Consider the following 110,424-nt stretch of genomic DNA (forward strand, 5'->3'; position numbering starts at 1 on the left):
ACCTCACCGACGTGGTCGCCCTGCTTCGCGACTCGCGACTGGTCGTCGCGGCCGCCAGTGCTCCGGACGCCGCCGCCGCGCTGGGCGTGAACGACCGGGTGCAGCTGTCCGAAGCGGCCCGTCTGCTCAACGCGCGCACGGTGCGCCGCTGGCAGCTCGAGGGCGTCTCGATCCTCGATCCGGCCACGACCTGGATCGACGTCGACGTCACGCTCGCGCCGGACGTGACCGTGCTGCCCAACACCCACCTGCTGCGGGCGACTTCCGTCGGAGCGGGTGCGCTGATCGGTCCCGACACGAGCCTGGTCACGTGCGAGGTCGGCGAGGACGCCGTGGTCACGCGCACCGACGCAACGCTCGCCGTGATCGGCGCGGGTGCCAACGTGGGTCCGTTCGCCTACCTCCGCCCGGGCACCTACCTCGGCGACAAGGGCAAGATCGGCACGTTCGTCGAGACGAAGAACTCGACGATCGGCGAGCGCAGCAAGGTGCCCCACCTCTCGTACATCGGCGACACGACGATCGGCACCGGCGTGAACCTGGGGGCGGGCGCCATCACCGCCAACTACGACGATCTGGCCAAGCACCGCACCGAGATCGGCGACGAGGTGCACACCGGGTCGCACAACGTCTTCGTCGCGCCCGTTAGGATCGGAGACGGCGCGAAGACCGGGGCCGGGGCGGTCATCCGCAAGGATGTCCCCGCCGGTGCACTCGCTCTCAGCGTGGCCCCTCAGCGCAACGTCGAGGGGTGGGTCGAGAAGAACAGACCGGGAACAGGCGCGGCGGATGTCGCGGCCAAGGCCCGGTCGACACAGAAAGCGGACGATGGGGCGCAAGAAGAAGACCGTTGAACTCGACCGCGACAAGGACATCGCGCCCGGACTGGTCGCCAAGACCAAGAAGCGGCTCGTCATCGCGCGCGGCAGTTCGCATCCCACGCTCGCGACGGACGTCGCCGCCCAGCTCGGCACCGAGCTGGTCCCGACCGAGTACCGCACGTTCGCGTCGGGCGAGATCCTCACCCGCTTCGAGGTGTCGATCCGCGGCTGCGACTTCTTCCTGATCCAGAGCTTCGGCCCGCCGGTCAACGAGTGGCTCATGGAGACGCTCATCATGCTCGACGCCGCGAAGCGGGCGAGCGCCAAGCGCATCACGGTGGTGGCGCCCTACTATCCGTATTCGCGTCAGGACAAGAAGGGCCGCGGCCGCGAGCCCATCAGCGCACGCCTGGTCGCCGACCTGCTCAAGACCGCCGGCGCCGACCGCGTCATGAGCGTCGACCTGCACGCCGCCCAGATCCAGGGCTTCTTCGACGGCCCGGTCGACCACCTCTTCGCCAAGCCCGTCCTGCTCGAGTACTTCAAGAACACGCTTTCGGCAGAAGACCGCGAGAAGCTGACGGTCGTGTCGCCCGACACCGGCCGGGTGCGCGTGGCCGACACATGGTCCGACAGCCTGGGCGCGCCGCTGGCGATCATCCACAAGCGCCGCGACCCCAACGTCGCCAACCAGGTGACCGTCAATGAGATCGTCGGTGACGTCAGCGGCCGGGTCTGCCTGCTCGTCGACGACATGATCGACACCGGCGGCACGATCGTGAAGGCCGCCGAGGCCCTGAAGGCGAACGGCGCGGTGCGCGTCATCGTGGCCGCGACCCACGCGATCTTCAGCGATCCCGCGCCGCGCCGCCTCCAGAGCGAGGCCATCGACGAGGTCGTCGTCACCGACACGATCCCGATCCCCGACGAGAAGCGGTTCCCGAGCCTCACGGTGCTCCCGATCGCACCGCTGCTGGCCCGGGCGATCCACGAGGTCTTCGAGGACGGCTCGGTCACGAGCATGTTCGACGGGGCGGCCTGAGTCGAACGATGAGCGAGCCGGGTGCCGTCGATCAGTACAGCATCGGCCAGCCGCACTCGCTCGCGGTCGCTGACGTCGCGTCGGCGCTCGATTCCCAGACGGAAGGGCTGTCGTCGGATGCCGCGGCCGAGCGTCTGCGCACGGTCGGACGCAACGTCCTGCCCGAGGCGAAGCGCACCCCCGCGATCCTGCGCTTCCTGTCGCACTTCAACGACACCCTGATCTACATCCTGCTCGGCGCCGCCGTCATCAAGGCGATCATGGCGGACTGGCTCGAGTTCGGGGTCATCATGGCCGTCGCGATCATCAACGCCGTCATCGGATTCGTTCAGGAGGGCCGCGCCGAGAAGGCCCTCGCCGGCATCCGAGGGATGCTGTCCGCCGATGCGCACGCTCGCCGTGACGGCACGTGGGCGACCGTCCCCGCAGCCGACCTGGTGCCCGGCGACGTCGTGCGGCTCATGCCGGGCGACAAGGTGCCCGCCGACATCCGCCTGTTCCAGGCCTTCCAGCTGCGCATCGAGGAGGCGGCGCTCACCGGTGAGTCGGTGCCGTCGTCGAAGGGGACCGACCCCGTGGCGCCCGACGCGGGCGTCGGCGACCGCGACTCGATGGCGTTCTCGGGCACGATCGTCTCCGCCGGTCAGGGTCGGGGCCTGGTCACGGCGACGGGGGCGCACACCGAGATCGGCCGGATCCAGACCCTGGTCGGCGAGGCGGGTTCGCTCGACACGCCGCTGACGAAGCAGCTCGACTCGTTCGGCCGCATCCTCACCCTCGTGATCCTGGGGATGGCCGCCGTCATGCTGGCGATCGGCCGCTTCCTGCACCACATGCCGTTCGGCGAGCTGATCTCGGCCGCGATCGGCTTCGCGGTGGCCGCCATCCCCGAGGGTCTGCCCGCGCTCGTGACGATCACGCTGGCCATCGGCGTTCAGCAGATGGCGCAGCGCAACGCGATCACCCGCAAGCTGCCCGCCGTCGAGACGCTGGGCTCGGTGACGACGATCTGCTCCGACAAGACCGGCACGCTCACCAAGAACGAGATGACGGTGAAGCGCATCGTCACGCCCGTGGGCGACTACGACGTCAGCGGGCTCGGGTACGACCCGGACGGCGGGATCGCACCACGCCGTACGCCGGGCGACGGCCGTGACCTCGCGGCCATCCTGGGCGTGGCCACGCTCTGCAACGACGCGCACATCGTTCCCGACGCCGACCCGGCCACGGGGGAGCGCCGCTGGGTCCTGGTCGGCGAGCCGACCGAGGGTGCGCTCAAGGTGGTCGCGCTGAAGGGCGGCGTGAAGTCCGCCGGCAGCGCCCGGGTCGCCGTCGTGCCGTTCGATTCGGCGAACAAGTTCATGGCCACGCTCAACGAGGGCGCCGACGGGTCCCGCGCGATCCTGGTCAAGGGCGCCGCAGACCGCCTGCTCGAGCGCTCGACGAGCCAGCGCGGGGTGTCAGGACCGGAGCGGCTCGACATCGGGCTGTGGGAGACCGTGATCGACGATCTCGGCCGCGACGGGCTCCGAGTCCTCGCGGCTGCCCGCCGGCCGGTGGCGACGGAGTTCGGCGACCTGTCGGTGGACGACCTCGACGGCCTCGAGTTCCTGGGTGTGTGGGGCATCCTCGACCCGCCGCGGCCCGAGGCCGTCGAGGCGATCGCCGACTGTCACGCCGCCGGCATCCGCGTCAAGATGATCACCGGCGATCACGCCGGCACCGCAGTGGCGATCAGCCGCGACCTCGGACTGGCGGACGGCGATGAGGTCTCCGTGCTGACCGGTGCCCAACTCGAGGCGATGAGCCAGGAGCAGCTGAAGGACGTGGTCCGCGACGTCGACGTGTACGCGCGGGCGAGCCCGGAGCACAAGATCCGGATCGTGCGCGCACTGCAGTCCCACGGCGAAGTCGTCGCGATGACCGGCGACGGCGTCAACGACGCGCCCGCGCTCACGCGCGCGAACGTCGGCATCGCCATGGGGATCAAAGGCACCGAGGCGACCAAGGAGGCAGCCGAGATCGTCCTCGCCGACGACAACTTCGCCACCATCCGCTCGGCGGTGCGCGAGGGGCGGCGGATCTACGACAACCTCCGCAAGTCGGTGGTGTTCCTGCTGCCCACCAACGGCGCACAGTCGCTCGTCATCCTCATCGCCGTGCTGTTCGGCTTCACCCTGCCGCTCACACCCGTCCAGGTGCTGTGGATCAACATGGTCACCGCCCTCACGCTGTCGCTCGCGCTGGCGTACGAGCCGGCCGAGAAGGGCGTGATGACGCGACCGCCGCGGACCCCCGGCGGGCCGATCATCGACCGCCGCGAGGTCGGGCTCGTCCTGGTGGTCTCGCTCCTCATCGGCGGTGCGGCGCTGGGCGTCTTCGCCGCTGTGCTCGCCACCGGGGCCGATCTCGCCTACGCGCGCACCGAGGCGGTGGCGATGCTGGCGCTCGGCCAGCTCGCCTACCTGCTGAACTGCCGGTTCCTCAGCCGGTCGAGCATCACGGTCGACGTGTTCCGCGGCAACCGCGTCGTGTGGTGGTCCGCCCTCGCCCTCGTCGGGCTGCAGCTGTTCTACACCTACGTGCCGTTCATGAACGACCTGTTCGGCTCACGACCGCTCGCCCCCGGCTCGTGGGTGCTGCCAGTGGTGCTCTCGATCGGCGTGTTCTTCGCCGTCGAAGGCATCAAAGCCGTGCGACGCAGGACGACTCCTCAGAGGTGACTCATAGGAAACGCCGCCACCATCGAGGAGCGACGCGGTCAGCGTGGCGAAATCTCGGCACCGAGGCCCGGCATCAGGAGGACCACATGATCCGCCCCACCGCACCCCGACAGACCCGCACCATCCGCGTCGCCACTGCGGTCGTGGGCTTCGCCGGCGCCCTCACCCTCGCCGGCTGCGCCGGTGGCGCGGGGACGGCTGACGGCGACGCCGGCGGCGTCGACGGCACCGACACCGGTTCGGGCGGCGCTCCCGCCTACGCCGATGGCACCTACTCCGCCGAGGGGGCGTACCAGACGCCCGAGTCGGTCGAGAGGATCTCCGTCACGGTCACGCTCGAGAGCGACGTCATCACCGACGTCGAGGTCGTCGGGGATCCGCAGAAGTCCGAGTCCGAGGAGTACCAGGGCGAGTTCATCGGAGGCATCGCCGACGTCGTCGTCGGCAAGGACATCGACGAGATCTCGGTCAGCCGCGTCGCCGGGTCGTCGCTGACGAGCGGCGGCTTCAACCAGGCGATCGAGACGATCAAGGCCGAAGCGGCCGTCTGATCATGACCGGCTCCGTGCCGGCGCGCCCCGCCGTCGACCCCTGGCGGTTCGACGCGATCGGCACGGCGTGGGAGGTCGTCACCGAGACGCCGGTCGGCGACGAGCTGCGCGGTCGCGTCCTCGCGCTGATCGAGCGCTTCGACGCCGAGTGGTCGAGGTTCCGTCCCGATTCCGTCGTCTCGCGCCTCGCCGACGGCGGCTCGGCGCCCCTCCCGCCCGATGGGCCGGTCATGCTCGATGCCTTCGCCGAGCTGTCTGCCGCGACGAACGGAGCGGTGAACCCGCTCGTCGGCGGCTCGCTCGCGGCGCTCGGCTACGGCGCCGGCTACGCGCTCAAGGCCGGCGAACCGCTCGCCGCGCCCGCGGACTGGACCGACGCGCTGACGTGGGGCGGAGGCATCCTGTCACTCGATCGTCCGGCGCTGATCGACGTGGGCGCACTCGGCAAAGGCAGGCTCGTCGACCTCGTCGCCGCCGAGCTGGCGGGTGCGGTCGCCGGGTCTCTCGTGGTCGATGCCGGGGGGGACATCACCGTCCGCGGCGCTTCCCAGCGCATCGGGCTGGAGCACCCGTTCGACCTCCGGCGCGCGATCGGCGTGTGGGAGGTGTCGGATGCCGCGCTCTGCGCGTCGGCGGTCAATCGGCGCGCGTGGGGGGAGGGCCTCCACCACGTCCTCGACGCCCGGACCGGCGCGCCGGTGCGCACGATCGCGGCGACGTGGGCGGTCGCGGCGACGGCCATGCAGGCGGACGCCGTCGCGACGGCGCTCTTCTTCGACGGCGGTCCGCGCATCGCCCACGCGTGGGGCGTCGAGTGGGTGCGCATGACCACCGACGGACGCGTGGACTGGTCGCCGTCCTGCGGTGCCGACCTGTTCACGCGAGAGGCTAGCGTGGAGGGGTGACCGAGTCGCCGTCCCCCGCCCACGTCGTCGCCGTCGCGCGCGACGACGCCCACCGCTTCAGCAAGCCGACCCGAGACGTGATCACCCTCATCGCCGGCTACGGCGTCGAAGGCGACGCGCACGCGGGAGCGACCGTCCAGCACCTCTCGCGCGTGCGGCGCGATCCCGCGACTCCGAATCTGCGCCAGGTGCACCTGATCCACTCGGAGCTCTTCGACCAGATGGCCGAGCGCGGCCACGGGATCGAACCGGGCGGGCTGGGGGAGAACATCACCACCGTCGGGGTCGACCTGCTCGGGCTCCCGCGCGGCACCCGACTCCAGATCGGCGACGACGCCGTGGTCGAGATCACCGGCCTGCGCAACCCCTGCACCCAGATCAACGGCCTCTCGAAAGGGCTGATGAAGGAGCTCGTCTACGTCGACGACGACGGCGACACGGTGCGCCTGACCGGCGTCATGTCGGTCGTGCTGTCCGGCGGCGAGGTGCGGCCGGGTGACGGAATCCGAGTCATCCCGCCGCTCGGCGCCCACGAGCCTCTCCCGGTGGTCTGAGGTGCTCGCCTCCCTCACCTCGCTCTGGAACCGGGTCTTCGCGCTGCTCGGGCGCGTCTCGATGTACCGCGTCGTGTACCTCGCCCTGGCGGCGCTCGCCGTCATCGCGTTCGTGCTCTCGTTCTTCGACCTCGTCGGCCCCGATCCGCTCGAGCTGATCGCCACGCTCGCGGTGCTCTCGATCGTGTGCGGGGGAGTGGATGCCGCAGCCCAGCGCCTCTTCCACCTCCCGTGGCGCATCGAGTCGTCGCTCATCACCGCGCACATCCTGCTGTTCGTGCTGGGGCCGACGCTCGACCTGATCGGCCTCGGCGGGATCGCGATCGCTGGGGCCGCGGCATCCCTCTCCAAGTACCTCCTCGCGTGGCGCGGCCGGCACATCTTCAACCCGGCCGCGGTCGGAGCCACGGTGCTCACGCTGCTGAGCATCGCGTGGCCGGATCTCGGCGCGTCGTCGTGGTGGGTGGGCACGCCCGCCCTCGCCGGACCCGTGATCGTCCTCGGACTGGCGGTGCTGTGGCGCACCGAGAAGATCCGCGTCGTCGCGGTCTTCCTCGTCGCCGCGGTCGCGATCGCCGTGCTGCGCACCGCGGCACAGTCGCAGGCCGCCGGGCTCGAGGTCGAGGCGATGACGGTGTTCTGGCAGATCCTGTGGTCGTCGCCGTTCCTGTTCCTCGGCGCGTTCATGCTGTCCGAGCCGCTGACGCTTCCGCCGCGCCGGTGGCAGCAGTTCACCGTCGCCGGCATCGTCGGCGTCCTCGCCGGCTGGCCGATCTCGCTGGGCGAGATCTCGCTCGGCCAGGAGCGGGCGCTGCTCATCGGCAACGCCATCGCCTTCGCCTTCGCCGTGCGCACGGCGGTGCGCCTGACCCTCGCGTCGCGAGCCGAGCGGACACCGACCGTGCGCGAGCTGACGTTCCGCGTCCACGACCGGCTGTCCTTCGTGCCGGGACAGTACCTCGAGCTCGAGGTGCCGCATGCGCATCCCGACGCGCGAGGGACGCGTCGCGAGTTCAGCATCGCGTCGGCGCCCGAGGACCTGCCGCAGCTGCGCGTGGCGTTCAAGGAGAACTCCGCCGCCTCGGCGAAGCCGCAGAGCTCGTACAAGAAGGCCCTCGCCCACGTCGCCGAGGGGCACCGGCTCGCGATCACCGGCGTGTGGGGCGACTTCGTGCTGCCCAAGCGCGATGCGGCGCCGATCCTCATGGTGGCTGCCGGCATCGGCATCACGCCGTTCGTGTCGCAGCTGCGCCACCTGCGCGCGTCCGGCGCCGACCGCGACATCGTGCTCGTCTACGTCGCGTCCGACGCGTCGGAGCTGGCCTACCGCGACGACCTCGAGGCATCCGGCATCCGGGTGCTCGTCTTCACGCGCGACCGCCCCGACAACCTGCCGCCGCACTGGATGTGGGCGCGCGGCGTGCGGCTCGACGCCGAGGGCCTCCTGCGGGTCGTCCCTGACATCGCGTCCCGGCACGCGTACATCTCGGGTCCGGCCGGCCTGATCGCCGACCTCTCGCCCGCCCTGGAGCGCGCCCGGTCGATCACGACCGACGCCTTCAGCGGCTACTGACCCCGTCCGGCCCCTGCGTCAACCGCGCCGTATCGCGCCTGCGCCGGCTGCCGCCGCGCACTTCGGCGCGGTTGAGCCCCGACGTCGCGTGCTCGACCGCGCCGATGTGCGGCCCGGCGCACTCGACCACGCACTTCGGCGCGGTTGAGCCCCGCAACCAAGCCCCGCGCTCAGTCCGCCGTCACCGCGGGGTCGCGCGGGCGTGCGGGGAGGCGCACCTCGAAGGTCGTCGCGCCGGGCTCGCTCGCGACCGTGATGGAGCCGCCGTGGGCGTCGACGATCGCCCGGGCGATCGACAGCCCGAGGCCGGTGCCGCCGGTCTGACGCGCGCGGGAGCGGTCCGCGCGCGAGAAGCGCTCGAACAGCTCGTCGCGCAGGGCCGGGTCGATGCCTGGCCCGTCGTCGTGCACGCGCACCACCGCCGTGTCGCCGTCGCGCTCGACGCCGACGGTCACGGTCGTGCCGTCGGGCGTGTGCGTGCGGGCATTGGCGAGCAGATTGGCGACGACCTGGTTGAGGCGTCCGGCGTCGCCCGCGACCTGCACGGGCTCGTCGGTCAGCTCCAGCACCCACGTGTGGCCCGGACCCGCCGGACGGGCGTCGCCCACCGCCTCGAGCACGAGCCGGGTGAGGTCGACCGTGCCGTAGACGAGCTCCTGGCCCTCGTCGAGCCGCGCGAGGAGCAGGAGGTCCTCGACGAGCCGGGTCATGCGCAGCGACTGCGCCTGGATCCGCTCGAGGGATGCCTCGGCCGTCTCGATCGTCGCGGCGTGACGGTCCTTCGACAGGGCGCGCAGCGACAGCTCCGAATAGCCGCGGATCGAAGCGAGCGGCGTCCGCAGCTCGTGGCTCGCGTCGGCGACGAACGTGCGCATGCGCTCCTCGTTGCGCTGTCGCGCCGTGAGCGAAGTCCCGACATGGTCGAGCAGCGTGTTCAGCGCCTCGCCCACGCGCCCGACCTCGGTACGCGGATCGGCCTGGTGCGCCGGGACGCGCTCCGAGATCGACACCTCGCCCTGATCGAGCGGGAGGTCCGACACGCGCTCCGCCGTCGCCGCGACCGCCCGCAGCGGCGCCAGCCCGGCGCGGATCGTCCACGCCGTCGCGAGGGCGAGCAGGATCAGCCCTCCGGCGGTCAGGAGCCCGATCGTGGTGAGCATCTGGCCGATCGAGCTGGCGACCTCGTCGCGTGAGATGCCGACCACGACGATCGACGCGCCGCTCGGCTCGCCCTCGACGCGGAAGCTCCCAAGCCCGTCGATCGTCACGACCGACGGGGTCTCGCTCCGCAGGCCCGTGGCGAGGTCGCCGATCTGATCGTCCGTCAGCTCCGTCACGGAGGCGTCGGACTCGACGACCGCCGCCGTCGGCGCGCTCGGCGGCGTCTCGATCGCGAGCAGGAAGCCCGGCGGCTGCGGCTGCTCCTCGAGGATCTCCTGCGCTGTCCAGCCCTGCGCGATGTACCCGCGCACGAGCACGGCGGTGCGCTCCGCGGCGTTGGTGACCTGGTTGTTGAGGCCGTCCTCCAGCACGCCGCCGAGGATCGCGCTCGTCGAGACGCCGACCAGCACCATGATGAACGACGTGATCCCCACGACGGTGACGATGAGCTTCCGCTGCAGGGTCCAGGGACGGCGAGCGGATGCCGCGGCCGGGGCCGCGGCATCCGTCATCGTGTTCTCGTCCTCGGCGGGAGCGTCGACGTCGCGGACGTCCGTCATGAGGGCGCCTTGATCATGTAGCCGACGCCCCGCACCGTGTGGATGAGCGGCTCGCGGCCCTGATCGATCTTCTTGCGCAGGTACGAGATGTACAGCTCGACGACGCTGGAGCGTCCGCCGAAGTCGTAGTTCCACACGCGGTCGAGGATCTGCGCCTTCGACACCACGCGGCGCTGGTTGCGCATGAGGTAGCGCAGCAGTTCGAACTCGGTCGCGGTGAGGTCGATCTCGTCTCCGGCGCGCTCGACCTCGTGGCTGTCCTCGTTGAGCGTGAGGTCGGCCACCCGCAGGATGGGCTCGGCGCCCGACGCGTGGGCGGTGCCCGCGCGGCGCATGAGCCCGCGCAGGCGCGCCACGACCTCTTCGAGGGAGAACGGCTTGGTGACGTAGTCGTCGCCGCCGGCGGTCAGTCCGGCGACCCGGTCGCTCACGGCGTCCTTCGCGGTGAGGAACAGCACCGGCACGTCGTCGCCCGACTGGCGCAGCCGTTGCAGCACCGCCATGCCGTCGAGGTCGGGCATCATGACGTCGAGCACCATCGCGTCGGGCGCGAACTCGCGCGCCGCCTGCAGCGCCTGGAAGCCGGAGCCGGCGGTGCGCACGTCCCACCCCTCCATCCGCAGCGCCATCGACAGCAGGTCGGTGAGCATCTGCTCGTCGTCGACCACGAGCACGCGCAGGGGCGAGCCGTCGGGACGCAGGAGGGCAGGCGAGGCGCTGGTCATGCGTCCATTGTGCTCGCGTTCCTATGAGCTTCCTATGGCGCGGGCTATGCGGTCGCTGTGAGTGCGCGCGGTTCAGCCTGCCGAACGGGTGTGGGCCACCATGCGATCGAACACCGCATCCCGGTCCGCGTCCACCTGCTGCTCGTCGGGATGGGCGTCGTAGTGGGCGAGGATGCGGCAGGCGCCCTCGTCGAAGGTGATGGTCGTGCGGAACTCGGGCACGAGCGCGGTCACCTTGCTGTTGTCGAAGAGCATCGAGTGCGCCTTGTCGCCGATCAGGCCCGGACCCAGCTCCGCATCGAAGGCGGCGATCGTCTGGGAGGCGACGTGGACGAAATCGGGATGCCGCACCCCGGCCGCGTCGGCGAGCCAGCCGTAGATCTGGTTCCAGGTCGGAGCGTGCGAGCCCGTGATCGTGAAGGCGTCGCCGATCGCGGCGGGATTGCCGAGGAGTCCTGCGAACGCGACGGCGAAGTCGTCGCTGTGGGTGAGGGTCCACAGGCTCGTGCCGTCGCCGTGGATCACGACGGGGCGCCCCTCCCGCATGCGGGCGATGTCGGTCCAGCCGCCCATCGTGGGGAGCAGCCGCTCGTCGTAGGTGTGCGACGGCCGGATGATCGTGACCGGCAGTCCGCGCTCGCGGTGCGCGGCCACCAGGAGGTCCTCGCATGCGATCTTGTCGCGCGAATAGCGCCAGAACGGGTTGCGCAGGGGCGTGGACTCGGTGACCGGCACTCGGCGCGGCGGCTTCTCGTAGGCCGATGCGGAGCTGATGAAGACGTACTGCCCGGTGCGCCCCTCGAACAGGTCGAGATCCTGCTGGACGTGCTCGGGCGTGAACGCGAGGAACTCGGCGACCACGTCGAACTCGGCGTCGCCGACGGCATCCCGCACGGCCCGCGCGTCGCGCACGTCAGCGACCAGCTCGTGCACGCCCTGGGGGAGCGGTCGCCGGCCCGAGCCGCGGTTGAGCACGGTCACGTCGTGCCCCGAGTCGAGGCTGCGCCTCACGCACGCCGCACTGATGGTTCCGGTTCCGCCGATGTAGAGCACTCGCGTGGTGGTCATCGTCCGACCCTAGCCTGGCGGGCGGCGTCCGATCCGTGGCAGGAACGGGTCTATCGGATGTCCGCGGGGACCATTACCGTGACGCGGGTGACCGAACTCTCTCTGACTGATCTGGCGGCCGGAACGGTCGTCAAGCCCGGCGACGCCGAATGGGACGCCGCCCGTTCCTTCCACTCCGGTGTGGGAGAGCCGACCATCATCGTGCGCCCGTCGAGCGTCGACGACGTTCGCGCGGCGGTGCGCTACGCCGCGTCCGAGCGCCTCGACGTCATGGTCCGCGGCGGAGGCCACAGCGCGTGGGGCGCCGTCCCCGGCGGGGTCACGCTCGACCTCGACGCGCTCGACGACATCCGCGTCGACGGCGCACTCGTGCATGTGGGCGGCGGCGCCACGTGGGGCGCCGTGGCGGCGGCGCTCGCCGAACACGGGCTGGCCGTGAGCTCCGGCGATACGGCGTCGGTCGGCGTCGGCGGTCTCACCCTCGGCGGCGGGATCGGCTGGATGGTGCGCGCCTGGGGATTGGCGGCCGACCAGCTCGTCGGCGCCCAGGTCGTCACGGCGAGCGGCGACGTGCTCGAGGCGAACGACGCGTCGCACTCCGATCTCCTGTGGGCGCTGCGCGGCGGCGGCGGCAACTTCGGCGTCGTCACGAGATTCGACTTCCGGGCCCACCCGCTGACCTCCGTCGTGTTCGCCACGCTCGGCGTCGCGGGTGATGCACGACCCGTGCTCCGCGCCCTGCGCGACACGATGATCGGCGCGCCGCGCGAGCTCACGGTCACCTACATGGACGTGCCCGCGATGGACCCGAGCGCTCCCGCAGGAGCGACGATCACGGCGTGCTGGATCGGCGACGACGAAGACGCGGCGCGCGCCGCCCTGGCACCGCTCGTCGCTCTCGACGGCGTGACCGAGACCGAGCTCGGCGTGCGCGGCTACCCCGACATCCTCATGGACATGCCGGCAGCCGACCCCGATCAGGCGATGCCGGGCTTCGTCGGCGGCAACACGCTGCTCGAGGTCCTGACCGACGACGCCATCGACCGGCTCGCGGCATTCCGAGAGGCGAACTCCGCATCCGTGCTGTTCCTGCGCTCGCTCGGCGGCGCGTTCGGCGACGTCGCGCAGGACGCGACGCCGTTCCCCGCCCGCAGCGCGACGTGGTTCGCGATGGCCGGCGCCTTCGACATCCCCGGACTCGTCGACGACGGCAATCGTCCGCTCATCCAGGCCGAGTGGGACGCGATCGAGGCCCTGGGTGAGGCACTGTACGGCAACTTCACGACCTCGACCGATCCAGGACTCGTCTCACGGATCTACTCGCCCGAGGCGATCGCGCGACTCGCCGAGATCAAGCTCCGTCTCGACCCGCAGAACCTCTTCTGCCGCAATCACAACGTCACGCCGGCCTGACCGGTGCACGAGAGGGGCCCTCGCCGATGACGGCGAGGGCCCCTCTCACGACACGGTCAGTGGGTGTCTTCGGCTTCGATCTCGGTGCGGTCGCCCGACCACAGCGTGTGGAACGTGCCCGGCTTGTCGATGCGCTGATAGGTGTGCGCTCCGAAGAAGTCGCGCTGACCCTGGACGAGCGCTGCCGGCAGTCGCTCGGCGCGCAGGCCGTCGTAGTAGGCGAGCGACGAGGAGAACGCGGGCGCCGGGATGCCGGCGGCCGCCGCGGTCGCGACGATCCGGCGCCACGCGGACTGCGCCCGGCCGAGCGCCTCGACGAAGTAGGGCGCCGTGAGCAGCACGGGCAGGTCGGGGGTGTCGCCGTAGGCGTCGGCGATGCGGTTGAGGAACTGGGCGCGGATGATGCAGCCGCCGCGCCAGATCTTCGAGACCGCCCCGAGGTCGATCGACCAGTCGTACTCGGCCGCGCCGGCGCGGATCTCGTCGAAGCCCTGCGAGTACGCCACGATCTTCGAGGCGTACAGCGCGAGGCGCACCTCCTCGATGAAGGCGTCGGCGTCCTCGACGGAGAGGCCCTCGGCGGGGCCGGGAAGGTCGCCCGACACAGCACGCTGCTCAGGGTGGCTCGACAGCGACCGCGCGAAGACCGCTTCGGCGATGCCCGACACCGGCACTCCGAGGTTCAGGGCCGTCTGCACCGTCCAGGCTCCGGTGCCCTTGGCGCCGGCCTGGTCGAGAATGACGTCCACCAGCGGCTTGCCGGTCTCGGCATCCACCTGACGCAGCACTTCCGCCGTGATCTCGATGAGGTACGACTCGAGCTCGCCGCGGTTCCACTCGGCGAACACGTCGGCGATCTCGGCGGGGGACTTGCCCGTTCCGCGGCGGATCAGGTCATACGCCTCGGCGATGAGCTGCATGTCGGCGTACTCGATGCCGTTGTGCACCATCTTCACGAAGTGGCCGGCGCCGTCGTGGCCGATGTGCGTGACGCAGGGCTCGCCCTCGGCGACGGCGGCGATCGACTTCAGGATCGGCCCGAGCGTGACCCACGACTCGTCCGAGCCGCCCGGCATGATCGACGGGCCATTGAGGGCACCCTCCTCGCCGCCGGAGATGCCGGCGCCGACGAAGTTGATCCCGGTCTCGCGGACGGCCTTCTCGCGGCGGATCGTGTCGGTGAACAGCGCGTTGCCGCCGTCCACGATGATGTCGCCCGGCTCGAACGCGTCGACGAGGGCATTGATGACGGCATCCGTGCCGCCGCCGGCCTTCACCATGATGATCGCGGTGCGGGGCTTCTGCAGGGACGCGGCGAACTCGTCGTACGAGTAGGCCGGGACGAAGCCCGCCTCCGGATGGTCGGCGAGCAGCGTGTCGGTCTTCTCGTGACTCCGGTTGTAGATCGCCACGGTGTTGCCCTCGCGGCTGGCGAGGTTGCGAGCCAGATTGGACCCCATGACCGCGAGGCCGACGACGCCGATGTTGGCAGTCGGCGCAACCGCGGCATCCGGGCCGGTGGGCTCGGGGGCCGGGCGCGAGACCTCCTCGGGGCGGGGCGCCCCCTCGTGCTCGCGCGTCGCGCCGGGCTGGTCGTCGCGATCGGTCGAGATGTTCGTCTGCGCCGCGGGATCGTTCGAAGACACACGCACTCCTGAGGTTCGAGAGGGGGAGGGTTCCAGCCTAGAGTCTGGCCTGCCCGTGTTACGCGGGGTTGGCGTGATCCTCACCGCACCGGGCGGCCCATTGTGCGGCCGCCGCGGGTCAGTCCTTGCGGTAGCTCGCGCGTCCCATCGACCAGAGCGCACCGGCGGTGAGGAGAGCACCGAGAGCAGTCATCCCGCCGATCAGCCAGAGCAGCGCGTGAGACAGAAAGCCGTAATCCATCGGGGTCCTCCGTAGGCGAATCGGGTGCGTCCTTCATCGTAGCGGGGCGGCTGGTAGACTCGATCCTTGAACTTCGGCGAGGGATGCCTCGCGCCCGCCTGATCGGCGGGATGCGGCATCCGTGATCGACGCGGTGGAGTGGGCTCACAGCTCTCCTCACGCGTGTGCGTTCGAGTCGAGACAACCCCCTAATACCTGGGCCCGCCGCCTGAGCGGACCCGCGATCAGAACGGGCTCACGCCCGCGAGGAGAAACCATGTCGACCGAGACCGACACCAAGGTCCACGCCGAAGTCCGCGAGAACTTCGGCAAGGGCTTCGCCCGCCGCCTGCGCGCCGCCGGCAAGATCCCCGCCGTCATCTACGGTCACGGCACCGACCCGCTGCACGTCGCCCTTCCCGGCCACCAGATGGCCCTGCTGATCCGCCGTGCCAACGTCGTGCTCGAGCTCGACGTCAACGGCAAGGAGCAGCTCACCCTGGTCAAGGACGTCCAGAAGGACCCCGTGCACCAGATCATCGAGCACATCGACCTCCTCGTCGTCCGCAAGGGCGAGAAGGTCCAGGTCGACGTGCCGATCACGGTCTCGGGCGAGCCGGCCCCCGGCACCATCGCCGCGCAGGACGCCAACACGGTCCTGCTCGAGGTCGAGGCCACCCACATCCCCGAGCGCATCGAGCTCGACGTCGAGGGCCTCGAGGAGGGCACGCACATCACCGCTGCCGACCTCACGCTGCCCAAGGGCGCGTCGCTCGCCGTCGACCCCGAGACGCTGATCATCGCGATCTCCGTCCCGTCGTCGACGCTGGCCGCGGAGGACGAGATCGCCGCAGCCGACGCCGAGGTCGCCGCAGAGCAGGCCGAGGAGTCCGAGGGCGCCAAGGAGGCCGAGTCCGAGTAAGGACTCGCCGCAGCATCCGTCGAAGCCCGTCCCCGATAATCGAGGGGGCGGGCTTCGCCGTCGGAAGGGCAGAGACATGGCAGACGCGTGGCTGATCGTGGGACTGGGCAATCCGGGACCTCGGTACGAGCTCACCCGGCACAACGTGGGGCAGCTGGTCCTCGACGAGCTCGCCGCGCGACGCGGGGAGTCCTTCCGCGCGCACAAGGCGAACGCCCGCGTCGCCGAGACCTGGCTGCGTCCCGGCGGAGCCAAGCTCATCCTCGCGAAGCCGAACACCTTCATGAACGTCTCGGGTGGTCCCGTCGCAGGACTCGCCAAGTTCTACGGGGTCGAGCCCGCGCACGTCGTCGTGGTGCATGACGAGCTGGACATCCCGTTCGACAGCATCAAGCTCAAGCTAGGCGGCGGGCACGGCGGGCACAACGGCGTCCGCGACGTCGCGAAGGCACTCGACTCGGGTGACTTCGCGCGGGTGCGCGTCGGCATCGGACGCCCGCCCGGTCGCCAGGATCCCGCCGACTGGGTGCTCGACCCGTTCGGCGCCACGGAGCGCAAGAACCTGCCCATCCTGCTGGGCGATGCCGCCGACGCAGTCGAGCAGCTCGTCGACGAGGGACTGCTGGCCGCTCAGCAGAAGCATCACGCGCCGCGTTCCTGACGCGGCGCGCGCGGGTCAGCCGCCGACGCCCGAGCCGGCGTCGAGACCGAGCGTGAGGAAGCCCTGCAGCACCACGAAGAACACGATCGGACCCAGCGCCGCGACGACGATCGCGGCGACCGCCCACGGCCGGCCGCGACCCTTCACGAGCGCGATGATGCCCTGCACGAGGGCCCACACCCCGAGCGCCGTGCCCAGCCAGAACGACACCTCGGCGAGCAGCACCTGGTTCCGCACGGGCGCGAGCACCGCCCAGTCGAAGTCGCCGGTGAACGGGCGCATCGCGATCTCGCGCCCGGCGCCGAGACCGATGGCGAACGCGGCGATAGCGCCGCCGAGTGCTGCGCCCACGGTCGCGACCGCCGCGAGCACGAACGCGACGACGCCGAGCCCGCGTCCCGCCGCTCCGGACGCGGCCGGCTGCCCGCCGTAGCCCGCGGGCAGCGCGTACCCGGCGGGCGGGGCGTAGGCGCCGGGCGCTGCAGGCGCCATCCCCGCCGGGTGTCCGGCAGGCGGTGCGGGCGACGGGGGAGCACCGAACGGGGGAGCGGACGGCGCCGCCCACGCGGTTGGCGCCGCGGGTGCGACGGGCGGGGCCGGCTCGGGTGTCGGCGGGTTCGTCTGCTTGGCGGGGTCGCTCACCGGCTCATCCTATGAGGTGCGCGGGCCGCGGCATCCGCCCCACCACACGGGTCCGGGTGTCGGCTGCCGCGCGTAGACTCATCCGGTGACAGTTCCCGGGATCGTGCGCGCCCTCGAACAGGCAGAGTCGTTTCAGGATGCTGTCGCCGCAGCATCCGTCGATGCCGACTTCTCGCTGGTCGAAGGCCTCGACGCGCCGCTGCTCTCCGCCCTCATCGAGCGCCGCCGCGCAGCCGGCAAGCCGCCCGTCATCCTGCTGATCACTCCGACCGGCCGCCGGTCCGAGTCGATCGGCCCCGCGCTGGGGGCCCTGATGCCCGGCGCCGAGGTGATGCACTTCCCGGCGTGGGAGACGCTGCCCCACGAGCGCCTGAGCCCGAGCGCCGAGATCGTCGGCAGCCGGCTCGACGTGCTCGGGCGCATCGCCCGCTGGAACGGCGAGACGCCGCTGATCGTGACGGCGTCGGTCCGCGGCGCGATCCAGCCGCTGGCGGCCGGTCTCACCGACGTGCCGCCGATCGACCTGGTCGTCGGCGGACGCGGGCACGATCTGAGCGCCGTCTCGCTCCGCCTCGTCGAGCTGGCCTACCACCGGGTCGACATGGTCTCGCGCCGCGGCGAGTTCGCGGTGCGCGGCGGCATCCTCGATGTCTTCCCGCCCACGGCGGCGCATCCGTACCGGGTGGAGTTCTTCGGCGACGAGGTCGACCAGATCCGCGCATTCTCGGTCGCCGACCAGCGATCGCTGCCGGGCGAGATCCCCGAGGTCTCGCTGATCGCGAGCCGTGAGCTGCTGCTGACCGACGCCGTGCGCGCCCGCGCCCGGCAGCTGAAGGACGAGTTCCCCGGGCTCGCCGGCATGCTCGAGAAGATGTCGGAGGGCATCCCCGCCGAGGGCATGGAGTCGCTGCTCCCGGCCGTCGTCGACCGGCTCGTCACCGTCGCCGACTACCTCCCCGAGGGCGCTGCCGTGGCGCTCGTCGACCCGGAACGCGCCGTGACGCGCGCGATCACGCTGGGCGACACGAACCGCGAGTTCCTCGAGGCCGCGTGGAGCGCCGCGACCGCCGGGGCGCAGACGCCCATCGACCTCGGTGCGGGCGACTTCCTCACGCTCCCGGCGCTGCGCGAGGCCGCGCGCGCGCGGGGCGACGTGTGGTGGACCCTGAGCGCGTTCGATTCAGGAGAAGCGGATGCCTCGGCCGAGGGCCTGCTCGACATCGACGCCGCCCTGGAGGCGGCTGCGGTCGTGCGGGTCGCGGGCGACCCGGTGCCCTCCTTCCAGGGCAACGTCGACGGAGCGACGGCGCACGTCGGCGCGCTCCTCGCGGACGGCTGGCGCGTGGTGGTCGCGGCATCCGGCACCGGCCTCGTCGAGCGCGCGCGCGACGTCCTCGCCGAGCGCGGCATCGCGGCGCGCCGCGTCGACGAGGTGCTGGCCGCGCCCGAGCCGGGCGTCGCCCATCTCGTGGTGTCGGTCCTCGAACGCGGCTTCCAGGTGCCCGACGCCAAGATCGCCGTGCTCACCGAGACCGAGTTCTACGGACGCACGATCGGCGGCGATCAGCGCGTCGTGAAGAAGCTCGCGTCGCGGCGCAAGAACGTCGTCGACCCGCTTCAGCTGAAGCCGGGCGACTACGTGGTCCACGTGACCCACGGCATCGGCAAGTTCGTCGAGCTCACCCAGCGGGAGGTGTCCAGCGGAGGACGCAATCCGGTCAAGAGCGTGCGCGAGTATCTCGTGCTCGAGTACGCGCCGTCCAAGCGGGGCTATCCGGGCGACAAGCTGTTCGTCCCCACCGACCAGCTCGACCTGCTGTCGCGGTACGTCGGCGGCGAGGCGCCGAGCCTGTCCAAGATGGGCGGCAGCGACTGGGCGGCGGCGAAGGGCCGCGCGCGCAGGGCCGTGCGCGACATCGCCGTCGAGCTGGTCAAGCTCTACTCCGCCCGCATGGCGGCCAAGGGCCACGCCTTCGGGCCTGACACCCCGTGGCAGCGCGAACTCGAGGAGGCGTTCCCGTTCGCCGAGACGCCCGATCAGCTGCAGACGATCGACGAGATCAAGGCCGACATGGAGAAGCCGATCCCGATGGACCGCCTGCTGTCGGGCGACGTCGGCTTCGGCAAGACCGAGGTCGCCGTCCGCGCCGCGTTCAAGGCGATCCAGGACGGCAAGCAGGTCGCGATGCTCGTGCCGACCACGCTGCTCGTGAAGCAGCACTTCGAGACGTTCACCGAGCGCTTCGCCGGCTTCCCGGTCAAGGTGAAGGCGCTCTCGCGCTTCCAGACCGACAAGCAGGCGCGTGAGGTCGTCGACGGGCTCGCCGACGGAACGGTCGATCTGGTCATCGGCACGCACCGCATCCTGACCGAGAAGGTGCACTTCAAAGACCTGGGTCTCATGATCATCGACGAGGAGCAGCGCTTCGGCGTCGAGCACAAGGATCAGCTGAAGAAGCTCAAGACCAACGTCGACATCCTCGCGATGAGCGCCACCCCGATCCCGCGCACGCTCGAGATGGCCGTCACCGGCATCCGCGAGATGTCGACCCTTCAGACGCCGCCCGAAGACCGGCATCCGATCCTGTCCTATGTCGGCGCGCGCAACGACAAGCAGATCGCCGCGGCGATCCGTCGCGAGCTGCTGCGCGAGGGACAGGTGTTCTTCGTCCACAACCGCGTGCAGTCCATCCAGCGCGTCGCCGCCGAGCTCGCCGAACTGGTGCCCGAGGCGCGCATCGCCGTCGCGCACGGCCAGATGGGGGAGCACGCGCTGGAGGAGGTCGTCGACGCCTTCTGGGAGCGGCGGTTCGACGTGCTCGTCTGCACGACGATCGTCGAGACCGGCCTCGACATCTCCAATGCCAACACGATCATCATCGACCGGGCCGACAAGTACGGCCTCTCGCAGCTCCACCAGCTGCGCGGGCGCGTGGGCCGGGCGAGGGAGCGCGCGTACGCCTACTTCCTCTACGACGAGCTCAAGCCGCTGTCCGAGACCGCGGCCGACCGGCTCGAGACGATCGCCGTGAACAACGACCTCGGCAGCGGCATGCAGGTGGCGCTGAAAGACCTCGAGCTGCGCGGCGCGGGCAACCTGCTGGGCGCCGAGCAGGCCGGCCACATCGCCGGCGTCGGCTTCGACCTCTACCTCCGCATGATCGGAGAGGCGGTCTCGGCGTTCCGCGGCGACGACGTCGAGGGTCCTGCCGAGCTGCGCCTCGAGCTGCCCGTGCAGGCGCGCATCCCCGAGTCGTACATCGACAGCGAGCGACTGCGCCTCGAGGCGTACCAGAAGCTCTCGGCCGCGGCATCCCTCACCGCGAAGGACGACGCGATCGACCTCGTCGTGGAGGAGCTCACCGACCGGTACGGCGAGCCGCCCGCCGACGTCGAGGGTCTCCTCGCGGTCGCGCGCCTGCGCCGCCGCGCCGCCCAGGCGGGGCTCACCGACGTCGTCGCGATGGGTCCCAACCTGCGGGTCGCCCCGGCGAACCTGCCCGACTCGATGCGCGTGCGGCTGCAGCGGCTGCACCCGAAGGCGAAGCTGCTGCAGGGCGGCGAGGCGCTCGTGGTGCCGCTGCCGACCGCCGAAGGGGAGCGCGTCGCCGACGGCGACCTCATCGCATGGGTCGGCCAGCTCCTCGAACAGCTCTGGCCGGCGCCGAAGGTCGAGACCTCCGAGGCGTCCACCGCGTCGACGGCATCCTGAGCCGGCGGGCCGTGCCGGCTGGGCCGGCCCGGCGGGCGGTTCGCGTCAGATGACGCCCTGCGCGAGCATCGCGTGCGCCACGCGCTCGAAGCCGGCGGCGTTGGCGCCCACGACGTAGTCGCCCGGGTGGTCGTAGCGCTCCGCCGCGGCGAAGGCCGCGTCGTGCACGTCGGACATGATCGCCCGGAGCCGCTCCTCGCTGTGCGAGAAGCTCCAGCGCTGGCGGGCGGCGTTCTGGCTCATCTCGAGCGCAGACGTGGCGACTCCGCCCGCGTTGGCCGCCTTGCCGGGACCGAACAGCACGCCCGACGAGCGGAAGGCCGCGACGGCCCCCGGCGTCGAGGGCATGTTGGCACCCTCGGCGACCGCGCGCACGCCGTTGCCGATCAGCGCCGCCGAGTCCAGCTCGTCCAGCTCGTTCTGGGTGGCGGAGGGCAGGGCCACATCCATCGGGACCTCCCACGGGCGCGCGCCCTCGACGAAGCGGGCGCCCGGGCGCCGTGCCGCGTACTCGGCGATGCGGCCGCGCTCGATCTCCTTCACCTGGCGCAGCAGGCCGACGTCGATGCCGGCGTCGTCGACGACGTATCCCGACGAGTCCGACGCCGTGACGGGGATCCCGCCGAGCTGATGGATCTTGTCGATGGCGTAGATCGCGACGTTGCCCGACCCTGAGACGCCCACCCGGCGGCCCGCCAGCTGCTCGCCGTGGACCGCCAGCATGTTCTGCACGAAGAAGACGGCTCCGTAGCCGGTCGCCTCGGTGCGCACCTCGGCGCCGCCCCACTGCACGCCCTTGCCGGTGAACATTCCGGACTCGTGGCGGTTGGTGATCTTGCGGTACTGGCCGAACAGGTAGCCGATCTCACGGGCGCCGACGCCGATGTCGCCTGCGGGCACGTCGGTGTGCTCGCCGAGGTGGCGGTACAGCTCGCTCATGAACGACTGGCAGAACCGCATGATCTCGGCGTCGGAGCGGCCGTGCGGATCGAAGTCGCTGCCGCCCTTGGCCCCGCCGATGCCCTGACCGGTGAGCGCGTTCTTGAAGATCTGCTCGAACCCGAGGAACTTGATGATCGACAGGTTCACGGTCGGGTGGAAGCGCAGTCCGCCCTTGTACGGCCCCAGGACCGACGAGAACTGCACGCGGAAGCCGCGATTGACCTGGAGGCGGCCGGCGTCGTCGACCCACGGCACGCGGAACATGATCTGGCGCTCCGGCTCGACCAGACGCTCCACGATGCCGCCGGAGACGAACTCGGGATGCTGCTCGAGCACCGGCACGATCGAGTCGAGCACCTCGTGCACGGCCTGCTGGAACTCGGGTTCGTGAGGGTTGCGGGCCTGCACGGTGTCGAAGACGGGGCGGACGGCGGACGGCAGGGCGACGAGCGTATCGGTCACGGGGGTGGAGCTTTCTTGCGGGACTGATCAGAGGTCCCGTCGACCTGGGCCGAGTCCGCGGGTGGGCGGGCATCCGATCGAGCCGCGCGGTGACACGGAACGCCGGGGCGGGCGCGCGATGGCGCCGAAGACGGGCTGTCCCAGCCTAAGCCCGTGTTGGCACTCGGGCTCTGCGTGTGACGTCCGGCCGCACTACGCTGGCAACGACCGAGGAGGGTCCATGCGGTTCGAGCACCTCGGGGCGCAGCCCCGCATCCATCCCGACGCCGTCATCGCCGCGACGGCGGTGATCAGTGGGGACGTCGTGATCGGCGCCGACTGCCAGGTGCTGCACGGGGCCGTCATCACCGCCGAGGGCGGTGCGATCACGCTCGGCGAGAACGTCATCGTCATGGAGAACGCCCTCATCCGTGCGACGTCGACGAACCCGGTGCACATCGGCGACCACGTCCTGGTGGGGCCGATGGCGAGCGTGTCGGGCGCGACGATCGCCGACGAGGTCTTCCTCGCCACCGGCACGCGGGTCTTCAACGGCGCGCGCATCGGCGAGCGCAGCGAGGTGCGCATCAACGCCGTGGTGCACCTGCGCACGACCCTGCCTCCGGAGTCGGTGGTGCCGATCGGGTGGGTCGCCGTCGGCGATCCGGTGCAGATCCTCCCGCCCGACCAGCACGAGCAGATCTGGGCGGCCCAGCGAGAGCTGGATTTCCCCGGCTACGTTTTCGGGCTCGACCGCGAGACGCCCGATCTGATGGTGCAGCTCACCGAGCGCTACGGGCGCAGCCTCGCGCGCCACGTCGACGACCGCCGGCTCGACTGACCGCGCGCCGGCATCGCAGATCCGGGATGCCGCGGCCGCGGCATCCCTCGCGCACCGCTGTTCAGTCCCAGACGAGGCGGCAGTCGCGGCACTCGAACTCGAGGCGCTCGACCCAGCCGTCATCGAGGTCGTCGCGTCGATCGAGCTCGACGCGGAACCACCGCGGCTCGCTCGCTCGCACATCGAGCGACCCGCAGTCGGGGCAGACTTCGGCGACGACGATCCGTGCCATGCGGCCACGGTAACCCCGCGACCACGGATGCCCGGAAACGACGCGCGTGTCAGCCGGTGTTCTGCAGGCCCGCCGCGACGCCGCTCACGGAGAGCAGCAGCAGACGCTGCTGCTCGGGATCGACCGGTGCCCCCTCGGGAGCGTCGCGCAGCGCCCGGAGCGCACGCAGCTGCAGGAGCGACAGCGCGTCGACGTAGGGGCTGCGCATCTTGACGGCCCGCTGCAGCACCGGCTTGTTGCCGAGCAGCTCGGTGCCCCCGGTCACGCGCACGACCCACGACCGGGTGAGCGCCATCTCGTCGCGCACGAGGGCCGCGAGGTCGTCGCGGTCGCCGAGCTCGAGGTAGTGGCGCGCGATGCGGTCGTCGGCCTTGGCCAGGCTCATCGCGACGTTGTCGACCAGCGTGCGCAGGAGCGGCCACTCGTCGTAGGCCCGCTGCAGCAGCGGCTCGTCGCCGACGGCCTCGAGAGCGGTGCCGAGGCCGAACCAGCCCGCCAGGTTGATACGCGCCTGCGTCCATGCGAACACCCAGGGAATCGCCCGCAGGTCCTCGAGCGACTCCACCGACAGCCCGCGGCGCGCGGGGCGCGACCCGAGTGCGAGCAGCCCGACCTCCTCCATCGGCGTCACCCGCGCGAACCACGGGGCGAATCCGGGGGCCTTCACCAGCGAGAAGAACCGTTCGCGGGATGCCTCGTCCATCGTCGCCGCGACCGAGGCGTAGCGCTCGGCCGCCGCACGGTTGCGGTCTTCGTTCGACGGCGAGGAGGCGAGCAGGATGGCGGCGGCCACCTGGTCGATGTGCCGCATCGCGATGGCGGGATCGCCGTACCGGGCGAAGATCACCTCGCCCTGCTCGGTCAGCTTGAACCTGCCGTCCACCGAGTGCGGCGGCTGGGCGAGGATGGCCGAGTTCGCCGGACCGCCGCCGCGGCCGAGCGCGCCGCCGCGCCCGTGGAAGAGCGTGAGCTCGATGGCCTGCTCCTGGGCCCAGGCGGCGATCGCCGCCTGCGCCTCGTAGAGGGCGAGGTTCGCCGCGACGGGTCCGACGTCCTTCGACGAGTCGGAGTAGCCGAGCATGACCTCGAGCCGGCGACCGGTCGCCTCGAGGCGCTCGGCGAACTCGGGGTGCTGCACGATCTCGGCGAGGATCCGCGGTGCGGCCTGCAGATCGGCGAACGTCTCGAACAGCGGGACGACGTCGAGCACGGGCACGTCGCCGTCGGGCCCGACCGCGTACCGCGCGAGACGGTGGACCGCGGCCAGGTCGTCGGCGGACTGCGTGAACGACACGATGTAGCGCCCGGCGGCGCGCGGGCCGTAGCGCTCCTGCAGGAAGGCGATCGAGCGGAAGACGTCGAGCACCTCCTCGGTCTGCCCGGAGAGCGGACCGCCGGCGTCGAGCTCGGCGAGCACTTTGGCGTGCACCGCGGAGTGCTGGCGCACCTCGAGCTCGGTGAGGTGGAAGCCGTACGTCTCGACCTGCCACAGCAGCTGCTGGAGGTGTCCGTACGCCTGCCGGGCCGCCCCGGCCTGCACGAGCGAGTCCTGCACGACGCGGAGGTCGGCGAGGAAGTGCTCGGGGTCGCGGTACGCGAGGTCGGCGTTGCGCTCGCGGGTGGCGGTCAGCTTGCGCGCGAGGAGGAGCAGGATGCGGCGATGCGGCTCGTTGGGCGAGCGCTTGGCGATCTCGAGGGCCCCTTCGTCGGCGGCCGAGAGCCGCTGCCACAGCGCGACCAGCGCGGCGCTCGGCGGTGTGGTGGTCGCGTCGAGGGTGAGCGTTCGCCCGATCCTGCTCGTGGCACGCTCCAGCCCGAGCAGCACGTGCTCGCTGGCGATCTTCGCCGCCGTGCGGGTGACCGAAGCCGTGACGAACGGGTTGCCGTCGCGGTCGCCGCCCACCCACGAGCCGACCCGCACGAACGGGCGCACGACGGGCGCCCGGCCGCCGGCCGCAGGGCCCTGCAGCGCATCGTCGACGCGACGGTAGACATGCGGCACGGCAGTGAAGAGCGTCTCGTCGAACACGGCCATGACGGCCCGCACCTCATCGGTCGGAGACGGCTTCTCAGGCCGGAGCGGCGCGGTGCGCCACAGGGTGTCGACCTCTTCGAGCATGCGCCGCTCGGCGCGCCGCTGGTCGGCGCCGTTGCGCAGCGAGGCGTCGTGCTCCTCGAGGAGGGTGGCCAGCCGCCGGATGCTCGACGACACCGCGCGACGGCGTGCCTCGGTCGGGTGCGCCGTGAAGACGGGGTGGAATCGCAGCGACTGCAGACGGGCGAGCGCGGTGTCGTCGCCGACTTCGGCGGCCAGGCGCACGAAGGCCGCAGCCACGGAGTCTGTGGCGCGCTCGCGGTCGGGACGCCCGTCGCGCTCGCGGAGGATGCGCACGCGCTGGTGCTCCTCGGCAAGGTTGACGAGGTGGAAGTAGGCAGTGAAGGCCCGGGCGACCTCATCGGCGCGGTCGACGGTGAACGAGTCGGCGATCGCGGCCGCGCGGGCGAAGGCCTCGGGCGTCTCGTCGGTGTATGCCTGGATCGTCGCGGTGCGCAGGCGCTCGACGTCCTCGTAGAGGCCGGGCGAGCCGCTCTCTCGCAGCACCTGGCCGAGGAGCGAGCCGAGCATGCGCACATCCGCGCGCATCTGCTCGGGGATCTCCTGCTCGGCCTCGAAGCGCCCGACGAGGTCGATCGCTTCGGTCTGGGTGAGTTCACGCATCCTTCCACGCTACTGGCGCGCAGCCGACTCGCCGTTCCGGGGTGCGCTGTGTGACGAACGGGGGCCGACGACCCGTCGCTAGACTGGGCCACTGGTGTGCCGGGAAGTCTGGTCGGCGAGGCGCCGCCGCGCCGAACTGCAGCCTCGACGAAAGGACCCGCGTGTCCCTGCTCCGCTCCGCCCGTTTCCCGGCGATCGTCCTGCTGGGAGCGGCGATTCTCGCCCTCGTGCTGGCGAATTCGCCCGTAGGCCCGGCGATCGCCGACGTCAAGGACGCGTACGTCGGCATACCCGGCGTCTTCGAGATGTCGGTGGGGCACTGGGTCCAGGACGGCCTGCTCGCGATCTTCTTCTTCATCGTCGCCGTCGAGCTGCAGTACGAGCTCACCAACGGCGAGCTCAACTCCGGACGCAAGGCGATGCAGCCCGCCATCGCCGCGGCGGGCGGCGTGATCGTGCCGATCGCGGTGTTCCTGCTCTTCGCCGCCGGCTCGGACGCGTCCGACGGGTGGCCCATCCCGACCGCGACCGACATCGCCTTCGCGCTGGGCGTGCTCGCCGTCTTCGGCAAGGGGCTCCCGTCCGGCATCCGGATCTTCCTGCTCGCCCTGGCGATCCTCGACGACATCGTCGGCATCGTGTTCATCGCGGTGCTCTTCACCGACGACGTCAACATCGGGCTGCTCGCGCTCGCCGCACTGACGGTCGCGATCTTCGGCGTGCTCAGCCGTCAGCTCGACACCCGCGCCCGCGTGCCCATCGCGATCGCGCTGGTGATCCTCGCCGTCGCGACCTGGGTGCTCGTGTACCTCTCGGGCGTGCACGCGACCATCGCCGGTGTCGCGCTGGGACTCGCGATGGCGCAGCGGCCGGCGCTGCGCACGCGGCACGAACTCGAGCCGTGGGTGAACGGCATCGTGCTGCCCCTCTTCGCCTTCTCCGCCGCGTTCGTGATGATTCCGTCGGTGTCGCCGTCACAGCTGTCGCCGGCGTTCTGGGGCGTGCTCGTCGCCCTTCCGGTCGGGAAGATCATCGGCATCTCCCTCGCGGGCTGGATCTCGCTGCGCATCGGAAACCGCGGCGTCGCGCCGCATCTCTCATTCCTCGATCTCATCGCGGCGGGTGCGCTCGGCGGAATCGGGTTCACCGTCTCGCTGCTGCTGTCGGAGCTCGCGTTCTCCGACGCTCCGCTGGTGCGCGACGAGGCGACGCTCGGCGTACTGGGCGGCTCTGCGATCTCCATCGTGCTCGCGGCGATCCTGGTCGCGCAGCGCGCTCATCACTACCGCCGCACGTCGCGGGCCACGGCCGACGACGAGCTGCCGCCGCCGTCGAGCCACGAGGGACAGATCGCATGACCGCCGACGCCGCGCCCTCGGCCGATCCGCTTCGAGAGGCGGCCGAGACCATGCGCGCCGTGCGCGACCGCTGCGTCTGGACGCAGCAGATCGACCACCGCGCCCTCGTCCCGTACCTGGTCGAGGAGAGCGCAGAGCTCATCGACGCCGTCGAGGAGGACGACCGGGCCGAGCTGCGCGAGGAGCTCGGCGACCTGCTGTGGCAGGTGCTGTTCCACGCCGAGATCGCCTCCCGCGACGCCGAGGACCCGTTCGACATCGACGACGTGGCCCGCGGGCTGACCGAGAAGATGGTGCGGCGGCATCCGCATGTCTTCGGCGACGCCGTCGCCACCACGCCCGAAGAAGTGCTCGTGCACTGGAACGCCGCGAAGGCCGCGGAGAAGAGCGCGCGCACCAGTGTGCTCGACGGGGTGAGCGAGCGGATGCCGAGCCTCGCGCTCGCGCAGAAGCTGCTGTCGAAGGCGGCGCAGGTCGACTCCGTGCCGCCCATGCCCGTCGACCCGGGCGCCCCGGCGTCGGAGGCCGAGCTCGGCGACGCGCTGCTCGCGCTCGTCGCCACAGCCCGCGCGAACGGCTGGGACGCCGAGCGCGCCCTGCGCGAGCGCCTGCGCACCCTGCAGGCCGACATCCGCACCGCCGAGTCCCCCTGACCGCTCGCCCCAACCCGCCCACCCCGGCCCGCCCAAAATCGCGAGACCGCATCGGTGCACCGAGACCGCACCCCCTGCGTGCTGTTTCGGTGCACCGATGCGGTCTCACGCGAATCGGGCGCGGGCGCGGGCGCGGGGCGGGGACCGTGGCAGGCAGGGCGGGTGGGGCGGGTGGGGCGGGGGCGACCTGAGAGGATAGGGGGGTGGCATCCGTGAACCCGCCGCGCGGCATGCGCGACTTCCTCCCTGCAGACAAGGCCCGTCGCGAGCGCGTGCTCGCCGTCATCCGCGACCGCTACCGCGTGCACGGGTTCGATGAGATCGAGACGCCGGTCATGGAGGAGTACGGGCGACTGCACGCCGGCATCGGCGGCGACAACGAGAAGCTCGCCTACAACGTGCTCAAGCGCGGCCTCGACGCCGACGCCATCCGGGCAGCCGCCGACGACCCGGCCGAGCTCACCGACCTCGGCCTGCGCTACGACCTCACGGTGCCGCTCGCGCGCTTCTACGCGAGCCACCGCGGCGAGCTGCCGACCGTGTTCCGCTCGATCCAGATCGCGCCGGTCTGGCGCGCCGAGCGCCCGCAGAAGGGGCGCTACCGCCAGTTCATGCAGTGCGACATCGACATCATGGGGGATGCCTCGGCCCGCGCCGAGTCCGAGCTCATCGTCGCGACACTCGACACCCTGGATGCCCTCGGCCTCGAGGGCGGGAGCGTGCGCATCAACGACCGCCGCGTGCTCGACTGGATGCTCGACAGCTTCGGGTTCGCCGCCGACGAGCGCCCGGGCGTCCTCATCACGATCGACAAGCTCGACAAGATCGGTCCGCAGGGTGTGGCCGCCGAGCTGCGCGAGCGCGGGGCCGCGGCATCCGCGGTCGACGCGTTCGAATCGTTCCTCACGCGGCCGATGACCCTGGAGTACAACCCCTTCGGCGAGCGTCAGGTCCGCAAGCTCCTGCCGGCCGGCGCGCCTGACGAGGTCGTCGCGCACCTGGTCGGGATAGGCGAGGCCGTCGCAGCCGCTCGCGCGGCCACCGGCGGGGCGGAGGCGGACCTGGCCGACATCCCGCTCGTGTTCGACCCGTTCCTCGTTCGGGGCATGGGGTACTACACGGGCACGATCTTCGAGCTCGCCCACCCGTCGGTCGACTATTCGCTCGGCGGCGGCGGCCGCTACGACGGCATGATCGGCCGCTTCCTCGGCCAGGACGTGCCGGCCGTGGGGTTCTCGATCGGCTTCGAGCGCATCGTCGACCTCGTCGAGGCCGCTGCCGACGACCCGCGCCCCGCCGTGGTGCTCGTGCACGACCGCGACGTCGCCGAGCGCGACCTCCTCGCGCACAAGGCGGCCCTGGTCGCGGCGGGCTCGCGCGTGCGACTGGAGCACCGCACGAAGAACCTCAAGGCGCTGCTCGAGCGCGCGACGGCCGACGGCTACACGGCCTTCGCGACGGTGTCGGCCGGTGCCGTGCCGGGGTCGCTCGAACTCAAGCCGCTCGCGTGAGCCTCAGCCGCAGCATCCGGTAGACGATGCCGGCGGCGACGACCAGCGCACCGGCGACCACGCTCTGCCACGGGAGCGTCATGCCCAGCACCACGCAGCCCGCCGCGCCGACGACCTGAAGCACGCGGGGATATCGGCGCGCGCCGGCTCGTTGACGGAGCGCCGCGACGTTGGCCACGAGGTAGTACAGCAGCACGCCGAACGAAGAGAAGCCGATCACGCCGCGCAGGTCGGCGACCAGTACCGCGACGATGACCACCACGGCGATCGCGAGGTCGGCGCGGTGCGGCACTCGCCACCTCGGATGCACCGCCGAGAGGGCACGGGGCAGGTCGCCCTCGTGTGCCATCGCGAACGTCGTGCGCCCGATGCCGGCGATGAGTGCCAGCAGCGCGCCGAGGGATGCCGCGGCCGCCCCCACCCGCACGACGGGCTCCGCCCATGCCCACCCCGCGGCCGCCGTCGCAGCGGCGACGGGCTCGGTGGACGCGGCCGTGGCTTCGGGGCCGAGCGTCGAGAGCACGGTCACGGCGACGAGCGTGTAGACGATCAGAGCGCCGACGAACGCCAGGATGATCGCCCGGGGGATGGTGCGGGCGGGATCCCGCACCTCCTCGCCCATCGTGGCGATGCGGGCGTAGCCGGCGAATGCGAAGAAGAGCAGCCCCGCCGACTGCAGGATCCCGTAGGCGCCCTCGGACCACAGCGCCTCCGGTGCGAGCCATCCCGCGTGATCGGGCGCCGCCCCGCCGGCCGCGATGGCCACGGCCAGCGCGAGCAGGACGACCACGACGATCACGCGAGTCGCCTGCGCCGTACGCGTGACCCCGAACCAGTTCACCGCCGCGAGGGCGGCCACCGTGACGATCGCGACCGGCCGTTCCCAGCCCGGCGGAGCGGCGTATGCGGCGAAGGTCAGCGCCATCGCGGCGCAGCTGGCGAGCTTTCCCACGACGAAGCCCCATCCCGCGACAAAGCCCCACCACGGCCCGAGCTCGGCGCGTCCGTAGGCGTACGTCCCACCCGACGTGGGGTGCGCCACCGCGAGCTGGGCTGTCGACGTGGCGTTGCCGAACGCCACCAGCGCGGCGATGGCGAGCCCCACGAGCAGCCCGCTGCCTGCGGCCGCCGCAGCGGGACCGAAGGCGGCGAAGACTCCGGCGCCGATCATGGAGCCCAGGCCGATGAACACGGCGTCGCCGAGGCCGAGCCTGCGCTGAAGGGAGGGAGTGACCACGGGGGAACCCTATTCCGGCACGGTGAACACGCGCACCGCCCGGGGTCAGCCGGCCGTCGTCACCCGCTTCTTCTCGCGCACGTAGACCTCACGGCGCACGCGAGCGACGACGTCACCCGAGGCATCCGTGATCTCGGTCTCGAACCACTCGAGCACCTTCGCTCCGCCCCGCGCGCGCTCGCGCAGCTCGTCGGCCTTCTCCCGCGGAACCTCGAACCGCGCCGTGAGCACGCCGCGGCCGGGCTTGACGAACTCGATCTCGCCCCGGGTGTCCCACACGACGTAGTTCCGCCCGAGCTGATGCATCACGAGCATGAAGAAGTAGGGGTCGGTCATGGCCGACATCGAGCCGCCGAAGGCGGTCTTGACGTAGTTGCGGGTGACGAGGTTGACGTGCAGCTCGACGGTGGCGCTGGTCCAGTCGTCGGCGAACCGCTTCACGCGGATGCCGCTCCAGAGGTTGGGTGCCCACAGGCTCATGCCGATGGCCAGGCGACGAGGGGTGATGCGCATGCGGGTCATCCTGCCGAGCAGTGACCGGGAGTGCCGCATCGGTTGTGGCAGTCCGACAACTGTTCTACTTGTTATAGAATAGAGGCATGCTCATCCGAATCGACCCTGCGAGCGAGGAGCCCATCTTCGCGCAGGTGGCCGCGTCGGTGAGGACGGATGCCGCGACCGGCCGGCTGCTGCCGGGCGACCGGCTCCCATCCGCACGCGACGTGGCCGACGCCCTCGGCGTCAACCTCCATACCGTGCTGCGCGCCTACCAGGACCTCCGCGACGAGGGACTGGTCGACATGCGGCGGGGGAGAGGCGCCGTGGTGACCGATGCCGCAGCACCGCTCGCTCAGCTGCACGACGACATCTCCGCCCTCGCCCGCCGCGCACGCGCGCTGGGCCTCTCGCCCGACACCCTCGCCTCTCTCGTGAAGGAGACCTCCCGTGACCTCTGAAACCGTCTCGAGCGACGTTCGCCGCGCCCGGCGCGCCTACTTCATCGTCGCCGTCTGGGTTCCCGTCGTACTGACGACCGTGGCGGTGATCCTCCTGCTGGCATGGCTGCCCGAGGTGCCGGCGACTGTTGCGACGCACTGGGGGCGCAGCGGCGCGGCCGACGGGTTCGGACCCGCGTGGTCGGTGCCGCTGCTGACGGCCGCGATCGGCTACGGGCTCGCCGCGCTGTTCGGTGTGATCGCAGGGGGCACCCGCAGGTCGGGCGAATGGGGGCCGGCGGTCCGGTTCCTCGGGGCGCTGGCCTGCGGTACGACGGCGTTCCTGCTCGTGCTGGTGACCGCGTCGTTCGCTATGCAGCGAGGGCTCGCCGATGCTGCCGACGCACCGAGCATCGGGCTGCCGCTCCTCGCCGGGCTGATCTCCGGCGCGATCGCCGGTGCGGCGGCCTGGTTCGCCCAGCCCGCGGTCACGGTGAGCGGCGGCACCGTCGCGGCCGCCCCCGCCGTTGCGCTCTCACGGGACGAGCGGGCTGCGTGGTTCCGAACCACCACGATGTCGCGTCCTGCGATGATCGGCATCGCGGGGGTGACGCTGCTGATGGCCGTCCTCGCCGTCGTCTTCGGCGTCACCGGCGGCGAGCTCTGGTGGCTCTTCGGGGCGCTTGCGCTCCTGTTCACGGTGCTCGCCGCGACGTCCTTCGTGTTCCGGGTGAGCGTGACCGAGGAGGGCCTGCGCGTCCGTTCCCTCGCCGGTGTGCCCCGATTCTCCGTGCCGCTGGCTGAGATCGAGTCCGCCTCGGTCGTGCGCGTAGACCCGACCGCTGAATTCGGCGGCTGGGGATTCCGGCTCGGGCTCGACGGCCGATTCGGCATCGTCCTCCATGCCGGCGAAGCGATCCAGGTCGAGCGGAGAGGCGGGCGTCCGTTCGTGGTGACGGTGGACGATGCACAGACCGGGGCCGGGCTCCTGGCGGCGCTCGTCGCTCGCGCCCAGACAGCCCGCCCTTGACGCATGCCCCCGGCCGCTTGTTGGCTGGGGGCATGAGCGACCCCACCCCCGAGCTGTGGCGCCGCGTCGACGCCTACCTGACCGAGATTCTCGTCGGGCACGACCCCGGCCTCGAACGCGCGGTCGCCGATCAGAACGCCGCCGGTCTGCCCGCGATCGAGGTCGCGCCGGTCAACGGCAAGTTCCTGCACCTGCTCACCCGCATCAGCGGCGCGCGGCGCGTGCTGGAGATCGGAACGCTGGGCGCCTACTCCACGATCTGGATGGCGCGCGGGATCCCCGCGGACGGACGCGTGATCACGATCGAGGCAGAGCCGCGCATCGCCGAGATCGCCCGCGCGAACCTCGAGCGCGCCGGGGTCGCCGACAAGGTCGAGGTGAGGCTCGGGCGGGCCGCCGACGTGCTGCCGACGCTCGACGGCGTCGAGCCCTTCGACCTGGTGTTCATCGACGCCGACAAGGAGTCCAACACCATCTACCTCGACTGGGCCGCCCGGCTCGGACGCCCGGGTACGGTCGTCGTGGTCGACAACACGGTGCGCGGGGGAGAGGTGGCGAACCCGGCCACCGAGAATCCGCAGATCATCGGCGTGCAGCGCGGTCTCGAGATGCTCGGACGCGATCCGCGCTTCGATGCCACGGCCCTGCAGACGCTCGACCTCAAGGGTTATGACGGCGTCGCGCTCGCGATCGTCGTGTGACGCGCGGGGTGGCGAAGGTCTCCGCGAGACGGGCGCGCCTGTGGCGAGGCATCCCGATCACTAGACTCGGACGCGGACCGACGACGCTCCCCAGAACCACCCTCCACAAGCAAGGAGTTCCCCTGTGGCACTTATCGAGGCTGTAGGCGCGCGCGAGATCCTCGACTCGCGCGGTAACCCGACCGTCGAAGTGGAGGTGCTCCTCGACGACGGAATCGTCCAGCGTGCAGCCGTCCCCTCCGGCGCGTCCACCGGAGCCTTCGAGGCGTACGAGCTGCGCGACGGCGACAAGAGCCGTTACAGCGGCAAGGGCGTGCTCAAGGCCGTCGGAGCCGTCATCGACGAGCTCGGCCCCGCGATCGAGGGAGTCGACGCGAGCGAGCAGCGCATCATCGACGAGATCCTCATCGAGGTCGACGGCACGGACAACAAGTCCCGCGTCGGCGCGAACGCGATCCTGGGCGTCTCGCTCGCCGTCGCCAAGGCCGCAGCCGACTCGGCCGATCTGCCGCTCTTCCGCTACCTCGGCGGCCCGAACGCGCACATCCTGCCCGTTCCGCTGTTCAACGTCATCAACGGCGGCGAGCACGCGGACAACGGCATCGACATGCAGGAGTTCTTCCTCGCGCCCATCGGCGCCGAGACGTTCTCGGAGTCGCTGCGCTGGGGCACCGAGGTCTACCACGTGCTGAAGGGCGAGCTCAAGGCCGCCGGCTTCGCCACGGGGCTCGGCGACGAGGGCGGCTTCGCCCCGGATCTGCCGAGCAACCGCGAGGGTCTCGACTTCCTCGTCAAGGCGATCGAGAAGGCCGGCTTCACGCCGGGCTCCGACATCGCCCTCGGCCTCGACGTCGCCGCCACCGAGTTCTTCAACGACGGCGTGTACCGCCTCGACAACAAGGACTGGTCGGCAGCCGAGCTCACCGAGTACTACGTCGGCCTCGTCAACGACTACCCGATCGTCACGATCGAGGACGCGCTCGCCGAGGACGACTGGGACAACTGGAAGGCCCTCACCGACGCGCTCGGCACTCGCACGCAGCTGGTGGGCGACGACCTGTTCGTCACCAACCCGACGCGCCTGGCCGACGGCATCAAGCGCGGCGTGGCCAACTCGCTCCTGGTGAAGGTCAACCAGATCGGCACGCTGTCCGAGACGCTCGACGCCGTCGACATGGCCCACCGTGCCGGCTACACGGCGATGCTGTCGCACCGCTCGGGCGAGACGGAGGACACCACCATCGCCGACCTCGTCGTCGCGACCGGCGCCGGTCAGATCAAGAGCGGCGCGCCCGCCCGCAGCGAGCGCGTCGCGAAATACAATCAGCTTCTGCGCATCGAAGAGGAGCTGGGCGACGCGGCGACGTTCATCGGCCGCGCAGCCTTCCCGCGCTTCCAGGGCTGACACACGTACGAGAGGGGGAGCCGTGGCGAAGACGACGGCTCCCCCTTCGCGTGCCCCGCGCCGGCGCCCCGAGCGCCGGCCGATCGACGTGCGGCAGTGGCTCGGCGGCATCCGGCTCTCCGGATTCATGGTCATCATGCTCGGGCTGGTGGTGCTGGCGGCGTTCGTGCTCGTCCCGACCATCGGCATGTACGTCGACCAGAGACAGCAGATCGCGGCGCTCGAGGCCGCCGTCGAGGTGAGCCGCGAAGAGGTCGCCGACCTCGAGGCGCAGCGCGAACGGTGGACCGACCCCGCCTACATCACGACCCAGGCGCGCGAGCGCCTGTACTACGTCCGCCCCGGCGAGGTCGTCTACCTCGTCGACAACGACCTCCCTCCCGAGCGGGTGCCGCAGGAGCAGGCCGCCGTCAGCGACGAGGTCGAGCAGACGCGCACCGACTGGATGGCGCAGCTCGTGCGCTCGGTGACGACGGCGGGCCTCGCCCAGACCGTGCGGGCGCCCGCCGGCGGAGTCCCCGACGAGGGGCCGACCCCCACGCCGTCGGACACGCCCTGACCCTGTACCGGGAACGCGCTGACGTCCGATCCGGCCTGCGGCGAGGCATCCCGATCCAGCCGCTTGCCAGGCGCCACCGCTAGCCTGGCGAGGTGACGACCGTGCCGTTCCCCCCTGCCACCGACGCCGACCTCGCCGTCCTCGGCGAGCAGCTCGGGCGGCCCGCCCGCGGCGTCGTCGGAATCGCTGCGCGGTGCGTGTGCGGGAACCCCACTGTGGTGGCCACGTCGCCGCGGCTCCCCGACGGGACGCCGTTCCCGACCTTCTACTACCTGACCCACCCCGCGGCCACCGTCGCGATGTCGGTGCTCGAGGCCGCACACGTGATGCGCGAGCTCAACGACGCCCTCACCGAGGACGAAGAACTGGCTGCGGCCTACGTGCGCGCGCACGAGGCGTACCTGCGCGATCGCGCCGCATACGGCGAGGTGGAGGAGATCGAGGGGGTCTCCGCCGGGGGAATGCCCACGCGCGTGAAGTGCCTGCATGCCCTCGCCGGGCACGCGCTCGCCGCCGGCCCCGGCGTCAATCCGATCGGCGATCGAGCTCTCGCGCTCTCGTCGTGGTCACCCGACCGCTGCGTGTGCGCCCAGCCCGGGACGGCCGGATGACCCGTGGCCTCCTCGCGGCTGTCGCCGCGACCGCCGCGGCGCTGACGCTCGTCACCGCCGCGCCCGCGGCCGCCGTCGTTCCGGATGCTCCTTCCGAGGATCCGGTCCGCGCCGCCGAGTACTGGCTCGATGACTACGGCATCGAGGAGGCGTGGGAGACGACGCGCGGCAAGGGCGTCACCATCGCGGTCATCGACACGGGCATCGGCAAAGGCCCCGTCGAGTTCGAGGGTGCCGTCGTCGACGGCACCGACGTGTCGGGGGTCGGAACACCGGACGGCCGCACCCCGGTGGGCGCCGTCGACGCGAACCACGGATCCTGGGTCGCCTCCCTCGCTGCGGGGCGCGGGACCGGCGACGACACCGGCATGATCGGCGTGGCCCCCGAGGCCGAGCTGCTGTCCGTGTCGGTAGGGTTCGGTTCCGCGGCGACGAAGTCCTTCACCGAGCAGATCGCCGAGGCGATCCACTGGTCCGTCGACCACGGCGCCGAAGTCATCAACATGTCGCTCACGACCAACGTGCCGGACTGGGACGAGAGCTGGGACGAGGCGTTCCTCTACGCGTACGAGCACGACGTGGTGGTCGTGGTCGCCGCCGGCAACCGGGGGAGCGGCACCACCCGCGTCGGCGCTCCCGCGACCATCCCGGGCGTGCTGACGGTCGCCGGAGTCGACCCCGACGGCAAGGCGAGCGTCGACGCCTCCACCCAGGGCATCACGATCGGCGTGTCGGCCCCGAGCGAAGACCTGGTCGGCGTCTCGGCAGACGGCCGGCTCGTGCTCTGGAACGGCACGAGCGGCGCGGCGCCCATCGTCGCCGGAGTCGCCGCGCTGGTGCGTGCGGCGCACCCCGACCTCGACGCGAACAACGTCATCAACCGCATCGTCAAGACGGCCCGGCCGCCCTCGGGGGCGACGGCCGAGCACGACCCGCTGTACGGCTATGGACTCGTGGATGCCGCAGCCGCGGTGTCGGCGAAGGTGCCCGCCGTCTCCGCCAACCCGATGGGCAGCCTGACGGACTGGATCCGCCTGTACCGCCGCGCGCAGACCGACCCGGTGCCGCAGCAGCCGGTGGAGCCGGTCACCGTCCCGCCGCTCCCACGTCCGGACAGCGCCGAGCGCGCGGCATCCCCGCTCCTGCCCTCCGGCAACACCCTTCTCTACGGGACGCTGCCGCTCTCGGTGGCCACGGCGGCGGCTATACTGGTGGCGCTCGGCGTCACCGCTGCTGTCCGACGCATCCGATCGTCGTCCCGCGCGCCGAGCCGCTGACCCAGGAGGAGTACTCCACTCGTGACCAACACCGTGCCCAAGATCCTCATCGTCGGTGGCGGATACGCAGGCTTCTACACGGCCTGGAAGCTCGAGAAGCATCTGCGCAAGGGCGAGGCAGAGGTGACGATCGTCGACCCGCTGCCCTACATGACGTATCAGCCGTTCCTCCCCGAGGTCGCGGCCGGCTCCATCGAGGCCCGTCACTCCGTGGTCGCGCTGCGCCGTCACCTGAAGAAGACCACCGTGGTCGCCGCGAAGGTCACGGGCATCAACCACGCGAACAAGGTCGCCACGATCACTCCGATCGCCGGTGATCCGTACGAGTTCGAGTACGACCAGATCGTCGTCACCGCCGGTGCCGTGTCGCGCACATTCCCGATCCCGGGAATCGCCGACAACGCGATCGGCCTCAAGACGATCGAGGAGGCCGTCGCGATCCGCGACCGCCTGATGTCGAACTTCGACAAGGCCTCGGTCCTGCCCCCCGGCCCCGAGCGCGACCGCCTGCTGACGGTCGTCGTGGTCGGCGGCGGCTTCGCGGGCATCGAGGTCTTCGCCGAGCTGCGCTCCCTCGCGTCCTCGCTCGTGAAGAGCTACCCGCAGCTGACGTTCGACGACACGCACTTCCACCTGGTCGAGGCGATGGGGCGCATCATGCCCGAGGTGTCGCTGAAGACGAGCGAGTGGGTGCTGAAGGACCTCGCCAAGCGCGGCGCGTTCGTGCACCTCGACACGCAGGTCACCGGCGCCATCGACGGCAACATCGAGCTCTCCACCGGAGAGACCATCCCGAGCGACCTGATCATCTGGACCGCCGGCGTGATGGCCAACCCGACCGTCGTGCGCGGCGGCGACCTCCCCGTCGAAGAGCGCGGCCGCATCCGCACCCGCGCCGACCTGCGCGTCGGCTCCGACGACGAGATCGTCGAGGGCGCCTGGGCGGCCGGCGACGTCTCGGCCGTTCCCGATCTCACGGGCGGCGGCGTCGGCGGCTACTGCGTGCCCAACGCGCAGCACGCGGTGCGTCAGGCGAAGCTCCTCGCGAAGAACCTCATCGCCGTCCTGCGCGGCGAGGTGCCCCGCGAGTACTTCCACAAGAACCTCGGCGCCGTCGCGGGCCTCGGCCTCTACAACGGCGTCTTCCAGTCGGGCAACCTCGCGCTCAAGGGCTTCGTCGCCTGGGTCGCGCACCGCGGCTACCACGGTCTGGCGATGCCCTCGTGGGAGCGCAAGTGGCGCGTGCTCTGGGGCTGGTGGAACAACCTCTGGCTGCGCCGCGACCTCGTCAACCTCTCCACGGTGCAGAACCCGCGCTACGTGTTCGAGGAGTTCGCGGCACGCCCGCGGCCCCCGCAGCCGGCCGTCACGCCGCCGGCGGAGCCGCGCGAGCAGGGCAAGAAGGCCGACCAGCCCGAGAAGGTGAAGGCCGACAAGGCCGCTGCCGAGAAGGCGACCGCCTCGCGCTGACGCAGCGGCCCGGGCACGCCCGGGCGGTAGCGTGGAGGCGTTCGCTGCGGCGGGCGCCCCCGTAGCCCAATCGGCAGAGGCAGGCGACTTAAAATCGCTTCAGTCTGGGTTCGAGTCCCAGCGGGGGTACGTGTTCCAGGCCCTCGTCGACGATGCGCGCACCGGACTGCGATGGTCGGCACGGGTGGTCGACGTCGCGTCAGGCGAGACCCTCGCCGAACATGAGCCCGCGAGAGTCCTGCCGACCGCGAGCATCGGCAAGATCCTCCTGCTCCTCGAGCTGTCCCGGCGCTTCCGCACCCGCGAGCTCGATCCGTCCGCTTCCGTCGATCGCGGTGACGAGCAGGTCGCCGACTCCGGCCTGTGGCAGGTATTGGATGCCGCGTCCCTCACGCTCGGCGATGCGGCGCGGCTCGTCGGAGCCGTGAGCGACAACCTCGCCACGAACGTCCTCCTCGACACCGTCGGCCTCCACGCGGTCGCCCGCATGGCGACCTTCCTCGGCCTGCGCGACACGGCGCTGCTCGATCGGGTGCGCGACGAACGCGGGCCGCGGCATCCGCTCGCCCTTTCCCGCGGGTCCGCAGCCGAGCTCGCCTCGCTCGCCGCCGCCGTGGAGCGGGGCGAGGCCGTCGACCCCGACGTCAGCGCGGAGGTGCGCGGCTGGCTCTCACTCGGCACCGATCTGTCGATGGTCGCGTCGGCCTTCGGCCTCGACCCGCTCGCACACCGCGACCCCGACCGCGGAATCGCGCTGTGGAACAAGACGGGGACCGACGCGCGCGTGCGCGCGGACGTCGGGGTCGTCCGTGGGCCGCAGCGCGCCGTCGCCTACGCGGTTCTCGCCGAGTGGGCGCCCACCGCCGATACCGGTGTCCGCGACGTCGTGCTCGAGGCGATGCGCGACACCGGGCGGCGGCTGCGCTCGCTCCTCGATCGCGACACATCCACGGCAGGTCGGACAGCACGAGCGCCGGGCTCTAGGCTGTAGCGCATGTGCGCGCACCCGAAGCGGGCCGTATGAGCCTCGATCTGCTGTCATCGCCCATCGCGACCGAGCCGTGGAAGAACCCGGCATCGTTCTGGGGCGGTCTGACGCACGCCGTCCGCGACATCTCGGGTCCGGTCGCCACCCTGAGCCTTCCCGCCCTGCGCTACAACGCCCTCGACATGGTCGTGCGCGCCGGCGGGGTGCCGATCCGCGTGGCGAGCAAGTCCGTGCGCGTGCGCGAGGCGATCGATGCGACCCTGGCGATGGCGGGCTATCAGGGCATCCTCGCCTTCACCCTGCCGGAGGCGCTCTGGCTGGCCGAGACGCACGATGACATCGTCGTGGGGTATCCGACCGCCGACCGCGCGGCCATCGCGGCGCTCGCGGCGAACGAGCGGGCGGCGCGACGAATCACCCTCATGGTCGACGACCTCGCCCAGCTCGACCTCGTCGACGCCGTGGCGGCACCAGGCGCCCGACCGGAGATCCGCGTGGCCATCGACGCCGACGCCTCGTGGCGTGCACCTGGCCTCGGCCACATCGGCGTCTTCCGTTCTCCCGTGCACGAGCCCGGCGAGGTCGCCGCGCTCGGCCGAGGCATCGCCGCCCGCCCGGGATTCCGACTCGTCGGCCTCATGATGTACGAGGCGCAGATCGCCGGTCAGGGCGACGACACCGGCTCGGGCGACGGCATGATCCGGTGGATGCAGCGCCGGTCGTCCCGCGAGCTGCTCGAGCGCCGCTCCGAGATCGTGGCGGCGCTGCGCGACATCGCGCCGCTCGAGTTCGTCAACGGCGGCGGCACCGGCTCCCTCGAGTTCACGGCATCCGATCAGTCCGTCACCGAGCTCACCGCGGGCAGCGGACTGCTGGCCGGCCACCTCTTCGACGGCTACCGGTCGTTCGACCTCGCACCCGCTGCCGCCTTCGCGCTCGAGGTCGTCCGCAAGCCGGCGCCCGACGTCGCGACGGTGCTCGGGGGCGGATGGATCGCGTCGGGCCCGCCGGTCGCGTCACGGCAGCCGCTCCCGGTGTGGCCCGAGGGTCTGCGGACGATGCCACGCGAGGGGGCCGGGGAGGTCCAGACCCCGCTCAAGGGCGAAGCGGCGCGCGATCTGCGCGTCGGCGACCGCGTCTGGTTCCGCCACTCCAAGAGCGGAGAGCTGGCCGAGCGTGTCGACCGGTATCACGTCGTCGACGGAGAGCAGCTCGTCGGCGAGGTGCCCACCTACCGGGGCAAGGGGAAGGCCTTCCTGTGACGCGCCCGGGTGGAAAGTGGCAGAACTGGGGGCGCTCCGAGTCGGTGCGGCCGCGCCGCGTCGAGTTCCCCCGCACCGCGGAGGCGGTGCGGCGCGCCGTTATGGCCGCGTCCGCGCAGAAGATCCCCGTGAAGGCCGTCGGCGCGGGTCACAGCTTCACGGGCATCGCGGTCGCACCCGGTGCACTGCTCGACCTCACCGACCTCACCGGCCTCGTCTCCGCCGATGTGGAGCGGTCGCGTATCACGCTGCGCGCCGGCACGCGCCTGCATCAGATCCCGGCGCTTCTCGCGCCGTACGGACTCGCGATGGAGAACCTCGGCGACATCGACCGGCAGTCGATCTCCGGCGCGATCTCGACCGGAACGCACGGCACCGGCGCCCGCTTCGGCGGCATCGCGGCGCAGGTCGTCGGCGCGACGCTCGTGACGGCATCCGGCGAGATGCTCACCGTGAGCGAGGCCGAGAACGCCGAACTCGTGCCGGCCGTCGCGCTGGGCCTCGGCGCGCTGGGCATCCTGGTCGACGTCACGGTGCAGTGCGTCCCGGCGTTCGTGCTTCACGCGGTCGAGCAGCCGGAAGACCTCGGAGTGGTGCTGAACGACCTCGACGCGCGGGTCGCCGAGACCGACCACTTCGAGTTCTACTGGTTCCCGCACACCGATCGCGCGATGACGAAGACCAATACGCGTCTGCCCGAGAGCGCCCCGCGCCATCCGCTGCCGATCGTGGGCAAGTGGGTCGACGACACGGTGGTCGGCAGCGGGCTGCACCAGGTGGCGTGCAGCGTCGCGCGGGCGGTTCCCGCGACGATCCCGCCGATCAATCGCCTCTCGGTGAAGCTCTGGGGGGATCGCGAGTTCACGGATGCCTCGTCCCGCGTGTTCGCGACCTCACGGTCCGTCCGCTTCCGCGAGATGGAGTACGCGCTCCCCGTCGAGAACGTGCGTCCGGCGTTCGACGCGCTGCGTGCGCTCATCGACGAGCGGGGCTGGCGCATCTCCTTCCCTGTGGAGGTGCGCTTCGCGGCGGCCGACGATCGGTGGATGTCGACCGCGCACGGCCGGGCCTCGGCCTACATCGCCGTCCACCGCTACTGGCGGGAGGACCCGACGGAGTACTTCGAGGCGGTGGAGCAGATCATGCTCGGCTTCGGCGGGCGTCCGCACTGGGGCAAGATGCACACGCTGGATGCCTCGATCCTGCGTGACCGGTACCCGCGGTTCGACGACTTCGTAGCGCTCCGCGATCGGCTCGACCCGGAGCGGCTGTTCGCCAACCCGTACCTGCGGCGCGTGCTCGGTGAGTAACGCCTGAGAGTCCACCGGCCCGGCAGTGTGGCGGGGGTGGCCGTGGCTAGGATGAGGGAAACCTCGAACGGAGTATCCGGCTATGTGGGAATGGCTGATCCCGGTCCTGATCGTTGTGGCTCTTGCCGCGATCGTCGGGATCTACCTGTGGGCCACGTACAACTCGCTCGTTCAGCTGAACGTGCGCGTCGATGAGGCGTGGAGCGACATCACTGTCCAGCTCAAGCGCCGTGCCGACCTGCTGCCGAACCTCATCGAGGCGGTGAAGGGCTACGCGGCGCACGAGAAGGCTGTCTTCGAGAACGTCACGCGTGCGCGGGCTGAGACGCTTTCGGCCGGCGGCCCTGCCGAGGCAGGCCTGGCAGAAGGACACATGCAGCAGGCGCTCAAGTCGCTGTTCGCCGTGGCCGAGGCCTACCCGCAGCTGCAGGCGAGCCAGAACTTCCTGCACCTCCAGCAGTCGATCGTCGACACCGAAGACAAGATCCAGGCCTCCCGCCGGTTCTACAACGGCGGCGTGCGCGAGCTGAACACCAAGATCAAGGTGTTCCCGAACAACCTCTTCGCCCGCAACCTCGGCTTCCACGAGCGCGAGTTCTTCGAGGTGGTCGACGGCGCTGCCATCTCGGAGCCCCCGCGCGTTCAATTCTGACGCGGCGCGGCGTCGCACGCCCGCGCTAGCGTCTCCCCATGACCCACCGCCTGACGCGCGAGCAGGCTCGGCGCGTCGCCGTGAGCGCCCAGCTGCTGTCGGCCGACCGGCCGGCGGGAATCGTCGAGACCATCGACGCACTGACGGTGGTGAACATCGAGCCCACCGCGGCGATCGCTCCGAGCGCCGACCTCATCCTGTGGTCGCGGCTCGGCTGGCCGTACCAGCCGGCCGACCTCGTGCGGCTCGTCGAGGAGGATCGCGCCGTCTTCGAGTGGGGCGGCTTCTACCGCACGATGGCCGACCTGCCGCTCCTGCGACCCGAGATGGCGACACGCCCTCACTCGCGCGAGGCGAGGGAGTGGCTTCAGGCGAACGACGTGTTCCGTCGCGAGGTCATGGCGAAGCTGCGGGCAAAGGGTCCGCTGCGTCCGGTCGACATCCCCGACACGGCGCAGGTGTCATGGCGCTCGTCGGGCTGGACGAACAACCGCAACACGCTCCAGCTCCTCGAGATGCTGGTTCTCCGCGGTGACGTCGCGATCTCGTCGCGTGACTCCGGCGGTCGCCTGTTCGATCTCGCCGAGCGGGTGTATCCGCAGGACCAGCCGGTCCTGTCGGCCGAGGCGGCGGCGCAGGAGCGCGCCGAGCGCAGGCTGACGTCGTACGGCGTCGCACGCGCGAAGAGTCTCGCCCAGCCCATCGAGCCCGTCGACGTCGGCGAGGTGGGCGAGGAGGCGACGATCGACGACACGGCGGGAAGGTGGCGCATCGATCCCGACGCCCTCGCGACGGTCGACGACTTCCGGCCGCGCACCGCATTGCTGTCGCCGTTCGATCGGCTCGTGTTCGACCGTAAGCGCCTCGAGGAGATCTTCGGCTACGAGTACCTGCTCGAGATGTACAAGCCCGCCGCAAAGCGACGCTGGGGCTATTTCGCGTTGCCGATCCTTCACGGCGACCGGTTCGTGGGCAAGCTCGATGCCAAGGCCGACCGCAGAGCAGGAGTGCTGCGCGTCTTCGCGGTGCATGAGGACTCTCCGTTCGACCCCGAGACGACCGATGCCGTTCATCGCGAGATCCATGATCTCGCGCACTGGCTCGGCCTCGACGTGCAGGGGCTGCCGGACGCGTGATCAGCGGACGGCGAGGATCATGTCGTCGCCGGTGAAGCGGATCGAGCCGCGCAGCGCCCAGTCGTCGGCCCGGTAGGTGAAGCTCGCCTGCTCGCCGCTGTGGGTCGTGCCCGTGGCGGTCGCGACGATCACTCCACCGGTCGCGTCGAAGGCGCTGCCGTCGTCGTGAAGGGCGACGACCGGATGCTCGTCGACGCGGAAGGCGATGCCGTCGAGCGTGGCCAGGTCTGCGGCCCACGGAACGCGCAGGCCGCAGTTGTCGCGCACCGCGGCCGCGGGGCGGGCGCAGCCATCGGCGTACGCGTCGATCCGCTCCTGCGCGAGCTTGGTCGCCGCGGGCGACAGCACGGCGTCGATGATGACGGCGGCCGGCTCGTCGGTGCTCACCGCGACCGTCTGCGAACCCGCGAGGATCCCGCGGGGTGCCGCCTGCACCTCGTATTCCGCGGGCAGGAGCGGCAGATCGGTCGCTGCGGGAGCGAGCGCATCGCCCACCCATACGGCGTCGCCTCCTGCACCGGCTCCGAGCGCAGTCTCAGCGCGGAGAACGCCGAGGTAGTCGCCGGTGAGCCGCCAGCCGGTTCCTGAGTCCTGAAGTGCGAAGCTCACCGTGCGCGCTTCGCCCCCGAGCAGCGCCTCCGCCTCCACCGACGCCACGCCGTCTTCGCCGACGCGCACGTCGACCAGCTCCGCGTCCTCGATGTACGACGTCGCCCCGGCGAAGGCTTCCTCCAGGGTCACCTCGGCGTCGTCGCCGAGGTCGGCCTCGCGGAGGGCGTCGATCGCCCCGAAGTCGCCCGCCTCCAGAGCCCGGAGGTACGCCTCCGCAGCGGCCCCGGCGGACGGAGGGCGGCTGGTGAACCACCAGACGCCACCCACCGTCAGTACGACTGCGGCCGTCGCTGCGACGATCCCGACGACCGCTCCGCGTTTCACCTCTCCACGCTAGCCCGCGGGCTCGTCGGCTGCGAGCGCGACCGGCTCAGGGCGTCCGGCCTCGTGACGCGCGGCCTCGGGGAGCGCCGCGGCGAGATCATCCACCGCGTTCCCCCATCGCGAGACCGAGATGCGCTCGAGCGACTGCCAGCGCGCGGCTGCCCGGAGCTCGTCGGCGAGGCGGGCCGCGGCATCCGCCGGCCTGCCGTGCTCCCACCAGGCCGACTGCACGAGCAGGGTCGAGGCGGCGCGATCGGCTTTGAGGTCGACGCGGCCGACGATGTCGTCGCCGACCAGAACGGGCAGCGAGTAATAGCCGTACCGGCGCTTCGGCGCCGGCGTGTAGATCTCGATGCGGTACTCGAAGTCGAAGAGCCGCTCGGCGCGGTCGCGGAACCAGACGACCGGGTCGAAGGGCGTCAGGAGCGCCGTGGCATCGACGCGGCGGGGGAGTGACGCGTCGCGGTGGACCCACGCCGGCGACGGACGGCCGGCGGTGGTCCACCCCTGGACCGTCACCGGCAGCAGCTCGCCCGCATCGGTCAGGTCCTGAACGGCCGCCAGGACCGCGCGGCGATCGGCGATCCGCCAGTAGTCCGCCAGATCGGCGGCCGTCGCCACCCCGTACGCGCGCGCCGCGCGTCGGACGAGCTCGCGGATCGCGTCGTCGCGCGGGACCGGAGGTGCCAGCGCCTCGGCGGGGATGACGTCGGAGGCCAGCCCGTAGCGCCGTTCGAAGCCGCGACGGCCGGCGATCGCCACCTCGCCGAACATCCAAAGGTACTCCAGCGCATTCTTCACCTCGTCCCAGTCCCACCACTGCCCGCGCGCGCCCTTCGGGGCGTCGCGCTCGATCTGTGCGGGGCGCAGGGGGCCGCGATCGGCCAGCTCGGCTCTCACCCAGTCCACGATCTTGGCGTGGCTCTGGAACCACCCGTCGGGCTGGGTGCCGTACTTGGCGCGCAGGGCCTCCATGCGGAAGCCGAACAGCGACCAGTCGGATGCCGGGATGAACGCCGCGACGTGCGCCCAGTACTCGACGTAGGGCGGGCGCCGGGTGAACAGCAGGCGGTCGAGCGCCGCCGGGTCATAGGGCCCGACGCGCGAGAAGAGGGGCATGTAGTGCGACCGCGCGAAGACGTTCACCGAATCGATCTGCAGCGTCGCCATGCGCGCCAGCGCCAGATTGAGCTGGCGGGTGCCGGGCGCGGCCGGACGCGGTCGGGCGAAGCCCTGCGCCGCGAGGGCGATGCGGCGTGCCTCGGCTGCGCTGAGCGTGGACTTCACCCGCGAAAGCCTAGCCACCGGCCCCGACACCCAGGGCGGCAGGAGCGTTCGGGGTGTGCGGGCGCATGACTCGCGCGGCATGCGACGCGCCTAGACTGGCGGAATGAGCGGCTCCGACGACAAGCCTCGCGGCTCGCTGTTCGACGCGTTCCGCGATCGGAGCAGGGTCGTCTCGACCGAGCTCTCGGGCACGATCCCGCGCGGTCTGCGCATTGCGACGGCCTACTCGTGGCGCTTCCTGGTCGTCGCGGCGGCCATCGGCGTCGCCGTGTGGCTCGTCATCCAGCTCAAGCTGCTGGTGATCCCGCTCCTGGTCGCGATCCTCGTCACAGCACTGCTGTGGCCGGTCTTCACCTGGATGCTGCGTCACCGCGTCCCTCGCTGGCTCGCGATCGTCGTCTCCGTCGTCGGCACCGTCGCCATCGTGGGCGGCCTGCTGTGGCTCGTGGCGTGGCAGATCACCCGCCAGTGGTCGGAAGTGCAGGCCAGCACCGTCGAGGCCATGGACAGCTTCCGCGACTACCTGATCCAGGGCCCCCTCCACCTCAGCGAGGCGGAGATCGACAACCTGCTCGCCCAAGGCTGGACTGTGCTGCAGGAGCAGGCCGAGCTCGTGTGGTCGGGCGCGCTCGCCATCGGCAGCACCGTCGGCCACGTCCTCGCCGGCGGCATCCTCGCGTTCTTCATCCTCCTGTGCCTGCTCGCCGACGGCGCGGGCATCTGGCGTTGGACGCTGCGCCTCTTCCCGCGCAAGGCCCGGCCCGCCGCCGACGGAGCCGGACGCGCCGGCTGGGTGACGGTCGTCAACTACGCGCGCACCCAGCTGCTCGTCGCCACGATCGACGCCATCGGCATCGGCCTCGGCGCGTTCCTCCTCGGCGTCCCGCTGGCGATCCCGATCGCCGTCCTCGTCTTCCTCGGCGCGTTCGTGCCGATCGTCGGTGCTGTCGTCACGGGCGCCGTCGCCGTCTTCCTCGCCCTCGTGTACAACGGTCCCTGGATCGCCCTGTGGATGCTCATCGTGGTCCTCGGCGTGCAGCAGCTCGAGGGGCATGTGCTCCAGCCGCTCGTCATGGGATCAGCGGTCAAGGTTCACCCGCTCGCGGTCGTCCTCGTCGTCGCCGGCGGAGCCATGATCGCGGGCATCCCCGGTGCCCTGTTCGCGGTGCCGCTCGCGGCGTTCGTCAACGTCGTGGCCGTCTACCTCGGGCAGCGATCGTGGGAGACCGGCGTCAGACCGACGGGCGATCTCATCTGGAGCACCGTCCCGCGCCCGAGCAGGAGACCTACGTGAGCATGACCTCGCCCTCGGCGCGCCATCTGGCCGCGCCCACCCTCGCCGACGTTGCGGATGCCGCGGCCACCCTCGACGGGGTGATCACGCACACCCCGCTCGACGAGTCGCTGCACCTCTCCGATCTCATGGGCGTCCCGGTGCATCTGAAGCTCGAGAACCTCCAGCGCACGGGGTCGTTCAAGATCCGCGGCGCGACCTACCGGCTCTCGCGGCTGACCGAGCAGGAGCGAGCGCGCGGCGTGGTGGCCGCGTCGGCCGGCAACCACGCGCAGGGCGTCGCGCTCGCGGCGAAGTCGCTCGGCATTCCCGCGACGATCTTCATGCCGCTCGGCGTTCCGGTCCCCAAGCTCCTCGCCACGCGCGGATACGGAGCGGATGTCGTGCTCGAGGGCGCGACGGTCGAGACGCCCCTGCGCCTGGCCGCGGAGTTCGCCGAGCGCACCGGCGCCGTGTTCATCCACCCGTTCGACCACCCGGATGTGATCGCCGGTCAGGGAACGCTCGGGCTCGAGCTCATGGACGATCTTCCCGAGGTCGACACGATCGTCCTCGGCATCGGCGGCGGCGGGCTCATCGCCGGCGTGGCGGCGGCGGTCAAGGCGCGTGCCGCGGCCGAGGGCCGCACCGTGCGCGTGATCGGCGTCCAGGCCGAGAACTCGGCGGCCTATCCAGGGTCGCTCGCGGCGGGGCATCCGATCGAGGTCTCCACGCGGCCCACCATCGCCGACGGGATCGCGGTCGCCCGGCCGGGCGACCTGCCGTTCTCCATCATCCGCGACCTCGTCGACGACGTCGTGACGGTGTCGGAGGACGACATCGCGCGCGCGCTCCTCGTGCTGCTGGAGCGGGCCAAGCAGGTCGTCGAGCCGGCCGGCGCGGTCGGCGTCGCTGCGATCCTCGCAGGCAAGGTGCAGGCCGCCGGACCCGTCATCAGCGTGCTGTCGGGCGGCAACATCGACCCCCTGCTGCTGCAGCGGGTCGTCGCGCACGGGTTGTCGGCGTCCGGTAGGTACATGACGCTGCAGATCCCTCTGCCCGACCGCCCCGGTCAGCTCGCGCGGGTGTCGGAGCTCCTCGCGCAAGCCGGAGCCAACGTCATCGAGGTGCTGCACACCCGCCACGGACAGGGCCTGCAGATCAGCGAGGTGATCCTGCAGCTCAGCGTCGAGACGCGCGGCGAGGAGCACCGCGCGCACGTCATCTCGGTGCTCGAGCAGGCCGGCTACGCGCCGACCGTCATGCCCAATTAGACGCGGGGCCGCGCGGTCACTGCCCGGTGTACGTCTCGACCTTGACGATCTCGACGGAGATCTCGCGGCCGTTGGGCGCGGTGTACGACGTCTTCTCGCCCTCCTTGCGGCCGAGGATCGCCTCACCCAGGGGGGAGGCCTCGCTGTAGACGTCGAGCTCGGAGCCGGCCGCGATCTCGCGGTTGCCGAGCAGGAACACCTCTTCGCCACCCGCGACGATCGCCGTGATGACGGTGCCGGGCTCGACGACGCCCGTCGACTCGGGGGCCTCGGACACGGTGGCGGTCTTCAGCAGGTGCTGGAGCGTGCGGATGCGCGCCTCCTGCTTGCCCTGCTCGTCCTTCGCCGCGTGGTAGCCGCCGTTCTCCTTGAGGTCGCCCTCCTCGCGAGCGGCTTCGATGCGCTTCGCGATCTCCTCCCGGCCGGTGGTCGAGAGGTGCTCGAGCTCGGCGGCGAGGCGGTCGTAGGCATCCTGAGTGAGGAAGGTCACGGGGGCATCGCTGGACACGTCTTGCTCCTTCGGTGTGGGGCGACGGTCGATATGTCAAACGCCCCGGCTCTCGGCCAGGGCGCGTATCGACTGCAGTCGGCCCAGACTACGTCACCCAGCAGGAGTTGACAAAACCTGTGGTGGCCTCAGCCGTGGTGGGAATGAGCTCTCGCAGAGACTGGGCGTGGCTCTCGCCGGCAGCGATCTCCACCACGCGCCACCCCACGACGCCGTGCTCGCGGTCCTGCGCCTCGACCGCACACGCGACGGAGCGCCCCGGGGGAGCGGTGACCTGGAAGCTGACCGTCACGGAGTGCTCGTCGACGACCTCGAACCCGGTCGTGTCGACGTCGACGGCGTCGAGCGACCCGGAGACGGTGAACCAGCCGAACAGGGCGACGACCGCTGCGGCGACCGCGATCGCGACGCCGATGATCCACCGGCGGGCGGGTGAGCGCGTGCGTCCGTACCGCTCGTCGAGCATCTGCTGGGTCGTCATCGCCGTCCGTCGGGAAGATTAGGCTGGGGTTCCAGGCTATGCGCTTCCGAGCGCCGCCGTGGCCACCCGCACGGCCCGATCCGGGCAGAACGAGGACTCCCCATGCACGACGCACTCGCCGCACTCGCGCTCGCGGCGGCGACCGCGACCCCGACTCCCGCGCCGTCGATGATCGACCCCGACCAGGTGACGCCGGGCGCGTGGGGCTTCGTGATCACCGCGTTCGTGGCGGTCCTGACGATCCTGCTGGTGTGGGACATGATCCGCCGCATCCGCCGCGGCCGGGTGCGCGCCGACCTCCTCGACGAGCTCGAGGCCGAACGTCAGGCCGACAGCGCCGTCGAGGCGACCGAGACCGACGGCGAGGACATCGCGCCCGACGAGCCCACCGGCGGCGCGAAGCGCTGAGCACCGGCATCCCGCCATCACGCGGTTCGGGATGCCGCGACCCTGCCCGCGCGGATCAGCCGGGCAGGCCCAGCGAGGGCGACAGCGGGTCGAGCGCGATGATCAGGCACGCCGTCCAGTGGCAGAGGAACGCCAGCACCGTGCACAGGTGGAAGATCTCGTGGAAGCCGAAGTGGCCCGGCCACGGGTTGGGGCGCTTCATCGCGTAGACGACGGCGCCTCCGGTGTAGAGGAGCCCGCCGATCGCGACGAGCAGCATCATCGCGACGCTGGCCCGCAGGAGGTCGGGGAGGTACATCACCGCGGCCCAGCCGAGCACGAGGTAGAGCGCGACGTACAGCCAGCGGGGCGCGTGGATCCAGAAGACCCGGAAGAGGATCCCCACCAGGGCGCCCGACCAGACCAGTGTCAGCAGCAGCGTGCCCTGTCGCGGCGGCAGGGCCAGGACCGCGATCGGAGTGTAGGTGCCGGCGATGAGCAGCACGATGTTCGCGTGGTCGATGCGCTTGAGCACGGCCTTGGTCTTCGGTCCCCAGTTGAAGCGGTGGTAGAGCGCGGAGTTCCCGAAGAGGAGCAGCGACGTGGCCATGAAGACGGCGCACGACCACTTGGCGGCCGCGCCCTCCGCGACGATGATCAGCACGATGCCCGCCACGATGGCGACAGGGAAGGTGGCGGCGTGGAGCCAGCCGCGCCAGGTCGGCTTGATCTCCGGAGTCGCGGCGTCGACCGCCGCGGCGTCGAGGAGCGGCAGCACGGGGACGTCCGGAACCTGGGAAGGGCGGGTGCGACGGCTCATCCACCCAGCGTAGGCCTCCGGGCATGCCGCGGGCGGTACATGGGCGTGGCGCTCGGCGGGCGGTAGCGTAGGCCTGTGGCGCGCACAGGGTCGAACGAGGGCAGGGGGCCCCTCTACCGTCTCTACATCAACCGCCTCCGCCGTCGGCTCGAGCCCGCCGCAGTGCCGCGTCACGTCGCGATGATGATCGACGGCAACCGGCGGTGGGCGAAGCAGCTCGGCTTCGACTCCGCCGCCCACGGCCACCGGGCCGGCGCGGCCAAGATGCACGAGTTCCTGGGGTGGTGCGACGACGTCGGGGTGAAGGTCGTGTCGCTGTACCTGCTGTCGACCGACAACCTCCGCAAGCGCGATTCGCGCGAGCTCTCCGACCTCATCGAGATCATCGCCGAGCTCGCCCACGAACTGTCGCTCGAGCCCGACTGGCGGGTGCAGGCGGTCGGCCGCTCCGAGCTGCTGCCGCCCGAGCTCGCGCGCGTCCTCGCCGACGCCGAGGAGCGCACCAAGGACCACACCGGCCTCCACGTGAACCTGGCCGTCGGCTACGGCGGCCGTGGCGAGATCGTCGACGCGGTGCGCAGCATCATCGCGCAGCACGACGAGGAGGGCGGATCCCTCGAGGAGCTCGCCGCGAGCCTCACGCCCGAGCAGATCGGCGAGCACCTCTACACGGGCGGACAGCCCGATCCCGATCTCGTGATCCGCACCTCGGGGGAGCAGCGGCTGAGCGACTTCCTGCTGTGGCAGTCCGCGCACTCCGAGTTCTACTTCGTCGAGGCGCTCGGCCCCGACCTGCGCGAGGTCGACTTCCTGCGCGCCATCCGCGACTTCTCCAGCCGCGACCGCCGCTACGGGAGCTGATCCGCGCGCTCCGCCCGCACCCCCGCGCCCGGGCGCGCCATGCCATGATGTGTCAGTGACGGATCTGGATTCATATCTGGCGTCGTTCGATGGGGAACCGGGGTATCTCGACTGGGCTGCGTTCGGACCGCTCTCACCGGTCGTGCGCGCCGAAGCGCAGGCCGACACCGAGCTCCTCGGCTCGGGACGCCGCACCAGCATCGAGCTGGTCAATGACCACGCACGCGAGGCGCGCGAGCTCGTGGCCGGACTCATCGGGACGGATGCCTCGCAGGTCGTGCTGCAGCCTTCGACGACGTACGGCCTCATGCAGGCGATCTACGGGCTCGCCGGCGGACTCATGGTCGGCCGGGGGGAGTTCCCGAGCCTGACCGTCGCCGCGTCGCGGGCAGAGGCATCCCTCGGCTCGATCGAGGTCCAATGGCTCGAACCCGTCGACGGGTTCATCACCCCCGATCTCGTTCGCGCGTCGCTCACCGACGGCACGCGTGCGCTCGCGGTCAGCCTGGTCGACTTCCGCACCGGCTACCGCGCCGACCTGCCGGCGCTGCGCGACGTCATCGGCGACCGGCTGCTCATCGTCGACGCGATCCAGGGCTTCGGCGCGGTCGACGTGGACTACACCGCTGCAGACGTCGTCTGCTCCAACGGCTACAAGTGGCTGCGCGCCGGCCGCGGCACGGGCTTCGCGTGGTTCGGCGAGCGGGCGCTCGAGCGCATCGCGCCGGTCCTCTCCGGCTTCGGCGGCGTCGACGGCGGCCTGCCGCTCGACGTCGTGCCCCCGCCCTCCGCGTCCGCGCAGGCGTTCACCGTCACCGGCATCGACACCCTCGCGGCCGCGCGGCTGGCCACAGCGCTGCAGGAGCTGACCGACATCGGCGTGGCCACGGTGGACTCGGAACTCGCCGAGCGCACGCGCGACGTCATGTTCTTCGCCGACCGCTACGAGGTGCCCGTGGTGACGCCGCGGGAGCCCGAGCGACGCGGCGGCATCGTGACGCTCGCTCCCGCCCCGCAGGACGCCGCTCCGCTCGCGGCGTCGCTGGCCAACCACGGGCTCACCGTCACCGTGCGCTCGGGCCTCGTGCGCGTCGCTCCGCACGTCGGCACCGGCGCCGACACGCTGCGGCTGTTCGGCGACGCGCTCGCCGCCTTCTCGTCGGCGCGGGTGTGGTGAGAGCGGATGCCGCGGCCGCGGCATCCGGAAATTAACCTGCGCGACACGATCGCGTGCGTGTCGTGCACGGTTCTCTTCGCACCGCGGACGTACGTTCATCACATCGGGCAAGGCGCCCGTTCGAGTCGGCCTTTCGGACCACGACTCGTGACCCATGGTCGACTCGTGACTGCCGGGTTCTCCACCCGGGGCGGGAGTGGGTTGTGACCACACGAGCACCACACGAGCAGTACCGTCAGGACGTCGCGCAGGCCGCGGATCTCGATCAGGATCTCCGCACCTATGTGCTCGACACCTCCGTGCTGCTGAGCGATCCGCGGGCGTTCTTCCGTTTCGCCGAGCACAACGTCGTGATCCCCGTCGTGGTGATCACCGAGCTCGAGGGCAAGCGGCACGATCCCGAGATCGGCTACTTCGCGCGCCAGGCGCTCCGGCACCTCGACGAGCTGCGCGTCGAGCACGGTCGCCTCGACTTCCCGGTCCCGGTCGGCGAAGGCGGCACGCTGCGCGTGGAGCTCAACAACACCGACGCCGGCGTCCTTCCGTCGGGCATGCGCCTCGGCGACAACGACAGCCGCATCCTCGCCGTCGCGATGCATCTCGCGTCCGACGGGCAGGAGGTCACCGTGGTCTCGAAGGACCTCCCGATGCGCGTGAAAGCCGCTTCGCTCGGCGTCATCGCCGAGGAGTACCTCGCCGAGCAGGCGGTCGACTCCGGCTGGACCGGCATCGCGACGATCGACGTCTCGGGCGACGACATCAGCGACCTCTACGAGAGCGAGGTGGCCTCGAGCGACGAGGTCCGCGGACTTCCCGTCAACACCGGCCTCATCATCCACTCCGAGCGCGGCTCGGCACTCGGCCGCGTCACCTCCGAGGGCTCGTACAAGCTCGTGCGCGGCGACCGCGAGGTCTTCGGCCTGCACGGCCGCTCCGCCGAGCAGCGCATCGCCATCGACCTGCTGACCGATCCCGACGTGGGGATTGTCTCGCTCGGCGGTCGCGCCGGCACCGGCAAGTCGGCGCTCGCCCTCTGCGCGGGGCTCGAGGCGGTGCTCGAACGCCAGCAGCAGCGCAAGATCATCGTCTTCCGGCCGCTGTTCGCCGTCGGCGGGCAGGAGCTCGGCTACCTGCCGGGCGATCAGCAGGAGAAGATGAACCCCTGGGGCCAGGCGGTCTTCGACACCCTCGGCTCCGTCGTCTCGACGAACGTGCTCGAAGAGGTCGTCGAGAGGGGACTGCTCGAGGTGATGCCGCTGACCCACATCCGCGGTCGCTCGCTGCACGACGCGTTCGTGATCGTCGACGAGGCGCAGTCGCTCGAGCGCAACGTGCTGCTCACGGTGCTCAGCCGCATAGGCCAGAACTCCCGCGTCGTGCTGACCCACGACGTCGGGCAGCGCGACAACCTGCGCGTCGGCCGCCACGACGGCGTCGCCTCGGTCATCGAGACCCTGAAGGGACACGGCCTGTTCGGGCACGTCACGCTGGCCCGGTCGGAGCGGTCGGCCATCGCCGCTCTCGTCACCGACCTGCTGGAGGCGGGCGAGCTCGCCTGATCGTCCGGAAGGGGCCGGGATGCCGCATCCCGGCCCCTCCCGCGCGTCCGCAGGCGCCGGACAATCGCTTTCCAAGAATGAGAAGAGTCTCATTCCCCATGCCGTTGCGGCACTCGACGGTCTGCCACCATGGGTAGTGGTGCACTCGTCGCACTGGGGATGGGAAGGCGAAGCGTGGAGAGTCGTACGCGTCTGGCTGTCGGCGGCATGTCTGCCGTCGCTGCGAGCGTTGCGGTGATCTGCGTGGTGGCGCTCACGAACAGCGCGGCGCTCGCCGATGCCGCAGGCACGTCGATCGAGGCGGCGCCCGTGGTGGTGCCGGCAGCGCCCGGCGAACCCGAAGCGACGGTCGACGACGCCCCCGAGCGCGCTGCGGCGCCGAAGCCCACGACCGACCCCACGCCCAGCGCGCCGATCGCCGAGGTGGTCCCCGCGCCCGCGCCGAAGGTCGTCCAGCCCGCAGAACCCGACAAGGTCGGGCCGTCGCCGTCCTCGCCTTCGGTCCAGCCGTCCGCCGGTCCGACGACGGCACCGTCCAAGGATGAGGCGATCGCCGAAGCCGAAGCCTCCGGATCCTGGGACGCCGCCCGCATGTGGGCCGAGCGCCGCGGATGGTCGGAGGAGCGCATCGAGGAATGGATCGACCGGCTCGAGAAGGCGCGCGGCCCGCTGTCCCAGTGGCGCGGGCAGAGCGACGACGACGACCGAGACAGCCAGGGGCTGGTCGGTGGCGGCGCCGTCCGCGACGACTCCGGCCGCGACGATTCCGGCCGCGACGACTCCGGGCGCGACAACTCGGATCGCGACGACACCGAGCGCCGGGCCACCGCCCCGCACGGGAACCCACACGACTCGAAGGACCGGCCGAACGCGGCCCAGTCCTCGAAAGAGCGCCCCGCGCACGCGGGAGCGAACGCCGACCACCGGTCAACGAAGCCCGGGCTCGGCGCGAAGAAGGATCGATCGCGCGACTCCCCAGACCGACGCGATTGATAGATGGCCGGATCCCCCAGTCCGGCCCTTCCCAGCCCCCGGCGTCCCCCAACGCCGGGGGCTTCTTCGCGGGTGCGGGTCACTCCCAGCGGTAGCCGGCGCCGCGCACGGTGATGATGTGGTCGGGGCCGAGCTTGCCGCGCAGGTAGCGCACGTACACATCGACGACGTTGGAGCCCGGGTCGAAGTCGAGTCCCCACACGCGGCTCAGCAGCAGCTCGCGGCTGAGCACGCGTCCGGGGTTGCGCAGGAACTGCTCGGCGAGGGCGAATTCGCGCGCCGACAGGTCGACGTCGCGTCCGCCGACCGTCGCGCGGCGCGCCAGGATGTCGAGCACGACATCGCCGTGCGAGACCGCCACCCCGACCTGGGGAGTGGTCTCTCGCAGGCGCGAGCGGACCCGCGCGAGCAGCTCTTCGAAGGTGAACGGCTTGGGCACGTAGTCGTTGGCTCCGGCATCCAGCCCCTCGACGGTGTCTCGCGTGCTGGAGCGCGCCGTGAGCATGATCACCGGCACGACCGACCCGCGGGCCCGCAGCTCGCGCAGCACCTCGAAGCCGTCCATCGTCGGCAGACCGACGTCGAGCAGCACGAGGTCGGCGTCGCCGCGGAGGGCCACGGTGAGGGCTTCGGCCCCGTCCTCGACGAGGATGGTCTGGTAGCCCGCGGCCTCGAGGCCGCGGCTGACGAACGAGGCGATGCGGGGCTCGTCCTCGACGATGAGGATCCGTGTCATGCCGATGTCTCCCGCTGCAGAACGTCGCCCGCCCTCACCGGTGCCGGCAGGGCGGCGGCGGTGGGCGGGAGGTGGATGGTGAAGGTGGCGCCGCCGCCCGGTGTGTCGGTGACGGCGCACGAGCCCCCGTGGCCCTTCGTGATCGCATCGACGATCGCGAGGCCGAGCCCCGAGCCGCCGACGCTCCGCTTGCCGTGGGCGCGGTCGAAGCGGCGGAAGATGCGGCTGCGGGAAGCCGGCGGGATGCCGGGTCCGTGGTCGCGGACCCACAGCCGGGCGCCGGCAGCGTCGAGCGAGCTGCCGATCTCGATCGGCGTGCCGGCAGGCGTGTACTTGGCGGCGTTGTCGGCGAGCTGGAGCCACGCCTGCAGGAGGCGGTCGTGGTCGCCGCGCACGACCCCCTGCGCGTGCGCCTCGACGGTCCACGCGTGCTGCGGGATGACGGCCACGAGCTCTCCGACGCGCGCGGTGAGGGCCGAGAGGTCGACGTCGCGCATGACGTACGAATCGCCCTCCGCGGCGGCGAGCTGGTCGATGTCCTCGACGAGCCGGGCGAGGCGGTCGAGCTCGGCGATGCCGATCTCGCGCGCGGACGCGGCGTCGCCGGCGTCGCCGGGGTTCATCAGCTCGAGGTGCCCCCGCACGATCGTGATCGGGGTCTTCAGCTCGTGGCGGACGTCGTCCAGCAGCTGGCGCTGCACGTCGACGGAGCCCTCGATGCGGTCGAGCATCGAGTTGACGGTCCGCGACAGGTCGGAGATGTCGTCGTTGCCCTGCGTCGACAGGCGCGGCGACAGGTCGGCGATCGTGATGGCGTCGGCCGTCTCGCGCATCAGGCGGATCGGGGAGAGCAGGCGGCCGGTGACGAACCAGCCGACGACGCCGATGGCCGCGAGCACGACGAGCGCGGCGATGATGTAGGTCGCCATGGCCGCGGTCACGGGTTCGAGCTCGGCGCCGATGTCGACGGCGCGGACGTAGACGCCCTTGCGTGAGTCGCCCTCCATCTGCACGGGGATCGCGATGTAGCGAAGAGACCCCTCGTCGGTCGCCGCGGTCCCGACCGTGGTCTCGCCGTCCGCCGTATCCGCGACAGCCCGATCGATCAGCTCCTGATCGCGCGAGATGTCGAAGCCGGACAGCGTTGCCGGCTTGAAGCGCGGGGCACCGTCGAGGATGGCGACGGACGCCTCGTTCCGTCCGGGTACGAGTTGCGACACGGCCGCGTAGAGGAAGTCCTCGACCGTCTTGAAGTCCTGGAGGTCGATGGCTTGCGTCGCCGTGGCCTCGCCGGTTTCGGGCTCCGCCGCGTTCTCGACGGGGTCGGCGACGGTCTGGAGACTCTTGACCTGCATCTCCAGCCGCTCGCCCACCTCGTGGACCACGCGCTCGCGCTGAACCAGGAAGGTGACACTGCCGACGATGGCCAGGCCGACGCAGGCCACGGCGAGGATCGCAGCGAGGATCCTCACGCGGGCCGGGATCGGCCGGGGCGTCGAGCGGGTCACCCCCTGATTATCGCCCGCGGGAGGCTCCAGCGGCACGAACCGTCGCTCAGCCCGGGTGCGTCATCGACAGGAGGTGGAGCTTCTCGTCGAGCTGCTCGAGCGTGAGCTCGCCTCGCTCGACGTAGCCGAGGTCGATCACAGCCTCGCGAACCGTGATGCCCTTGGCCACCGAGTGCTTGGCGATCTTCGCAGCCGCCTCGTAGCCGATGAGCTTGTTGAGGGGCGTCACGATCGAGGGCGACATGCCCGCGTAGGCTGCAGCGCGCTCCACATTCGCCTCGAGACCGTCGATGGTCTTGTCGGCGAGCAGGCGCGACGCGTTGGCCAGCAGGCTGATCGACTCGAGCACGGCCGTGCCCATGACGGGGATCGCGACGTTGAGCTCGAACGAGCCCGAAGCCCCGGCCCATGCCACGGTCGCGTCGTTGCCGATCACACGCGCGCACACCATGAGCGTCGCCTCGGGGACGACCGGGTTGACCTTGCCGGGCATGATCGAGGAGCCGGGCTGGAGGTCGGGGATGTGCAGCTCGCCGAGGCCGGTGTTGGGGCCGGAGCCCATCCAGCGGATGTCGTTGTTGATCTTGGTGAGCGAGACGGCGATGGTGCGGAGAGCGCCGGATGCCTCGACAAGCCCGTCGCGGTTGGCCTGAGCCTCGAAGTGGTCCTTGGCCTCGGTGATGGGCAGCTCGGTGTCGGCGACGATGAGCTCGATGACCTTCTGCGGGAAGCCGAGGGGGGTGTTGATGCCGGTGCCGACGGCGGTGCCGCCGAGCGGGACCTCGGCCACGCGGGGGAGCACCGACTGCACGCGCTCGATGCCGAGGCGCAGCTGGCGGGCGTAGCCGCCGAATTCCTGGCCGAGCGTGACGGGCGTCGCGTCCATCAGGTGCGTGCGCCCGGACTTCACGACCGACTTCCAGGCCTCAGCCTTCGCCTCGAGTGCGACCGCGAGGTGGTCGAGCGCGGGGATGAGGTCGTCGATGAGCTCCTGGGTGACGGCGATGTGCACCGAGGTGGGGAAGACGTCGTTGGACGACTGCGAGGCGTTGACGTGGTCGTTGGGGTGCACCGTCTGGCCGAGGTCCTGCGTCGCAAGCGTCGCGAGGACCTCGTTCATGTTCATGTTCGACGACGTGCCGCTGCCGGTCTGGTAGACGTCGATCGGGAACTGGTCGGCGTACTCGCCGGCGATGATGCGGTCGGCCGCTCGGGCGATGGCGTCGGCGATGGCGCCGTCGAGCGTGCCCAGCTCTTTGTTGGCGAGGGCAGCGGCCTTCTTGATGCGGGCGAGCGCCACGATCTGAGCGGCCTCGAGCGGGTCGCCCGAAATGGGGAAGTTCTCGACGGCGCGCTGGGTCTGCGCGGCGTACAGCGCGTCCTTGGGGACGCGCACCTCACCCATGGTGTCGTGCTCGATGCGGTATTCGGTGTCGGTCACTTCGTCGTTCCTCCGTTGGTGGCGAGTGTGCGTCAGGATTCTTCGCCGAGCTCGCCGACGAGGACGTCGGGAACGGCGGTGCCTTCGGCGAGTCGGTAGTTGGCGCCCACGATGGCCAGGCGGCCCTCGGCGACGGCGTCGCTGATGAGCTCGGACGAGTGCAGCAGCTCGCCGCACGTGTCGCGCAGGTGCTCACGGCCGACGTGCTCGGGATCGATCCTCGCGGGCGGGACGCCGTCGACCGTTCCCTCGCGCACGACGCGATGCACCGCGGGCACGATGGGGGCGATCTGGCGCCAGATGTGCGGCGGGAGCGGCGGGGCTCCGGGCAGCGTGCTCTCGATGGCCGCGCCCACGGCGCCGCACTCGTCATGCCCGAGCACGATGATGAGCGGCACCTCGAGGACGGCGACGGCGTACTCGAGGCTGCCGACCACGGAGTCCGAGATGACCTGGCCGGCGTTCCGGACGACGAAGAGGTCGCCCAGCCCCTTGTCGAAGATGATCTCGGCCGCGAGCCGCGAGTCGGAGCAGCCGAAGAGCGCGGCGCGGGGCCGCTGCCCTGCAGCGAGGTCGTGCCGGCGCTCGACGTCCTGGCGCGGGTGGCGGGGCTCGCCCGCCACGAAGCGCGCGTTTCCGCGGCGCATCTCCTGCCACACCTTGCTCGGCGACGGATGCTCGCTCACTCGGTCTCCTCCTGCAGTTCGCGGACCTCGGGGGAGACGACCGCGGCGACCTCTTCGAGCGTCGCCTCGCCGGCCTTGCCGTAGATCAGGATGGTGTCGGCTCCCGCCTGGGTCGACAGCGCTCCGGTGATGTTCCCGGCGCGCGACGGGTCGGCGATGTCATAGCGGTCCCAGGTGATCCCGTCGACGGTCAGCGTGCCGTCAGGGCTCGCGCCCGAGAGCACACGCGCCGGCCATCCCGGGTCGGCGTCGAAGCCCTGCGCGACGCGCGCGAACCAGGTTTCGTCGACGTACACGATGGTCCACGCGCGCGGGCTGTCGCCCTCGACCGACGCGGCATTGACCTGCCACTCGGAGGGCGCGTCGGGCGCGATCACCGCGCGGCCTTCGGCGGCGCCCACGCGCTCTGCCACGGCCGCGACGTCGATGGGCTCGCGTGGCGGCGGCGTACCGCGCGGGACGGCGAGGATGATGACGACCACGATGCCGATCGTGACGATGAGGGCCGCGATCAGGTTGCGGGTGTTCTGGCTCTCGCGGTGGACGCGCGAGGAGTCGGCCTTGCGGGCGGCCGCTTCGCCCGGGGTCTCGGGGCGGCCGAGCTCGGCGACGATCCGCGGGGACTTCGCCATCATGCGCGCTCCGCAGAGGCGGATTCGGCCGAGGATCGGGCGGCGTCGAGCCGGCGCTTGGCGCCGAGCAGCCACTCGTCGCAGCGTGCGGCGAGCGCCTCGCCGCGCTCCCAGAGCGCCAGTGAGTGCTCGAGCGTCGGCGCGCCCTGCTCGAGTTCTGCGACGACGCGCACGAGTTCGTCGCGGGCCTGCTCGAAGGAGAGGGAGGCGACGTCGGACGGTGCCCCGGTCGACTCGGTCATGCTTCCATCCTAGTTCGGCGTGGCGGCGTCGCCCGCGGCGGCGACGTCGGCCTGGGGACCGGTGGACTCGGCGATCTCACCGTCGGACCGGGCGGCGAACGACCCTCGACCGACCGTCACCACCACGGGCGTCGATGCCGGCGCCTGGGCGGCATCGCGCACGATGACGCCGTCGGCGAGGTGGGCGATCGCGTACCCGCGGGCGAGCGTCGATGCGGGCGACAGGGCGCGCAGTGTGGCCCGCAGCTCGGCGGTGCGGCGCGCGTGCGACTCGAGCGCGCGGTCGATCCGGTCGCGACCGCGCGCCGCCAGCAACTCGACCTCCTGGGCGCGCGAGCCGATCATCGACTCGGGGGAGCGGAGCGCGGGCCGGGACCGGAGCTGGTCGAGCTGCGCGATGTCGTGCGACACGCGCTGCGTGAGGCGGGAGGTGAGCCGTGAGCGCAGCTGGGCGACGAGCGCCCGCTGCTCGGCGACGTCCGGCACCACGCGCTTGGCCGCGTCGGTGGGCGTCGAGGCGCGAAGGTCGGCGACGTCATCGAGGAGCGGATGGTCGTTCTCGTGGCCGATCGCGCTGACGATGGGAGTGGATGCCGCGGCCACGGCGCGCACCAGGCGCTCGTCGCTGAAGCCGAGGAGGGTCTGCGGGTCGCCGCCGCCGCGCGCGATGATGATGACGTCGACGTCAGGGGCGGCGTCGAGGGCCTTCAGCGCCGCGATCGTCTCCGGCACGCACCGCTCACCCTGGGAGGCGGCGTACTTCGTGCGGAACCTCACCTGCGGCCAGCGCAGCTCGGCGTTGCGGTGGACGTCCTTCTCGGCATCCGAGTTCTCGCCCGTGATGAGGCCGATGGTCTGCGGCAGGAACGGGAGCGGCTTGCGCCGCGACGGGTCGAAGAGGCCCTCGGCCCGCAGCTGCGCGCGCAGACGCTCGAGACGCTCGAGCTGGTCACCGAGACCGACGTGCCGCATCGCCGAGACGCTGAAGCTGAAGTCGCCGGACTTGGCGAAGAAGTCGGCCTTGACGCACACGACGACGTGGTCGCCGACCTTGAGGTCGCCCGGCAGCCGCTCGCGGGTGGACGACCAGATCCGGAACGAGATCGTCGCATCGGCCGAGTTGTCCTTCAGGCGGCCGAAGACGTTGCCGCCGCGCAGGTTCCACGACGTGATCTCACCCTCGACCCACACCGAGCCCCAGGTCTGGATGAAGCCGCGGATCGTCTCGTTGAGCCGCGACACCGAGGTCGGCGCCTGAGGCGAGGAGTCCTTGGGGCGCACCGAGTCGGGCGGCGGCGCCTCGCCCGCGACGGGCTCGGGCTGGAAGGTCGTCATACGGTCCTCTCGTGCCCCGGCGGGGCCGCTCCTCGGCCCGCGCACAGGGGCCGCCCGTAGAATCGAGGGGTGAGCACCAGCACCGTGGGCAGAACCCCTGTGAGCATGCCCGTTCCCCGCGTCCCGCGGCGGCGCGAACGCCTTCAGGATATCCCCGTTCAAGGACAGAAGCGGGTGCTCCTGGCCTCGCCCCGCGGCTACTGCGCCGGCGTCGACCGTGCCGTGATCGCGGTCGAGAAAGCCCTCGACCGCTTCGGCGCACCGGTCTACGTGCGCAAGCAGATCGTCCACAACATCCATGTCGTGACCGAGCTCGAGGCGAAGGGCGCGATCTTCGTCGAAGAGGTCGACGAGGTTCCCGAGGGCGCCCACGTCGTGTTCAGCGCGCACGGGGTGTCGCCGGCCGTCGTCAACGCGGCATCCGATCGCGGTCTTCTCGCCATCGACGCGACGTGCCCGCTCGTCACCAAGGTGCACCGCGAGGCCGTGCGCTTCGCGCGCGACGACTTCGAGATCCTGCTGATCGGCCACCAGGGGCACGAGGAGGTCGAGGGAACGGCGGGCGAGGCGCCCGATCACGTCACGATCGTGAACTCTCCCGAAGAGGCAGCGACCATCGAGGTGCGCGACCCGTCCAAGGTGGTGTGGCTGTCGCAGACGACGCTCTCCGTCGACGAGACGATGGAGACCGTGCGGCGGCTGCGCGAGCGGTTCCCGCAGCTGCAGGATCCGCCGTCGGACGACATCTGCTACGCCACCCAGAACCGCCAGGTGGCGATCAAGAAGGTCGCGAAGAACGCCGACCTCGTGATCGTCGTCGGCTCGGCGAACTCGTCGAACAGCGTGCGCCTCGTCGAGGTCGCTCTCGAGTACGGCGCCAAGGCGGCGTATCGGGTCGACTACGCCGACGAGGTCGAGCAGGCGTGGCTCGAGGGCGTGGAGACGGTAGGGGTCACCAGTGGAGCGTCGGTGCCCGAGGTGCTCGTGCAGCAGGTGCTCGAAGACCTCGCCGGCGCCGGGTACCGCGACGTCGAAGAGGTGCGCACCGCCGAAGAGGACCTGCAGTTCTCGCTGCCCAAGGAGCTTCGCACCGACGCCGCCGGCAAGCGCGACGACCGCGCACTCGGCGGCCGGAGCCGCCCGTGACCGACACCGGCGGAACCCTGCCCGCCCCCGCGCCCGACCCGCGGCCGCGGCCGCAGTTCGGCGAGTACGCCACCCCCGAGGAGCAGCGCGCCCGCATCCGGCAGCCCGATGCCAGCCGGGTGTACGAGCCGGCGCCCGTGATCGAGTCCGCTCCTGTCGCCGCCCCGGAGCCCGCCCCCGCCTCGGCGACCGCGAAACCCCGCCCGCGCGCCGTGGACCGCATCGTGACCTTCGCGCTCCTCGCGTACGGGCTCGTGAGCGTGATCTACACCTTCCCGGCCATGGTCGACTTCGCCGCCTACGCGCAGCGGATGTTCGACCTCCTCGGCATCGACGCGACACTCAGCGATCCCGCCGCCGGAAGGCCGTGGGGCATCGCCGCGGCACTCGTGCTCGCGGTGGGCTGGCTGCTCACCGCCGCCCTGTCGTGGCTCAACATGCGGCGCGGGCGCCTGTCGTGGTGGATCCCACTCGTCGGTGGCGTCGTGTTCACGTTCGCCGCAGCGACGCTGGTCCTCGTTCCGCTGATGAACGACCCCGCCGTGTGGGATGCGATGGTCGGCAGCATCCGCTGATCGGGCTCACGAACCGACGATCGGACCCCACACCGCGCGCGCACCCGAGTCGCCGATGAGGACGACGAGCACGACTGCTCCCGCCCCGACGACGACGGCGAGCGCGCCGATCACGATCGTCACGACGCGTGCGGTGGTCGACGACCTCTTCTCGGCGCGGCTCCTGCCCCAGCGGTACCAGGCCCACTGAGCGCCCGCCACGACGAAGAGGCCGACGATCCACGGGAGCAGCAGCTCGCCGAGGTCCTCGTGGTGCTCGACCGCGTCGGTCTCTCCGATGACGTCGGCCAAGGACTCGCCCGCCGCCGTCGTGATCGGCACGAGGACGAGCAAGAGCAGCGCCGCGAGCGGCGTCACGACCCCCAGACGCCGTCGGGCTGCGGGCCAGAACGTTCCGAGCAGCAGCGCCAGCACGGTGAGAGGGGTGAGCACGACGACCGCGTGCACGATCAGCGGATGCAGCGGCAGGCCGGCGATCTCGATGGTCACATCGAGGCGAGGGAGGTCCATACTCGGGACGATAGCGGTGCCGGAGCGCGATGCCGGTGAACCTGCGACGGCGACACCTCGTGATTCCTGAGGGAGGTGAGGATGCCGGACGACGACGCTGCTCGACTGGCCGCGCTCTACGACGCCCACGCGGGCTCGGTGTGGCGCTACGTCGTGCACCTCACCGGTGACCGGTCCGGCGCCGACGACGTGGTGCAGGAGACCCTCCTGCGGGCGTGGCGCACCCCGCGGATCCTCGAACAGGAGCCCTCCTCGACGCGGTCGTGGATGTTCACGGTCGCACGGCACCTCGTGGTCGACGACGTGCGCAGCGCGCGGCGCCGGCGCGAGATCGGCGTCGCCGAGGTGCCCGAGCGGGCGACGTCGGATGCCACCGACGCGCTGTTCGACGTGATGCTCATCGAGGAGGCCCTCGCCGCCCTGTCGGCCGATCATCGGGCGGTCGTCGTCCGCGCATACTACGGCGGGCTGACGGTCGCCGAGATGGCCGACGAGCTCGAGATCCCGCCGGGCACCGTCAAGTCACGCCTGCACTACGGCCTGCGCGCGCTGCGTCTCGCGCTGCAGGAGAAGGGAGTGACGCGATGAGCTCCGACCACGCGCGCTTCGCGGAATGGGACGCCGCCTACGTCCTCGGAGCGCTGAGCCCCTCCGATCGCCGGCTCTTCGAGGAGCACCTCGAAGGCTGCGACGCCTGCCGTGCCGCGCTCGCCGAGCTCGCGCCGACTCTCGGCCTGCTGTCGCGCGTGACGCCGGATCGTGCGACGTCGATGCTCGCTGCGCCGGCCGGAGAGGAGGGGCCGGATGCCTCGGCCCGCGCCCGACTGATCGATCTCGGCACCCGCGAGGCGCGGCGACGCCGGCGCGGCTGGTGGGCCGGCGGTCTCGCCGCCGCGGTCGTGATCCTCGTCGCGGTGGTGCTCGCCGTGACGACGGCGATCGCGCCTGCTCTGCGCGGCATCCAGGTGATCGCGCTCGAGCCGGTGGCCGAGGTGCCCCTCTCGGCGACGGTCGAGCTGTCGGATGCCGCGTGGGGGACGCGGATCGAGATGACCTGCCGCTACACCGAGCCCGCGGGCGAGGATGCTCCGGCCGAGGGCTGGCCGTATTCGCTCGTGCTGACGGCCGTCGACGGCACGACGAGCGAGGTTTCGACGTGGCGCGCCCTGCCGGGTTCGACCGCCCGGCTCAGCGCCTCGACGGCGCTCGACGCCGACGAGATCGCAGCGGTGGAGATCCGCTCGCTGCGATCGGGCAAGGTGCTCATGCGCACTGAGCTCGACGCGCCCGACGCCGCTGGGGAGTGAGCCTGAAACGTCGGATGCCCCGGCCCCGCCCTGCTGAGCAAGGCAAAGCCGGGGCATCCGCTCGTCTTGTTACGCCCCGAGGCTCTTCCCGGCCGATCCGAGCTGCTGCGTGGCGCTGACGACACGGGCGGCCATGGCCGACTCGGCGACCTTGCCCCACGCGCGCGGGTCGTAGGCCTTCTTGTTGCCCACCTCGCCGTCGACCTTCAGCACGCCGTCGTAGTTCTGGAACATGAAGCCGGCGACCGAGCGCGTGAAGGCGTACTGGGTGTCGGTGTCGATGTTCATCTTGACGACGCCGTTGGCGACGGCCTCGGCGATCTCGGCGTCGGTCGAGCCGCTGCCGCCGTGGAAGACGAGGTCGAGCGGCTTCGGCCCGGTGCCGAAGCGGGCGGCGATGCCCTCCTGGATCTCGCCGAGCAGCTCGGGCTTGAGCTTGACGTTGCCCGGCTTGTAGACGCCGTGCACGTTGCCGAACGTGAGGGCCGAGATGTAGCGGCCGTTCTCGCCGAGCCCGAGCGCCTCGACGGCCTTGGTGACGTCGGCGACGGTCGTGTAGAGCGCCTCGTTGGAGCCCTCGTGCTGCACGCCGTCCTCTTCGCCGCCGACTACGCCGATCTCGACCTCGAGGATGGCGTTGATGTTCTTGAGGCGGGGGAGGAGGTCCTGCGCGATCTCGATGTTCTCGTCGAGCGGCACGGCCGAGCCGTCCCACATGTGGGACTGGAAGATCGGGTTGCGGCCCGCCTTGACCTCCTCCTCGGAGGCCTCGATGAGCGGAAGCACGAAGTCGGCCAGCGCCGGCTTCGGGCAGTGGTCGGTGTGCAGGGCCACCGTGATCGGGTAGGCCTTGGCGACCTCGGTGGCGAACTTCGCGAAGGCGAGCGCGCCGGCCGCGCGGGCCTTCACCGTGTGGCCGGCGAAGTAGTCGGCGCCGCCGGTCGTGACCTGGATGATGCCGTCGGATCCGGCCTCGGTGAGGCCCTGCAGCACGGCGTTGATCGACTGCGAGCTGGCGACGTTGATGGCGGGATACGCGAAGCCACCGGCCTTCGCGCGGTCCAGCATGTCGGCGTACTGCTCCGGGGTGGCGACGGGCATGGGTGCTCCTTGGTCGTTTGGGGGCTTCCCTCGACTTTAGCGCCGAGAGCCGGAGAAGCGGATGCCGCGGCCCGGGCCGACCGGTGCTCCCGGGCGTTCTGACCCTGCGGGAAAGAAACGCGATTCCTTCGGCGACGAGCGCGCGAAAGTCTGGGGAATGCGCGTGCACGCTGATTACGCTGGGGCCATGGTGAGTCTGACCGCTGACATGAGCCCGCTCCACCCCGATCGCAACCTCGCGCTCGAACTCGTGCGCGCGACCGAGGCGGCCGCCATCCGCGCGGTGCCGTACATCGGTCGCGGCCGCAAGGAGGACGCCGACGGCGCCGCGGTCGACGCCATGCGCGCGTTCTTCACCACCGTGAACTTCGACGGGACCATCGTCATCGGCGAGGGCGAGAAGGACCAGGCGCCGATGCTCTACAACGGCGAACGGGTCGGCAACGGCCGCGGGCCGAAGGCCGACGTCGCGGTCGACCCCATCGACGGCACGTCGCTCACCGCCGCCGGGCGCAACAACGCGCTCTCGGTCATCGCCGTCTCCGACCAGGGGACCATGCTCGACGCTTCCAGCATCTTCTACATGGACAAGCTGGTCACGGGCCCGGCCGGCGTGGGGGTCGTCGACATCCGCCTCCCGATCGGCGAGAACATCCGTCTGCTCGCGAAGGCGCTGGACAAGCCCGTCGACGAGATCGTCGTCTCGGTGCTGCACCGCCCCCGCCACGACCAGCTCATCGAGGAGATCCGCGCCGCGGGCGCCGGGACACGCCTCATGAGCGACGGCGACGTCGCCGGCGGCATCAACGCCGCGCGCCACAATGCCCGCACCGACATGTGCGTCGGCATCGGCGGGAGCCCCGAGGGCATCGTCACGGCCTGCGCGATCAAGGCGCTGGGCGGGCACATCCAAGGTCGGCTCTGGCCGCGCGACGACGACGAGAAGCAGCGGGGCATCGACGCCGGACTGCGGCTGGACGGCCACGTCTACGAGGCGGACGACCTCGTGAAGGGCAGCAACACGATCTTCGTCGCGACCGGCGTCACTGACGGCCAGCTCGTCGACGGCGTCCGGCGGGAGGGCGGCTACGTCTTCACCGAAAGCGTCGTGCTGCGCGGCGCGTCGGGCACGCTGCGCCGGATCACGTCGGAGCACCTCGTCTCGAAGTGGCTCTAGCCTGCCCGCCGCCTGTGTGACTGATGTGACGGATGTGACAGCTGTGACGGGATCGTGACGCCTTCGCGGCGCAACTCTGGCAGAATCGAAGGCGGGTCGACAGCGACTCGTGTTTCCATGCGAGGGAGTCTTCGATGTCCGGACAGGTGGGTGGTCCGTCGCCGCAGACCGGCGCGCAGGCCGTCGTCGCGAACGCCGTGGCCAACACGGTCGATCCGTCGCGACGCCCCGACGTGCTGCTGCGCGTCCGTCGCGACGAGGGCCACGAGATCAGCGCCTGGTGGATGGTCGGCGCCTTCGTCGGCGTCTCGGCCGCGGTCATCGCGCTGCTGAGCTTCGTTCCCGGCGGAGCCTGACCCGACTCAGTCCTGCGGCGGAGCGATCCGTGCGCGCAGGTCTCCCAGGTCGGCCGTCGCCGCCTGCGGCTCCTCGGCCGGTGCGTCGCGTTCGCCCGGCTCGAGGTCGAGCGTGGCGTCGAGCAGTTCCGGTGCCGTGAGCCGGCGAGGCGCCTTCTCGATGGTGGCGGGCACGCCCAGCGCATCGAGCTTCGTCTCGTCGATCCCGGGGAAGCGGCGCGCACTCACGAGGACGCGCGTCTCGAGCGATCCCGCGAAGCGGTTGTAGCTGTCGACCGTGCGCTCGATCGCCCTGCGGAGGTCGTCGGCGTGCCCGGCGAGCGAGCCGAGCCGCTCGTACAGCTGGTTGCCGAGATCGAACAGCGTGCGAGCCTCGGCGGAGACATCCTGCTGAGTCCACGTGAACGCGACGGTCTTCAGCACGGCCCACAGGTTCACCGGGGACGCGAGGGCCACCCGCTTGCCGAAGGCGTAGTCGAGCAGCGAGGGATCCTCTTCGAGAGCCGCCGCGAGCAGCGACTCGCTCGGCACGAAGCAGACCACGAATTCGGGGCTCGAGGGCAGGCCCGCCCAGTACGCCTTCTTGGCCAGGGCGTCGACGTGCGAACGCACCGCCTTGACGTGCTTGTCGAGCAGAGTGCGCCGGCGCGCGGCCTCGGCGCCCTGAGCCGTGAACGGGATCGCGCTCGCCTCGAGGTAGGCGTCGAGCGGGACCTTCGCATCGACCGCGATCGCCTTCTCGCCGGGGAGGCGGATGACCATGTCGGGGCGGCCGGCTCCGGCATCCGATCGGATCGATGCCTGCAGATCGAAGTCGACGTAGCGCGTGAGACCCGCCGCCTCGACGACGCGGCGCAGCTGGGTCTCGCCCCAGACGCCACGGGTCGCGCCCGATCGCAGAGCGCTCGCGAGCGATTCGGTCGTCGCGCGCAGCGCTTCGTCGGACTCATGGGCGCGGCGCAGCTGCTCGGCGAGCGTGCCGAACTGCGTGTGGCGGTCGCGCTCGAGCTCGCCCACCTTCGACTGCATCGCCGTGAGCGTCTCCTGCACGGGTGCGAGCGCCCGCAGCACGGTCTGCTCGCGGCGCTCGCGCTCCTCGCGCGAGGCCTGATCGTGCCGCGCCTGTGCGGAGAGCTCGCGGTACAGCAGCTGCTGGTGCTCGAGCTGCGCCTGCACGCCCTGGCGCGTGGCCTCGGCGGCCGCGAGGCGGGTGCGCAGGTCGGCCTGCTCGCGCGCGGCGCGGGCGGCGCCGCGCGCGAGCCCGGCGGTGAAGCCTGCGAGCGCGCCGACGAGCAGAGTCGCCACGGCGATCATCGAGACGAGGAGTGCGTCCATGTGCCCAGGGTGCCCGAGACCCCTGACATCGCCGCGGCGCCGGGCCGCAGGAGGCTCCTAGGCGACCGCGAACGTGACCGCGGGCGCCTCGGCCACGGCGATCTGCGACACGCGCACTCCGCAGTACTCGGTGAGCAGATCGATGTCGTCGGCGGCGAGGCGGCGCGCCGCGTCGATCATGACGTGCGCGCACGCCAGGGCGTCGGCGGTGGCGTTGTGGTGCGCGAACTCGGCGAAGCCGGCCTCGGCGGCGACGAAGGGGAGCCGGTACGACTCGAGCCGGTAGACCTTGCGGGCGACCTGCAGGCTGCACGCGTAGCGGTACGGAGGGCAGTCGTCGCCGGTCGCCTCGCATGCGCGCTTGATGACGGCCATGTCGAAGCCGGCGTTGTGGGCCACGAGCACGTCTCCGCCGATGAACGCGTCCATCGCGGCGAGCTGCCCGGCCCAGGTCGGCGCTCCGATGACGTCTTCAGCCGTGATCCCGTGGATGCGGGTGTTCAGCTCGAAGAACCGGTCGTGGCCTGCGGGTGGCTGGATGAGCCATCCCGTCTGCGCCACGACCTCGCCGCCGCGCACCTTCACGAGTCCGACCGCGCAGGCGGAGGCATTGCTCGGATTCGCCGTCTCGAAGTCGATCGCGGTGAAGTCCAGTGCCACGCCCACAGACTCACCCGCGACCGGCGGGGCGGCGGCCAGGCGCGCCGCGCGCAACCCGCATCGAGCGTCCTAGGCTCGGAGCATGGCCAGTCGCGATGAGATGTCCCGGTCGTTCGGCGCCGCCGCAAGCGCCTACGAGTCGGGGAGGCCCGACTACCCGCGCGAGGCCGTCGAGTGGCTGCTCGCGCCGGTCCACGCCGAGGGTCGCGCGCTGCGCGTCGCCGACGTCGGCGCGGGCACCGGCAAGCTCACCCGCACGATCGTCGAGACGGGGGCCGACGTCGTCGCCATCGATCCCGATCCCGGCATGCTCGCGTCGCTGCGCGAGAACGTCCACGGCGTGCCCACTTTCGTGGGAACGGCAGAGCGGATGCCGCTGCCCGACGCCTCGGTCGACGCTCTGCTGCTCGGCCAGGCGTGGCACTGGGTGGATCCGCCCCTCGCCGCCGCCGAGTGCGGCCGGGTGCTGAGGTCGGGCGGTGTGCTCGGGCTGATCTGGAACGTCCGCGACGAGTCCGACCCGTTCGTGCGCGGCCTGACGGCGATCATGCACGCCTCGAGCGCGGAGCAGCTGATCGCCGCCGGCGGTCCGGTCGTGGGGGAGCCCTTCGGCCGGCTCGAGAACCGCACCTGGACGTGGACCCGCGCGATGGGCCGGGAGGTCCTGCTCGACATGGTCGCGTCGCGCAGCTACGTCATCACGGCGCCGGCTGACGAGCGGGAGCGCATCCTCCGCGATGTCGGCGCCCTCTTCGACTCCGCGAGCCGGGCGACGGAGTCGGGCGCCGAGGTCGTCGACGTTCCGTACCGCACCGAGGCGTTCCGAGGCATCCGCGGCGTCGCGGCATGAGGCGCGGCCCGTCGGCGTACCGGAAACCGGCCGACCCGGCTAGCGTGACGCCATGCGCATGCTGACCGTCTGCAACTTCGTCACCGTCGACGGCAGGTACGAGGACGACGACCACGACATCGTCTCGTTCTTCGAGCACCAGCACCCTGACTACGCCGGCGCCGACTCGTTCGACCACTACACGACCGGCCTGCTGCGCGACTCGGACACGCTCGTGCTGTCAGGACGACGGTCGGCCCTGGGCAACCTCGGCTACTGGACGGGTGTGAGGGGGAATCCGGATGCCTCGGCCATCCGCCGCGAGTTCGCCGAGCTGATCCTCGGCGCGGAGAAGCTGGTGGTGTCCGACACGATCACCGAGGCGGACGTCGCGCCCTACGACAACGTGCGGATCGTGCGGGTGAACGAGTCTCGGGACGCGATCCGGTCGCTGAAGGAAGGCGACGGCGGAGGCATCCTGATCCTGCTCGGACGGGTGCTGTGGAACGACCTGATGCACGCGGGACTCGTGGACGAGCTGCATCTGGTGACCTTCCCTCTCATCGCGGGGTCGGGTGTGCCGCTGTTCGACGCGCGGCCGCCCGTGGCGCTCAAGCTGCTGGGCACGCACTCGTGGGAGTCGTCGGGGAACGTGCTGATGCGCTGGCGTGTGGATGGGGCGGCGCCGGTCGAGGCATCCCGTCGCACGTAGACTGAACTCCCGTGGCTCTCACCATCGGAATCGTCGGACTGCCCAACGTCGGCAAGTCCACCCTCTTCAACGCCCTGACCAAGAATCAGGTTCTCGCGGCGAACTACCCGTTCGCGACGATCGAGCCGAACATCGGGGTCGTGAACCTGCCCGATCCGCGCCTCGAGAAGCTCGCCGAGATCTTCCACAGCGAGCGCATCCTGCCCGCCGCCGTGTCGTTCGTCGACATCGCGGGCATCGTCCGCGGCGCGTCGGAGGGGGAGGGGCTCGGCAACAAGTTCCTCGCGAACATCCGCGAGGCCGACGCGATCGCACAGGTCGTGCGCGGCTTCGCCGACGACGACGTGGTGCACGTCGAGGGCACCGTCGACCCGAAGAACGACATGGAGACGATCAACGCCGAGCTGCAGCTCGCCGACCTCGAGACGCTCGAGAAGGCGATCACGCGGTACGAGAAGGAGGTCAAGGGCAGGAAGCTCGACCCCTCCGTGCTCGCGGCCGCCGTCGAGGCGCGCGAGGCGCTCCAGCGCGGCGAGCTGCTGTCGGCGTCCGGCATCGATCTGTCGCCGATCCGGGAGCTGGGCCTCCTGACCGCGAAGCCGTTCATCTTCGTCTTCAACGTCGACGAGGCGGTGCTGACGGATGCCGCCCGGCGCGAGGCGCTCGGTTCACTCGTCGCGCCGGCCAAGGCGGTCTTCCTCGACGCGAAGATCGAGTCCGAGCTCATCGATCTCGATCCCGCGGACGCCGCCGAGCTGCTGGCCTCGACGGGGCAGGACGAGTCGGGTCTCGACCAGCTCGCGCGCATCGGCTTCGACACGCTCGGACTGCAGACGTACCTCACAGCAGGCCCCAAGGAGGCGCGCGCCTGGACGATCGGCAAGGGCTGGAAGGCTCCGCAGGCGGCCGGCGTGATCCACACCGATTTCGAGAAGGGCTTCATCAAAGCCGAGGTCATCTCGTTCGACGACCTCGTCGCGACCGGCTCGGTCATCGAGGCACGCGCGAAGGGCAAGGCGCGTCTCGAGGGCAAGGACTACGTGATGCAGGACGGCGACGTCGTCGAGTTCCGCTTCAACGTCTGACCGCCCGCCCCAGATCTGAGAGGACTCAGGACATGACCGACATCCAGCTCTTCGAGCCCGAGGGCCGCGCGATCCCGTTCGTCGACGAGGGCGACGGTCCGGTCAAGCTCGTGCTGATCCCGGAGCGCGGCCAGGACGCGCTCGGCGTCGTGGGCCACTACCTCGCGGAGGAGGCCGGCTTCCACGTCGTGCGGATCGGCTACCGCGCAGGCTCGAGCGGTCAGCTCGCGGCCGCCGACCACGCCGAGGACGTCATCGCCGTCATGGACCACCTGGGGCTCGATCACTCCTGGATCGGCGGCCACGGCTTCGGCGGCACGGTCGCGCGTGCGGCGGTGGCGGCACATCACGAGCGCGCGAACGGCCTGCTCCTGCTCGGCGTCGAGGACGAGGACATCCCGCTCGCGCCGGTGATCCCGGTCCTGATCGTGCAGGGCTCGGCCGACGAGGTCACCGTCCCGGAGATCGGCGAGCGGCTGCAGTCGACTGCTCCGGAGCGCGCGAGCGTGAAGACGCTCGAGGGCGAGGGCCACTTCTTCCCGTCGACGAAGCCCATCGAGACCGCCGTCATCATCGAGGAGTACCTCGACTGGGACTGACGTCGGGTCTCAGCGCCCCTGGCGCTTCTTGTAGGGCTTCGGCTGGCCCTTCACCGCGGGTGCGCGGCCTTTTCCCTTGGACGCCTTCGCCTTGCCGCCTGCCGGTGCCTTCGGCTTCGCGGCCGGAGCGGGCGCGGCGGCGATCCGGCTCCTCGCCTCGTCGAGCAGGAGCGTTCCCGCCGGCGTCAGGGTCCACCCCGACTTGCTGCGGGTGAAGAGCGGATGCCCGACCTCGTCCTCGAGCTTGTCGATCGACGAGTGGAGCGACGCGAGCGGGATCCCCAGTTCCTCCGCGGCACGCGGGACGTGGGCTCCCGCATCGACGACGGCCACGAACCGCTGGAGCAGAGTGATGTTCACGTGAGCCTTCCGGATTGCCTTACCGCCCGGCCCAGGCTACCGGCAGCCTCGGGGTGGGAGGAGATCGGATGCCGCGGCCGCGCAGGCCGCGGCATCCGTCGCTCTACGCCCCGGCGATCCAGACCGTCGTCTCACCGGCGAGGACGCGCTCGTCGCGGTGCAGGCTCGACAGGGAGATCGGCGGGCCCTCAGGGAGCTCGAACGGCTCGGTCCCGAAGTTGGTGAACACCGTCCAGCCGTTCGGACGGCGGAACGCGAGCACGTCGGAGCGGTCGGTGTCGATCCAGGTGAGGGACTCGCCGGTCTGCAGCAGACGGCGCATCGCGAGCGCCGCGCGGTACAGCGAGAGCGTCGACGCGGAGTCGCCCTGCTGCACCGAGACCGCGTAGTCGGCGAACCACGGCGGCTGCGGCAGGTGGGAGTGGTCGTCGCCGAAGCCGAAGGACGGCCCGTCCGCCGACCAGGGCAACGGGACCCGGCATCCGTCCCGTCCGATGTCTTCACCGGGGCTGCGGAAGAAGGTCGGGTCCTGGCGATCGGCATCGGGGATCGCCGCGACCTCGTGCAGCCCGAGCTCCTCGCCCTGGTAGATGTACGCCGAGCCGGGCAGCGCCAGGACGAAGAGCGTCGCGGCGCGGGCACGGCGTCGGCCCCGTTCCGTGTCGAGGGGCGGCTGCGTGCCGCCCGACAGCAGCCACTCGTTGCCGTGCTTGCGCAGCGGCCGTCCCGCGGCGTCGCGCTCGGCGTCGGGAAGGCCGTAGCGGGTGGCGTGACGGACCACGTCGTGGTTCGACAGCACCCAGGTCGTCGACGAGCCCGACTCCGCGGCCAGCGCGAGGTTGTCGCCGACGATGCGGCGGAACTGCGCGGCGTCGAAGTCCGCTTCGAGCAGGTCGAAGTTGAACGCCTGCCCCAGGCTCTCCGCGCGGGCGTAGAGCGGGATCCGGGAGGGCTCGACCCACGCCTCGGCGACCGCGGTGCGCGGCGGGTCGTACGAGTCGAACACCGCCCGCCACTCCGCGTACACCTCGTGCACGTCGTCGCGGTCGATCATGGGGTGGTTGCCGTCGCGGGGCATCGCGTCGAGCTCGGCCTGCGAGGGGAGCGGGTCGACGAAGTCCTTGGTGAGCATGTGGGCGACATCGATGCGGAAGCCGTCCACGCCGCGGTCCGACCAGAACCGCAGGGTCTTGACGAAGTCGGCGCGCACCTCGGGGTTGGACCAGTCCAGGTCGGGCTGCTCGACGGCGAAGTTGTGGAAGTACCACTGCCCGTCGGGCACGCGCTGCCACGCAGACCCGCCGAACACCGACACCCAGTCGGCCGGCGGCTCGGAGCCGTCGGGTCCGGAGCCGTCGCGGAAGATGTACCGCGCGCGGGCCGGCGAGCCGGGTCCGGCCGACAGAGCCTCCTGGAACCACGCATGCTGGTCGGACGTGTGGTTGGGAACGATGTCCACGACCACCTTGATCCCCACGCCGTGAAGGGCGGCGAGCATCTCGTCGAAGTCGTCGAGGGTCCCCAGGCGCGGGTCGACGTTGCGGTAGTCGGCGACGTCGTACCCGCCGTCGGCGAGCGCCGACGGGTAGAACGGGCTGAGCCAGACCGCGTCGACGCCGAGCTCCTTCAGGTACGGCACGCGCGAGGTGATGCCCCGGATGTCGCCCATGCCGTCGCCGTCGGCATCGGCGAAGCTCCGCGGATACACCTGATAGACGGCGGCCTGCCGCCACCAGGGGGGCAGCTGGGCGTCGTTCGGGTTCGAACTCCAGGGTGCGATGTGAGCGGCTGCCGTCACGGGGCGGGTTTCCTTTCGGTGTGCTTCTGTTCGGTAGGGGAGCGGATGCCGCGACCTCAGCCCTTGACGGCGCCCTGGGTGACGCCTTCCACGACCCATCGCTGGGTGAAGAGGTAGACGACGATCGCGGGCGCCATGGCCATGAGGTACGAGGCGAACGACACGTTGTAGTTGTTGCTGAACTGGGTCTGGAAGATGTTCTGGACGACCGGCAGCGTCTGCGACGCCGGGTCGGAGATGATGAGCGACGGCATCATGAAGTCGTTCCACGAGGCCAGGAAGGCGAAGATGCCGACCGTGGCGCTCATGGGTGCGAGCAGCGGGAAGATGAGCTGCCAGAACGTCTGCCAGGTCGACGCGCCGTCGATGCGCGCGCTCTCCTCCAGTTCGGCGGGGATGGAGCGGAGGAAGGCGGTGAAGAGCAGGATGCTGAAGCTCAGCTGGAACATGATCTTCAGGATGACGACGCCGATCGGGTTGTCGAGCCCGGCGAGACCCGTCAGCTGGATCTGTGGGAGGGCCACCACCGGGAACGGCAGGAACATCGCCGCGAGCAGGTAGTAGAACGAGTAGCGGAAGAGCTTGCGGTCCCAGTTGCGCGAGATCGCGAACGACGCCAGCGACGCCAGGAGGATCGTGCCGGCGACGGTGAAGACCGTGATGAACAGCGAGATCATGAAGGCGCGGGGGAAGTTGGTCAGCTCCCACGCCGTGACGAATCCGTCGATGCTCCACGGCGCCGGCAGCGAGAACGCGTTGCCGTCGACGGCCTGACCCTGCGTCTTGAACGCCATCGTCACCGTGACGTAGAGCGGGATCAGGACCGTGATCGCGCAGAGCGCGAGAACGATGGTGCCGGGCCAGTTGACGCGCTCCATCGCGAAGCGCGAGCGGGCGGGCTTGCGGGGCGCGTCGCCGTCGAGCACGCGCTCGGCGGTCATGTCCTCGACGGCGAGGGCGGGCTGCGTGGTCATCAGAACACGTTCCTTCCGCGAGTGAGACGGAGTTGGAGGAGCGAGAGCGAGATGGCGATCAGGAAGAAGAGCGTCGCGTTGGCCATCTGGTAGGCGTAGTCGCCGCCGGAGAAGCCCGTGAAGATCGTCATCGCGATGCTTCGGGTCGCCGTTCCCGGTCCGCCGTTGGTGAGGCCGACGATGATGTCGTAGGCGTTGAGGAAGTCCTTGAAGCCGATGATGACGTTGATCACGACGTATCCGGCGACGAGCGGAAGCGTGATGCGCCAGAGCTGCTGCGCCTTGCCGGCGCCGTCGATCGCGGCTGCCTCATAGACGTCTCCGGGGATCGCGAGGAGGCCGGCGATGTAGATGAGCAGGGTTCCCGGGATGGCCTGCCACGCGGTGACGATCACGATGGCGACCCATGCCAGGTCGGGGTTGGCCAGGATGCTCTCGCTCATCCATCCGATGCCCCAGGCCTGCCCGAGTGCGGGGACGGAGTTGGAGAACAGGAAGTTGAAGACGTAGGCGATGATGATGCCGGAGATCACCATCGGGATGACGAAGATCGTGCGCAGGCCGGTCTTCAGGCGAATCCGCGAGACGAGTCCGACGGCGAGCAGGAAGGCCAGCACGTTGACCACGATCACCGTGACGAACGCGAACCAGAACGTGAACAGGTAGCTCTGCAGGATCGCCGGATCGGTGAACACCGCGAGGTAGTTGACGAAGCCGATGAACTCCCAGTCGCCGAACCCGATGGAGTTGGTGAAGCTGAAGAAGATGCCGATGATCGCGGGGATGGTGATCGCGAGCGTGAACAGGATGAGCGCGGGCAGGAGGAAGGCGTAGTAGATGCCGTCCACCTTGCGGCGTCTCTGCGGCGCCGGTTCGGCTGGCGTCGGGCTCCCGGTCTGCGGCTCCGTGACGGCCACGGTGGTCGTTGCCATGATTGCGTTCCCTTCGTCTCGCGCTATTGGCGCAGCGCCAGCCGGGCCCAGTCGGCGTCGAGCGTGCGCAGCGTTCTCTCGACGTCGGCTCCGGTCACGATGCCTTGCATGTAGTTGTCGGTGGGAATGGTCAGCGGGATCGCCTTCGAGGCTCCTTGGTAGAACTTCGCGGTGTCGTAGTACTCCTTCATGCCGAGAATCCGCTCGTCGGTGACGGGAGCGGAGTCGGTCGTGGTGCCGTAGCCGAGGAAGGCCGCGTTGTACTCGTCCATCACGTCCTTCTGGAACAGATAGCTCAGGAAGTCGCGTGCGCCCTCCTTCTGGTCGGATGCCTCGGGGATCCACGCGGCGAGGTCGATGTTCACCCGCACCTTCAGGTCGTCGGGATCGTCCGTCATAGGCAGCGGGAAGGTGCCGAGGTCGAGGTCCGGGTTGGTCTTGTCGATCTCGCCGAACGCCCATGGTCCCTGGAGGTACATCGCCGCCTCCTCCTTGGCGAAGGCGAGGTTGCCGTCGCCGTAGGCGCGGCTCGCGGCATCCTCGTTCGTGTAATCGTCGACCAGCTCGGTCATCTGCTCGACCGGCGCGGCGAGCGTCTTCTCGAATGACACGGGGGAGTCCGGCCCGACCTCGGTGCCCAGCTCGTTCAGCTGCTCGTAGAAGTCGGCCACATCGACCTGGCCCCCGACGGCATAGTCGAACCAGCCCTGCCCGACGGTCCACGGATCCTTGAAGGTGCCGTAGATCGGGGTGATCCCGGCGGTCTTCAGCGCCTCGCAGACCTCGATGAGCTCGTCCCACGTCGTCGGCACCTCGAGACCCTGCTCCTCGAAGATGCGCTTGTTGTAGATGACGGATGCCGCCATCACCGAGTAGGGCAGGACGCTCGTGCGTCCCGGGTAGGTCGCGTACTGGTCGACGAGATCCTGCACCTCGGGGAGGATGCGCTCGGCTTCCGGCATGTCACTCAAGTCGCTGAGGGCGCCGCGCTCCATGAACCGCGCCATCTCCATGTTGTAGTTGAGCAGGCCGAGGTCGGGCGGATCGCCGCGGAGGAACCCGGCCTGCAGGTTCGACGAGGTGTCGAAGACCACGACCGTCTCGTCCTGGCCGGCGTTGTACTCCTTGATGAGATCGCGGAAGTAGGGGATCGCCTCGGGCTTGCTGAGATGGAACCTCACCTCTGCAGGACCGGACGCTGCGCCGGCGCAGCCGACGAGCGCGGAACCCGCCACAGCGAGCGTCACGGCCGCTGCGGCGGACCGACGGAGAACGGATGACACGGGCACGACGCTGTCCCTTTCGTTGTTCCGGTGATTAAATTTAGACACCGAATCAAATGGCGTTACTTCATGATTGCAAGAGACCCAGAGAAAGGTCAATGCTCTTGTCTCAACCTCCGCTCCATGCTTCGAGCCTCCGTCGAGCGAGTCTCGAGGCGGTGCTCGGGTACGCGTGGCACGGCGGAGTCTTCACCGCCTCGGATGTGCTCGAGGCGGTCGGGCTGACGCGATCGACGGCGATCGATGTGCTCGAGGAACTCGTGGCCCGCGGGCTGGTGGTCGAGCTTCCGAACGCCCGCGCGGGGGGCGAGTACAGCAAGGGCCGGCCGGCGCGACGGTTCGCCTTCCGGCCGGATGCTGCGTACGTCGTGGGCGTGGACGCCGGGCGTGGGAACGTCACGGCGACGCTGGCCGATCTGCGCGGCAGCGCAGTCGCCGTGCGGCGAACTCCCGTCACGGCCGCGCGCGACTCGGCGGAAGGTCGGAGACGGGCCGCGTCAGACGTGGTCGACGCCGTGCTCGCCGACGCCGGCCGCACACACTCGGAGGTGGCGGCGGTGTGCATCGGGGTGCCCGCTCCCGTGAATGCTCGGGGCGGGTCGCCACCGCACCGCACGGACTTCTGGCACCGGATGAACCCGGGCTTCCTGGAGCTCTTCAGCGCGTGGGCGCCGCTCGTGCGGATCGAGAACGATGCGTCTCTCGCCGCCGTGGCGGAGCATGCCGTGGGTGCGGCCGTCGGATACGACGACTTCGTGGCGCTGCTGGCGGGGGAGCGTCTCGGCGCCGGGGTGTGCGTCGACGGGCGGCTTCTCCGAGGCGCACACGGGGGCGCGGCCGAGATGGTCGCCTTCGATCACGTGATCGGCGTCGAGGGGGCATGGGGACTTGGGCACCGGGCGGCGGAGCTGGCACGGAAGGCGGCAGCCGAGGATCGACTGCCCGCTGCGAGCGCTCTGCGTCAGCTCGACACCGCGGATATCGACGGCAGGACGGTATTGGGCTTCGCGCGGGAGGGCGATCCCGGCGCGCTGGACATCGCGCGACAGGTCGGAGAGACGCTGGCCGTCATCGCCGGTGTGCTGGGAAGCGTCTTCGACTCGAAGCGGGTCATCGTCTCGGGTGCGGTGGCCGAGGGTGCGGGCCCGGTGATCGAGGCGGCCGTGCGGGCGCTGCCGCAGGAGCTCGACCTGCCCGCACCGGAGCTCGTCGCCTCGGCTCTGGGTGCGGACATCGTCTCGGTGGGGGCGGTGTTCGCTGCGGTGGAGGCGGCACGCGCGGGAGCGCTGGATCTCCTGGCGTTCGCCGCGCCCGGCTGAGGCGCCGGGCTCAGGATCGTCCGGCGAACTCGAGCAGACGGGCGCGGCCCGCGGCCACGTTGTCCTTGAGGCGCGCCTTGGCCGCGACCACCGACGGATCGTCCGCCCGGTCGGCCGGGATGCGCGCCGGATTGAGCGTGGTCTCGTTCGACCACGCACGCAGGTCGGACTCGTTCGTCAGGGCCAGCGATGCGTCCCCGCCGATGATCTGCATGGTCGCCCAGTCCGCGGTCGTGTTCGAGTACGGCGACGGCCGGCAGACGCGATTCTTCTCGGCGTCATCGTCGCGGGTCGCCTCGACACGACCCACGATCGCCGCACCGAAGCACGGGAATCCGACGCGCACGGGCTGCGGAGTGATGGCCTCGGGAGTCCAGATCGGCCGCAGACCCGGATACTTGAGCCCCTCGGCGGCGCAATGGACCACGACCGCGTCCGAGGGCACGCGGACGTCGCCGTCCGAGAAGCGGAGGCGCCCGGGTGCGACGGATCGGACGTGGCCGCGGCGGACCACGTCGTCGATGGTGCGCACGGAGTCGAGCTCCCACGCCGCGAGCGTGGGAGTCTTTGCCATGGTCGGGGTCACCCCGGGGTCGATGCGCAGCACGATGCCCGCATCCTCCAGCCGCAGGAAGACGTCGTCGGGGCTGCTGGCCGCCGCGGCCGCGGCCATCGTGTCGGCCGCCATGCCGAGGAAGATCGCCGGGTCGGGCTGGATCACCGCGCGATTGAGGAGCCACGGATCGCGCGGCCGCACCCAGGTGATCGCGTTCGGCTCCACACCCTGCTGCAGGAGCCACACGCAGGTGTCGGTCGCCGTCTTGCCCGCCCCCACGACGACGAAGTGCCCGGGTGGCTCGGCGAGGCGCACGAGGTCGTTCACCGCGATCACGTGCGTGTCTTCCTCGACCGCGAAGGGTGGGGGAGTGAGAGACGGGATGTCGGGCGACAGGTAACGGGCGTCGACGACGCGCGCGCGAGGGGCGTGGTGTCGCGCGCCGCTCACGAGCGAGGTGAAGCGGCGATCGCCGTCGTATTCGGTGCGACCGTGGAAGGAGACGCGGCCGGTGGCGGTCAGGCGGGCCAGCACGCGGTCGTAGTACGCGCACACCTCCGCTGCGCTGGCGCGCTCGTGGAGCCCGCGCTCGGGGCCGTCGGTCTGCAGGCGCCCGCCGCCGAGCAGCGTGGAGGCGACACCGTAGAACGCCGACGCCTGGTGCAGCCGGACGAAGCCGTACGCGTCGAGCCAGTGGCCGCCCGCGCCATGACGACGGTCGACGATCGCGACAGACGCGTTCTCACCGGCTTCCGTGAGCGCGTCGACGAACGCCATCCCCATCGCCCCGGCTCCGATGACGAGGTAGTCGACGTCGACGATCGACTCCATGCGCCCATGAGAGCAGGCGGCGTGCGTCCCGTCAATGGCGCGGGTGGTCGCCCACCCGCGTGGACGAGTGCCCCGCTACAGCGAGACGTCGGTCTCGATCGCCTCCGCGATGTCGTCGACCGCGTTCGGCGGCAGGGACACCCCTGCCGACTCCAGCCGCTGACCCAGGAGGTGGCTGACGTCGTCCGACACCCGGCCATGGCGGATGTCGTCCTCCAGCTCGGCCACGACCTGCTCGATCGTCTCGGCGCGGTCATCGTCGGGAGCGACGTGAAGGTGCGCGTTGTGGAGGCTCATGCGCTCACCCTGGTACGTCCGGAAATCTTTTGCACCCCCTTGACGCGGGCGGTGCTGTCGTGCGCGAGCCGTCAGTATGCGAACCGGGCGATCAGCCGGATGAGGGTCGGCAGTCCGCGTGAGCTCGCCCGGCCGCCGGTGAGCCGCTCGAGCACCGGAGTCGCGTGCCCCTCTCGCTCGACGTCGTTGCGGACGAGCGCCCAGCCGGGACCGGCGTCGACGATCGAGCAGCGGTGCTGCGCAGTGAGGGTGGCCACCTCGGGCGAGCGCCCGTCGATCGTTCCGCCGCTGTGCAGGGTGAACTCGACCCTGTGCGCATCGGACGCCCCGGCATGCTCATGGACGATCGTGATCAGGTCGGCGAGCGGGATCCACAGGATGTCGCGCGTCTGGCCGGACCGGGCCGCGATCGCCTCTTCCGCCGACTCGACCGCGCGGGCGGGCTGGTCGGACTCGAAGACGATGGTGCCGTTGCTCTGGAAGGTCTGCGCATCGGGGCATCCGGCGTCGGCGAACCCCGCCAGGATGTCGGCGGTCGCGGGATGGCCCCGCTGGCCTTGGTTGACGTTCCGCATGAAGGCGACGCAGCGCATGCCTCGAGCGTAGGAGGGAGATCCGACAGGTAAGGCGACGAGCCCGCCCGACAGACCCGTCCCGACGGCCCTCAGGGCGTTCCGGCGCCGTCGCCTGGCGGCTCGGCGACGTCGAGAACGGCTTCGGCGAAGGCGTGCGGAGCTTCCGCGGGCAGGTGGTGTCCGGCATCCGGGATCCGGCGATGCTCGCGCGGGCCCGTGAAGAAGCGGTCGTGCTGCGAGCCGTCGGTCGCGGGGAAGTTGCCGTCGGCCATGCCGTCGAGCGTGATCGTCGCAACCGGGATGGGAGGCTGCTCGGCGAGCCGTCGTTCCTGCGCGACATGCTGAGGCGCGCCGGGTTCGAGGCCGAGCCGGTGGCGGTACGAGTGGATCACGACGTCTACGTAGTCGGGGTTCTCGAACGCGGCGGCGGCGCGGTCGAGGGTCGCGGTGTCGAACGACCAGGCGGGGGAGTTCCGTCGCCAGATGACGTCGGCGATGCCCCGCGCATCGCGGGCGAGCCCGGCGCGGCCGCGCTCCGTGGCGAAGTACCAGAAGTACCAGAATCCCGCCTCGAGACTCGGAGCGAGGGGGACGCCTGCGGCCCCGATGTCCTGGATCAGGTAGCCGTTGACCGACACCAGGCCTCCCACGCGGTCCGGCCACAGCGCGGCGACGACGCAGGCGGCGCGCGCGCCCCAGTCGTAGCCGGCGAGGATCGGCTCGTGGAGGTGCAGGGCGTCCATGAAGGCGAGGAGATCGGCGCCCAGAGCGGCCTGCTGGCCGGAGCGCACGGTGCGCGCGTCGCGGAATGTGGTGGGGCCGTGGCCGCGGAGGTAGGGCACCAGCACGCGGAACCCGGCGTCCGTCAGCAGCGGCACGACGTCGACATAGCTGTGCACGTCGTACGGGAAGCCGTGCAGGAGCACGACGGGCTCGGCGGTCGGGTCTCCCGCATCCAGGTACGCGACGGTGAGCTCGCCGGCGTCGACGGTCCGCAGGGGAGTGGTGAAGGTCGTGGGCATGAGGTGCTCCTCGAGTGGAGGCGGCACCCCGGAGACCGGGGGTCTTCCGGAGTGCCGCCGTTCGGTCACGCAGCGGCCGCGCGGCTCGCGATGTAGGTCCGGCCGGCCTCCGCGATGGTCGCGGCGACGGCGGCCGGCTGCGACACCGAGATCGCATGCGAGGCTCCGGCGATCTCGCGGGTGCCGCGCGATCCCGCGCGCTCCGCACCCGCGCGGAACACCGCTGCGGGGATGTTGAGGTCCTGGTCGCCGAAGACGTGCCAGGACGGGATGTCGCGCCACGCCGGACGCGTCGTCGGGAGGCCCTCCGACAGCGCGGCCTCGGTGACCGGGCGCTGCGTGGCCGCCATGAGGGCGGCGACCTCGGTCGAGACGTCTGCGGCGAACTGGTGGTGGAACGCGTCGGATCGGATGACGAACTCGTTGCCGCCGGTCGAGACGGGGTAGGCGTCCAGTGCCTCGCCGAGAGTGCTGCCGGGAGCGCTGGTCGAGAGGCTGAAGGCGCTGTCGCCGGTGTCGGGCACGAAGGCCGAGGCATAGACGAGGCCGACGACGGATTCGCTGCCGGCGGCCGCCTCGGTGATGACGAGGCCGCCGTACGAGTGGCCGACGAGCACCACCGGGCCTTCGATCGAGGCGAGCACGTCCCGCACGTAGGCGGCGTCGACGGCCAGGCTGCGCAACGGGTTGGCGACGGCCACCGCGCGCACGTCGTGCTGCTGCAGTTGCGCGATGACGCCGTTCCATGAGGACGACTCGGCGAAGGCGCCGTGGACGAGGACGATGGTGGGCTTCTGCTCGGACATGTCGGTTCCTTTCGAGGGTGGATGCTGCCGTGCTGAGAGCTACGACCGGGCAGGGCGTGGGGATGTGACAGATGGCCGGGAATCGGCTCCGGTGTCACAGATCGGGGGGCCATCCGGTCTGAGCTGGAAAACGCGCGGGCGTACGCTGAGCGCGGCGACGGGAGCGGCAACGCGATGAGCGACAGCACACCACCCACACACGACCCCGACGACATCGCGCTCGCGGTCGTCGTCTTCGACGAGCACCGGCGGCGCATCTTCGGCATCGCCTACCGCATGCTCGGCACGGTCGCCGATGCCGAGGACATCGTGCAGGAGACGTGGATCCGCTGGCAGGGCGCCGACCGGTCCGACATCCGCGAGCCGGGCGCGTTCCTCGCGACGGTCGCCACGCGGCTGTCGATCAACGCGACGCAGTCCGCCCGCGCGCGCCGTGAGACATACATCGGGCCGTGGCTCCCCGAGCCGATCAACACCGATGCCGACCCCGCGCTCGGAGCCGAACGGGGCGAAGCCCTGCAGTTCGCCATCCTGCTCATGCTCGAGAAGCTGACACCCACCGAGCGTGCCGCGTACATCCTGCGCGAGGCTCTCGACTACCCGTACGAGCGCATCGCCGAGATAGTCGGCGCCACCGTCGCCAGCGCACGGCAGCTCGTCAGTCGCGCGCGCAAGCATCTCGATTCGGAGCGGCGGGCGGAGGTCGCCGCCGCCGAGCAGCGCCGGCTGCTCGAGGCGTTCCTGGCCGCCGCACAGTCGGGAGACGTAAGCGACCTCGAGAAGCTCTTCGCCGACGATGTCGTGAGCACGACGGACGGCAACGGCGTGAAGCTCGCCGCACGCATCCCGGTCGCCGGTCGCAGTCGAGTGGCGAAGTTCATCGCCGCGTTCTCCAGCCATTTCTGGATCGGCAAGACGATCGACTGGGTCGAGCTCAACGGCCGCCCGGCGGCGACGATCTCCGAGGGTGGAGTCGTGACGACCGTGGCCATGATCACGGCGTCGGATGACGGCATCCGTCAGATCCACTGGATCATGAGTCCGGACAAGCTCGGGCACGTCGCCCGGGCAGGGGCGTGACCGGCAGGTCCCGCGCGTGGTGGCTGCAGCGCTCCTCGCGGAGCCCGACGTCGCGCGCGCGGGCGGACGAGCGCCTTGTCCGCGCGGTCGTCGCGGCGGCTGAGGCGCGAGACGAGCGAGGACTGAAGCGGATGCTGCATCCCGGCGTCCGGCTCACGATCGACGGCGGGGGCGTCGTGGCGGCGCCGACCTCGGCCCTCGACGGGGCGTCCGAGGTGGCGGGATATCTCGCCGGCGTGCTCTCCGCCTCGGCAGCGAGGCTGCGTGTGGCTTCTGTGAACGGAGCGCCCGGTGTCGTCGTCTGCGTGCAGGGACGGGCGACGGGGGTGCTCGCCCTGCGGACGCGCGGTCGGCTCATCCTCGAGGCGTGGCTCGTGGTCAACCCCGACAAGCTGACGACCTGGACCTGCTGAGCAGGGCCGCGTCACAGATCGGCAGTCCGCCTGGTCAGAGCTGGGGAGCGCACCTTCGCGCTCCGGAACGAAAGGCTCGTCATGTCAAGGATCGTCGTCATCGGAGGGTCCGGCCTCATCGGCTCGAAAGTGGTCGCGAAGCTGGCCGAGCACGGCCACGATGCCATCGCGGCCTCGCCCAGCTCGGGGGTCGACACGATCACCGGCGAGGGCCTCTCGGCGGTGCTGCGCGGCGCCGACGTCGTGGTGGACGTGTCCAACTCGCCGTCGTTCGCCCCCGACGACGTGCGGGAGTTCTTCACGACGTCGACGCGGAACATCGTCGCGGCGGCGCGGGAGGCGGGGGTCGGGCACTACGTGGCGTTGACCGTCGTGGGCACGAACCGTCCGAACACCATCTCCTACTTCGCGGCGAAGGCCCGGCAGGAGGAGCTCATCCGGGCATCGGGAATCCCGTACTCGCTGGTGCACGCGACTCAGTTCTTCGAGTTCATCGGCGGGATCGCGGCCGTCTCCGGCGACGGAGACGCCCTGCATCTGCCGGGGAACCTGGTCCAGCCCATCGCGGCCGAAGACGTCGCGACCGCGGTCGCGCGTACCGCCGCGGGCGCGCCTCTGAACGCCGACGTCGAGATCGCGGGGCCCGAGGCCATGGGACTCGATGAGATGGTGCGGCGAGGGCTGGCCTTCCGCGAGGACCCCCGCGAGGTCGTGACAGACCCCGACGCGCCGTACTTCGGCGCGCGCATGGAGGAGCGCACGCTCATGCCCGTCGATGGCGTGCAGACCTTCGAGACCTCGTTGGAGCAGTGGCTGCCGGCCAACCCGCCGCGCGGCTGATCACAGGGAGCGGCGCGGGGCGGGTGCTGTGCACACCCGCCCCGCGGGTGTATCGTTCGGCTGTCCGCGCCACCGATCCGCGGACCCGTGACCGGCGGACGACACTGGGGAGTGCGACATGGTCACCAAGCTGCCTTCGTCCGGGGCGATGCCCGAAGGCCAGGAAGCCGGATGCGACACCTCGGGGCTGATCCTCGTGCATCGCATCTTTCGCTGGCTCTACAGTGAGCTGCCGCAGCTCATCCGCGAGGTGAAGCCCGCAGACACCGGCCGTGCGGCGATCGTCGGACGGTACGCCAACCTCGACTTCTTCGCTCTCCACATGCATCACGAAACCGAGGACCTGGCCCTGTGGGATCGGCTCGCCTCCCGCGATCCCGGATGCGCGCTGCACGTCGAGCAGATGCGTGCTGAGCACGCCGAGGTGGCCAGCCACCTCGCTCGCATCGAGCCGCAGCTGCCGCCGTGGGTCGCCTCCGCCGACACTGAGCGCGGGGAGACTCTCGCCCGCGACATCGACGCCCTGCGTGACACGCTCACCGCGCATCTCGGCCACGAGGAGAGCGCCATCATGCCCGTCGCCGGCGCGGTGCTCTCCCAGCAGGAATGGGACTGGATGGAACAGCACACACGCGCCGAGCTGTCCGCGCACAGGAAGGAGCTCGGCCGCGACATCATGGCGCTGCAGGCCGGCCTGCTGATCGCCAGCGTCCCTCCGGACGAGCGTCAGGAGTGGATGCGGGCGAACATCCCGATGCCGATCCGAGTGCTGTACCAGCTACTGCTGAAGAGGCAGTACGACCGCGCGATGCGCGACCTCTACCCCGATCGCCCCGTCCCCGCGATGGTGTGACCACCATGTGGAAGCTCGTAGTGCTCGACGTGCTCCTTCCGCACCCGCCGAGCCGCGTCTACCCGTACCTGGCCGATCCCGCTCGTTGGCCGGACTTCGCGCCGGCCGTCGCGTTCCGTCAGCGCATCGGCGAGGGGCCACCGGATATCGGGAGTCGCTGGTGGGCCGTCGACCGCATCGGTCCGTTCCGTGTGCGGTTCGCCGACGTGCTCGAAGCGGTGGATGAAGGGGAACGAGTCGTGTGGCATTCGACCTCCCCGTGGAACTCACGGGTCGAATACGTCTGCCGGCCGGAGGACCGGGGCACGCGCGTGCGTGCCCGCTACGAGGGCGACATCGCGGGTTGGCTGCAGCTGACGGCCCTCCTTCCCGACGTCGCCTGGCGGTGGATCCTCATGCGGGACTTCCGCGGGCTCACGCGGGTGCTGGATGCCGAGGACCGCGACGCGGCTAAGTCCGAGCAGATAGCGACCGCTTCCGGATCACGCAAGCCCCCTGCGACTCCGACTCAGGTCCGTTAGACATGGCTCATGAAGGCCTTGGTGTATGCGGGGAGCGAGTTTCTCACGAGCGATGCGATCGCCCAGGCCCTCATGGATTACGGCGCGGCGCTCGCTGAGGGTCGGAACGCGGCCACCGTCGAGATCCCCATAGTCGGCGACGACGGCACGATCACGACCGCGGTGTTCCTGGTGGGCCCCGCCAGTCAGATCGTGGCGCGGGAGGTCGACACCGACCTGAGCGAGCCGGACAGCCCGGACGTGGTGGCGCACCTCGAAGGCCTCACACGGCGTCTCCACCCGACCGCGCGGGCGGACACGGAGGCCCCGACGGACATGGACTGGAACTGGGAGACCTGAGCCTGCAGTGGGCTCAGGCGCGCAACTCGGGGTGGACCTCGTTCCCGTCGGAATCCCACAGGGACCCTCCGGCGACTTCGGGAGCGTCGTCGGGGATGGGGATGACCGCGAGCGGCACACCGGCGGTCAGCAGCAGGTGGGCCCACCGCGGCGCGCCTTCGCCGTCATTGACCGTGATCCACCCCACCCCGCCCGCGACTGCCTTCTCGATCTCATCGCGCAGCGAGTCGAGGTCTCGGCCCCCCACGCTGTAGTGCTCGCCGCCGTAGACGATGTCAATTCTCTTCATCGTGGCTCTCCATCGGCTTCTCGGCGGGTTCCGGCACGAGGTAGAGACCGGCCGGTGAGTTGGCGGTGTAGACGAGCGCCTCGATCCAGGCCATGTTGATGGCCGGCTTTCGGCTGCCGTAGTACTTGTAGACGAGCGTGCACCGCGGGTGGACCCACACGGTCGTGCGGCCGTTGCCGATGCTCGTGTCGTCCTTCCAGGTGAAGTGGAACGGCTCACCGCGTCGCAGTTTGGTGCCGATCACCAGCTGCAGGTGCGCCAGCGTGCGATCGTCGAAGTCGACCCTCACATTGCCGTCGTAGATGAACTTTCCCATCGTCACCCTCCGGACGACCCAGATCGCGCGACGATCATGAGGTGGGGCCGTCCAGACCAGCGTCTCGGCTGGTCGTGCCCGCGCCAACTCCCTTGACACCCTCATACCGCCCGGCTACGGACCACGATCGCCGGCTCAACGGAACGACAGCGGTGCTCGGTGCGGGATCGGCACGGGCTTGGAGTCCGTGCTGACGCTCGTCGCCAGCCGGCGGGCGCCCGCGACGAGCACGGCCTCCAGCGACGCGAAGGTCTCGACGCGCGGACCGTGGTACACCCACACGGCCTCGTATGACCCGGTGGGGAGCCGCTCGACGTAGGCGATGAGCGTGCCGTCCTCGCCGTCCAGATGACCACGCGCGCGGTCGCACAACCGCCAGGCGCTGTCGCCCAGGGGCACGAGCTCCAGATGGTGGACCGGCGCGGCTTCGATGGTCATGGCTCTCTCGCTTTCGTCGGAGGCATCATGCGTGCTGGTCGCCGGAGCACCGAGGGGGTTGACATCCGCGACAACCCTCATTAGCTCTCGACCGGTGTGCGCGATCGTCGTGTTCCCGCGGTAGACAGGAGGCATGACCGCTTCCGACGCCCTCGAGCTCCGTGACATCCGCCCCGACGATGCGGGCGAGACGCTCACCCTGCAGCGCGCCGCGTTCGTGCAGGAGGCGCTTATCTACAACAGCGTGCAGATGCCCCCGCTCACTCAGACCCTCGACGAGCTGCGCGCCGAGCTGGTCGAGAATCTCGGCTGCGTGGCCGTCGAGCACGGCCGCCTGGTGGGTGCGGTGCGGGCCCAGGTCGACGGCGACCTCCTGCTGATCGGCCGCCTGGCGATCGCCCCCGATCGCCAGGGGGAGGGCATCGGGTCGCAGCTTCTCGAGGCCGTGGAACGGCGGGGGAAGGAGAGCGGATGCCGCGAGGCCGAGCTCTTCACCGGATCGCTCAGCGAGGCCAACCTGCGCCTCTATGAGCGCTGCGGCTATCGCGAGACCGGGCGTGTCGAGCAGGACGACGGGATCGAGCAGGTCTTTCTGCGCAAGACCCTCGACTGATGCGTCGCCAGGACTCGCTCTCCGCCTGTCGGCGGCCGGTGCCAGGATGGGGGCATGCCGGAGTCTCCCGAGGTTCAGGCGCTCGCCGAGTTCCTCGACGCGCGGGTGCGCGGTCGTGCGGTGAGTGATGTCGATGTGCTCGAGTTCCGCACGATCAAGACCCGGCAGCGTCCCCCGTCCGAGCTGCTGGGGCGCCCGCTCGGCGCGGTGGAGCGCCACGGCAAGCACGTCGCAGTCGCCGTCGGCGACGACACGCAGCTGGTCGTCTCGCTGGGGCGCCACGGGTGGGTGCGCTGGCGTGAGGCCGACGCGAGCGACGACCTTCCCGACGATGCGGCGCCGGCGCTTGCAGAGATCGGTCTCGACGACGGCACGGCATTCGCAGTGACGGATGCCGGCACCTGGGTCTCGCTCGGGCTCTTCGTCGTCGACGACGCCGTCGCGGTGCCGGCCATCGCCAAGCTCGGCCCCGACCCTGCGGATCCGTCCTACTCGCAGAACGACTTCGACGTCGCGCTCGGCGGCCGCCGCAAGCAGGTGAAGGCGATCCTGCAGGAGCAGGAATCCATCGCGGGCATCGGCAACGCCTACTCCGACGAGATCCTGCACCTGGCGAAGGTGTCGCCCGTCGTCCACGCGGCAGCGCTCGACGACGACGCGCGGGATCGCCTGTACGGGGCGACGATTCAGACCGTCCGCGGCGCGATCGACGCACGGCGCGGCATCCCGATCCACCTCCTCAAGGCCGCGAAAGTCGATGCCATGCGAGTGCACGGCCGCGCCGGCGAGGCGTGCGCGGTGTGCGGCGACACCGTGCGCGACTTCTCCTTCGCGAGCACGACCGCGCAGTACTGCCCCACCTGCCAGACCGGCGGCGCCCTGCTGTGAGCCCGTCGTACGGCTCCGGTGCCGTCGCCGCGGGTAGCATGGCGGAATGACTTCTTCGCAACTCCCCACCCCGACCCTTCAGCCCGTCGCCGAAGAGAAGAACCTCCTCACGGTCGTCGAGTCCGCCGGGTCATGCTGCGGCGGCGGCAGCTGCAGCACCGACTGACAATCGTCCGCTCTCTCGCCCGACGCTCCTCGCGATGACCGACGACCAGCTCCATGTCACACCGCGCATCGCCCGGGTTCTCATGTCGGAGGAGGCGATCTACGGACTGATCCTCGTATCCGGCATGATCGTCGTGAGCGCCCGCAGCACGTCGCTGATCGCGTTCACCACGGTGGCGGTGACCGTCGTCGTGTTCTACGCGGCACACGTCTACGCCGGCACGCTCGGTCGCCTGGCGGTCAGTGAAGGGCAGCGGGGGCTGAGATCGAGCCTCGCGGCCGCCGCCCGGCAGTCCTCGGGCATGCTCCTCGCTTCCATCGCGCCTCTCATCGTGCTGCTGCTCGGCACGACGCGCGTCATCGCCGACGACACGGCGCTCTGGTGCGCCCTCATCGTCAACACGGTGGTGCTGGGCGCACTCGGCTGGACGGCTGTGGCGCGCTGGAGCACCCACTGGTGGGCGCGGCTCGTGAGTGCGCTGCTCACCGCGGCCTTCGGCGGGATCCTCATCGTGCTGAAGGCCGTCATCCACCACTGAGTGCGCCGGGCCGGCCGGCTTCGGCGTGTCCGCTCATGGATTCAGCGGTGAGAGCAGCGCCGCGACGAGCCGCGGGCTGAGATCGGGCAGTTCATCGGTCGGCGCCGCCAGCGCGAGCAGCGCCCGGCTGATGAGATTTCTGGCCGCCGCTGCGAGCGTGATGTCGACGATCTGACGGTCGCTGAAGCCGACCGCGCGCAGCCTCTCGGAGTCCTCGTCGGTCATGTTTCGCGGTTCGCGAGACAGCTTCTCGGCGAACGCCATCACCGCGACGTCCGCCTCGCTCAGCCCCGCTGACGTGTAGTCGCGCCCGAGGCGCTCGAGCTGTTCCTCGTGCATGAGGTTCGCCCGCAGCGTCTTGCGCCCATGGGCCAGCAGGCAGTGAGACGACCCGATCGCGCGGGCCGCTCCGAGCGTCGCGAGCTCGTAGACGCGGAGGCCGATCGACGGAATGACCGCCCCCAGGAGCGCCTCGAACGCCTCGTGCGCGTCGGGGTTCACCGCGAGCGCCCGCGTGTGGGAGAGGACGAAGCCGACGTCATCGACATCGCCGGCGTACATATCGGCCGCGTGGCCGGTGGCCTGATCGGGTTCGGTCGTCTGGATGATCATCGGGTGGCCTCCTCCACGTCGGTGGCGGATCCCAGAATGCCGGATGCCCCACCCCCCGTCGAGGGGGTGGGGCATCCGGTGACACCCGGCGTCAGTGCGCGGCGGGGACGCCCATCGGCTGGTCGACCGGCTTGCGGATGAGGAACGCCCCGACGAGGAGCGGCAGCGAGAGGAACGCGGCCGTGAGGAATGCGGCGTGCGTTCCGGCTGCGCCGGCGTGGAGTGCATCGGCGCCCGACTCGGTGGCAGCGCTGTTCGCCGCGGCCATCACACCGAACATCAGCGCGATGCCGGCAGCCCCGGCGACCTGCTGCGCGGTTCCGACGACGGCGGAGCCGTACGAGTAGAACTTCGGCTGCAGCGACGCGAGCGACGCGGTGAACAGCGGTGTGAACGACAGCGCCAGGCCGAAGGACAGCACGGTCTGAGCGATCGCGACGAGCCACACCGGGGTGTCCACGCCGAAGGTCGTGTAGAACCACAGCATCGATGACGTGATCACCGCGCCCGGGACGAGCAGCACGGTGGTGCCCCAGCGGTCGTAGATGCGGCCGATGAAGGGACCCGAGATGCCCATCGCGAGCGCGCCCGGCAGCACGACCAGGCCGGTCGTGAGCGGGTCGACCTCGAGGACGTCCTGCAGGTACAGCGGCACCACGGTGATCGCGCCGAAGAACGCCATCGACATGACGACCATCTGCCCCATCGAGAGCGAGAAGTTGCGGCTGCGGAAGACCCGGAGATCGAGCAGCGCGTCGTCGTTGCGCTGCAGCAGAACCTGGCGCCAGCCGAACAGCCCGAGCGCGATGACCCCGACCGACAGCGACACGATGAGCGTCGTGGTGGACGTGGCGGCTGCTGCCGCCGCCTCCGCTCCACCGCCGTGACCGCCGGCACCCAGCTGGCTGAGGCCGAACACGAGTCCGCCGAAGCCGAGGGCCGACAGGATGACCGACATCACGTCGATCGGTGCGCGCGTGGTCTCTCCGAGGTTGTGGATCCAGCGGGCGCCCACGACGAGCGCCACGACGGCGATCGGGAGGACGATGCCGAAGATCCAGCGCCACTCGAAGTTGTTGAGGATCGCTCCGGCCAGCGTCGGGCCGATCGCCGGGGCGAGCGACATCACGATGCTGACGCGACCCATCATCCGGCCGCGGATCGCCGGCGGCACCACGGTCATGAGGGTGGTCATCAGCAGCGGCATCATGATCGCCGTGCCCGACGCCTGCACGACACGTGCGGCGAGCAGCACCGGGAAGCCGGGCGCCAGGAAGGCGATGAGCGTGCCGGTGGAGAAGAGTCCCATCGCGGCGACGAACATCGTGCGCGTGGTGAAGCGGCGCAGCAGGAAGCCGGTGATCGGGATGACCACCGCCATCGTCAGCATGAACGCCGTCGTGAGCCACTGCGCCGAGAGCGCGGTGATGCCGAGATCGGTGATGAGGTGCGGGATCGCCACGCCCATCGTCGTCTCGTTCAGGATCGCGACGAAGGCGGCTGCGAGGAGCAGCCAGATGACGCGGCTCTCCTGCGGGCCGAGCGTGGGGGTGACGGGGGCGGCTGTGCGGATGCCGTCGGTGGTGGGGTGCATGTCGGTGGCGGCCATAGGTCGTCTCCTCATGAGATCGAAGGGGCGAAGGTCGGCCATGCGCGATGGCGAGGAAGGAGCCATGCGGCGATGGCGAGAATGGCCGCGCGAGAACGGCAAGCCATCAGGATAACTGCGGGGTCGGACACGACATTCCCGCTGGGCCGGATTCGATCCGGCTTCTCATCGGGTGCACGGAGCTCCCGAGGGAACGGAGGTCAGCTGTCGAGCGTCTCCTCCGACGCCGGGCGATCCCACTTCTCGGTGCCGATCGCGTCGGTCGAGTGCGGTGTGGGCTCGTTCTCCTCGACGTTGGAGGGGAGGGGGTTGAGCAGCTCCTCCTGGGGGATGGCCTTGAGGGCGTCGATCTCCTCGCGAAGCGCCGCCAGGTCGGAGCCGTCGTGCTGCGGGTTATCAGGAGTGGAGACCATGGAGCAAGCGTAGCGGGGGCGGGGGAGCCCGTCAGTAGGCTTCGGGTGTGAGCATGCGTGGCGGGGGCGGTGGCGGAGGCGGGCACCCGGGCTTCCGCGCAGTCGACATCGCCTCGCAGAAGAAGCTGAACGCCGCCGCGCCGAAGATCCCGCATCTCGGACGCCGGGTCGTGGGCCTCTTCCGTCCGTACGCGTGGCCGCTGGCGGTCACGGCCGTGCTGGTCGTGGTGGGCGCGGGTGTCGCGGTCATCCCGCCGCTCATCGTGCAGCTCATCTTCGACGACGCGCTCTTCCCCGTCGACGGCGGGTCGCCCGACATGCCGCTCCTGTGGCGGCTCGTCGGCATCATGATCGTGCTCTTCCTCTTCTCCGCCGGACTCGGCGTGCTGCAGACGTGGTTCACGTCCACGATCGGCAACAAGGTCACCGGCGACCTGCGGGTGACCCTCTTCGATCACCTGCAGTCGATGGAGCTGGGCTTCTTCACGCGCACCAAGACCGGCGTCATCCAGTCGCGGCTTCAGAACGACGTGGGCGGCGTCTCGGGCGTCCTCACGAACACCTTCACGAGCATCCTGGGCAATGTCGTCACCGTGATCGCGTCGCTCATCGCGATGATCATCATCGACTGGCGCCTGACGATCATCGCCGTCGTGCTCATGCCGATCCTGATCTTCGTGCAGCGCCGCGTCGGTCAGGTGCGGGCGCGCATCGCCGGCGAGACCCAGGAGTCGCTGTCAGAGCTCACCTCCATCACGCAGGAGACGCTGAGCGTCTCGGGCATCCTGCTGTCGAAGTCGTTCAACCGGCAGCGGGCCGAATCCGCACGGTATTCCGACGAGAACCGCAACCAGGTGCGGCTGCAGGTGCGCCGCGCGATGAGCGGCCAGGGCTTCTTCGCCGTCGTCCAGGTGCTCATGGCGAGCGTTCCCGCCGTGATCTATCTCGTCGCCGGCTACTTCATCACCGGCGGAGAGGCCGTCATCACGGCGGGGACGATCGTCGCGTTCACGACCGTCCAGGCGCGCCTGCTGATGCCGCTCATGGGGCTCATGCGCGTGAGCCTCGATCTGCAGACGTCGGCAGCCCTGTTCGCGCGCATCTTCGAGTACCTCGACCTCGTCCCTGCCATCCAGGACGCCCCGGACGCCATCGACGTCCAGCACGCGCCGGGCCCGATCGGCCGCATCGAGTTCCGCGATGTCGTCTTCCGATATCCGGATGCCGCGGAAGACGCCCGCCCGACGCTGCAGAGCGTCACCTTCACCGCCGAGCCCGGTCAGCACGTCGCGTTCGTGGGGCCGTCCGGCGCCGGCAAGACGACCATCCTCTATCTGACGCCCCGCATGTACGAGGCATCCGGAGGCGCCGTGCTCTTCGCCGGCGAAGACGTGCGACGGCTCACACAGGAGTCGATCATCGACCAGGTCGGGATCGTGTCGCAGGAGACGTACCTCTTCCACGCGACGATCCGCGAGAACCTCCGCTATGCCCGGCCTGAGGCGACGGACGACGAGCTCGAGGCGGCGTGCCGCGCCGCGAACATCCACCACGTCATCGAGGGCTTCGACCTCGGGTACGACACCGTCGTCGGGGAGCGGGGCTACCGGCTGTCCGGCGGCGAGAAGCAGCGCATCGCGATCGCGCGGGTCCTCCTCAAGGACCCGCCCGTGCTCCTCCTCGATGAGGCCACATCAGCGCTCGACACCGTGTCGGAGCGTGTCGTTCAGGAGGCGCTGGATGCGGCGGCTCGAGGGCGCACGACCCTGTCGATCGCCCACCGTCTGTCTACGGTGATCGCCGCCGACGTCATCCACGTGGTCGAGGCCGGTCGCATCGTCGAGTCGGGCACCCACGCAGACCTGATCGAGCAGGGCGGGCTGTACTCCGAGCTCGCCGCGCAGCAGCTCGCCGCCTCGCGCATCCTCGAGGCCGAGGAGTCCGACCCGCCGGCCGATCATCCCGATCGGCGCGCCGACCGCCCGCCGGTCGACCCGGCGTCGCGAGCCGTCGTGGCGCCGCCGGTTCCCGCCGAGCCGTGGGTGCCGACCCCCGAGGTGCCCGGCACCTGACCCGCCCTGGTCGGCCAGTTGCCATATAAGGCGACCAGCCAGGTGTCAGACGCACCGGAAGTGGCAACTCGACGGTCAGGGGCGTCGGTCGACCGCGGCGCGGAGGTCGGCGAGGAGCGCGCGGGGATCGGTGAGGTCCGCCTGCGTCACCGGGAGATAGATCCACCCCAGCGCGTCGAGGCGCCGCCGCCGTGCGATATCGCGGCGCCATTGCGACGGGTCGCGGTGGTGGTCTCCCTCGTACTCGATCGCGATGCGGAGTTCCACGATCGCGAGATCGACGCGGGCGACGAAGCCCGCGCGGCCGGTGACGACGTGATTCGTCGCCAGCGGGCCGACCCCGGCGCGCGTCAGCAGCAGCCGCAGCTCGGTCTCCTTCGGCGACTCGCTCCGGTCGTCGACGAGAGCGAGCGCCTCCCGTGCCAGCCGCACGCCCCGCGCCGATGAGCCGGCGAGGCGCTGCTCAAGGCGCGCTCGCGTCGCCAGCGGCGATCGCCGCGCGATGATCCTGTCGCCGACGGCCACGAGCCCGTCCAGCGTGAGCACCGTCGCCAGGTCGAGGAACGTGCGGGCCGGGCTGGTGATCCGCAGGCCGCCGCGCACGAAGACGTCGTGCTCCTCGAGCTCCCGTTGATGGGCGACGACGCCCGTCCTGCGCGGCGCGCGAGTGCCGCGAGGAACGGTGACGTCGATCGTGCCGGCGGAGTCGGCGGAGTCGAAGCGCGGGAGCGGCAGCCGCAGAAGGCGCGCGGCGGTGAGGTGGCTGAACGCCGCGCCGATGGGCAGCGTGAGCTGGTGCGCGGCGCAGCGGTCGCGCAGCGACGTCAGCTCGGTCGGCAGTCGCGTGCCTCGCGCGGGAATCCACACGTCGGAGGCGCGCAGGCGGCTGCGCGAGACGCCCTCGGCCTCGTGGATTCCGAAGGCCCGGCCGCGAAGTTCCTCGGGCAGCGGTGCCGTGCGCTTGGCCATCCCTCGATGGTGGCGGCCTGCGGCATCCGCTCTGCCTCCTCTGCGTGCCCTACCTGCGGTCCTCGCGCTTCTCGCCCCTGTGGAGGAGTCGCGACGTGCCACTCGTGGCGCCTCTTGCGGCGATGGAGCCGCCGCAATCGGCAAGTCGGCCTCGCCGGGCGCCGGCAGCCGGCGGCTACCAGGTGAGCGCTTCGGCGACGGCGTCGGAGATCGGGGTGACCCCCCGCGCGGCCAGCACGCGCACGAAGTCGCCCACCGCGCGACGGTAGGCGGGGTCGGGGTGCTCGCGGCCGAGCTGCACGAGCGGCGGAAGGTCCATCGCGAGGATGAGACGGACGCGGGATGCCGCGGCCCGCGGCTCGGCTGCGGCATCCAGCACCGCGATCCCACCGGCGAGAGCCTCGAGGTAGTCGCGCAGCACGGGCAGCTCGCCCTTGTGCTGGGTGATCGACGACCCGTCGGCGCGCTCGCGCCACTCCACCACGACGTCGGGGATCACGTCGAACGCGCGAGCGTGCGTGTACATCTGCTGCGCCAGGATCTGGTCCTCGTAGGCCCTCCCCACGGGGAAGCGGAGGCCCGCCCGCTGCCACAGGTCGAACCGGCTCACCTTGGACCAGGCGACGATGTTGCCGGAGGCGTCGGGATGGGCCTCGAGCGTGGTGCCGCGGCGGGCGGGGTCGGTCGCCGCGGCCACCCACGGCTGCACCTCGCCGGGCGCGTAGCCGCCGGCGGTGTCGGGCCGCAGTCGCACGTAGGCACCCACGGCGACGTCGCTGCCGCTCTCGGTCACCGCTCCCACGAGCAGCTCGAGGGCCCGCGGCGTGTAGCGGTCGTCGGCGTCGAGGAAGGCGACGAACGGGGTGTCGACGAGGTCGAGCCCGCTGTTGCGCGCGGCGCTCAACCCGCTCTGCGACCGATGGTGCACCACCCGGAACCGCGGATCGCCTGCGGCCGCCGCGTCGAAGATGTCGCCCGTCGCGTCGGTCGAGCCGTCGTCCACCAGCACGGCCGTCCACTCCGCCAGGGTCTGCGCGCGGAGCGAGTCCAGCGCCTCCTCGGCGAACTCTGCCACGTCGAACCCGGGGACGATGACGGTCACGACGGGGGCGCGCGGCGGGGTCACCCGCACGATCATACGGCCGCGACGGAGGCCGCGACCGCGTCGGCGACGGCGTCGAGCGGCTGGCGCAGCCAGCGCGGGAACGTGAAGCGCACCGCCGTCCGCGCGACCTCGGCGTCGACGCCCATCGCAACGAGCACGTGCGACGGCTCGTCGCTGCCCGCCGCGCACGCCGAGCCGCTGGACGAGACGACGCCCCGCCGCTCGAGCTCGAGCAGCACCGCCTCGCCGCTCGTGCCGGCGAACGTGAAGCTCGCCGTTCCAGGCAGCCGGTGCACCGGGTCGCCGGTCAGCTCGGCAGACGGCACGGTGGCGAGCACGCGGGCGACGAAGCGGTCGCGGATGGCGGTGACACGAGCGGATGCCTCGGCCCGGTCGCCCTCTGCCAGCTCGAGGGCGGTCGCGAGGCCCACCGCCCCCGCGACGTCCTCGGTACCGCTGCGGCGGCCCCGTTCCTGACCGCCGCCGTGCAGGAGCGGCTCGAGAGGGAGGCGTCCCCGCACGGCGAGGACGCCGGTGCCCTTCGGCGCCCCGACCTTGTGCCCGGCGAGCGAGATCGCGTCGACCCCGAGCTCCGAAGCCGACAGCGGCAGCCACCCGGCGGCCTGCACCGCGTCGACGTGGACGGGCACGCCGCGCTCGCGCGCGATCGCGGCGATCGCGGCCACGTCCTGGACCGTCCCGACCTCGTTGTTGGCGTACCCGATCGTGAGCAGGGCGGTGTCGTCGCGCAGGGCGTCGGCCGCGGCATCCGGGTGCACTCGTGCCTGGCGGTCGACGGGCACCCGCGTCACGGCGAAACCGTGCATGCGCTCGAGGTATGCGGCCGACTCGAGGATCGACTCGTGCTCGATCGGCGTGGTGACGAGGTGACGCCTGCCGGTCAGCTGCCATGCTCCGAGGGCGATGCCCTTCACGGCGAGGTTGTTGGCCTCGGTCCCGCCGGAGGTGAAGATGACATCCCCCGCGCGCATGCCGAGCAGCCGTGCCACGCGGGCGCGGGCGTCTGCCAGCGCATCGGCCGCAGCCTCGCCCACGGTGTGGTGGCTGGACGGGTTGCCGAACCACTGCGTGAGGTACGGCATCATCGCCTCGAGCACCTCCGGGCGCACGGGCGTGGTGGCGGCGTTGTCGAGGTAGAGCATGCTCATGGGAGGGACCTTCAGCCCGCGTCGATCCGCACGTCGAGTCCGAGGTCGAGCGCGCGGGCCGAATGGGTCAGCGCACCGACGGAGATGACGTCGACGCCGGTCTCGGCGATGGCGCGCACGGTGTCGAGGGAGACGCCCCCGGATGCCTCGACGGTGGCACGGCCGGCGACCTGGGCCACCCCCGTGCGCAGGTCGTCGAGCGAGAAGTTGTCGAGCATGATCGTGCCGACGCCGGCTGCGAGCACCGGCTCGATCTGGTCGAGGCGGTCGACCTCGACCTCGACGTGCGTGGTGTGGGGCAGGCGTGCGATCGCCCCCTGCAGCGCCGCCGTGATCGACAGGCCGTTGCGCATCAGGACGGCGAGGTGGTTGTCCTTGGCCATGACCGCGTCGGACAGGGAATAGCGGTGGTTGTGACCGCCGCCGTTGACGACCGCGTGCCGCTCGAACGCCCGCAGCCCCGGCGTCGTCTTGCGGGTGTCGGCGATCCGCGCTCCGGTGTGCGCCACCTCGGCGACGTAGCGGCCGGTCAGCGTCGCGATCCCCGACATCCGCTGCGTGAAGTTGAGGCCGACGCGCTCGGCGGTGAGCACACCGCGTGCGGGGCCGGTGACCGTCGCAAGGACGTCGCCCGGCTGGAACCATGCGCCGTCCTCGACGTGGAGATCCACCTTCGTGCGCGGATCGGTGAGCCGGAACGCGGCTGCGAACACCTCGCCGCCGCTGAAGACGCCGCTGTCGCGGGCGACCAGGTCGGCGCGCGCGACGGCGGACTCGACGATGAGGTACTCGCTCGTGACGTCGCCCCACGGCGCGTCCTCTTCGAGCGCAGCCGCGACGACGCGGTCGATGGTGGCGCGGTTCAGCATGCCAGGGCCTCCTGCCGGACGGGTGCCGTCGCGACGGGGTCGTCGCGTCGGAAGTGGGCTCCCACCGACTCCGGGCGTACGCGGGCGGCGGCGACGAGGTGCTCGGCGACCATGAGAAGGTTCTCGTTCTCGAACTCGAGCTCGGTGTGCGGCTCGCGTGACTGCGCTCGCCAGCGGGCGAGGACGGATGCCGCGTGCCCGAGCCCCGTCTCGTCGCGCACGAGCCCGGCGTGCTCCCAGAGCAGCTCCTGGAGCGCCGGGCGCGAGAAGGAGGGCCCATCGTCCGCCGGGTCCACGGCGGGCGCCGCCACCACGGCGCTCGCCGCCGCGGGCCAGGCTCCGGATGCCGCGTCCCTCGCGATCGCGTCGCCGGCACGGGCGCCGAAGACCGCGCCCTCGAGCAGCGAGTTCGAGGCGAGCCGGTTGGCGCCGTGGACGCCGGTGCGGGCGACCTCGCCCACCGCGTAGAGGCCGGGCAGGGTCGTCCGGCCGAAGAGGTCGGTGGTCACGCCGCCCATGAGGTAGTGCGCGGCCGGCGTCACGGGGATCGGCTCCCGAGCCCAGTCGAGGCCGCGGTCGCGTACGGCGCGGTCGATGGTCGGGAAGCGGCGGGCGAGGAACGCGGCGCGCTCGCCGGGGTCGTCGCTGTGCAGCTGCGTCGCATCGAGGAGGACCGGGCGTCCGTCCTGCAGGTCCATCCGGTGGGCGATGGCCCGGGCGACGACGTCGCGGGGCGCGAGCTCGCCGTCGGGGTGGGCGTCGAATGCGAAGCGCCGGCCGTCCTCATCGAGGAGGGCGGCTCCCTCGCCGCGCACGGCCTCGGAGACGAGGAAGGAGTCTCCGACCGCGAGCACGGTCGGATGGAACTGGAAGAACTCGAGGTCGCGCACGTCGGCCCCGGCGCGCAGCGCCGCCGCGATGCCGTCGCCCGTCGCGACGGCGGGGTTGGTGGAGTGCGCGTACAGCTCGCCTGCGCCGCCGGTCGCGAGGACCACGGCGTCGGCGGCGACGACCTCACGTCGACCCGCGACGGCGGGGGAGGCAGCCGTGGCCTCCCGGTCGCCCACGAGCAGCTCGACGCCGCGCACCCGGCCGCCGTCGACGACCAGATCGACGAGGAAGGCGTGCTCGATGACGTCGACGCGGCTCGCGCGCAGACGCGCGACGAGCGCCTTCTCGATCGCCGTGCCGGTCGCGTCGCCTCCCGAGTGCAGGATGCGCGGGTAGGAGTGCGCCGCCTCGAGACCCTTCACGAAGCCGCCGTCGTCGCCGCGGTCGAACGCGACGCCGAGGTCGATGAGCTCGCGGATGCGGGCCGGTCCCTCCTGGGCGAGGACGCGCACTGCCTCGGCGTCGCTGAGCCCTGCGCCCGCCACGAGGGTGTCGTGGACGTGGTCGTCGACCCGGTCGTCGTCGAACATCACGCCGGCGATGCCGCCCTGCGCGTACCGGGTGTTCGCATGCTCGAGCACGTCCTTCGTGACGAGCGTCACCCGGCAGCCGTCCTCGACGGCGTGCAGCGCGACCGTGAGGCCGGCGATGCCGCTGCCGACCACGACGACGTGCGTGCTCATGAGGCGTTCTCCCACGCCGCCGCGGGTGCGGCCGGCGGCTTGGCGGCGAGCATCCGCTCGAGTGCGAGGCGCGCCGGCTCGGCGACGTCGGCCGGCACCGTGATGCGGTTGCGCGCCTCGCCCTCGACGAGGCCCTCCAGCACCCACGCGAGGTAGCCGGGGTGGATGCGGTACATCGTCGAGCATGGGCAGACCACGGGGTCGAGGCAGAAGATCTCGTGCTGGGGATGCTGCGCCGCCAGGCGCTGCACGAGGTTGACCTCGGTGCCGATGGCGAACGTCGTCGGCTCCGTCGCTGCTTCGATGGCCTTGCGGACGTAGTCGGTGGACCCGGATTCGTCGGCCGCGTCGACGACCTCCATCGGGCACTCCGGGTGCACGATCACGCGCACGCCGGGGTGCTCGGCGCGGGCCTTGTCGATCTGCGCGACGCTGAAGCGGCGGTGCACCGAGCAGAAGCCGTGCCACAGGATGACGCGCGCGTCCGCGAGGGTCGCGGCATCCGATCCTCCCAGCGGCCTGCGGGGGTTCCACATCGGCATCTGCTCGAGCGGCACGCCCATCGCCTTCGCGGTGTTGCGGCCGAGATGCTGGTCGGGGAAGAAGAGAACACGGCGGCCGCGCGCGAACGCCCACTCGAGCACCGTGCGCGCGTTCGAGGACGTGCACACGATGCCGCCGTGGCGGCCGACGAAGCCCTTGATGGCGGCGGACGAGTTCATGTACGTCACCGGGATGACGGGGACGAGCCCGTCGGCGTCGGGGGCGTCCATGTCGCCGTACACGTCGGCGAGCTGCTCCCAGCACTCCTCGACCTGGTCGATGTCGGCCATGTCGGCCATCGAGCACCCCGCGGCGAGGTTGGGGAGGATGACCGCCTGATCGGGCTGGGACAGCAAGTCCGCCGTCTCGGCCATGAAGTGCACGCCGCAGAACACGATCGCCTCGGCCTCGGGGTGCGCCTTGGCGGCGTTGGCGAGCTGGAAGGAGTCGCCCACGTAGTCGGCGTGGACCACGACCTCCTCGCGCTGGTAGAAGTGGCCGAGCACGACCACCCGATCGCCGAGGACCGCCTTGGCGGCGACGACCCGTGCGGCCAGCTCCTCCTCGGACGCCTCGCGGTACTCGCGCGGAAGCTCGCCCTGACGCGGCGAGCCGGTCGGGATGACGTCGCCCATCGACGACCCGGGTCCGTACCCGGGGCGGATGTCGAAGTCCCACGGCCCCGCGGCGAGGTCGGTGGTGCACGTCTCGGCGGTGGAGGCCCCGGCCACGATCGCCTGGATCGCGTGATCGACCGATGCATCGGTCTCGGGCCGGGGCTGGAGGGTGATGTTGACGGCGGACATGTCGTGCTCTCTCAGTGGCGGCTGTCGAGCGGGCCGCGATCGGCGAGTTCGACGTCCTGGTTGTAGCGGTACAGCCGCGCGGGTCGGTGGCTGCCGGTGCGGAAGCGGTCGGTCGGGATGAGGGTTCCGGAGTTCTCGACCTGCCGGCGGAAGTTGGCGGGATCGAGACGCCGGCCGAGGATGGCCTCGTACACCTCGCGCAGCTCGGCGAGCGTGAACTCGTCGGCGAGGAGTCCGTGGGCGATGCGGCTGTAGCCCACCTTGTTGCGCAGGCGCCACAGCGCGTAGTCGACGATGTCGTTGTGGTCGAAGGCGAGCCGCGGCAGCGAGGCCGCATCGAACCACTGGACGTTCTCGTCGCTCCCGTCCCCGCGGTCGCCGAGCGCCGTCGACGCATCGGGCCGGATGAGCGCCCAGTAGACGATGGAGATCACTCGGGTGGGGGAGCGGTCGACATCCCCGAAGGCGTACAGCTGCTCGAGATAGCTCGGTGCCAGCCCGGTCGTCTCTGCGAGGGTGCGGGATGCCGCGGCATCCAGTCCCTCCGTCACGTCCAGCCACCCGCCCGGAAGCGCCCACAGACCCGCGTGCGGATCGCGCGTCCGGCGCACGAGCGGCAGGACCACGCCGGCGGTCTCGCTGTCGGGGAGCCGGCGCAGCGTGAAGATCACCGTGGAGACGGCGACGCGCGTCTGCTCGGCGGCGCTCTCGGCGGCGGATGCGGGGGTGCGGGCTTCGGTTCTTGTCATGATGACTCTTACTCCACGATCATCTTAGTGTCATCGTGACACGAACGGCAAATGACGGTCGTCACACAGGTTCGATGCGTAGCGTGGGCGGTCCCGGCCGCGGCTCGCACATACGCAGGAGGATGCATGTCACCCGTCGACATCGTGCTCATCGTCCTCCTCGTCGTCGGGCTGGTCGTGGGCATCGGGCGCGGATTCACGGGAAGCGTCGGGCTGCTCCTGGGGCTGGCGGTCGGCGGCTTCGCCGCGTACTGGCTCGTGCCGCTGATCAACGACGCCTGGCCGTGGCAGGAGTGGCGCCCGGCCGTCGTGATCGTCGCGTCGGCGTCGCTCGTCATCGGCGGGGCCGCCCTCGGTGCGGTCGCCGGCTCCGCGCTGCGGCGCGGCGTCGACCGCACGCCGCTGCGAGCTGTGGACCGGATCCTAGGCGGCGTCGCGGGGGTCGTCGTGGCCGCGCTCGCCATCTCCCTCGCGGGCGCGAGCCTCGCCGCCACGGGCATGCCGATCGTCTCCTCGGCGCTGTCGTCGTCGACCGTGCTGCGCACCATCGAGCGCGTGACGCCCGCTCCCGTCACGGCCGCGCTGGCGGAGCTCCGGGGCTTCGTGCTCGATGAGGGACTGCCGGCGCTGGGCGACCTGCTGGAGTCCGGGCCGGTGACCATCCAGCCCGTCGACCTCGACGATCCCGAGCTCACGCTGGCCGCGGCATCCGTCGCCCGGGTGTCGGGCACCGCCTACTCATGCGGGCGCAGCGCGACAGGCAGCGGATTCGTCATCGCCCCCGACCGGGTGGTGACCAACGCGCACGTGGTCGCGGGCGTCGAGCAGCCGGTCGTCGAACTGCCCGGCGTGAGGGCGCGCGAGGGGCGCATCGTCTACTTCGATCCGGTCGACGACCTCGCCGTGATCGCGGTCGACGACCTCGGCGTGGCCGCGCTGCCGTTCGCTCCGACGCTCGACCCGGGGTCGCCGGCGGTGGTGCAGGGGTATCCGCTGGGCGGACCGTTCACCATGGTCTCGGCGGGGGTGCTGTCGACCGGCACCGCTCCGGTGCCCGACATCTACGACGAGTCGTCGTCCCCGCGCGACATCTACTCGCTGCAGGCACCCGTGCGCCCGGGCAACTCGGGCGGGCCGCTGCTCACCGAGGAGGGTGCCGTGGCGGGCGTCGTCTTCGCCCGCGCCGAGAACGATCCCGAGCGCGGATATGCGATGACGATGGCCGAGCTCACGCCGGTCGCCGGCGAGGCGCCCGGCCTGACCGACGCGGTGTCGTCAGGACGCTGCACCGGCTGACGGCGCCGGGCCGCTATGCTGGCACGGCAAGTCAACAAGGCCCATGACCCGGGCGGGAGAGCCTCGGCAGCGCGATCGCCGAGCACCGAAGGAGCAAGCCTCCCCGCCAATCTCTCAGGTACTGCGTACCGTCCGGATCCGGCCGACTCTGGAAAGCGATTTCGAGCGAAGCAAGAAATCGGGTTGAGTAAGGCGCTCCAGCGCCGCATCGAAACCAACTCGGCGAGACGAGCGCTGCGCGTCTCCACAGTTCTATCGATACCCGACCCGAAGCCCGAGATCCGCCGAAGGTGAAACCCCGCAGATTCCCCGGAATCCGCGGGCGAAGCTCTCAGGCCCATGACAGAGGGGGAGTTCCACGACGCCGTCCGGCGTCGCCCGATCGCGACACGGGAGAACTCATGACAGACCCCCGCACGACTCCGCTGCACGACCGCCATGCCGCGCTGGGCGCGTCCTTCACCGACTTCGGCGGCTGGTCGATGCCCGTGCGCTACAGCTCCGATCTGGCCGAGCACCATGCGGTGCGCACGGCCGCGGGGCTCTTCGACATCTCCCACATGGCGCAGTTCGGCGTCGCCGGACCCGACCGCGAGGCGTTCCTGGCGTATGCGCTCGCCTTCGACCCGAGCGCGGTGAAGCTGTCGCGCGCCAAGTACACGATGATCCTCGCGCCCGACGGCGGCATCATCGATGACCTCATCGTCACGCGCATCTCGGAGGAGCAGTTCCTCATCGTGGCGAACGCCGGCAATCGGGATGCCGTGCGCTCGGCGCTCCTCGAGCGGCTGGAGGGGTTCGACGCCGCGCTCGTCGAGCTGCCCGACTCGCTGCTCGCGGTTCAGGGGCCGCGTGCGCGCGAGATCCTCCAGAGCACGACCGGCCTCGAGCACGACGACGCGCTCGCGATGGGTCACACGCTCGACACCCTTCCGTACTATGCGGCGATGGGCATGCGCTTCGCCGGCACGTCCGTGCTCGTCAGCCGCACCGGTTACACGGGCGAGGACGGCTTCGAGATCAGCGTCGACGCCGACGCGGCGCCGTCGCTGTGGGACGCCCTCCTTGCGGCAGGCGAGCCGCTCGGCCTCGTGCCCGCGGGTCTGGCCTCGCGTGACACGCTGCGCCTCGAGGCCGGCATGCCCCTGTACGGCCACGAGCTGTCCCGCCACATCATCCCCCCCCAGGCCGGTCTCGGCCGCGTCGTGCCGCTCAAGACGAAGTCGGCCGATTTCGTCGGCCGGTCGGCGCTCGAGTCCGTCGTCGCTTCAGACGCGCCGGTGCTCGTCGGACTCGTCTCCGACGGCAAGCGCGCCGGCCGCGCCGGATACGGCGTCCTCCACGGCGATGAGCGCGTGGGCGAGATCACCAGCGGTGCGCTGAGCCCCACCCTCGGGCATCCCATCGCCATGGCCTTCGTCTCCCCGTCCCTCACGGAGCCGGGCACCGAGCTCTTCATCGACGTGCGTGGAACCCGCATCCCCGCGACCGTGACCGCCCTTCCCTTCTATCGTCGAGCCCAGTGACCGACGCCCGCATCCACCGGAGGAACACATGACCGACCTCAACAGCCTCAAGTACACCGCCGAGCACGAGTGGATCGCCCTGGACGGCGACGTCGCGACCGTCGGCATCACCGACTACGCCGCCGACAAGCTCGGCGACGTCGTCTTCGTCGAGCTCCCCGCCGCGGGAACGGACGTGACGGCGGCCACGGTCGTCGGCGAGATCGAGTCGACCAAGTCGGTCGGCGAGCTCTATGCGCCCCTCGACGGCGAAGTCGTCGAGATCAACGACGCGGTGGTCGACGACCCGTCGCTGGTCAACTCCGACCCGTTCGGCGCCGGCTGGCTCGTCAAGATCAAGGTCGATGCCGCGGCGGTCGCCGATCTCCTCGACCGCGACGCCTACGTCGCGCTCACGGGCGGCGACGAATGACGGGCTCGGCTCCCGAGGCTCTCGAGGGGTTCGCGGCGCGCCATATCGGAACGGATGCCGCAGCCCAGCGCGTCATGCTCGACGCCCTGGGCTACGACACCGTCGACGCCCTGGTCCGGCGCGCGGTGCCGGCATCCATCCAGGTGGAGCCGCGCACGACGAGCGACATCCCGCCCGCTGCAACGGAAGCCGAGGCGCTCGCCGAGCTGCGGATGCTCGCATCGCAGAACCGCGTCGCACGGCCGATGATCGGCCTCGGCTACTACGACACCTTCACGCCCTCGGTGATCGCGCGCAACGTGCTCGAGAACCCGTCCTGGTACACCGCCTACACGCCGTACCAGCCGGAGATCTCGCAGGGGCGCCTCGAAGCGCTCATCAACTTCCAGACGATGGTGACCGACCTCACCGGCCTCGAGACCGCGAACGCCTCGATGCTCGACGAGTCCACCGCCGTCGTCGAAGGGATGCTCGTCGCCCGCCGCGCGTCGAAGTCGGCGTCCAACGTGTTCCTGGTCGACGCCGACGCGCTGCCGCAGACCAAGGCGCTCCTCGAGCACCGGGCCGCCGCGGTCGGCATCGAGATCACGTACACGGCCTTCGCCGAGGCATCCGTCCCCGACGCCTTCGGGGCGTTCGTGCAGTATCCCGGTGCGTCCGGGCGCATCTGGGACCCGTCCGAGGCGATCGCGGCCGTGCATGCCCAGGGCGGCCTCGTGGTCGTCGCGGCCGACCTCCTCGCGCTCACCCTGCTGCGCTCGCCGGGTGCGCTCGGCGCCGACGTCGCCGTGGGCACGACGCAGCGCTTCGGCGTGCCGCTCGGCTTCGGCGGTCCGCACGCGGGATACATGGCGGTGCGCGCCGGTCTCGAGCGCCAGCTCCCCGGCCGGCTCGTCGGCGTCTCGCAGGACGCGGCAGGACACCCCGCCTATCGGCTCGCCCTCCAGACGCGCGAACAGCACATCCGCCGGGAGAAGGCGACGTCGAACATCTGCACCTCGCAGGTGCTCCTGGCCGTCATGGCGTCGATGTACGCGGTCTACCACGGCCCGTCCGGACTCGCGGCGATCGCGACGGAGGTCGCGCGCAAGGCCGAGGCCCTCGCCGGGCGCCTGCGCGAGTACGACCTGCACCTCGTGTCGGATTCGTTCTTCGACACGATCCGCGTCGTCACGCCCGGGCCGTCGCGCCGGGTCATCGAGCGTGCACGGTCGAAGGGCTACCAGCTGTTCTGGGTGGATGACGCGACCGTGGGCATCTCGGTCGACGAGACGACCACGGCGGACGACCTCGCGGCCGTCGCATGGGCGTTCGGGCTGCCCGAGGCCGACGAGCACGACGTGCGCGACATCGCGTTCGCCGGGGCGGAGCCGCTGGCCCGCGTGCCGAGCCGGCTCGCGCGAGCCGAGGAGTTCCTCACCCATCCGGTGTTCAACTCGCACCGCTCCGAGACGGCGATGATGCGCTACCTCAAGCAGCTCAGCGATCGCGACTACGCGCTCGACCGGGGGATGATCCCGCTGGGCTCGTGCACGATGAAGCTGAACGCGGCAACCGAGATGGCGGCCGTGTCGTGGCCGGAGTTCTCGCGCGTGCATCCGTTCGCCCCCGAGGCCGACGTGCACGGCTACCTCGCGATGATCGAGCAGCTCGAGGTGTGGCTGGCCGAGGTCACCGGCTACGACGCCGTCTCGCTGCAGCCCAACGCCGGCTCGCAGGGCGAGCTCGCGGGTCTCATGGCGATCCGCGGCTACCACCGCGCCAACGGCGACCTCGAGCGCACGGTGTGCCTCATCCCGTCGTCGGCTCACGGCACGAACGCGGCCTCGGCGGTGCTCGCCGGCATGAAGGTCGTCGTCGTCGCGTGCGACGAGGCCGGCAACGTCGACCTCGACGACCTGCGGGCCAAGATCGCGACGCACGCCGAGCAGCTCGCCGCGCTCATGATCACCTACCCGTCCACGCACGGCGTGTACGAGCACGACGTGCTCGACATCACGCAGGCCGTGCATGACGCGGGCGGCCAGGTATACGTCGACGGGGCGAACCTCAACGCGCTGCTCGGATACGCGCGCTTCGGCGACCTGGGCGGCGACGTGTCGCACCTCAACCTGCACAAGACGTTCGCGATCCCGCACGGCGGAGGCGGACCGGGCGTCGGCCCAGTGGCGGCCAAGGCGCATCTCGCGCCGCACCTGCCGTCCCACCCGCTGTCGCAGCGCAAGGACCACGCGGGCGGCATCTTCGAGGGCGGAGCGATCTCGGCGGCGCCGCACGGATCGGCGGGCATCCTGCCGATCTCGTGGGCGTATGTGCGGATGATGGGCGCGGAGGGCCTGCGGGACGCCACCGCCGCGGCCGTGCTCGCGGCCAACTACATCGCGCTGCGGCTGAAGGACCACTACCCGGTGCTGTACGCGGGCGAGGGTGGCCTCGTGGCCCACGAGTGCATCCTCGACCTGCGTCCGCTCAAGGAGGCGACCGGAGTCTCGGTCGACGACGTGGCCAAGCGCCTCATCGACTACGGCTTCCACGCCCCGACGATGTCGTTCCCGGTCGCGGGCACGCTCATGGTCGAGCCGACCGAGTCGGAGGACCTCGGCGAGATCGAGCGCTTCATCGAGGCCATGATCGCGATCAAGGCGGAGGCCGACGCGGTCGCCGCGGGGGAGTGGCCGGCGGGAGACAACCCGCTGTCGAACGCCCCGCACACCGCCGAGTCGGTCGTCGTGGGCGAGTGGACGCACGCCTACTCGCGTGAGACCGCGGTCTACCCGGTGCACTCGCTGGTCCGCACGAAGTACTGGCCGCCGGTCCGCCGCATCGACCAGGCGTACGGCGACCGCAACCTCGTGTGCGCCTGCCCGCCGATCGAGGCCTTCGCGTAGCCACCGCATGAGTGACGGGATGCCGGGACCCCCCGGCATCCCGCCGCTCCCTGCGCGCCCGCGTGCCC

110 protein-coding genes, 1 tRNA gene and 1 riboswitch (1 of these 112 cut by a window edge) are annotated in these 110,424 nt (G+C 71.0%); of the genes, 61 read left to right on the forward strand and 50 right to left on the reverse strand.

Translation table 11 applies throughout. The features are described from left to right. From glmU to JX005_RS06365, 7 genes are all read left to right on the forward strand, one after another. Window positions 1–854, forward strand: partial view of a bifunctional UDP-N-acetylglucosamine diphosphorylase/glucosamine-1-phosphate N-acetyltransferase GlmU gene (gene glmU, locus JX005_RS06335; protein WP_214466563.1) — the 3' portion only. The gene continues 619 nt to the left of window position 1, outside the view; only the last 854 of its 1,473 coding nucleotides appear in the window; the start codon falls outside the window, past its left edge; its stop codon occupies window positions 852–854. Next, window positions 829–1,863, forward strand: a complete 1,035-nt coding sequence (locus tag JX005_RS06340; RefSeq protein WP_214466564.1) for a ribose-phosphate diphosphokinase — start codon at window positions 829–831, stop codon at window positions 1,861–1,863. Before glmU ends, JX005_RS06340 begins: the two co-directional genes overlap by 26 nt. Before the next feature lie 8 nt (window positions 1,864–1,871). Next, window positions 1,872–4,586, forward strand: a complete 2,715-nt coding sequence (locus tag JX005_RS06345; protein ID WP_214466565.1) for a cation-translocating P-type ATPase — start codon at window positions 1,872–1,874, stop codon at window positions 4,584–4,586. Between the two features lie 86 nt (window positions 4,587–4,672). Continuing rightward, window positions 4,673–5,137 (forward strand): FMN-binding protein, encoded by a 465-nt coding sequence (locus JX005_RS06350; RefSeq protein WP_214466566.1) that lies wholly within the window; start codon window positions 4,673–4,675, stop codon window positions 5,135–5,137. Between the two features lie 2 nt (window positions 5,138–5,139). Further along, window positions 5,140–6,042, forward strand: coding sequence for an FAD:protein FMN transferase (locus JX005_RS06355; protein WP_214466567.1), 903 nt, complete (start codon window positions 5,140–5,142; stop codon window positions 6,040–6,042). Next, window positions 6,039–6,596: an MOSC domain-containing protein gene (locus tag JX005_RS06360; RefSeq protein ID WP_214466568.1), complete on the forward strand. Its 558-nt coding sequence runs from the start codon at window positions 6,039–6,041 to the stop codon at window positions 6,594–6,596. Before JX005_RS06355 ends, JX005_RS06360 begins: the two co-directional genes overlap by 4 nt. Before the next feature lie 61 nt (window positions 6,597–6,657). Continuing rightward, window positions 6,658–8,169: an FAD-dependent oxidoreductase gene (locus JX005_RS06365; protein WP_214466692.1), complete on the forward strand. Its 1,512-nt coding sequence runs from the start codon at window positions 6,658–6,660 to the stop codon at window positions 8,167–8,169. 170 nt (window positions 8,170–8,339) lie between these two features. On the opposite strand, the gene JX005_RS06370 is transcribed toward JX005_RS06365, so the two are convergent. The 3 genes from JX005_RS06370 to JX005_RS06380 all read right to left on the reverse strand — a co-directional run bounded on the left by JX005_RS06370 (window position 8,340) and on the right by JX005_RS06380 (window position 11,683). Then, on the reverse strand, window positions 8,340–9,890 hold the full coding sequence (locus tag JX005_RS06370; RefSeq protein ID WP_307858512.1) for a sensor histidine kinase: 1,551 nt from the start codon (window positions 9,888–9,890) through the stop codon (window positions 8,340–8,342). Continuing rightward, window positions 9,887–10,615, reverse strand: coding sequence for a response regulator transcription factor (locus tag JX005_RS06375; protein WP_214466569.1), 729 nt, complete (start codon window positions 10,613–10,615; stop codon window positions 9,887–9,889). The genes JX005_RS06370 and JX005_RS06375 overlap by 4 nt, the downstream gene beginning before the upstream one ends. A 72-nt stretch (window positions 10,616–10,687) precedes the next feature. Then, the gene (locus tag JX005_RS06380; RefSeq protein WP_214466570.1) at window positions 10,688–11,683 is read right to left on the reverse strand and encodes an NAD-dependent epimerase/dehydratase family protein; all 996 of its coding nucleotides are present in this window, start codon (window positions 11,681–11,683) and stop codon (window positions 10,688–10,690) included. Between the two features lie 87 nt (window positions 11,684–11,770). Between JX005_RS06380 and JX005_RS06385 the strand changes: the two genes are divergently transcribed. Further along, on the forward strand, window positions 11,771–13,096 hold the full coding sequence (locus JX005_RS06385; protein WP_307858513.1) for an FAD-binding oxidoreductase: 1,326 nt from the start codon (window positions 11,771–11,773) through the stop codon (window positions 13,094–13,096). Window positions 13,097–13,152: 56 nt separating this feature from the next. On the opposite strand, the gene gnd is transcribed toward JX005_RS06385, so the two are convergent. Together gnd and JX005_RS16250 are read right to left on the reverse strand one after the other, a co-directional pair. After that, window positions 13,153–14,580, reverse strand: coding sequence for an NADP-dependent phosphogluconate dehydrogenase (gene gnd, locus JX005_RS06390; protein WP_307858521.1), 1,428 nt, complete (start codon window positions 14,578–14,580; stop codon window positions 13,153–13,155). 280 nt (window positions 14,581–14,860) lie between these two features. Next, window positions 14,861–14,983, reverse strand: a complete 123-nt coding sequence (locus JX005_RS16250; protein ID WP_281422023.1) for a hypothetical protein — start codon at window positions 14,981–14,983, stop codon at window positions 14,861–14,863. Between the two features lie 256 nt (window positions 14,984–15,239). Between JX005_RS16250 and JX005_RS06395 the strand changes: the two genes are divergently transcribed. Beyond that, the gene (locus JX005_RS06395) at window positions 15,240–15,884 is read left to right on the forward strand and encodes a 50S ribosomal protein L25/general stress protein Ctc (protein ID WP_214466573.1); all 645 of its coding nucleotides are present in this window, start codon (window positions 15,240–15,242) and stop codon (window positions 15,882–15,884) included. 76 nt (window positions 15,885–15,960) lie between these two features. After that, window positions 15,961–16,545 (forward strand): aminoacyl-tRNA hydrolase, encoded by a 585-nt coding sequence (pth, locus tag JX005_RS06400; RefSeq protein WP_214466574.1) that lies wholly within the window; start codon window positions 15,961–15,963, stop codon window positions 16,543–16,545. Window positions 16,546–16,560: 15 nt separating this feature from the next. Here pth and JX005_RS06405 read toward each other — a convergent pair whose 3' ends face one another. Next, complete coding sequence (locus JX005_RS06405; RefSeq protein ID WP_214466575.1) at window positions 16,561–17,187, reverse strand: hypothetical protein; 627 nt, start codon at window positions 17,185–17,187, stop codon at window positions 16,561–16,563. Window positions 17,188–17,272: 85 nt separating this feature from the next. On the opposite strand from JX005_RS06405, the gene mfd reads away from it, so the two are divergent. Continuing rightward, entirely contained in the window at window positions 17,273–20,899 is a 3,627-nt protein-coding gene (gene mfd, locus JX005_RS06410) for a transcription-repair coupling factor (RefSeq protein ID WP_214466576.1), read from the forward strand. Between the two features lie 45 nt (window positions 20,900–20,944). Here mfd and gdhA read toward each other — a convergent pair whose 3' ends face one another. Further along, window positions 20,945–22,282, reverse strand: coding sequence for an NADP-specific glutamate dehydrogenase (gene gdhA, locus JX005_RS06415; protein ID WP_214466694.1), 1,338 nt, complete (start codon window positions 22,280–22,282; stop codon window positions 20,945–20,947). A 241-nt stretch (window positions 22,283–22,523) separates the two neighbouring features. Here gdhA and JX005_RS06420 point away from each other — a divergent pair, with 241 nt between their 5' ends. Then, window positions 22,524–23,123: a gamma carbonic anhydrase family protein gene (locus JX005_RS06420; protein WP_214466577.1), complete on the forward strand. Its 600-nt coding sequence runs from the start codon at window positions 22,524–22,526 to the stop codon at window positions 23,121–23,123. Window positions 23,124–23,184: 61 nt separating this feature from the next. Here JX005_RS06420 and JX005_RS06425 read toward each other — a convergent pair whose 3' ends face one another. Both JX005_RS06425 and JX005_RS06430 read right to left on the reverse strand, forming a co-directional pair. Continuing rightward, the gene (locus JX005_RS06425; protein ID WP_214466578.1) at window positions 23,185–23,355 is read right to left on the reverse strand and encodes a hypothetical protein; all 171 of its coding nucleotides are present in this window, start codon (window positions 23,353–23,355) and stop codon (window positions 23,185–23,187) included. A 49-nt stretch (window positions 23,356–23,404) separates the two neighbouring features. Continuing rightward, a complete protein-coding gene (locus tag JX005_RS06430) occupies window positions 23,405–26,074 on the reverse strand; it encodes a phosphoenolpyruvate carboxylase (protein ID WP_214466579.1) in 2,670 nt (889 codons plus the stop codon). Window positions 26,075–26,235: 161 nt separating this feature from the next. Between JX005_RS06430 and JX005_RS06435 the strand changes: the two genes are divergently transcribed. The 3 genes from JX005_RS06435 (at window position 26,236) to hisS (ending at window position 29,596) form a co-directional block, all read left to right on the forward strand. Next, complete coding sequence (locus JX005_RS06435; protein WP_214466580.1) at window positions 26,236–27,432, forward strand: Na+/H+ antiporter NhaA; 1,197 nt, start codon at window positions 26,236–26,238, stop codon at window positions 27,430–27,432. After that, entirely contained in the window at window positions 27,429–28,085 is a 657-nt protein-coding gene (locus tag JX005_RS06440) for a nucleoside triphosphate pyrophosphohydrolase (protein ID WP_214466581.1), read from the forward strand. Before JX005_RS06435 ends, JX005_RS06440 begins: the two co-directional genes overlap by 4 nt. Window positions 28,086–28,315: 230 nt before the next feature. Further along, window positions 28,316–29,596 (forward strand): histidine--tRNA ligase, encoded by a 1,281-nt coding sequence (gene hisS, locus JX005_RS06445; protein ID WP_214466695.1) that lies wholly within the window; start codon window positions 28,316–28,318, stop codon window positions 29,594–29,596. Here the strand turns inward: hisS and JX005_RS06450 are convergent. Continuing rightward, window positions 29,580–30,767, reverse strand: a complete 1,188-nt coding sequence (locus tag JX005_RS06450; RefSeq protein WP_246533667.1) for an APC family permease — start codon at window positions 30,765–30,767, stop codon at window positions 29,580–29,582. The two genes, hisS and JX005_RS06450, sit on opposite strands and share 17 nt — an antisense overlap. Before the next feature lie 111 nt (window positions 30,768–30,878). Then, window positions 30,879–31,346 (reverse strand): PaaI family thioesterase, encoded by a 468-nt coding sequence (locus JX005_RS06455; RefSeq protein ID WP_214466583.1) that lies wholly within the window; start codon window positions 31,344–31,346, stop codon window positions 30,879–30,881. A gap of 86 nt (window positions 31,347–31,432) precedes the next feature. Here JX005_RS06455 and JX005_RS06460 point away from each other — a divergent pair, with 86 nt between their 5' ends. The 14 genes from JX005_RS06460 to JX005_RS06525 all read left to right on the forward strand — a co-directional run bounded on the left by JX005_RS06460 (window position 31,433) and on the right by JX005_RS06525 (window position 44,169). Then, complete coding sequence (locus tag JX005_RS06460) at window positions 31,433–31,789, forward strand: GntR family transcriptional regulator (protein ID WP_214466584.1); 357 nt, start codon at window positions 31,433–31,435, stop codon at window positions 31,787–31,789. Beyond that, window positions 31,779–32,798, forward strand: a complete 1,020-nt coding sequence (locus tag JX005_RS06465) for a DUF1648 domain-containing protein (RefSeq protein ID WP_214466585.1) — start codon at window positions 31,779–31,781, stop codon at window positions 32,796–32,798. Before JX005_RS06460 ends, JX005_RS06465 begins: the two co-directional genes overlap by 11 nt. Window positions 32,799–32,830: 32 nt before the next feature. Continuing rightward, complete coding sequence (locus tag JX005_RS06470; RefSeq protein WP_214466586.1) at window positions 32,831–33,499, forward strand: O-methyltransferase; 669 nt, start codon at window positions 32,831–32,833, stop codon at window positions 33,497–33,499. A gap of 124 nt (window positions 33,500–33,623) precedes the next feature. Further along, entirely contained in the window at window positions 33,624–34,904 is a 1,281-nt protein-coding gene (gene eno / locus JX005_RS06475; RefSeq protein WP_214466587.1) for a phosphopyruvate hydratase, read from the forward strand. A gap of 22 nt (window positions 34,905–34,926) precedes the next feature. Next, a complete protein-coding gene (locus JX005_RS06480; protein WP_307858515.1) occupies window positions 34,927–35,463 on the forward strand; it encodes an FtsB family cell division protein in 537 nt (178 codons plus the stop codon). A gap of 92 nt (window positions 35,464–35,555) precedes the next feature. Then, a complete protein-coding gene (locus tag JX005_RS06485) occupies window positions 35,556–36,074 on the forward strand; it encodes a DUF501 domain-containing protein (RefSeq protein ID WP_214466588.1) in 519 nt (172 codons plus the stop codon). Beyond that, window positions 36,071–37,351: a S8 family serine peptidase gene (locus JX005_RS06490; protein WP_214466589.1), complete on the forward strand. Its 1,281-nt coding sequence runs from the start codon at window positions 36,071–36,073 to the stop codon at window positions 37,349–37,351. Before JX005_RS06485 ends, JX005_RS06490 begins: the two co-directional genes overlap by 4 nt. A 33-nt stretch (window positions 37,352–37,384) precedes the next feature. Then, complete coding sequence (locus JX005_RS06495; RefSeq protein ID WP_214466697.1) at window positions 37,385–38,821, forward strand: NAD(P)/FAD-dependent oxidoreductase; 1,437 nt, start codon at window positions 37,385–37,387, stop codon at window positions 38,819–38,821. A gap of 55 nt (window positions 38,822–38,876) precedes the next feature. Continuing rightward, window positions 38,877–38,950: transfer RNA gene (locus tag JX005_RS06500), tRNA-Leu, on the forward strand. A 1-nt stretch (window position 38,951) separates the two neighbouring features. After that, window positions 38,952–39,812, forward strand: a complete 861-nt coding sequence (locus tag JX005_RS06505; RefSeq protein WP_214466590.1) for a serine hydrolase — start codon at window positions 38,952–38,954, stop codon at window positions 39,810–39,812. 29 nt (window positions 39,813–39,841) lie between these two features. Beyond that, window positions 39,842–41,071: an alanine racemase gene (locus JX005_RS06510; RefSeq protein ID WP_214466591.1), complete on the forward strand. Its 1,230-nt coding sequence runs from the start codon at window positions 39,842–39,844 to the stop codon at window positions 41,069–41,071. Further along, window positions 41,068–42,381 carry a D-arabinono-1,4-lactone oxidase gene (locus JX005_RS06515; protein WP_214466592.1) on the forward strand — a complete coding sequence of 438 codons (1,314 nt, stop codon included), beginning with the start codon at window positions 41,068–41,070 and terminating at the stop codon, window positions 42,379–42,381. Before JX005_RS06510 ends, JX005_RS06515 begins: the two co-directional genes overlap by 4 nt. A gap of 82 nt (window positions 42,382–42,463) precedes the next feature. Next, window positions 42,464–43,033 (forward strand): LemA family protein, encoded by a 570-nt coding sequence (locus JX005_RS06520; RefSeq protein WP_214466593.1) that lies wholly within the window; start codon window positions 42,464–42,466, stop codon window positions 43,031–43,033. Window positions 43,034–43,071: 38 nt separating this feature from the next. Then, the gene (locus JX005_RS06525; protein ID WP_214466594.1) at window positions 43,072–44,169 is read left to right on the forward strand and encodes a DNA glycosylase AlkZ-like family protein; all 1,098 of its coding nucleotides are present in this window, start codon (window positions 43,072–43,074) and stop codon (window positions 44,167–44,169) included. On the opposite strand, the gene JX005_RS06530 is transcribed toward JX005_RS06525, so the two are convergent. Together JX005_RS06530 and JX005_RS06535 are read right to left on the reverse strand one after the other, a co-directional pair. Continuing rightward, window positions 44,170–45,105: a hypothetical protein gene (locus tag JX005_RS06530; protein WP_214466595.1), complete on the reverse strand. Its 936-nt coding sequence runs from the start codon at window positions 45,103–45,105 to the stop codon at window positions 44,170–44,172. A gap of 9 nt (window positions 45,106–45,114) precedes the next feature. Continuing rightward, a complete protein-coding gene (locus JX005_RS06535) occupies window positions 45,115–46,392 on the reverse strand; it encodes a winged helix-turn-helix domain-containing protein (RefSeq protein ID WP_214466596.1) in 1,278 nt (425 codons plus the stop codon). A 103-nt stretch (window positions 46,393–46,495) separates the two neighbouring features. Between JX005_RS06535 and JX005_RS06540 the strand changes: the two genes are divergently transcribed. Together JX005_RS06540 and ilvA are read left to right on the forward strand one after the other, a co-directional pair. Further along, window positions 46,496–47,686, forward strand: a complete 1,191-nt coding sequence (locus tag JX005_RS06540; RefSeq protein WP_214466597.1) for an AI-2E family transporter — start codon at window positions 46,496–46,498, stop codon at window positions 47,684–47,686. Between the two features lie 2 nt (window positions 47,687–47,688). Further along, window positions 47,689–48,939, forward strand: coding sequence for a threonine ammonia-lyase (gene ilvA, locus JX005_RS06545; protein WP_214466698.1), 1,251 nt, complete (start codon window positions 47,689–47,691; stop codon window positions 48,937–48,939). Between the two features lie 16 nt (window positions 48,940–48,955). On the opposite strand, the gene greA is transcribed toward ilvA, so the two are convergent. Continuing rightward, complete coding sequence (gene greA, locus JX005_RS06550) at window positions 48,956–49,447, reverse strand: transcription elongation factor GreA (RefSeq protein ID WP_214466598.1); 492 nt, start codon at window positions 49,445–49,447, stop codon at window positions 48,956–48,958. A gap of 88 nt (window positions 49,448–49,535) precedes the next feature. Next, on the reverse strand, window positions 49,536–49,928 hold the full coding sequence (locus tag JX005_RS06555) for a DUF4307 domain-containing protein (RefSeq protein ID WP_214466599.1): 393 nt from the start codon (window positions 49,926–49,928) through the stop codon (window positions 49,536–49,538). Window positions 49,929–50,030: 102 nt separating this feature from the next. On the opposite strand from JX005_RS06555, the gene JX005_RS06560 reads away from it, so the two are divergent. Then, complete coding sequence (locus JX005_RS06560; RefSeq protein ID WP_214466600.1) at window positions 50,031–50,336, forward strand: hypothetical protein; 306 nt, start codon at window positions 50,031–50,033, stop codon at window positions 50,334–50,336. Window positions 50,337–50,391: 55 nt separating this feature from the next. Here the strand turns inward: JX005_RS06560 and trhA are convergent, their stop codons facing one another. Further along, on the reverse strand, window positions 50,392–51,135 hold the full coding sequence (gene trhA, locus JX005_RS06565) for a PAQR family membrane homeostasis protein TrhA (RefSeq protein WP_214466601.1): 744 nt from the start codon (window positions 51,133–51,135) through the stop codon (window positions 50,392–50,394). Between the two features lie 75 nt (window positions 51,136–51,210). On the opposite strand from trhA, the gene JX005_RS06570 reads away from it, so the two are divergent. From JX005_RS06570 to JX005_RS06585, 4 genes are all read left to right on the forward strand, one after another. Then, on the forward strand, window positions 51,211–51,996 hold the full coding sequence (locus JX005_RS06570; RefSeq protein ID WP_214466602.1) for an isoprenyl transferase: 786 nt from the start codon (window positions 51,211–51,213) through the stop codon (window positions 51,994–51,996). 55 nt (window positions 51,997–52,051) lie between these two features. Continuing rightward, the gene (locus JX005_RS06575; RefSeq protein WP_214466603.1) at window positions 52,052–53,173 is read left to right on the forward strand and encodes an aminotransferase class V-fold PLP-dependent enzyme; all 1,122 of its coding nucleotides are present in this window, start codon (window positions 52,052–52,054) and stop codon (window positions 53,171–53,173) included. Window positions 53,174–53,376: 203 nt separating this feature from the next. Continuing rightward, window positions 53,377–54,732, forward strand: a complete 1,356-nt coding sequence (gene phoH2 / locus JX005_RS06580; RefSeq protein WP_214466604.1) for an RNA 5'-3' helicase PhoH2 — start codon at window positions 53,377–53,379, stop codon at window positions 54,730–54,732. A gap of 207 nt (window positions 54,733–54,939) precedes the next feature. Then, window positions 54,940–55,725 carry a hypothetical protein gene (locus JX005_RS06585; protein WP_214466605.1) on the forward strand — a complete coding sequence of 262 codons (786 nt, stop codon included), beginning with the start codon at window positions 54,940–54,942 and terminating at the stop codon, window positions 55,723–55,725. A 79-nt stretch (window positions 55,726–55,804) separates the two neighbouring features. On the opposite strand, the gene JX005_RS06590 is transcribed toward JX005_RS06585, so the two are convergent. From JX005_RS06590 to xseA, 7 genes are read right to left on the reverse strand one after another with little or no spacing between them, the layout of a single operon-like run. After that, entirely contained in the window at window positions 55,805–56,461 is a 657-nt protein-coding gene (locus tag JX005_RS06590) for a response regulator transcription factor (RefSeq protein ID WP_214466606.1), read from the reverse strand. Beyond that, complete coding sequence (locus JX005_RS16375) at window positions 56,458–57,969, reverse strand: sensor histidine kinase (protein ID WP_214466607.1); 1,512 nt, start codon at window positions 57,967–57,969, stop codon at window positions 56,458–56,460. Before JX005_RS16375 ends, JX005_RS06590 begins: the two co-directional genes overlap by 4 nt. Window positions 57,970–58,015: 46 nt before the next feature. Further along, on the reverse strand, window positions 58,016–59,410 hold the full coding sequence (locus JX005_RS06600) for a class II fumarate hydratase (RefSeq protein WP_214466608.1): 1,395 nt from the start codon (window positions 59,408–59,410) through the stop codon (window positions 58,016–58,018). 32 nt (window positions 59,411–59,442) lie between these two features. Then, window positions 59,443–60,057: a carbonic anhydrase gene (locus tag JX005_RS06605; RefSeq protein ID WP_214466699.1), complete on the reverse strand. Its 615-nt coding sequence runs from the start codon at window positions 60,055–60,057 to the stop codon at window positions 59,443–59,445. A 35-nt stretch (window positions 60,058–60,092) separates the two neighbouring features. Then, window positions 60,093–60,731: a DUF4245 family protein gene (locus JX005_RS06610; protein WP_246533568.1), complete on the reverse strand. Its 639-nt coding sequence runs from the start codon at window positions 60,729–60,731 to the stop codon at window positions 60,093–60,095. Further along, on the reverse strand, window positions 60,728–60,970 hold the full coding sequence (locus JX005_RS06615; RefSeq protein ID WP_214466609.1) for an exodeoxyribonuclease VII small subunit: 243 nt from the start codon (window positions 60,968–60,970) through the stop codon (window positions 60,728–60,730). Before JX005_RS06615 ends, JX005_RS06610 begins: the two co-directional genes overlap by 4 nt. 9 nt (window positions 60,971–60,979) lie before the next feature. Beyond that, window positions 60,980–62,305 (reverse strand): exodeoxyribonuclease VII large subunit, encoded by a 1,326-nt coding sequence (gene xseA, locus JX005_RS06620; RefSeq protein ID WP_214466610.1) that lies wholly within the window; start codon window positions 62,303–62,305, stop codon window positions 60,980–60,982. Window positions 62,306–62,410: 105 nt separating this feature from the next. Here xseA and JX005_RS06625 point away from each other — a divergent pair, with 105 nt between their 5' ends. Together JX005_RS06625 and JX005_RS06630 are read left to right on the forward strand one after the other, a co-directional pair. Continuing rightward, window positions 62,411–63,451, forward strand: coding sequence for a 4-hydroxy-3-methylbut-2-enyl diphosphate reductase (locus JX005_RS06625; RefSeq protein WP_214466701.1), 1,041 nt, complete (start codon window positions 62,411–62,413; stop codon window positions 63,449–63,451). Further along, window positions 63,448–64,026: a DUF6264 family protein gene (locus JX005_RS06630; RefSeq protein WP_307858516.1), complete on the forward strand. Its 579-nt coding sequence runs from the start codon at window positions 63,448–63,450 to the stop codon at window positions 64,024–64,026. Before JX005_RS06625 ends, JX005_RS06630 begins: the two co-directional genes overlap by 4 nt. Before the next feature lie 6 nt (window positions 64,027–64,032). Here JX005_RS06630 and JX005_RS06635 read toward each other — a convergent pair whose 3' ends face one another. Beyond that, window positions 64,033–64,536 carry a DUF2231 domain-containing protein gene (locus JX005_RS06635; protein ID WP_246533569.1) on the reverse strand — a complete coding sequence of 168 codons (504 nt, stop codon included), beginning with the start codon at window positions 64,534–64,536 and terminating at the stop codon, window positions 64,033–64,035. 81 nt (window positions 64,537–64,617) lie between these two features. Here JX005_RS06635 and JX005_RS06640 point away from each other — a divergent pair, with 81 nt between their 5' ends. Both JX005_RS06640 and JX005_RS06645 read left to right on the forward strand, forming a co-directional pair. Continuing rightward, on the forward strand, window positions 64,618–65,124 hold the full coding sequence (locus JX005_RS06640) for a sigma-70 family RNA polymerase sigma factor (RefSeq protein ID WP_214466611.1): 507 nt from the start codon (window positions 64,618–64,620) through the stop codon (window positions 65,122–65,124). Continuing rightward, complete coding sequence (locus JX005_RS06645; protein WP_214466612.1) at window positions 65,121–65,843, forward strand: anti-sigma factor family protein; 723 nt, start codon at window positions 65,121–65,123, stop codon at window positions 65,841–65,843. The genes JX005_RS06640 and JX005_RS06645 overlap by 4 nt, the downstream gene beginning before the upstream one ends. 69 nt (window positions 65,844–65,912) lie before the next feature. Here the strand turns inward: JX005_RS06645 and fbaA are convergent, their stop codons facing one another. Next, on the reverse strand, window positions 65,913–66,944 hold the full coding sequence (fbaA, locus tag JX005_RS06650; RefSeq protein WP_214466613.1) for a class II fructose-bisphosphate aldolase: 1,032 nt from the start codon (window positions 66,942–66,944) through the stop codon (window positions 65,913–65,915). A gap of 187 nt (window positions 66,945–67,131) precedes the next feature. On the opposite strand from fbaA, the gene glpX reads away from it, so the two are divergent. Further along, the gene (glpX, locus tag JX005_RS06655; RefSeq protein ID WP_214466614.1) at window positions 67,132–68,121 is read left to right on the forward strand and encodes a class II fructose-bisphosphatase; all 990 of its coding nucleotides are present in this window, start codon (window positions 67,132–67,134) and stop codon (window positions 68,119–68,121) included. A gap of 134 nt (window positions 68,122–68,255) precedes the next feature. Beyond that, window positions 68,256–68,477, forward strand: a complete 222-nt coding sequence (locus JX005_RS06660) for a UDP-N-acetylmuramyl pentapeptide phosphotransferase (RefSeq protein WP_214466615.1) — start codon at window positions 68,256–68,258, stop codon at window positions 68,475–68,477. Between the two features lie 6 nt (window positions 68,478–68,483). On the opposite strand, the gene JX005_RS06665 is transcribed toward JX005_RS06660, so the two are convergent. Together JX005_RS06665 and JX005_RS06670 are read right to left on the reverse strand one after the other, a co-directional pair. Further along, complete coding sequence (locus JX005_RS06665; protein ID WP_214466616.1) at window positions 68,484–69,812, reverse strand: DNA recombination protein RmuC; 1,329 nt, start codon at window positions 69,810–69,812, stop codon at window positions 68,484–68,486. 57 nt (window positions 69,813–69,869) lie between these two features. Then, window positions 69,870–70,472: a 3'-5' exonuclease gene (locus JX005_RS06670; RefSeq protein ID WP_214466617.1), complete on the reverse strand. Its 603-nt coding sequence runs from the start codon at window positions 70,470–70,472 to the stop codon at window positions 69,870–69,872. Window positions 70,473–70,554: 82 nt separating this feature from the next. Here JX005_RS06670 and JX005_RS06675 point away from each other — a divergent pair, with 82 nt between their 5' ends. From JX005_RS06675 to JX005_RS06690, 4 genes are read left to right on the forward strand one after another with little or no spacing between them, the layout of a single operon-like run. Then, window positions 70,555–71,322: a class I SAM-dependent methyltransferase gene (locus JX005_RS06675; protein ID WP_214466618.1), complete on the forward strand. Its 768-nt coding sequence runs from the start codon at window positions 70,555–70,557 to the stop codon at window positions 71,320–71,322. A 52-nt stretch (window positions 71,323–71,374) separates the two neighbouring features. Then, window positions 71,375–72,013 (forward strand): dihydrofolate reductase family protein, encoded by a 639-nt coding sequence (locus tag JX005_RS06680; RefSeq protein ID WP_214466619.1) that lies wholly within the window; start codon window positions 71,375–71,377, stop codon window positions 72,011–72,013. 11 nt (window positions 72,014–72,024) lie between these two features. After that, window positions 72,025–73,098 (forward strand): redox-regulated ATPase YchF, encoded by a 1,074-nt coding sequence (gene ychF, locus JX005_RS06685; RefSeq protein WP_214466620.1) that lies wholly within the window; start codon window positions 72,025–72,027, stop codon window positions 73,096–73,098. A 32-nt stretch (window positions 73,099–73,130) separates the two neighbouring features. Further along, window positions 73,131–73,697: an alpha/beta fold hydrolase gene (locus JX005_RS06690; protein WP_214466621.1), complete on the forward strand. Its 567-nt coding sequence runs from the start codon at window positions 73,131–73,133 to the stop codon at window positions 73,695–73,697. Window positions 73,698–73,706: 9 nt separating this feature from the next. On the opposite strand, the gene JX005_RS06695 is transcribed toward JX005_RS06690, so the two are convergent. The 5 genes from JX005_RS06695 to JX005_RS06715 all read right to left on the reverse strand — a co-directional run bounded on the left by JX005_RS06695 (window position 73,707) and on the right by JX005_RS06715 (window position 79,050). After that, window positions 73,707–74,057, reverse strand: a complete 351-nt coding sequence (locus JX005_RS06695) for a LysR family transcriptional regulator (protein ID WP_214466622.1) — start codon at window positions 74,055–74,057, stop codon at window positions 73,707–73,709. A gap of 103 nt (window positions 74,058–74,160) precedes the next feature. Further along, window positions 74,161–75,855: a glycoside hydrolase family 13 protein gene (locus JX005_RS06700; protein WP_372447322.1), complete on the reverse strand. Its 1,695-nt coding sequence runs from the start codon at window positions 75,853–75,855 to the stop codon at window positions 74,161–74,163. Between the two features lie 56 nt (window positions 75,856–75,911). Then, window positions 75,912–76,733, reverse strand: coding sequence for a carbohydrate ABC transporter permease (locus tag JX005_RS06705; protein WP_246533680.1), 822 nt, complete (start codon window positions 76,731–76,733; stop codon window positions 75,912–75,914). Window positions 76,734–76,828: 95 nt separating this feature from the next. Next, window positions 76,829–77,761 carry a carbohydrate ABC transporter permease gene (locus JX005_RS06710; protein WP_214466625.1) on the reverse strand — a complete coding sequence of 311 codons (933 nt, stop codon included), beginning with the start codon at window positions 77,759–77,761 and terminating at the stop codon, window positions 76,829–76,831. A gap of 23 nt (window positions 77,762–77,784) precedes the next feature. After that, on the reverse strand, window positions 77,785–79,050 hold the full coding sequence (locus JX005_RS06715) for an ABC transporter substrate-binding protein (protein ID WP_214466626.1): 1,266 nt from the start codon (window positions 79,048–79,050) through the stop codon (window positions 77,785–77,787). 152 nt (window positions 79,051–79,202) lie between these two features. On the opposite strand from JX005_RS06715, the gene JX005_RS06720 reads away from it, so the two are divergent. Then, entirely contained in the window at window positions 79,203–80,363 is a 1,161-nt protein-coding gene (locus tag JX005_RS06720; RefSeq protein WP_307858518.1) for an ROK family transcriptional regulator, read from the forward strand. A 10-nt stretch (window positions 80,364–80,373) separates the two neighbouring features. On the opposite strand, the gene JX005_RS06725 is transcribed toward JX005_RS06720, so the two are convergent. The 5 genes from JX005_RS06725 to JX005_RS06745 form a co-directional block, all read right to left on the reverse strand. Beyond that, window positions 80,374–81,750 (reverse strand): NAD(P)/FAD-dependent oxidoreductase, encoded by a 1,377-nt coding sequence (locus tag JX005_RS06725; protein WP_214466628.1) that lies wholly within the window; start codon window positions 81,748–81,750, stop codon window positions 80,374–80,376. Window positions 81,751–81,825: 75 nt separating this feature from the next. Then, window positions 81,826–82,047 carry a hypothetical protein gene (locus tag JX005_RS06730; RefSeq protein ID WP_214466629.1) on the reverse strand — a complete coding sequence of 74 codons (222 nt, stop codon included), beginning with the start codon at window positions 82,045–82,047 and terminating at the stop codon, window positions 81,826–81,828. Window positions 82,048–82,118: 71 nt separating this feature from the next. Then, on the reverse strand, window positions 82,119–82,640 hold the full coding sequence (locus tag JX005_RS06735) for a DUF1697 domain-containing protein (RefSeq protein WP_214466630.1): 522 nt from the start codon (window positions 82,638–82,640) through the stop codon (window positions 82,119–82,121). A gap of 71 nt (window positions 82,641–82,711) precedes the next feature. Beyond that, window positions 82,712–83,644: an alpha/beta fold hydrolase gene (locus JX005_RS06740; RefSeq protein WP_214466631.1), complete on the reverse strand. Its 933-nt coding sequence runs from the start codon at window positions 83,642–83,644 to the stop codon at window positions 82,712–82,714. Between the two features lie 65 nt (window positions 83,645–83,709). Continuing rightward, window positions 83,710–84,450 carry an alpha/beta fold hydrolase gene (locus JX005_RS06745; protein WP_214466632.1) on the reverse strand — a complete coding sequence of 247 codons (741 nt, stop codon included), beginning with the start codon at window positions 84,448–84,450 and terminating at the stop codon, window positions 83,710–83,712. 174 nt (window positions 84,451–84,624) lie between these two features. Here JX005_RS06745 and JX005_RS06750 point away from each other — a divergent pair, with 174 nt between their 5' ends. The 6 genes from JX005_RS06750 to JX005_RS06775 all read left to right on the forward strand — a co-directional run bounded on the left by JX005_RS06750 (window position 84,625) and on the right by JX005_RS06775 (window position 88,496). Next, window positions 84,625–85,530, forward strand: a complete 906-nt coding sequence (locus JX005_RS06750) for an RNA polymerase sigma-70 factor (protein ID WP_214466633.1) — start codon at window positions 84,625–84,627, stop codon at window positions 85,528–85,530. After that, window positions 85,527–85,943 (forward strand): sigma-70 family RNA polymerase sigma factor family protein, encoded by a 417-nt coding sequence (locus JX005_RS06755; protein WP_214466634.1) that lies wholly within the window; start codon window positions 85,527–85,529, stop codon window positions 85,941–85,943. The genes JX005_RS06750 and JX005_RS06755 overlap by 4 nt, the downstream gene beginning before the upstream one ends. Window positions 85,944–86,024: 81 nt before the next feature. Further along, entirely contained in the window at window positions 86,025–86,783 is a 759-nt protein-coding gene (locus tag JX005_RS06760; RefSeq protein WP_214466635.1) for an SDR family oxidoreductase, read from the forward strand. A gap of 118 nt (window positions 86,784–86,901) precedes the next feature. After that, window positions 86,902–87,636, forward strand: a complete 735-nt coding sequence (locus JX005_RS06765; protein WP_214466636.1) for a hemerythrin domain-containing protein — start codon at window positions 86,902–86,904, stop codon at window positions 87,634–87,636. 5 nt (window positions 87,637–87,641) lie between these two features. After that, window positions 87,642–88,157 carry an SRPBCC family protein gene (locus JX005_RS06770; protein WP_214466637.1) on the forward strand — a complete coding sequence of 172 codons (516 nt, stop codon included), beginning with the start codon at window positions 87,642–87,644 and terminating at the stop codon, window positions 88,155–88,157. Window positions 88,158–88,166: 9 nt separating this feature from the next. Beyond that, window positions 88,167–88,496, forward strand: a complete 330-nt coding sequence (locus JX005_RS06775) for a hypothetical protein (RefSeq protein ID WP_214466638.1) — start codon at window positions 88,167–88,169, stop codon at window positions 88,494–88,496. A gap of 13 nt (window positions 88,497–88,509) precedes the next feature. Here the strand turns inward: JX005_RS06775 and JX005_RS06780 are convergent, their stop codons facing one another. From JX005_RS06780 to JX005_RS06790, 3 genes are all read right to left on the reverse strand, one after another. Beyond that, window positions 88,510–88,785, reverse strand: coding sequence for a hypothetical protein (locus tag JX005_RS06780; protein ID WP_214466639.1), 276 nt, complete (start codon window positions 88,783–88,785; stop codon window positions 88,510–88,512). Then, on the reverse strand, window positions 88,772–89,101 hold the full coding sequence (locus JX005_RS06785) for a DUF7882 family protein (RefSeq protein ID WP_214466640.1): 330 nt from the start codon (window positions 89,099–89,101) through the stop codon (window positions 88,772–88,774). Before JX005_RS06785 ends, JX005_RS06780 begins: the two co-directional genes overlap by 14 nt. A 135-nt stretch (window positions 89,102–89,236) precedes the next feature. After that, the gene (locus JX005_RS06790) at window positions 89,237–89,539 is read right to left on the reverse strand and encodes a hypothetical protein (protein WP_246533570.1); all 303 of its coding nucleotides are present in this window, start codon (window positions 89,537–89,539) and stop codon (window positions 89,237–89,239) included. A 133-nt stretch (window positions 89,540–89,672) separates the two neighbouring features. Between JX005_RS06790 and JX005_RS06795 the strand changes: the two genes are divergently transcribed. The 3 genes from JX005_RS06795 to JX005_RS06805 all read left to right on the forward strand — a co-directional run bounded on the left by JX005_RS06795 (window position 89,673) and on the right by JX005_RS06805 (window position 91,744). Beyond that, entirely contained in the window at window positions 89,673–90,152 is a 480-nt protein-coding gene (locus JX005_RS06795) for a GNAT family N-acetyltransferase (protein WP_214466641.1), read from the forward strand. Between the two features lie 54 nt (window positions 90,153–90,206). Then, entirely contained in the window at window positions 90,207–91,040 is an 834-nt protein-coding gene (locus tag JX005_RS06800) for a DNA-formamidopyrimidine glycosylase family protein (RefSeq protein ID WP_214466642.1), read from the forward strand. A gap of 200 nt (window positions 91,041–91,240) precedes the next feature. Further along, on the forward strand, window positions 91,241–91,744 hold the full coding sequence (locus tag JX005_RS06805) for a hypothetical protein (RefSeq protein WP_214466643.1): 504 nt from the start codon (window positions 91,241–91,243) through the stop codon (window positions 91,742–91,744). Window positions 91,745–91,777: 33 nt separating this feature from the next. Here JX005_RS06805 and JX005_RS06810 read toward each other — a convergent pair whose 3' ends face one another. The 3 genes from JX005_RS06810 to JX005_RS06820 all read right to left on the reverse strand — a co-directional run bounded on the left by JX005_RS06810 (window position 91,778) and on the right by JX005_RS06820 (window position 94,378). Further along, entirely contained in the window at window positions 91,778–92,356 is a 579-nt protein-coding gene (locus JX005_RS06810) for a carboxymuconolactone decarboxylase family protein (protein ID WP_214466644.1), read from the reverse strand. Window positions 92,357–92,447: 91 nt separating this feature from the next. Next, window positions 92,448–93,965: an MDR family MFS transporter gene (locus tag JX005_RS06815; RefSeq protein WP_246533571.1), complete on the reverse strand. Its 1,518-nt coding sequence runs from the start codon at window positions 93,963–93,965 to the stop codon at window positions 92,448–92,450. A 200-nt stretch (window positions 93,966–94,165) separates the two neighbouring features. Further along, complete coding sequence (locus tag JX005_RS06820) at window positions 94,166–94,378, reverse strand: hypothetical protein (RefSeq protein ID WP_214466645.1); 213 nt, start codon at window positions 94,376–94,378, stop codon at window positions 94,166–94,168. Window positions 94,379–94,431: 53 nt separating this feature from the next. On the opposite strand from JX005_RS06820, the gene JX005_RS06825 reads away from it, so the two are divergent. Beyond that, window positions 94,432–96,450, forward strand: a complete 2,019-nt coding sequence (locus JX005_RS06825; protein ID WP_214466706.1) for an ABC transporter ATP-binding protein — start codon at window positions 94,432–94,434, stop codon at window positions 96,448–96,450. Window positions 96,451–96,525: 75 nt separating this feature from the next. Here the strand turns inward: JX005_RS06825 and JX005_RS06830 are convergent, their stop codons facing one another. The 7 genes from JX005_RS06830 to JX005_RS06860 all read right to left on the reverse strand — a co-directional run bounded on the left by JX005_RS06830 (window position 96,526) and on the right by JX005_RS06860 (window position 104,234). Further along, complete coding sequence (locus JX005_RS06830; protein WP_214466646.1) at window positions 96,526–97,419, reverse strand: hypothetical protein; 894 nt, start codon at window positions 97,417–97,419, stop codon at window positions 96,526–96,528. 175 nt (window positions 97,420–97,594) lie between these two features. After that, a complete protein-coding gene (locus JX005_RS06835) occupies window positions 97,595–98,545 on the reverse strand; it encodes a glycosyltransferase family 2 protein (protein ID WP_307858519.1) in 951 nt (316 codons plus the stop codon). Between the two features lie 8 nt (window positions 98,546–98,553). Further along, window positions 98,554–99,687: a cysteine desulfurase family protein gene (locus JX005_RS06840; RefSeq protein WP_214466707.1), complete on the reverse strand. Its 1,134-nt coding sequence runs from the start codon at window positions 99,685–99,687 to the stop codon at window positions 98,554–98,556. A 17-nt stretch (window positions 99,688–99,704) separates the two neighbouring features. After that, window positions 99,705–100,562, reverse strand: coding sequence for a carboxylating nicotinate-nucleotide diphosphorylase (nadC, locus tag JX005_RS06845; RefSeq protein ID WP_214466648.1), 858 nt, complete (start codon window positions 100,560–100,562; stop codon window positions 99,705–99,707). Beyond that, the gene (nadB, locus tag JX005_RS06850; RefSeq protein WP_214466649.1) at window positions 100,556–102,136 is read right to left on the reverse strand and encodes an L-aspartate oxidase; all 1,581 of its coding nucleotides are present in this window, start codon (window positions 102,134–102,136) and stop codon (window positions 100,556–100,558) included. Before nadB ends, nadC begins: the two co-directional genes overlap by 7 nt. Further along, entirely contained in the window at window positions 102,133–103,485 is a 1,353-nt protein-coding gene (gene nadA, locus JX005_RS06855) for a quinolinate synthase NadA (protein WP_214466650.1), read from the reverse strand. The genes nadB and nadA overlap by 4 nt, the downstream gene beginning before the upstream one ends. Before the next feature lie 11 nt (window positions 103,486–103,496). Then, entirely contained in the window at window positions 103,497–104,234 is a 738-nt protein-coding gene (locus JX005_RS06860; RefSeq protein WP_214466651.1) for an NUDIX hydrolase, read from the reverse strand. 126 nt (window positions 104,235–104,360) lie between these two features. Between JX005_RS06860 and JX005_RS06865 the strand changes: the two genes are divergently transcribed. From JX005_RS06865 to gcvP, 4 genes are all read left to right on the forward strand, one after another. After that, window positions 104,361–105,530 (forward strand): MarP family serine protease, encoded by a 1,170-nt coding sequence (locus tag JX005_RS06865; RefSeq protein ID WP_214466652.1) that lies wholly within the window; start codon window positions 104,361–104,363, stop codon window positions 105,528–105,530. A 43-nt stretch (window positions 105,531–105,573) separates the two neighbouring features. Further along, window positions 105,574–105,671: riboswitch (glycine riboswitch) on the forward strand. Window positions 105,672–105,931: 260 nt separating this feature from the next. Further along, entirely contained in the window at window positions 105,932–107,056 is a 1,125-nt protein-coding gene (gcvT, locus tag JX005_RS06870) for a glycine cleavage system aminomethyltransferase GcvT (RefSeq protein WP_214466653.1), read from the forward strand. 28 nt (window positions 107,057–107,084) lie between these two features. Next, window positions 107,085–107,468, forward strand: a complete 384-nt coding sequence (gene gcvH, locus JX005_RS06875; protein WP_214466654.1) for a glycine cleavage system protein GcvH — start codon at window positions 107,085–107,087, stop codon at window positions 107,466–107,468. After that, window positions 107,465–110,356 (forward strand): aminomethyl-transferring glycine dehydrogenase, encoded by a 2,892-nt coding sequence (gcvP, locus tag JX005_RS06880; RefSeq protein ID WP_214466655.1) that lies wholly within the window; start codon window positions 107,465–107,467, stop codon window positions 110,354–110,356. The genes gcvH and gcvP overlap by 4 nt, the downstream gene beginning before the upstream one ends. The last annotated feature ends 68 nt before the right edge of the window (window positions 110,357–110,424 follow it).

It is taken from the genome of Microbacterium flavescens (assembly GCF_018588945.1).
Lineage (GTDB): Bacteria > Actinomycetota > Actinomycetes > Actinomycetales > Microbacteriaceae > Microbacterium > Microbacterium flavescens.

What these genes read in the sequence shown, in the direction of transcription:
- JX005_RS06340 (WP_214466564.1), top strand. Translation starts at nt 829, where the DNA reads ATGGGGCGCAAGAAGAAGACCGTTGAACTCGACCGCGACAAGGACATC.
- JX005_RS06345 (WP_214466565.1), top strand. Translation starts at nt 1,872, where the DNA reads ATGAGCGAGCCGGGTGCCGTCGATCAGTACAGCATCGGCCAGCCGCAC.
- JX005_RS06350 (WP_214466566.1), top strand. Translation starts at nt 4,673, where the DNA reads ATGATCCGCCCCACCGCACCCCGACAGACCCGCACCATCCGCGTCGCC.
- JX005_RS06355 (WP_214466567.1), top strand. Translation starts at nt 5,140, where the DNA reads ATGACCGGCTCCGTGCCGGCGCGCCCCGCCGTCGACCCCTGGCGGTTC.
- JX005_RS06365 (WP_214466692.1), top strand. Translation starts at nt 6,658, where the DNA reads ATGTACCGCGTCGTGTACCTCGCCCTGGCGGCGCTCGCCGTCATCGCG.
- JX005_RS06370 (WP_307858512.1), bottom strand. Translation starts at nt 9,890, where the DNA reads ATGACGGACGTCCGCGACGTCGACGCTCCCGCCGAGGACGAGAACACG.
- JX005_RS06375 (WP_214466569.1), bottom strand. Translation starts at nt 10,615, where the DNA reads ATGACCAGCGCCTCGCCTGCCCTCCTGCGTCCCGACGGCTCGCCCCTG.
- JX005_RS06380 (WP_214466570.1), bottom strand. Translation starts at nt 11,683, where the DNA reads ATGACCACCACGCGAGTGCTCTACATCGGCGGAACCGGAACCATCAGT.
- JX005_RS16250 (WP_281422023.1), bottom strand. Translation starts at nt 14,983, where the DNA reads ATGGATTACGGCTTTCTGTCTCACGCGCTGCTCTGGCTGATCGGCGGG.
- JX005_RS06395 (WP_214466573.1), top strand. Translation starts at nt 15,240, where the DNA reads ATGTCGACCGAGACCGACACCAAGGTCCACGCCGAAGTCCGCGAGAAC.
- pth (WP_214466574.1), top strand. Translation starts at nt 15,961, where the DNA reads ATGGCAGACGCGTGGCTGATCGTGGGACTGGGCAATCCGGGACCTCGG.
- JX005_RS06420 (WP_214466577.1), top strand. Translation starts at nt 22,524, where the DNA reads ATGCGGTTCGAGCACCTCGGGGCGCAGCCCCGCATCCATCCCGACGCC.
- JX005_RS06425 (WP_214466578.1), bottom strand. Translation starts at nt 23,355, where the DNA reads ATGGCACGGATCGTCGTCGCCGAAGTCTGCCCCGACTGCGGGTCGCTC.
- JX005_RS06430 (WP_214466579.1), bottom strand. Translation starts at nt 26,074, where the DNA reads ATGCGTGAACTCACCCAGACCGAAGCGATCGACCTCGTCGGGCGCTTC.
- JX005_RS06440 (WP_214466581.1), top strand. Translation starts at nt 27,429, where the DNA reads ATGACCGCCGACGCCGCGCCCTCGGCCGATCCGCTTCGAGAGGCGGCC.
- hisS (WP_214466695.1), top strand. Translation starts at nt 28,316, where the DNA reads ATGCGCGACTTCCTCCCTGCAGACAAGGCCCGTCGCGAGCGCGTGCTC.
- JX005_RS06450 (WP_246533667.1), bottom strand. Translation starts at nt 30,767, where the DNA reads ATGATCGGCGCCGGAGTCTTCGCCGCCTTCGGTCCCGCTGCGGCGGCC.
- JX005_RS06455 (WP_214466583.1), bottom strand. Translation starts at nt 31,346, where the DNA reads ATGCGCATCACCCCTCGTCGCCTGGCCATCGGCATGAGCCTGTGGGCA.
- JX005_RS06460 (WP_214466584.1), top strand. Translation starts at nt 31,433, where the DNA reads ATGCTCATCCGAATCGACCCTGCGAGCGAGGAGCCCATCTTCGCGCAG.
- JX005_RS06470 (WP_214466586.1), top strand. Translation starts at nt 32,831, where the DNA reads ATGAGCGACCCCACCCCCGAGCTGTGGCGCCGCGTCGACGCCTACCTG.
- JX005_RS06490 (WP_214466589.1), top strand. Translation starts at nt 36,071, where the DNA reads ATGACCCGTGGCCTCCTCGCGGCTGTCGCCGCGACCGCCGCGGCGCTG.
- JX005_RS06510 (WP_214466591.1), top strand. Translation starts at nt 39,842, where the DNA reads ATGAGCCTCGATCTGCTGTCATCGCCCATCGCGACCGAGCCGTGGAAG.
- JX005_RS06520 (WP_214466593.1), top strand. Translation starts at nt 42,464, where the DNA reads ATGTGGGAATGGCTGATCCCGGTCCTGATCGTTGTGGCTCTTGCCGCG.
- JX005_RS06525 (WP_214466594.1), top strand. Translation starts at nt 43,072, where the DNA reads ATGACCCACCGCCTGACGCGCGAGCAGGCTCGGCGCGTCGCCGTGAGC.
- JX005_RS06540 (WP_214466597.1), top strand. Translation starts at nt 46,496, where the DNA reads ATGAGCGGCTCCGACGACAAGCCTCGCGGCTCGCTGTTCGACGCGTTC.
- ilvA (WP_214466698.1), top strand. Translation starts at nt 47,689, where the DNA reads ATGACCTCGCCCTCGGCGCGCCATCTGGCCGCGCCCACCCTCGCCGAC.
- JX005_RS06555 (WP_214466599.1), bottom strand. Translation starts at nt 49,928, where the DNA reads ATGACGACCCAGCAGATGCTCGACGAGCGGTACGGACGCACGCGCTCA.
- JX005_RS06560 (WP_214466600.1), top strand. Translation starts at nt 50,031, where the DNA reads ATGCACGACGCACTCGCCGCACTCGCGCTCGCGGCGGCGACCGCGACC.
- trhA (WP_214466601.1), bottom strand. Translation starts at nt 51,135, where the DNA reads ATGAGCCGTCGCACCCGCCCTTCCCAGGTTCCGGACGTCCCCGTGCTG.
- JX005_RS06585 (WP_214466605.1), top strand. Translation starts at nt 54,940, where the DNA reads ATGTCTGCCGTCGCTGCGAGCGTTGCGGTGATCTGCGTGGTGGCGCTC.
- JX005_RS06590 (WP_214466606.1), bottom strand. Translation starts at nt 56,461, where the DNA reads ATGACACGGATCCTCATCGTCGAGGACGAGCCCCGCATCGCCTCGTTC.
- JX005_RS06605 (WP_214466699.1), bottom strand. Translation starts at nt 60,057, where the DNA reads ATGCGCCGCGGAAACGCGCGCTTCGTGGCGGGCGAGCCCCGCCACCCG.
- JX005_RS06610 (WP_246533568.1), bottom strand. Translation starts at nt 60,731, where the DNA reads ATGATGGCGAAGTCCCCGCGGATCGTCGCCGAGCTCGGCCGCCCCGAG.
- JX005_RS06615 (WP_214466609.1), bottom strand. Translation starts at nt 60,970, where the DNA reads ATGACCGAGTCGACCGGGGCACCGTCCGACGTCGCCTCCCTCTCCTTC.
- xseA (WP_214466610.1), bottom strand. Translation starts at nt 62,305, where the DNA reads ATGACGACCTTCCAGCCCGAGCCCGTCGCGGGCGAGGCGCCGCCGCCC.
- JX005_RS06625 (WP_214466701.1), top strand. Translation starts at nt 62,411, where the DNA reads ATGCCCGTTCCCCGCGTCCCGCGGCGGCGCGAACGCCTTCAGGATATC.
- JX005_RS06635 (WP_246533569.1), bottom strand. Translation starts at nt 64,536, where the DNA reads ATGGACCTCCCTCGCCTCGATGTGACCATCGAGATCGCCGGCCTGCCG.
- JX005_RS06640 (WP_214466611.1), top strand. Translation starts at nt 64,618, where the DNA reads ATGCCGGACGACGACGCTGCTCGACTGGCCGCGCTCTACGACGCCCAC.
- JX005_RS06645 (WP_214466612.1), top strand. Translation starts at nt 65,121, where the DNA reads ATGAGCTCCGACCACGCGCGCTTCGCGGAATGGGACGCCGCCTACGTC.
- fbaA (WP_214466613.1), bottom strand. Translation starts at nt 66,944, where the DNA reads ATGCCCGTCGCCACCCCGGAGCAGTACGCCGACATGCTGGACCGCGCG.
- glpX (WP_214466614.1), top strand. Translation starts at nt 67,132, where the DNA reads ATGGTGAGTCTGACCGCTGACATGAGCCCGCTCCACCCCGATCGCAAC.
- JX005_RS06660 (WP_214466615.1), top strand. Translation starts at nt 68,256, where the DNA reads ATGTCCGGACAGGTGGGTGGTCCGTCGCCGCAGACCGGCGCGCAGGCC.
- JX005_RS06665 (WP_214466616.1), bottom strand. Translation starts at nt 69,812, where the DNA reads ATGGACGCACTCCTCGTCTCGATGATCGCCGTGGCGACTCTGCTCGTC.
- JX005_RS06675 (WP_214466618.1), top strand. Translation starts at nt 70,555, where the DNA reads ATGGCCAGTCGCGATGAGATGTCCCGGTCGTTCGGCGCCGCCGCAAGC.
- JX005_RS06680 (WP_214466619.1), top strand. Translation starts at nt 71,375, where the DNA reads ATGCGCATGCTGACCGTCTGCAACTTCGTCACCGTCGACGGCAGGTAC.
- JX005_RS06690 (WP_214466621.1), top strand. Translation starts at nt 73,131, where the DNA reads ATGACCGACATCCAGCTCTTCGAGCCCGAGGGCCGCGCGATCCCGTTC.
- JX005_RS06705 (WP_246533680.1), bottom strand. Translation starts at nt 76,733, where the DNA reads ATGGAGCGCGTCAACTGGCCCGGCACCATCGTTCTCGCGCTCTGCGCG.
- JX005_RS06710 (WP_214466625.1), bottom strand. Translation starts at nt 77,761, where the DNA reads ATGGCAACGACCACCGTGGCCGTCACGGAGCCGCAGACCGGGAGCCCG.
- JX005_RS06725 (WP_214466628.1), bottom strand. Translation starts at nt 81,750, where the DNA reads ATGGAGTCGATCGTCGACGTCGACTACCTCGTCATCGGAGCCGGGGCG.
- JX005_RS06730 (WP_214466629.1), bottom strand. Translation starts at nt 82,047, where the DNA reads ATGAGCCTCCACAACGCGCACCTTCACGTCGCTCCCGACGATGACCGC.
- JX005_RS06735 (WP_214466630.1), bottom strand. Translation starts at nt 82,640, where the DNA reads ATGCGCTGCGTCGCCTTCATGCGGAACGTCAACCAAGGCCAGCGGGGC.
- JX005_RS06740 (WP_214466631.1), bottom strand. Translation starts at nt 83,644, where the DNA reads ATGCCCACGACCTTCACCACTCCCCTGCGGACCGTCGACGCCGGCGAG.
- JX005_RS06745 (WP_214466632.1), bottom strand. Translation starts at nt 84,450, where the DNA reads ATGTCCGAGCAGAAGCCCACCATCGTCCTCGTCCACGGCGCCTTCGCC.
- JX005_RS06750 (WP_214466633.1), top strand. Translation starts at nt 84,625, where the DNA reads ATGAGCGACAGCACACCACCCACACACGACCCCGACGACATCGCGCTC.
- JX005_RS06760 (WP_214466635.1), top strand. Translation starts at nt 86,025, where the DNA reads ATGTCAAGGATCGTCGTCATCGGAGGGTCCGGCCTCATCGGCTCGAAA.
- JX005_RS06765 (WP_214466636.1), top strand. Translation starts at nt 86,902, where the DNA reads ATGGTCACCAAGCTGCCTTCGTCCGGGGCGATGCCCGAAGGCCAGGAA.
- JX005_RS06770 (WP_214466637.1), top strand. Translation starts at nt 87,642, where the DNA reads ATGTGGAAGCTCGTAGTGCTCGACGTGCTCCTTCCGCACCCGCCGAGC.
- JX005_RS06775 (WP_214466638.1), top strand. Translation starts at nt 88,167, where the DNA reads ATGAAGGCCTTGGTGTATGCGGGGAGCGAGTTTCTCACGAGCGATGCG.
- JX005_RS06780 (WP_214466639.1), bottom strand. Translation starts at nt 88,785, where the DNA reads ATGAAGAGAATTGACATCGTCTACGGCGGCGAGCACTACAGCGTGGGG.
- JX005_RS06785 (WP_214466640.1), bottom strand. Translation starts at nt 89,101, where the DNA reads ATGGGAAAGTTCATCTACGACGGCAATGTGAGGGTCGACTTCGACGAT.
- JX005_RS06790 (WP_246533570.1), bottom strand. Translation starts at nt 89,539, where the DNA reads ATGACCATCGAAGCCGCGCCGGTCCACCATCTGGAGCTCGTGCCCCTG.
- JX005_RS06795 (WP_214466641.1), top strand. Translation starts at nt 89,673, where the DNA reads ATGACCGCTTCCGACGCCCTCGAGCTCCGTGACATCCGCCCCGACGAT.
- JX005_RS06800 (WP_214466642.1), top strand. Translation starts at nt 90,207, where the DNA reads ATGCCGGAGTCTCCCGAGGTTCAGGCGCTCGCCGAGTTCCTCGACGCG.
- JX005_RS06805 (WP_214466643.1), top strand. Translation starts at nt 91,241, where the DNA reads ATGACCGACGACCAGCTCCATGTCACACCGCGCATCGCCCGGGTTCTC.
- JX005_RS06810 (WP_214466644.1), bottom strand. Translation starts at nt 92,356, where the DNA reads ATGATCATCCAGACGACCGAACCCGATCAGGCCACCGGCCACGCGGCC.
- JX005_RS06815 (WP_246533571.1), bottom strand. Translation starts at nt 93,965, where the DNA reads ATGGCCGCCACCGACATGCACCCCACCACCGACGGCATCCGCACAGCC.
- JX005_RS06820 (WP_214466645.1), bottom strand. Translation starts at nt 94,378, where the DNA reads ATGGTCTCCACTCCTGATAACCCGCAGCACGACGGCTCCGACCTGGCG.
- JX005_RS06825 (WP_214466706.1), top strand. Translation starts at nt 94,432, where the DNA reads ATGCGTGGCGGGGGCGGTGGCGGAGGCGGGCACCCGGGCTTCCGCGCA.
- JX005_RS06830 (WP_214466646.1), bottom strand. Translation starts at nt 97,419, where the DNA reads ATGGCCAAGCGCACGGCACCGCTGCCCGAGGAACTTCGCGGCCGGGCC.
- JX005_RS06840 (WP_214466707.1), bottom strand. Translation starts at nt 99,687, where the DNA reads ATGCTCTACCTCGACAACGCCGCCACCACGCCCGTGCGCCCGGAGGTG.
- nadC (WP_214466648.1), bottom strand. Translation starts at nt 100,562, where the DNA reads ATGCTGAACCGCGCCACCATCGACCGCGTCGTCGCGGCTGCGCTCGAA.
- nadB (WP_214466649.1), bottom strand. Translation starts at nt 102,136, where the DNA reads ATGAGCACGCACGTCGTCGTGGTCGGCAGCGGCATCGCCGGCCTCACG.
- nadA (WP_214466650.1), bottom strand. Translation starts at nt 103,485, where the DNA reads ATGTCCGCCGTCAACATCACCCTCCAGCCCCGGCCCGAGACCGATGCA.
- JX005_RS06860 (WP_214466651.1), bottom strand. Translation starts at nt 104,234, where the DNA reads ATGACAAGAACCGAAGCCCGCACCCCCGCATCCGCCGCCGAGAGCGCC.
- JX005_RS06865 (WP_214466652.1), top strand. Translation starts at nt 104,361, where the DNA reads ATGTCACCCGTCGACATCGTGCTCATCGTCCTCCTCGTCGTCGGGCTG.
- gcvT (WP_214466653.1), top strand. Translation starts at nt 105,932, where the DNA reads ATGACAGACCCCCGCACGACTCCGCTGCACGACCGCCATGCCGCGCTG.
- gcvH (WP_214466654.1), top strand. Translation starts at nt 107,085, where the DNA reads ATGACCGACCTCAACAGCCTCAAGTACACCGCCGAGCACGAGTGGATC.
- gcvP (WP_214466655.1), top strand. Translation starts at nt 107,465, where the DNA reads ATGACGGGCTCGGCTCCCGAGGCTCTCGAGGGGTTCGCGGCGCGCCAT.